We start from the raw sequence: 110044 nt of genomic DNA, 5'->3' as shown, positions 1-110044 counted from the left end.
ATGCCTCCATGACCATGAGTGTCTACTTGGGGCGCGATCCGCTCGGCGACAAGAGCGAGATCGGCCCCCTTCTGTAGGCGTTTCGATGTCGCGAAAACTCAAAGTTGGTCTCAAAGTTGGTCTCGCGGCCCTTTTCGGACCTCCCCGCAAGAACCGACATGCCCCTGACTAGGCATTGAGCGCCCCCGGCCCGACTCGAACGGGCAACCATCGGATTAGAAGGCCGGTGCTCTATCCATTGAGCTACGGGGGCTCCGGCCACCGATTCTAGGGGGTCCGCTCGTCGAGGAACTTCTGCAGGGTCTCCAACTCGGTGGTCTGCGCCTGAAGGATCGACCGGGCCAGGTCGCGCACGGCCGGCACTGCGGCGTGGTCGACAGCGTGCTGGGCCATCAGGACGCCGCCTTCGTGGTGCGGGATCATCAGCGTCAGGAACCGGCGCTCGGCCTCGACGCCGGTCGACGCCTCGAGCGCGTTCAGGTCCGCCTGCGAGGCCAACCCGGCCATCGGCTCCTCGGCCCCGTGGCTCGCATGTTCGCCGCCCATCCAGCGCATCGGAGGTTCCTCGGAGGCGAACGGTTCCCCCCACAGCGCGAGCCAGCCCTGCATCTGGCCGGCTTGGTTCTGCTGGGTGAGGACCATGTCCAGTGCGATCTTCTTCAGCTCGGGGTCGGTGGCGCGCTCCCCGACGACAGTCGCCATGAGGACGGCCTGTTGGTGGTGGACGGCCATGTCGCGCGCGAAGCCCACGTCAACCGCGTTGGGGCGTTCGGCCGCGGGGCCGGCACTGAGGCGGCCGAACAGGAACGCGGCCAGGGCGAGCGCGACCACGCCGACCGTGAGGGCGACGACCACCCCGACACCACGGGTCGGGCGGGGCGCCTCGCTCGCGCTCACGACGGGGTCCCCACGCCGCCGAAGCAGGCGGCGCCGCGCTCGGGCGTCTGCGGACCCTGCATGTACCGGGTCAGGAACGTGGACAGCTGGGCGTCCGAGGCGTCCTGCGCCTGGTACTGGAGACCCCACGCGCTGGCGACCACCGCCGAGGGCAGGCCGGGCATCGGGCTCAGCATCGCGTAGGGCTTGCCGCGCACGAGCCCCTGGAGCCTGGCGACCTGGTCGTCCGGCAACGCCGGGTCGTAGGTGATCCACACGGCGCCGTGCTCCAGTGAGTGGACCGCGGGCTCGATCGGCTGGATGGGCTCGGCGTAGATGCCGCAGTTCTGCCAGTAGCCGGTGTGGTCACCGCCCACAGGCGGGTTCTGTGCGTACTGCACCGGGGTCGACACGTGGTTGGCGGACAAGCCCTCGAACGTCTGAACTCCCTCGACCGGCGCGTTCTGGTCGACGCTGCGCGCCCCCAGCAGGAACGGCAGGAGGACGGCCGCCAGCAGCGCCAGCACCGGGATCGCGGCCGCCAGGGCTATGCCGATGCGCCAGCGTCTCTCCTTGCGAGCCTGCTCGGCCTGCATCGCCTGCACCCGAGCGGCGCGGTCACTCGACGCCTTCTTGCTCTTGGCCATGTCACTCCATTGGTTGCAGTTTCAACGATCTCGTCAAGGGTAGCCGGTGAACCTGTGCGGCACCACCAGGGAGTAGGTTCACCTCCCGTGGAACAGGACAGTCTCAGCCGCAGCGAGTGGCGCACGCTCGCCCTGTCGGTCTACCTGCCCACCACCTTGTCGTTCGTCGGCTTCGGCGCCGTCGTCCCGCTGCTCGCCCTGACGGCCCACGACCTGGGTGCCACGGTTCCCCAGGCAGCACTGGTGGTGGCGCTGCTCGGAATGGGCAGCCTGATCGGCGCCCTGCCGGCCGGGATGGTGGCGCAGCGCTTCGGGGAGCGCCGCTCCCTGGTCGGCTCCTTGGTCGTGGACGCCCTGTCCATGCTCACCGCCGCCTTGGCCCCGAACGTCTGGGTGCTGGCGGGGGCCGTGTTCGTGCTGGGCCTGTCGGGCGCGGTGCTGATGATCGCCCGCCAGTCGTTCCTGACCGTCTTCATCCCCTACCGGCTCCGCGCCCGCGCGCTGTCCACCCTCGGCGGCGTGTTCCGCGTCGGCAACCTGCTGGGCCCGCTCGCCGGCGCGGCGGTGGTGACGGTCTTCGACCTGCGCGCCGCCTACTGGCTGGCCATCGCCACGTCACTGGCGGCCGCCGCCACGAGCCTGTTGCTCCCGGACCTGCCCGAGCACGGCGTCGACTCCGCGACCGAGCCCGCGGGGATGGCGTCCGTGCTGCGCGCGCACGCACGGACCTACCTCACCGTCGGGCTGGGCGCGGCGGCCCTGATGCTGGTGCGGGCCTCCCGCGACGCGCTGCTCCCGCTGTGGGCGGCGTCCATCGGGTTGGACGCGGCCCAGACCAGCCTGATCTTCGCGGCGTCCTCGGCGATCGACCTGACCCTCTTCTACCTGGGCGGCTCCCTCATGGACCGGTTGGGCCGACGGGCGGTGGCGGTCCCGTCCATGCTCATCATGGGAGCCTGCTTCGGCCTGCTGCCCCTCACGGCGACCGCGTTCGGGCTGACGGCGGTGGCCGTCGGACTGGGGCTGGGCAACGGGATCAGTTCGGGCGTGGTGCTGACCCTGGGCTCCGACCACTCGCCAGCCGTGGGCCGGACGCACTTCCTCGCCGGCTGGCGACTCACGACAGGCATCGGCCACGCGGCCGGCCCCCTCGTGATCAGCGCGTTGGCGGCCGCCGCGTCCCTGTCGGTCGCCGCGTGGGCGGTGGCCGCCATCGGGTTCGTCGGCGGCGCCTGGTTGTGGCACTGGGCCAAGCCGGACGTGGGCCGATCCTCGCGATGACTCGGTCGCCGACGGCTCAGTCGCCGACGGCTTCCCGGCCGCGCTTCACGATCAGCGGATCCGGCGCCTGGACCACGGAGTCGTCCCGCCCCTCGTAGTCGAACTGGACCAGGAACGCGCGCATGGCGTTCAGGCGGGCGCGCTTCTTGTCGTTGGACCGGATCGTCAACCAGGGCGCCCAGTCGGTGTCCGTCCGCTCGAACATGGCTTCCTTCGCCGCCGTGTAGTCCTCCCAGCGATCGAGCGACTCCAGGTCCATGGGCGAGAGCTTCCAGCGACGGACCGGGTCGATCTGGCGGATGGCGAACCGCGTGCGCTGTTCGCGCTGGGTGACCGAGAACCAGAACTTCGTCAAGTGGATGCCGGCGTCGATGATCATGCGCTCGAACTCGGGCGCCTGCCTCATGAAGATCTCGTACTGCTCGTCGCTGACGAAACCCATCACGCGCTCCACGCCCGCCCGGTTGTACCAGGAGCGGTCGAACATGACGATCTCGCCGTACGTCGGGAAGTGGTTGATGTAGCGCTGGAAGTACCACTGGCCCTGCTCGGTCGTGGTGGGCTTCGTCAGGGCCACCACCCGCGCGGCACGGGGGTTGAGGTGTTCGGTGAACCGCTTGATCGTGCCACCCTTGCCGGCGGCGTCGCGGCCCTCGAACAGGATGATGTGGCGGATGTCGTTGTCCTGGCTCCAGTACTGCAGCTTCAGCAACTCGACCTGCAGCAGGTACTTCTCCGCCTCGTAGGCGTCACGCGTCAGGAGCTCGTCGTAGGGGTAGTCCTCCCGCCACGTCTCGACGGCGCGGCCGCCCGGGTCGATGAGCGCCGGGTCGGACCCCTCGGCGTCCCCCACGGTGTAACCCTCGTGGACCAGCTTGTCGATGAACTGGCGCAGGTTCTCCCGCTGCGCCGGAGCCTCGTCGAGGATCTCCTGGAGGTTGGTGGGGTCCATGGGCACTCCTGACACGGCGACTGGGGGGAACGCGAACAGCCTATCCACTCGGCGCGCCCTAGAGTGGGCGCGTGAATGACCGACTTGTGTGGATCGACTGCGAGATGACCGGCCTCGACCTGGGTGCGGACGCGCTCATCGAGGTGGCGGCGCTCGTGACGGACGGTGACCTCAACGTCCTTGGCGAGGGCGTGGACATCGTCATCGCCCCGCCGGCGGAGGCGCTGGGATCGATGGGCGACTACGTCCGCACCATGCACACCAACTCCGGTCTGCTGGAGCAACTCGCCGGCGGCGCCACCATGGCGGACGCCGAGGCCCAGGTCCTGGCCTACGTCAAGGAGTGGGTCCCCGAACCACGCAAGGCTCCCCTGGCCGGCAACACCGTCGGCACCGACCGGGCGTTCCTCGCGCGCGACATGCCGGAACTCGAAGGCCACCTGCTCTACCGCAACGTGGACGTCAGCACCATCAAGGAACTGGCACGGCGCTGGTTCTCCAAGGCCTACTTCAACTCGCCGGCCAAGTCGGGGAACCACCGCGCCCTGGCCGACATCCAGGAGTCGATCGAGGAGCTGCGCTACTACCGGGAGGCCCTGTTCGTGCCCTCGCCCGGGCCGGCCGCCGCGGAACTCCGGGAGATCGCCCGTCGACACCAGGGCACCCTCACGGGCAACCGGCACCCGCAGGCGCCTGCCACCGCGCCGATTCGCGCCGAGGGCGCCGACGGGTTATGATGTCCTTCGCTGTTCGCAGCGATGGTGGGTATAGCTCAGCTGGTAGAGCACCTGGTTGTGGTCCAGGATGTCGCGGGTTCGAGTCCCGTTACTCACCCCACGAGAAAGCCGCCCTGACTTGGTCAGGGCGGTTTTTTTCATGTTCATGTGGGGATAACGTTTCCACCCCTCCGGCGTAGAATGGAACCGCCCCGGACGGACCGGGGAATGAGTGTGGAGGGAAGCGATCCGCATGAGGAAGTGGACCCGTTGGGAGGACTATGTCGCCGGCGCGGCTGGCCTGTTCACGGTCCTCGCTGCTCTGATCTGGACGTCCCCGATGGGGTCGTCCCGGGTGCTGATGCTGGTGTTCGGCACCCTGCTCGTCATCACCGCCGTCATCAATCTGGCCATGCCGGGCACTCCGTGGCTCGAGTATGGGCAACTGGTCGTGGGCCTGTTGTTGTTCCTGTCGCCCTGGATCGGCTCGTACGCGAACACGACGATGTCCGCCACCTCCGCGGCGTGGACCTCCTGGATCGCCGGCCTGGTCGCCGCCGCGGTGACCGCTGCCGCCATCCGGCCCGCCACCAACGCCCGCCACCGCATGCAGACGCAGCACTGATCCCAGGGCTGTCGTCGAGGGGCCGCGACCTTCGGGTCGCGGCCCCTTCGCCGGCTCGCGGCGGTGATGCGCGCGCCTCGGCCGAGGTCGGCGGTAGGGTGGGGGCTCGACGGTCGGCACCCCGGTGCACCGCACGCCCAGGAAGGCATCCCTCCGCATGATCGACCTGCACGGAGTGACCAAGACCTACCCCGACGGCACCGTTGCCGTGGCCGACTTCTCCGCCCAGTTCCCCCCGCACCGCACGACCGTCCTGCTGGGCAGTTCGGGCAGCGGCAAGACCACGATCCTGCGCATGGTGAACCGGATGGTCGAGCCCACGTCCGGCACCATCACGATCGACGGCCGGGACATCGCCGGGCGCGACCCCGTCCACCTGCGCCGCAGCATCGGCTACGTCATGCAGAACGGCGGCCTGCTCCCCCACCGCACCGTGCTGGACAACATCGCCACCGTGCCCCTGCTGAACGGCACACCCCGGTCGGACGCCCACGCGCGGGCCCGCGAGCTCATGACGCTGGTCGGCCTCGAGGAGCACCTCGGGCGCCGCTACCCCAGCCAGCTCTCGGGGGGCCAACAGCAGCGCGTCGGCGTGGCCCGCGGGCTCGCGGCCGACCCGAACATCCTGCTGATGGACGAGCCGTTCGGCGCCGTCGACCCCTTGGTGCGCCGTGAGCTCCAGGACGAGCTCCTGCGCATCCAGTCCACGCTGGCCAAGACGATCGTGTTCGTCACCCACGACGTCGACGAGGCCCTGCGCCTGGGCGACCAGATCATCCTGCTCGCCCAGCACGGCAGGGTCGCGCAGCGGGGCACCGGCCCCGAACTGCTCGCCGCACCGGTCGATGGCTTCGTCGCCGACTTCCTGGGCCTCAACCGGGGCGACCGGGACCTCACCGAACGCGACGGCGTCCTCGTCGATTCACACGGCCGCGCCGCCGGGGTGCTGCGCCGATGAACTGGCTCGCCAACAACCTCGACATCGTGGGCGACCGTGCGCTGAGCCACCTCGCACTGTCGATCCCACCCATCCTGTTGAGCTTCCTCCTGGCCGTGCCCATCGGGTGGCTGGCCAACCGGGTCGGCTGGCTGCGCGGGCCCCTGCTGACCGGGGCGGGCCTGTTCTACGCCATCCCGTCCCTGCCGCTGTTCGTGGTGCTGCCGGTCATCATCGGCACCGGCATCCGGGACCCGCTCAACATCGTCATCGCCCTCACGCTGTACGGCCTGGCCCTCATGGTCCCGGTCACGGCGGACGCCCTGCGCCAGGTCGACGCGCGCGTCCTGGACGCGGCGGACGCCCTGGGCCACACACCGCTGGCCCGCTTCGTGGGGGTGGACCTGCCGCTCGCCGGGCCCGCCCTGCTGGCGGGCCTGCGCGTGGTGGCCGTCAGCACGGTGTCGCTCGTGACCGTCGGTGCCGTCCTCGGCGTCCCGAGCCTGGGCCTGTTGTTCACCGATGGGTTCCAGCGCGGCATCATCGCGTCCGTGCTGACCGGCATCATCGCGACCGTCGTGCTGGCGCTCTCAATCGACGCACTGCTGGTGCTGGCCGGTGGCCTGCTGCTCCCCTGGACGCGCCGGGACAAGGCGTCGCGACTCTCGTCGGTGCTCGCGACGAAGGGGGCCGGCGCATGAACCACCTGCTGGACGCCTTCGCGTGGATCGCTGACCCTGCCCGGTGGCCCGGGCAGGACGGCATCGGCAACCGCCTGGTGGAGCACCTCGCTTACTCGATCGTCGGCGTCCTCATCGCCTGCCTGATCGGCCTCCCCATCGGCTGGTGGGTGGGCCACGCACGGCGTGGCCGGGGCCTGGCCGTCGGGCTCTCGGGCGCAGCCCGTGCCCTGCCCACCCTCGGCCTGGTGACCCTCCTGGGCGTCCTGCTCGGCATCGGGTTGGTCGGACCCATGGTCGCGTTCGTCGTCCTGGCCCTTCCCTCGGTGCTGGCCGGCGCGTACTCCGGCATCGAGGCGGTCGACCCCTTGGCCGTGGACGGTGCGCGGGCGTCCGGCATGACCGAACTGCAGGTGCTGACCCGGGTCGAGATGCCGCTCGGCCTGCCCCTGCTGGTGGGTGGCGTCCGCTCGGCCTTCCTCCAGGTCATCGCCACCGCGACGCTGGCCGCCTATGTTGGGGCAGGTGGACTCGGTCGCTACCTGTTCCTGGGCCTCAAGACGCAGGACTATCCCCAGATGCTCGCCGCGTCGCTGCTCGTCGTGGCGCTGGCCCTCGGCTGCGACCTCATCTTCGCCCTCCTCCAACGCCTCGCCACGCCCGCGGGCCTGACGACCTGACCACCCGAACTCCACGAAAGTGAGCACCATGATGAACATCTCCCGCCGCCGCCTCGGCGCACTCATCGCCCTTGCCGCAGCCGGCACCCTGGTCGGCTGCGCGCAATCCAACCCCCTGGCCCCGACCACCGCGCCGGCCACGGCCGGGCCATCCGCACCCGCCGCCGGGGCGACGCTCGTCGTGGGCTCGCAGCAGTACTACTCCAACGAGATCATCGCTGAGCTCTACGCCCAGGCCCTGGAGAACGCGGGCTTCACCGTCGAACGGCAGTTCCAGATCGGCCAGCGCGAGGTCTACCTGCCCGAGATCGAGGCCGGGGAGATCGACGTCCTCCCGGAGTACTCCGGCAACCTCCTGCAGTACTACGACAAGACCGCCCAGGTGACGGACGCCGCCAGCGTCACCGCCGCCCTCGGGGACGCGCTACCCGACGGCCTCCGCGTCCTGGCCGCGGCGGAGGCGTCCGACCAGGATTCGTACACGGTCACGAAGGCCTTCGCCGACCAGCACGGCCTCGTGTCGATCGGAGACCTCACCAAGGCCCCGCAGCCGGTGAAGCTGGCCGCCAACGCCGAGTTCGCGACCCGTCCGTACGGCCCGAAGGGGGCGAAGGACCTCTACGGCGTCGAGATCCAGCTCGTTCCCGTCGAGGATTCGGGCGGCCCGCTGACCGCGCGTGCGCTGGCCGACGGCACCGTCCAGGTGGCCGACCTGTACACGGCCGACCCGACCATCGCCAAGCAGGACTTCGTGATCTTGGAGGATCCGAAGGGGATGATCCTGCCGCAGAACGTCATCCCGCTGGTCTCGGACCGGGTCGACGCGAAGGCCGCCGCGGCGATCGAGGCGGTGAACGCCAAGCTGACCGTGTCCGAACTGCAGGCCCTCAACGCCCGCAGCATCGACGAGCAGGCCCGCTCGGCCGACATCGCCGCCGACTGGCTCACCGCGCAGGGCCTCGCGTGACCCGGGACACCCGGCACGCTGGCACAATGAACGGGTGCCGAATGACCTGAACAGGCGGGCCGTGCCCGCGCGACGCCCGGTGACCGATCGCGTGCGGCTGGGCGTGGGCACGCTCGCCGGGGATGCTGCGGCGCTGGCGTCCCGTGTGCTGGGCAGGGGGTCGGGTGCCTCGATCCGCGGGCAGGTGCTGTCGCGGGTCCACCCCGGCGCCTTCTCCTCGCTCGTCAAGGGCCGGCGCATCGCGTCCATCACCGGGACGAACGGCAAGACCACCACATCCCACCTGCTGGCGGCCGCCGTCAGGGAGGGGCTGGGCGCGGACGCCGCCCGCCTCGTCACGAACGCCGACGGCGCCAACCTGCACTACGGCATCGCGTCGGCCCTGGCGAAGGCGCCACGGGCCGACATCGCCGTCCTCGAGACGGACGAGCGGGTCGTGGCCGACCTCATCGCGGCCGGACGCCCCGAGGTCTTGGTGATGCTCAACTTCAGCCGCGACCAGTTGGACCGCAACCACGAGATCAAGTTCCTCGCCCGCTCCTGGCGCGAGGCGCTTGAGAGGGCCGGCGAGGACGGCCCGGTGGTCGTGGCCAACTCCGACGACCCCCTCATCACGTGGGCCGTCCAGAAGGCGCGGCGCGTCATCTGGGTGGACACGCCGTCCAAGTGGTCCGCGGACGCCGCCCTGTGCCCCGCCTGCGGCACGATCCTGACCCGGGTCGACCCGAACCCCGACGAGCCCCAGGGGCGCTGGGACTGCCCGAACTGCGACCTGACCGAGCACACCCCCGACTACCAGGTGCGCGACGGGCACATCGCCCTTCCCGACGGTCGCGTGGTCGATCCACAGCTCAAGGTGCCGGGCTCCTTCAACGTCTCCAATGCGGCGGCCGCCCTGGCCGCGGCCATCGAGATGGGCGTGACCGTGGACGACGCCCTCGTCGGCTTCCGGACGGTCGAGGCCCCCGCGGGACGCTTCGCGACCGCCCACTTCGGGGAGACCTCGGCGCGGCTCCTGCTGAGCAAGAACCCGGCGGGCTGGGCGGAGTCGCTCCCGCTCCTGACGACGCCGACCGTGGTGCTGGCCATCGACGCCGTGGCCGCGGACGGCAAGGACGTCTCCTGGCTGTGGGACGTCGACTTCGAGCAACTCGCGGGCAAGCACGTCGTGTGCACCGGCCCGCGTGCCCACGACCTCGCCGTACGGCTCGAGTACGCCGAGGTGTCCCACGAGGTGGTCATCGACCTGGCCGCCGCGCTGGCGTCCGTGAAGGACCAGCCGCAGCCGGTCGACCTGATCTCGACCTACACCCCGTTCCAGAAGCTCCTCAAGATGGCAGGACTGCGATGACCCAGGCCCCCGTGAAGATCGTCGTCGTCTACCAGTCGCTCCTGGGCATCTACGGCGACCAGGGCAACAGCCGCGTCCTGGCCAAGCGTCTCGAGTGGCGCGGCATCCCCGCCGAGGTGGTGTTCGTCGAGCCCGGCACGCCGCTGCCCGAGGATGGGGCGATCTACCTGCTGGGCGGCGGCGAGGACGCGGCCCAGACCACCGCCGTCCGTGCGCTGAAGGAGGACGGCGGCCTGTTCCGGGCCCTGGACGCCGGAGCCGTGCTGTTCGCCGTCTGCGCGGGTTACCAGATCTGCGGGCACACGTTCACCACGGGCGAGAACGACGAGGTCCGTGAGGGGCTCGGACTGCTCGACGTCACCACCCGCCGTGGCCCCCGCCGGGCCGTCGGCGAGGTCCTGACGCACTGGACCAAGCCGGACGGCAGCGACTACGTCCTCACCGGCTTCGAGAACCACGGCGGCTACACGGTGCTCGGGCCGGACGCCACGCCGCTCGCCCGGGTGGAGGTCGGGCTGGGCAACAACGGGGACGGCACGGAGGGGGCGGTCTCGGCGTCCGGACGGGTGATCGGCACCTACCCGCACGGCCCCGTGCTGGCCCGCAATCCCGACCTGGCCGACTGGCTGCTGGAGCTGGCGCTGGGGCGTCCGCTCGAGCCCTTGGCGCGCGCCCGGGACCTGCACGACGGCCTCCGGAGGGAGCGGTTGGCGTTCGTCCGACGGTGAGATCGGCGGCGGCAACCGCCGATTTCGCAAATCGGGAGCGATGGGTCTATAGTTTCTCCTCGCGCGCACCGCTAGCTCAACTGGCAGAGCAGCTGACTCTTAATCAGCGGGTTCAGGGTTCGAGTCCCTGGCGGTGTACCAGACAAGAAGCCCGTCCCACCTTGGTGGGACGGGCTTCTGGCTTGTGCGGGATCCGCTACTTGACGCCGCCCGCGGTGAGGCCGGCCACGATGCGCCGCTGGAAGAGAAGCACCAGGGCGATGAGCGGGACCGTCATGATGACACCGGCCGCCATGATGGTTCCCCACGGGGTGTCGTAGCCGTACTGGCCGGTGAACTTCGAGACCGCCACGGTGGTGGTGTACATGTCGGCCCGGGTCACGAACGTGTTCGCGATCATGAACTCGTTCCACACCGCGATGAACGTGATGATCGCGGTCGTGAACACGCCCGGGGCGGCCAGCGGGAGAATCACCTTGCGGAACGCCTGGGCGGGCGTGCACCCGTCCACCATGGCCGCCTGCTCCAACTCGACGGGCAGCTGGCGGAAGAACGCGGTGAGATTCCACACGCACAGCGGGAGGCCGAACGAGAGCGAGGGGATGATCAGCGCCTGGTAGGTGTTCATCCAGTTGATCGGGACGGCCGGATAGGCGCCGGTGAACAACTTGAACAGCGGGATCAGCAGCGTGATGCCCGGGAACATCGAACAGGCGATGATGATCGCCAGCACGACGCCCTTGAGGCGGAAACGCAGCCGGGCCAGCGCGTACGCGGCCAGGATGCCGAACACCAGCGTCAGCACCGTGGTCACCGAGGAGACGATGACCGAATTGATGATCGCCGCGGTGAACTGGTTACGTGGGTCGAAGACGCCGATGTAGTTCTCCACCGACACCGGGTTCGGGATGAAGTCGGTGCTGCGCCCCATGCTCGGCAGTCGCAGCGAGGAGACGACCATCCAGTAGAACGGCAGCAGGCAGTACAGGATGATGAAGGCCATGCCGATGAGGCCGCCGGCGAGGACGAGGGTGTCCTTCGTGCTGCGCTTGGCTCGGGCGAGTTCCTGGACCTCGGATGCCGACGTGCGGCTCGGGGTTTGCGCGGGTGCGGTCATGACGCCGAGTCTCCGTTCGTGATCGTGCTGGCTGCGAGTGCCGGGGCCGGACGGCCCTCCTTCTTGGCGAGCCTGGCCGCCGCCTTCTGACGCTTGCGCTTCTCGGCGATGGCCGCCTGCTCGGGATCGCCCACGACATCGGCACCCAGGAGCTTCACGAAGACGAAGGCCACCAGGACGATGTAGAGGAACAGGACGATCGAATACGCGGCCGCCGGGCCGTAGCGCAGCGCGTTGTTCTCGAAGTAGGCGAACATCGAGAGCGTCTCGACGGAGTACTTGCCGGGGCCGATCATGACGAACGGCAGGTCGAACATGCGCATCGTGTCGAGCGTGCGGAAGAGGACGGCGACGACGAGGGCCGGTTTGACCATCGGCAGGGTGATGCGGGTGAACTGCTGCCAGGCGGACGCCCCGTCCACCCGTGCCGCCTCGTAGACCTCGTCGGGGATGGTCTGCAGGCCTGCGAGCGTCAGCAGCCCGATGAACGGCGCGGTCTTCCAGACGTCGGAGATGATGATCGCCCACTGGGAGGACGCATTGTCCGCCAGCCAGAGGGTGCCCTGTCCCGTGATGCGGTTCATGACGCCGTTGGCGTCGAAGATCAGGCCCCACATCTTGGCCGACACGACGGTCGGGATCGCCCAGGGCACGAGGATGGCGGCGCGGACGAGCCCGCGTCCCTTGAACGCCTTGCTCATGATGACGGCCATGGCCACGCCGATGACCGTCTCCAGGACCACGCACACGACGGTGAAGAACGTGGTGTTGATGAAGGCGTTGATCAGGCGGTCCATGCTCCCCCACACCGCGACGATCGTCTGCGGGTTGGTGAAGATGTCCGTGAAGTTCTGCAACCCGACGAAGGTCTCGCCCTGGGCGACCATGCCGGTGGTCGGGTCCACGCCCTGGTTCGCCCGGAAGAACGACTCCCGGATCGAGAACACGATCGGGAAGCCGACGACCACGGCGATCACGAGCAGGGTCGGCGACACCAGGAGCGCGCCAAGTGCGTCCTGACCGTCGCTGAGGGGGTTCTTCTTGCGCTTGGTCGGAGTCGACTGCTGCACCGTCGGGCCTGCGAGTTGGGTCTGTGCTGTCATGGAGCCCTCTCCTCGTGTGCCACCGAGTCGGCCCGGTGCGAAGCGCACCGGGCCGACTCAGTGATTGGCGGACTTACTTCGTCAGCTCGGTGAGCTTGGACTGCAGTTCGGTGAAGGCGGACTTGGCGTCCTTCTGGCCCTGCAGGGCGGAGTAGGTGGCGTCCTGGATGGCCAGCGTCACGTCACCGTACTTGACGGCCTTCGGGCGGGACTTCGCCCCGGCGATCGAGTCACCCAGCGTGCTCAGGTACGGGAACTTCTCCTGGAGCGCAGAGTCGTCGTAGAGCGCCTCCAGCGACGGGGCCAGCGAGGCACTCTCGAGGCGGCGCTTCTGGTTCTCCTCCGAGTTCATCCACTTGATGAACGCGAGCGCGGTGCCCTTGTTCTTGGCGTACTTGGAGATGCCCATGTTGTGCCCACCGAGGGTGGACACGCCGGGGCCGTCCTTGCCGGGGAGCGGGGCGACCGCGATCTTGCCGGCGACCTTGGACGAGCCGTCGGTCTTCTGGGCGAGGTTCCACACGTACGGCCAGTTGCGGAGGAAGAGGATCTTCTCGTCCTGGAACGCCTGGCGGGACTCCTCCTCCTTCCAGGTGATGGCCTCGGCCGGGATCATGCCGGAATCGAAGCCGTCCACCATCCACTGGACGCCCGCGATGGCCTCCGGGGAATCGACGGCGGGCTTGCCGTCCTCGGTGAGGAACTCGCCGCCGGCGGAGTTGACGGCCTCGGCGATGTTGCAGGTCAGGCCCTCGTACTTCTGGTGCTGACCGGCGTAGCAGGCCATGCCGGACTGCTCGGGGAGGATCGCGTCACACGCGGCCTTCATCTCGTCCCAGGTCTCCGGGGCCTCCAAGCCCTTGGCGTCCAGGAGGTCCTTGCGGTAGTAGAGCATGCCGCCGTCGGAGGTCGACGGGTAGGCGTAGACCTTGTTGAAGTAGGTGACCGAGTCGATGGAGCCCTTGAGGTGGCCCGTGAGGGGCGCCTTGTCGGCGGGAAGCTCCTCGAGCCAGCCGTTGGCGGCGAACTCGGCGGTCCACACGACATCGACGCTCATCACGGTGAACTCACCCGAGTTGGCGCGGGCGCGCTGGATCATCGCGTCACGCTGCTGGTCGGCGGAGTCGCTCAACTCGACGAAGGTGACCTTCTCGTTGGGGTTGGCGGCGTTCCACTCGTCAATCTCGGCCTTGAGGTTGCCGGACGTGTCCTTGCCCTGCGCGTAGGTGATGGGACCCTTCTCGTCCCAGTTCGCCGCGGAACCGGCGGCTCCGCCCGGTGCAGCGGATCCGGTCGAGGCTGGGGTTGAGGAGCACGCGGCGGTCGCGAGGACGGCCACGGCGGACAACGACGCCACGAGCGCACGCTTCATGGTCTTGCTGGTCATCAAACCTCACTCCTGTGTGGGTGGAGCAGTGCGTTGGCACACCGCTGGTGAGGACAAAGCTATGCCTCGGGAGACCACGTCCGGAAGGGGCAAGGGCCATCGTTACCAATGCTTGACTTTGTGATGACAAAAACTCTTCGGGCCGAAAGAAACCGCTTGTCAGACGCGGTTGACCGGGATTGTCACGGACTCTTGACCATGGGCCGGCCCCTTGACCAGGAGCTGTTCCTCAACCACAATGTGCGCCCTACCGGCGAGCGAGGCCACGCACCACCATGAGGAAGGCCACCGTCCCCACCGCTGCGACGGCCAGCGCCGCGATGCGGGCCACCCGGGGCGAGCCGTCGACTTCGACGAACTGGGCCTTCGCGGCTTCGAACTCGCCCGCGGCGAAGGCCTTGGCATCCTGCACCGTTCGGGCCGCCACTGCCTTGGGGTGGGCCTGCGTGATCAACCCCTCCACGTTGCTCGCCAACCGCTCGCGTGCCGCAGCGATCTCGGCCTGGATCTGCTCCTTGGAACGGGTTCCCTGTGCCACGTTCGGTCCTCTCTCAAGCGTCGCGGTCGGTGCCCTGCCCACCCTATGCCATTGGCTAGGCTGGCGGCATGGCCAGACTGAAGGTGGGCGACGCAGCCCCGAGCTTCTCCCTCCCGGACGCCGACGGCAAGACGGTCTCCCTCTCGGACTACGCCGGACGGCGCGTGATCGTCTACTTCTACCCGGCAGCCATGACGCCGGGGTGCACGACGCAGGCCGTCGACTTCACCGCCACGGCGGGCGAGTTCGGCCAGGCCGGCTTCGACGTGGTGGGCATCTCACCCGACACGCCCGCGAAGCTGGCGGCGTTCAGGACCAAGGAGGACCTCGACGTCACCCTGGTCGCGGACGAGGACCGCTCGGTGATGAACGCCTATGGCGCCTTCGGGAAGAAGATGCTCTACGGCAAGGAGTTGGAGGGAGTGATCCGCTCCACCTTCGTCGTCGACGTGGACGCCGAGGGCAACGGGACGATCTCGGTGGCCCAGTACAACGTCAAGGCGACCGGTCACGTCGCCAAGTTGCGGCGCGACCTCGGCATCTGAGGTCGCCGGCCGGCCGTGGCCCCTTGTTGCGCCGCGTGGCACCATCGGGGCATGTCGACAGCCGAGTCCTGGGACCGTGTCGCGAACCGCTACGACCGCGCGACCGCACCCTTGGAGCGGCCCTTCCTCGCAGCGAGCCGCGCGTGGGCCTGCACGCGGGCGACGGGGCGGACGCTGGAGGTGGGCATCGGTACGGGGGCGAACCTGCCCCACTACCCGGCCGTCCTGGACCTCACCGGTGTCGACCTCTCCCCCGCGATGCTCCAGCAGGCCCGCCAACGCGCCCGCGAACTGGGTGTCACGGCGGAGCTGCGGGAGGGGAACGCCGAGGCGCTCCCCTTCGCGGCGGCGTCGTTCGACACGGTCGTGTGCACCCTGGTCCTGTGCAGTGTCCCTTCGGTGGACGCCTCCCTGGCCGAGATGACCCGGGTGCTCAAACCCGGCGGCTCCCTCCTGCTGGTCGACCATGTCGTGTCGACAGCGCCCCCGCTGCGCTGGGGGCAGCGCGGCCTCGAGGCCGTCACCGGCAGGCACGGTGAGTACTGGACGCGGCGTCCCTACCTCCACCTGGCCCACGCGGGGCTGGTGCCCGTGGCGTCCGACCGCCTGCACTTCGGCGTGATCGAGCGGGTGCACGCCGAACTCCGCCGCTGACAAGCGCGGATGCGGTCGCTAGCATCGACCCATGGCCCGCCTTCGACGCGTCAGCCCCCGCATGCCCGGCCACACGCGCCGACGGCGTGGGAAGGGCTTCAGCTACACGGACGCCACGGGTGCGGCCCTGCCACCCGAGGAGGTCGAGCGTGTGAAGGCGCTCGCGATCCCACCGGCTTGGACCGACGTCTGGATCTGCCCGGTGCCGAACGGCCACCTGCAAGCCACCGGCACGGACGCCGCCGGGCGTCGCCAGTACCTCTACCACCCCCAGTGGCGGGCGAAGCGGGACCGTTCCAAGTTCGACCGCGTCGCGGAGGCCGCGGCCCTGCTCCCCGGAGTCCGGCGGCGCATCCAGTCCGACCTGTCGCTGGAGGGCATGCCACGTGAGCGCGCCTGCGCGACGGCGGTGCGCCTGCTGGACGTGGGCTACTTCCGCATCGGGAACGACGCCTACACGGACGCGAACGGGTCGTTCGGGCTGACGACGCTCGAGCGGCGGCACGTGCGACGACACAAGGACGCGCTGCTCTTCTCGTTCGTGGGAAAGTCCGGAGTGCCGCACTCCATCGCCGTCGACGACCCCGCCGCCATCGCCGCCCTGGACCTCATGCGGAGGCGACCCGACCCCAGTGCCCGTCTCCTGGCGTGGAGGGACGGCCGCACCTGGCGCGACCTCTCGTCGTCCGACGTGAACGCCTACCTCGCGGACCTGTTCGGGGGGGCCTTCACTGCCAAGGACTTCAGGACGTGGCACGCGAGCGTCCTCGCGGCCGAGTCGCTCGCCCTGACCGAGGAGGCGGGCGACACCCAGGCGTCCCGCAAGCGAGCGGTCAGGCAGGCCACGCTCGAGGTCGCCGGCTACCTGGGCAACACGCCCACCGTCGCCCGGTCGTCGTACATCGATCCCCGGGTCGTGGACGCCTACGAATCCGGCTCCACCATCGGGCAGGCGGCAACGAAGACGTACCGCAGCGCGTCCTCGCGCCAGGCCGGGCTGGAGAAGGCCGTTCTGGACCTGCTGGCCTGACGCCCTGCGCGCGGACACCCCCTGCGTGCCGGGGAAGGGAGTCGAACCCTCACACCTCGCGGTACTGGTACCTAAAACCAGCGTGTCTGCCATTCCACCACCCCGGCGCGAGGGCCATTCTAGGGCTCTCGGCCACGGGCCCTGCCCCCCGCGTGGCGACGCGCCGTCCCCGCAATCGCGTGCGAACACCCCCCGGCTCGGCGACAATGGGCGAAATCAGCACCCATCGACGCAAGGACGCCTCGTGCACCGCAGGACAGTACTCCTCCTCTTCGGCGCCGTCGGTGCGTCGCTCGCCGGGTGCACCCAGCCGACGGTGTCGGCGCCCTCTCCCACGCCGACCCCCACGCCCACGCCGACCCCCACGCCGATCCCCACCCCCGAGCCTCCCGCCCCTGCTCCGCCTCCCGCACCGCGCTGGCCCCTGACCGGGCGGCTCCTCGAGGACCCCTCCGCCGCCGCGCACGCCGCGATCGCCGTCAAGGTGCCCGACAATCGCAACGAACACCCGCAGGTCGGCCTGAACGCGGCGGACATCGTCTTCGTGCAACTGGAGGGCTATGCCGACGCCCGCGGGGAGAGCGCGACGCGACTGGTCCCGGTGTTCCACACGACGTTCCCCGACAAGGTGGCGCCCGTCCGATCGGTGCGCCCGGTCGACGTCCCCCTGCTGGCCCCCATGCGCGCGGTGGTCGGCAGCACCGGGCATTCGGAGTGGGTCGGCAACTATGCGGCCCAGTTCGGCGCGCAGGTCGACATCTCCCTGACCTACATGCGCGCCAAGGGGGACGGCGCCTACTCCATCGACCGCAGCAGGGTGCGGACCCTGAACGGGAAGACCTACTACGACCGTGCGGTCGTGTGCCATCCGGCGGTGCTGGCGCGTCTGGCGCGCGAGCCGTTCAGCGCCGGGCCGGCCCAGCCCTACCTTCCCTTCGCCGCGACGGACGCCGAGGTGTCCACCCTCGGAGCGGCTCCAGCGGTGACCATCCGGGTTCCGTGGAAGACGGCCGGCTCGTACACCATGGGGTACGACTGGGACGCGGCCGCCGGCGTCTACGCGCGCAGCGAGCCGTGGGGTCCCCACGTACTCGCCGACGGCCAGCGGGTCACCACCGACAACGTCCTCGTCATCCGCGCCGGCCAGCGCGTCGCCAAGTTGGCCCCGGGCAGCGGGACGCCCGACCCGATCCACGACATCATCGACGGATCCGGGACCTTCGTCTACGCCCATGGCGGCACACACGTGCGGGGGACGTGGTCCAAGGGCGCGGTGGAGGCGCCGTTCTCGTTCACCCTGGACGACGGGCGTCCGCTCGCCATGGCTCCGGGGCGCACGTTCGTCGAGTTGCCGGCGCTCGACGCCGACGTCCGCGTCGGCTAGCCGGCGGCGGGCCCTTGGGGCCAAGGAGGTCAGGCGGCCATCAGGAGCAGCATCACGCGTCCTCCACGACCCGGAACCCCAGCGCCTGGGCGAGCAGCGGTGCCCAGGCGGTCACCTGCTCCGGCGTGACCAGTGCCCCGCGCAGGGAGGTCAGGTTCACGAACCGCTCAATTTGGGCCCCCCGGAGGTCCAGGTGCTCGCTGCGCAGGTCGGCGGCCTCGAGGGTGCCCACGCGCGTCTCCTCGAAGCGCACCCGTGTCAGGCGTGACCCGGACACGTCGAGCTCCCCCACCCAGCAGTCCCGGAGCAGCAGGTCCTCCACCTCGGCGCCCCGCAGGGACAGCAGGTCGATCTTGCAGCCCGTCAGCATGACCGAACGCCAGCGGGCACCGTGCGCGTCCAGCACCCCGAGGCGACCCGACAGCTGGGAGTCCTGCCAGTCACCGCGCGGCCCCCGCAGCGACGTGAGGCGAACGTCGGTGAACAGGACCTCGCGGAGTCGGGCTCCCGTGAGGTCCACGTCGTCGGCCGTGACGGTGTCGAACACGACCTCGGTCAACTCGGCACCGGCCAGGTTCACCGGTGGCAGTGCGACGGACGCCACGCGCACCGCCTCGAGCAGCACGCCCGCCCCCAGGTCGTCCGCGTCGGCCGTGCCGAGGCCGGTGAGCTCCACGGGCGCAACCCGGGGTGTGCTGGGTGATCGGCGCCGGCGCATCATGTCTCCTCGTCGGTCATGGATCGGGCCCAGCCCGGTCCGGTGGGCGCGGATTCGGACACCGGCGAGCGCCGGTCGACCAGGTGCAACGCAGGGTCGTCCTCGCTGAGGGTCCGCACGGGACCGGGGCCCGTCTCGGCGGTCTCGAACCTCACGGTCACCCGCCCCAGTCCGGAACCCCACACCCAGCCGGCCCCGAACTCGTCGTGCACCACGTCGGCGCCGGGCAGGAAGCCCGGTCGCCAGCGCGGCCTGATCGACGGGTCGGCGTCCCGGGTCGGCGTCGGGTACGCGGACGCGGGCACGTCCGCGGCGGTGACCGACTGGACGACCGCACCCACGGCGTCCGGCTCGAACAGCTCCTCCTGGGCGGCCTCGGTGAAGTTGGCCACGCCCACCCCGAGCAGGCGGAACCCGGTCTCGATGGGGACGCCGTCCAGCAGCCCCCTCGCGATCCGGCCGATGACCTCGGGGCGGTCGGTGGCACCGTTCAGCGTCAGTGACCGGGACAGCGTCGTGAAGTCGGGCCGCTTCGCCTTGAGGGTCACCGTGCGGGCGAACAGCCCGCTGCGGGCCACGCGTTCGGCGACGATGCGTGCGTCACGCTCGATGATCGCGTCGAGGTCGGCGCGGTCGGAGATGTCGGTCTCGAACGTGTCCTCGACGGAGATCGACTTGGCCTCCCGCTCGGCCACCACGGGCCGGTCGTCCCGTGCGAACGCCAGCGCGTACACCCACTCCCCCGACGCCCGGCCGAGTTCGCGGACGACCTCGCCGTGGCTGAGCCGGCGGATGTCGGCGACGGTCTTCACGCCGAGCCGGGCGAGTCGCTCCATGGTCGCCGGCCCCACCCCGGGGATGACGCGCGCCGGCAGGTCGGCGATGGTGTCGGCCTCCGTGCCGGGCGCAACGACGCGGACGCCGTCGGGCTTCGCCAACTCGCTGGCCACCTTGGCCATGAACTTGCTCGACCCGATGCCCACCGAGGCCGTGAGCCCGCCGGTCCGTTCGCGCACGCGGACGCGCACCTGCTCGGCCAGGGCGTGCACGGCCTCCACCGAGAAGTCCGTCGTCGGCCCCGCGGCCAGGTCGACGAAGGCCTCGTCCAGGCTCAGCGGCTCCACCAGCGGCGAGAGTCCGTGCAGGATCCCCATGACGATCGCGGAGCTCTCCCGGTAGGCGACGAACCGCCCCGTGAGGAAGGCGGCGTGGGGGCACAGCCTGCGCGCCTCGTGGGTCGGCATCGCCGAGTGCACCCCGAACGTCCGCGCCTCGTAGGACGCGGTGGCCACGACCCCGCGCGGTCCGACACCGCCCACGATGACGGGCTTGCCCCGCAGTGAGGGCTTGTCACGCTGCTCGACCGCCGCGAAGAACGCGTCCAGGTCGAGGTGCAGGATGGAGGCTGCCGAGCGCACCCGCCCAGCCTAGGGGCCATCCCCCGGCCCATCGCCTGGTGACCTCGGTCCACGTGGGCGCCGCCGAATGTCGGACGGGGTCCCTAGACTCCCCCGCATGGGAGTGATCGTGCGACTCGGGCTGCTGCTCTCGGCGTTCGCGCCGGTGGTGGCCGCCGTTGCGCTGGCGCGCCTGCCCGACCTCGGGTGGTGGGCGTGGGTGATCGTCGGCGCCTGCGTGCTGGCGGTGCTCCTCCTCCTGGCCGTCATCGCCGCGCTCAGACGCCGGCAGGCCGAACCCCTCACCGCCAAGCAGGTGCGGCGCGCCGACGAGCGCGTCATCCAGTTCACCAGCTCCTACCTGGCCCCCCTCGTGATCGCCCTCCTGGTCACGGCACCCGGTCCGGCCCTGGCCGCCACGGGCTTCGTGCTCACGCTCCTGGCCCTGATCTACGTCCGGGCCGGCCTGTTCCACCTCAACCCCGTGCTCGCGGTCGGCTTCCGCCTCTACGAGGTCACCGCTACCAACAACACGGTCGTCCACCTGCTCACCCCCGCCCGCCACGTCGCCCAGGACGCGCGCCTCGAGTGCCACTTCCTGACCGATGACGTGGCCATCCAGCTCAGGAGTCCCCGTGCACGCTGAGGCCCGAGCCGCCCTCGAGGCGGCCCTCGCAGACCCCGACCGAGTCCTCACCAACCACGTGCTGCGGGGCGGCTCGCTGTCCGAGGCGGCCGTCCTCCGCTTCACGGTCGATGGGGCCTTCTCCGACCGGGTCACCGACGACGTGCTGTCGGCGGCGTCCGGGCTGACCGGACGCGAGTTCGTCGCGTACGACCCCAGCTACCAGACGAATGCGGCCCAGGTGCTGGTCGAGCCGCTGGCCGACATGCCCGAGTTCGCCGAGGTGGACGCGACGATCCGTGGCAACGACGTGCCCACCGACACCGGCGCCGACGACACCGCCGTCGTCGCCCTCGCGCACACGATCGGCCGGGGCGACGGCGCCGTCGTCGCCTACCGCCTGAAGGGGGCCGGCATCGCGGTCCGCCGCAAGCAGGTCACCCTGGTCCCCCGCGATGGCCACTACGTCGAGGTCGGCGGCGAGGTGCTGTTCTACGAGCCCCGCTTCGACGCCTACACCTGCGCGGGGTACGCCTTCTTCACCGCCGTGTCGTTGATCCAGACGAAGCTGCAGGCCGACACCAAGGCACGCACGCTGGCCCGGACGACGTTCGCGGCCGTCAGCCAGCGCGTCCGCATCGAAGGGCACGAGGAGTTGGCCAAGGCGGTGGAGGACGATCCCACCCTGCGGGCGAAGATGACCGCCGTGGCCCGCATCGTGGCGGCGGACGCCGACTACGCCGCCCACCTGACGACCGAGTCCCTGGTGGCGTTCGCCGAACAGCACGCCGACTACAACATCCCGGTGAAGGAGGTCGACGGCGAGAAGACGCTCGTCTTCGACCCCTCCCCTCAGCACCGGCACCAGATCCCCAAGCTGCTCGCCGACGACTACCTGCACAGCTTCCTGACCGGCCGCAACTATGAAGCGGGCTCCAAGCAGCCCATCTGAGGAGGAGATCCATGGACGCCACCGCACTGCTCATCGACGCCGCCCAGCGCCCCGTGCACGCGGCCCAGCAGGTGCTCGACGACATCACCGACGACACCCTGCACAGCATGCCGGGCGGGCGGTCCAACTCCATCGCCTGGCTGATCTGGCACGCGGCCCGCCAGCAGGACGTCCAGGTCGCCGCCCTCCGGGGCAGCGCCGAGGTCTGGGTGTCCGGCGACTGGGCGACCCGCACGGGCGTGGCCCGCGGGGCCGGCGACTTCGGCTTCGGCGACGGCCCCGGCGAGGTGTCGGCCCTGCGCGTGACGAGTGCCGGCGACCTGCTGGGCTACCTCGCCGCCGTGGTCGCCTCCGTCGAGGAGTACGCCCGGAGCCTGTCGGCGGACGACCTCGACGAGGTGATCGACACCGCCTGGACGCCGCACGTGACCCGCGGCGTCCGGTTGGTCAGCACGATCGACGACGCCGCCGTGCACGTCGGGCAGGCGGCGTACGCCCGCGGTGTGCTGGAGGGCTGGTCGATCGGTTACTGAGCCGCCGCGCGGCGGCGGTAGCCGACGAAGTCGAACGCACCGCGGGGCTCGCGGCGGTACTCCTCCCAGACGTCCGGGTCGATGTCGGGGAAGAGCACCGATCCCTCGGCGTCCGCGTGCACCTCGGTGAGGTCGAGTTCGTCCAGGTCGTCCCAGGCCTGGACGTACACCTGCCCCCCACCGGCGACGTAGACCGTGTCGTCGAGCGTTCGCGCCACGTCGAGCGCCTCGGCCACCGACGTCGCGGTGCGGGCGTCGGCCCGGCCGTCGCTCGGGAGCTCCACGGCGTGCGGCGAGTGCGTCACGACGATGGTCGTGCGCCCGGGCAGCCACCGTCCGATGGCGTCGTGCGTCGCCCGGCCCATGATCATGGGGTGGCCCGAGGTGACGCGCTTGTAGCGCGCCCAGTCCTCGGCGAACTCGAAGGGCTGCTTCTTGCCGTCTCCGATCACACCATTGGCGGCGACGATGGCGATGGCGACGACGGGCATGCGCGGATCCTACCGATCCTCGCGCGGGCGCGAGCCGTCAGACCGCGATCGGCGCCTTGATCGCCGGGTGCGGGTCGTAGTCGGTGAGCGTGATGTCGGCGAGTTCGAAGCGGTCGATCTCGGTGACGTCCGGGTTGAGCCGCAGCGTGGGCAGCGGCCGGGGTTCCCGGGTCAGCTGCAGGCGCGCCTGCTCGAGGTGGTTGCTGTAGAGGTGCGCGTCACCGAACGTGTGCACGAACTCACCCGGCTGCAGCCCGGTCACCTGCGCGACCATGTGGGTCAGCAGCGCGTAGCTGGCGATGTTGAACGGCACGCCCAGGAACGTGTCGGCGCTGCGCTGGTACATCTGGCACGACAGCCTGCCGTCGGCGACGTAGAACTGGAACATCATGTGGCACGGCGGCAGGGCCATGGCGTCCACCTCGGCCGGGTTCCAGGCGACAACGACGTGCCGCCGGGAGTCCGGTGAGTCCTTGATCTGCTGGACGACCTGGGCCAACTGGTCGATGTGCCGACCGTCGGGGGCGGGCCACGCGCGCCACTGGGCGCCGTACACCGGGCCGAGGTCGCCGTTCTCGTCGGCCCACTCGTCCCAGATCGTGATGTCGTTCTCGTGCAGCCAGGCGATGTTGGTGTCGCCGCGCAGGAACCACAGCAGCTCGCCGAAGATCGAGCGGGTGTGCAGCTTCTTCGTGGTCAGCAGCGGGAACCCCTCGGCGAGGTCGAACCGCATCTGGTGGCCGAACACGCTGAGCGTGCCGGTGCCCGTCCGGTCGGACTTCCGCGCCCCCTCATCGAGGATGCGTCGCAGCAACGCGAGATACTGCTCGTCGGCGTGGTTGGTCACTTCTCCTCCTCGGTGGGGCGCGCGGCCTCGTTCAGGCGCTCGATGTGCGCGACCATCGCCCGGACGGCCTTGCCGCGGTGGCTGATCGCATCCTTCTCCTCCGGCGTGAGCTGCGCGTTGGTGACGTGGTTCCCGTCGGCGATGAAGATCGGGTCGTAGCCGAACCCGTTCTCCCCGACCTCCTCGAACGCCAGGCGTCCCTCCAGCGTCTCGCGGAGCACGTGCTCGGTGCCGTCGGGCAGGACCAGCGCCACGGCGCACACGAAGCGGGCGGTGCGGTGGGGGTCCGGGACGTCGTCGACCTGCGCGAGCACGAGGCGGCGGTTCGCCTCGTCGGACGCCTTGGCCCCCGCCCAGCGAGCGGTGCGGACCCCGGGCATCCGGTTGAGGACGTCGACCTCCAGGCCGGAGTCGTCGGCCAGCGCCGGCAACCCCGTCGCGGACGCCGCGGCGCGGGCCTTGACCAGGGCGTTGCCCTCGAAGGACGCCTCGGTCTCGGCCGGCTCGGGGAACGACCCGACGTCGTCCAGGCCGATGACTTCCAGGCCCGTGCCGTTCGCCCCCGCGATGCGCCGGAGCTCGGCCAGCTTCTTGGGGTTGTGGGTCGCCAGGACCACGCGGCCGATCACGAGGCCAGGGCCTCCGCCTGCAGGCGGGTCAGCTCGGCGCACCCGAGCGCCCCCAGGTCGAGCAGCCGGTCGAGGACGTCGCGGTCGAACGGCTCCCCCTCGGCGGTGCCCTGCACCTCGATCAGCTTGCCGTCCCCCGTCATCACGATGTTCATGTCGACCTCGGCCGTGCTGTCCTCCTCGTAGGGGAGGTCGAGCACGGGCTGCCCGTCGACCACCCCCACCGAGATGGCGGCGACCGAGCCCTTGAGCGGTTCACCCTTCAGCGCGCCCCTCGCCCGCAGGTGGGCCACGGCGTCCGCCAGTGCGAGGTAGGCGCCGGTGATGGACGCCGTGCGCGTCCCCCCGTCCGCCTGCAGGACGTCGCAGTCGATGACGATGGTGTTCTCACCGAGCGCCTCGTAGTCGATGACGGCGCGGAGGGCGCGGCCGATCAGGCGCGAGATCTCATGGGTGCGGCCGCCGACCCTTCCCTTGCGGGACTCGCGGTCGGAGCGGGTGTGGGTCGAGCGCGGCAACATCTCGTACTCGGCAGTGACCCAGCCCCGGCCCTGCCCCTTCATCCAGCGCGGGACGCCCTCGGTCACCGACGCCGCCACCAGCACCCGGGTCCTCCCGAACTCGACCAGCACCGAGCCCTCGGCGTGGTCGAGCCAGTGGCGCGTGAAGCGCACGGCACGGAGCTGGTCGGGGGCACGTCCATCGAAGCGTTCGGTCACGCCGGCAACCCTACCGGCGACCGGCGAGGGAGCCGGACGACGCCCCCGGTTGCAGGCTGCGTTGGGCCGTCCGGGGCCCCGGGCGTATCGTGCCCTCGACAGGGGGACGATCGTGGACAAGGACTACCGGATCCAACCGCCGCAGGCGACGGTGCGCGAGAACTTCCAGGAGGCCCTGGGGACGGCCGGCGAGAAGCTGGTCGACCTCAAGGGGCTGTGGCCGAGGCCGTCCGACTACGCGGAACTGCCCCGCTCGTGGCGCAAGGACCTGCTCGCCGGCATCACCGTCGGCGTCGTGGCGCTGCCGTTGGCGCTCGGCTTCGGCGTGGCATCCGGCGCGGGCGCGGCGGCCGGCTTGGCGACCGCGATCATCGCGGGCCTCGTCGCCGCCATCTTCGGCGGCAGCCACCTGCAGGTCTCCGGGCCCACCGGCGCCATGACCGTGGTGCTGCTGCCCGTGATCAGCACCTTCGGTCTGGGCGCCATCCCGACGCTGGCGCTCATGGGGGGCGTGATCGTCGTCGCCATGGCGGTCACCGGACTGGGCAGGTCGGTCGACCTGTTGCCCCACTCGGTGATCGAGGGCTTCACCATGGGCATCGGCGTGATCATCGCCCTCCAACAGCTGCCCCTCCTGCTCGGCACCCCGGCCGCCCACGCGGAGTCCTCCGTCGTGGCCGCCTGGCTGACCGCCATGGCCACCGACTGGTCCACCGCGTGGCGTCCGCTGGTCGTGGCCGCGCTCGTCGTGGTCATCCACCTCGTCGGACGCAAGCTCGCACCCCACCTGCCCATGTCCCTGATCGCCATCGTCATCGCCACCGTGGCCGTGGAATTGACCGGATTCGACGTGGCCCGCATCGGCGTCCTGCCCTCGACCCTGCCCGCCCCGTCGCTGCCCCCGATCGACCTGGACACCGTCCGGGCGCTCGCCGCACCCGCCGTCGCCGTGGCCGCCCTCGCCGCCCTGGAGTCGCTGCTGAGCGCCCGCGTCGCCGACGGTATGGTGCCCGACCTGACCCGCACCAACCCCAACCGCGAACTCATGGGCCAAGGCCTGGCCAACATCGCCAGCGGCCTGTTCGGCGGGCTCCCCGCCACGGGCGCGATCGCGCGGACCGCCGTCAACGTCCGCACCGGCGCGCGGACGCGTGTGGCGTCCCTCTCGCACGCCGTCGTCCTGCTCGTCATCATGCTGGCGCTCGGCCGACTCGTCGCACGGATCCCGATGGCCGCCCTGGGCGGGGTCCTGGTCATGGTGGCGTCCAACATGGTGAGCTGGCGGACGTTCCGCACGATCGCGAGGACCACGCGCGCCGACCGCAACACCTTCCTGATCACCTTCGTCGCCACCGTGGCCCTGGACCTCGTGGCCGCCGTGCTGCTGGGCGTCGCGATGGCCGCGATCATGAGCCTCCGCCACATGGCCGCGTACACGGTCGTCCGCCGCCAGTACCTGCCGGCCGACACGCGCGAGGGCATCATCGACCTCACGCCCGAGCAGGAACACCTGCGCGACAGCATCGCGATCTTCCGTGTGGACGGCGCCCTGTTCTACGGGAACGCCCACCGCTTCGCCGACGAGGTCAGCACCGTGGAGGACGTCGACGCGGTCATCCTCCGCTTCCACCGCATGAACGTGCTGGACGCCTCGGGCGCGGAAGCACTGAAGGACATCATGCGGGTGCTGAGGCGGCGCCGCATCCCCGCCATCGTGCAGGGGATGACGAAGGCACAGATCCGGACGACGCTGGTCACGGGTGCCGTGCGCGAGGACCAGCACGTGTGGCAACTGTCCGAGGCGCTGGAGCGCGCCATCGCGATCGCCGAGCCTGGTCTGGAGGGCGCCGCGCCCGAGGTCACCCCCAAGCAGGGACCCGGGACTCAGCCGCCGACCGTGTAGACCTGCTCCACGCTGTCGACGAAGCCGTTCATGAGGCGGCGTCCGATGCCCTCGAACTTCTCCGGGCTGCCCGTGGTCAGGAACCGGCGCGTGGCCCGGCGGGGCTCCGCGTGCACGAGGTCGAGGTCGGTGAGGGTCTGATACGTCTCCCGAGCGCACTCGTCGGCGCTGGAGACCAGCGTCACGCCGTCGCCCAGCACGTAGGAGATCAGGCCCGCCAGCAGCGGGTAGTGCGTGCAACCGAGGATGAGCGTGTCGACGTCCGCGAGTTGCAGCGGCGCCAGGTACTGGCGGGTCAGGTCGAGGAGTTCCGAGCCGCCGGTGATCCCCCGCTCGACGTAGTCGACGAACAGCGGGCAGGGTGCCGTGTGCAGGTCGACGTCCGGCACCGCCGTCAGTGCGTCGTCATAGCTCAACGCGTTGGCGGTGGCGACGGTGCAGATGACCCCCACGCGGCCGTTGCGGGTGGCCCGCACCGCACGCCGCGCCGCCGGCAGGATCACGTCGACGACCGGGACGTCATAGCGCTCCCGCGCGTCGCGCAGCACCGCGGACGAAGCCGAGTTGCAGGCGATCACCAGGGCCTTGACCCCCATGCCGTAGAGGTGGTCGAGGCACTCGAGCGCGTACTCGCGTACCTCGGGGATGCTCTTGGGCCCGTAGGGGGCCCGTGCGGTGTCACCGAGGTAGACGATGTCCTCGTTCGGCAACTGGTCCCACACGGCGCGGGCGACCGTCAGGCCGCCGAAGCCGGAGTCGAAGATACCGATCGGTGCGTCCGCGTTCCCCACGACCGGTCAGCCTACCGCCGCAGCGACAGCGCGACGAGGACGGGACCACGGCGTCCGGCGCCGGGGGCGTCGGCGCCGCACCCGGGCGTCCCGTCTGCGGACGCCGAGGCGCACGCCCCGCACCCGGACGAGGGACAGCCCATGGCCAGCTCCTTGGCCTGCAGCCGACCCAGCCGGACGAGGTGGTCGACGGCCGCCTGGACGACGTCGGGGGCCAGGCCGGTGCGCCGCCCCACCTCGGCCAGCGAGGACGCACCACCCTCGAACGCGGACAGCACCGAGGACAGCGGCCCGCTCACCAGAACAGGCTCCCGACCTGGAAGATGAGCACCGCACCCAGCCAGGCGACCGTGAGGCCCTGCAGGACGCCGAAGGCGGTCCACCGCCAGCCGACCTCGCGCTTCTGGGCGGCGAGCGTGGCGACGCAGGGGGTGTACGACATCAGGAACCACAGGAACGCCCACACGGCAGGGAGCGGGTGTCCGCCCGAGGATTCCTCGAACGCGGCGCGCACCTGCTGGCCGAAGTCGCCCAGGTCGTCCGCACCCTCGGCGGGCTCGTCGACGGCGTAGGTCTGCGCCCAGGAGCTGATGACGGCCTCCTTGGCCACGAAGCCGACCACGAGCGCCGAGGCGGTCTCCCACTGCCCGAAGCCCGCGGGCTCGAACACCGGGGCGATGGCCTGCGCGGCCCTGCCGTAGGCCGACTCCCGGACCGGTGCCTCACCGAAGCCGTACCCCGGCGTGGCCGGAACGGACTGCAGGAACCAGACGGCGCAGATCGTCACGACGATGATGCCGGACGCCGTGCGCAGGAACCCCTGCAAGCGGGTCCAGGCGACGGCGACGGTCAGCCGGGCCGTCGGGACCTGGTAGGGCGGCAGGTCCAGGACCAAGGGCTCCGAGCCCATCGTCCGCCACAGGGTCGCGCGCAGCGCCAGGCCGACGCCGATGACGGCGACGATCGAGGCCAGGTACATGACGAACACGACGGTTCCGGCGGCCCGCCCGAAGAACAGGGTCCCGAGCATCACGTAGACGGTCAGTCGCGCGGTGCAGGAGGTGAACGGGACGAGCAGCGAGACGAGGATCCGCTGGCGCGCATTGCCGAGGATGCGGGTCGCCGCGATCGCCGGGACGTTGCAGCCGAAGCCCACCACCAGCGGCAGGAAGGCCTTGCCGGGGAGGCCGATGCGGCGCATGAGCCGGTCGGTGACCACAGCGGCGCGGGCCATGTACCCGGAGTCCTCCAGCAGCGCCAGCAGGACGAACATGAGCGCCATCAGCGGCACGAACGTCAACAGCATCCCGACACCGGCGATGACCCCGTCGACGAGCAGGCCCTCGACCCAGCTCCCGCCCAGCCCCAGCGCGGCGAGCAGGCCGCGCGCGCCCTCGGAGACGGGTCCGGAGAAGAGGCCGTCGAGGGCGTCCTGCAGCGGGGCCGCCACGGAGGTCGTGACCTGGAACACCACCCACATCACGGCCAGGAACAGCGCCGGCCCGGCGATCGGGTGTGTCGCGACGCGGTCGATCCGGTCCGACGCGCTGACGCGCTCGCGGGCGGACACCGTGGTGGCCCGCGCGGCCGCCGCCTGGACCCACGCGAAGCGCTCGTCGTCGCGGGCGAGGTCGTCGGACGCCGCGGCAACCGGACGGGACGCGGGGAGCGGACGCGCGAGCGCCTCACGGACGGCCCGGGTCAGGTCGACCAGACCTTCCCTGCGACGCGGGTCGACGGCCACGACGGGGCACCCCAGGTCGCCGGCCAACGCCTTCGCGTCGACCTCGCTGCCGGCCTTGCGCGCCATGTCGTTCATCGTGAGCGCAACCACCACGCGGTGGGTGGTCTCGCGCAACTGGGCGACCATGTACAGCGAGCGGGCCAGGTGCCCGGCGTCCACGACGACGACCACGGCGTCCGGGCGCTCACCGGCCGGCGCGTCGACCAACAGCGTGCGGGTGAGCGCCTCGTCCGGGCTGAGCGGGTCGAGGCTGTAGGCGCCCGGCAGGTCGACCAGGGTGAACTCGCTGACGCTGTTGGCGGCGCAGTCGTCCGAGCAGGACCCACAGGCACACACCTTGCCGTCGGGCTTGAAGCGCCAGACGCCGCGACCGACGTCGACGGTGGTGCCGGGCCAGTTGCCGGTGGTGGCCCGGAGCCCGGTGAGGGCGTTGAAGAGCGTGGACTTGCCGACGTTCGGGGCACCGGCCAGGGCCACGATCGGAGCCCCGGCGCCGGCCCCCTCCCCCACGGGACCGTGGCAGGCGGCGCGGACGGTCGGCAGCTTGGCTGCGCTGATCAGCTCGGGTGCGGTCACCCGAGCGCCTTGGCGCTGAGCCCCGCCAGGACGGCCCCGTCCACGGCGATGCGGCCGCCGCCGACCGACACGATGCGCCCCCCGCCGGCCAGCGCCTGCACCAGGCTGACCCGGACGCCGCGACGCATCCCGAGGGAGGCCAGTCGCCGGGCGACACCGGCGTCGGGGTGGGTGGCGGTCAGCAGGAGCGGGGCACCCAGAGGTGCCCGGTCCAGCGTGGTCGAGGCGGCAGTGGTCACGATGAGTAAGGGTAGCCTTACTTTGTTACGACGTCCAGTAGTAGCACGTGGTTGCGGGCACTCCACCGCGCAGCCGAAGGCGGCTTCACGCGTGGGCGGCCTCGACCAGGCTCTCCAACACGTGCCCGAGGAAGTCGTACAGGGCGACCACCTGGGTGCGCGGGTCTCGCGCGGACAGGCGCTCGAGCGCGTGGTGGTCGGACTCAGCCTCGATCCCCAACCGGACGGCCAGGCTGAGGCGGACCCCGTTGATCGTCTTCAGCCACGCGTCCACCTCGGCGTCCGGCACGACCACCGGTTCCGCCCCGTCGTGAGTCGCGGCCAGCGCGTCCAGCACGACGGTGGAGTCGGCCACGCGGGCCTGCTGAAGCGCCGCCTCGGAGAAGCGACGGTGTTCGGCCTCCGCCGCCGCGTCGGAGTAGGCGGCGGGGAACAGGCGGGCGATGACGGGGTCCGAGCGATCCATGTCGGCCACCCCACCCATCTCACGGGCCCACCGGGCGAAGGGGTCCGTCGGGGTCTCCGCGGACGGGCCTCCCCCGATCAACTCCACCACCTGCGAGACGAGGGAGGCCATCAGGACCACCTCGACGTCGTCGAACCAGGCGACCAGGCCGTCGCCCTGACGCTCGAACTCGATCACCGATCACGCTCCAACGTGGCCCACAGCCCGTACCCGTGCATCGCGTTGACGTGCTGTTCCATCTCCTCGCGGGGGCCGGACGCGACCACGGCCCTGCCCTCGGTGTGGACCTGCATCATCAGGCGGGTGGCCTTGTCGCGGTCGTACTTGAAGTACGTGACGAAGACGTGGGTCACGTAGCTCATCAGGTTCACCGGGTCGTCCCACACGATCGTGACCCAGGGCGTCAGCGCCAGGGCGTCCTCAGCCGGTCGCTCGGCCACGGCGGTGCCGGGGGCCGGCCGGATCGGCACGACGGGCGTTGACATGGCGTCCATTGTGTCACGCGCCCCCGCGGCCCTCCGAGAATCCGGAGGCCGCCCCTCGCTACGCTGACCCCATGCTGGATACCACGGCCCTGCTGACCGACCACTACGAGCTGACCATGGTGCAGGCCGCCATGGGGTCGGGCACGGCTTTCCGCCGGTCGGTGTTCGAACTCTTCCCACGCCGCCTCCCCGAGGGCCGCCGCTACGGGGTCGTCGCCGGGACCGGCCGAGCCCTGGACGCCATCGAGCGCTTCCGCTTCGACGACGAGACGGTGACCTTCCTGCGCGACAACGGCATCGTCGACGACAGGCTGGCCCAGTGGCTGGCGGAGTACCGCTTCACCGGCACCATCTGGGGCTACCCCGACGGGGAGATCTACTTCCCGGGCTCGCCGATCATGGTCGTCGAGGGCACCTTCGCCGAGGCGGTCATGCTCGAAACCCTCCTGCTGAGCATCTACAACTACGACTCCGCCGTGGCGTCCGCCGCCTCCCGGATGACCGCCATGGCCGGTGACCGGCCCTGCATCGAGATGGGCTCGCGCCGCGCCAACGAGTGGTCGGCGGTGGTCGCGGCGCGGTCGGCCTACATCGCGGGCTTCGCCTCCACGTCCAACCTCGAGGCCGGCCGGACCTACGGCGTCCCCACCGCCGGGACGGCCGCGCACAGCTTCACCCTGCTGCACGACACGGAGGAGGACGCCTTCCGCGCCCAGCTCGCGGCCCTCGGCGCGCGGACCACCCTGCTGGTCGACACCTACGACGTGGCCGAGGCCGTCACCAAGGGCGTCGAGCTGACCAACGGACGCCTCGGTGCGGTCCGCCTCGACTCGGGCGACCTGCTCACCCAGGCCGTGGACGTGCGCAAGCTGCTCGATTCACTGGGGGCGGTGAACACCCGCATCATCGTGACGTCGGACCTGGACGAGTTCCAGATCGCCGCCCTGCGGTCGGCCCCGGTCAACGGGTACGGCGTCGGCACCAACCTCGTCACCGGGTCGGGCGCGCCGACGTCCGGCTTCGTCTACAAGCTGGTGGCGCGCGCCGACTCCGAGGACCCGCATGCCGAGGTGGTCCCCGTGGCCAAGAAGTCCGTCAACAAGGCCTCGATCGGCGGCCGCAAGTTCGCGCTGCGCCGGCTGGACGCCAACGGCATCGCCGAGGCGGAGGTCATCGGCGTCGGCGCACCGCCCCAGAGCGACACCAACGACCGGCCCCTGCTGGTCGAACTCGTGCGGGGCGGGGAGGTCGTCGGGCGCGAGCCGTTGTCGGCCGCCCGCGAGCGTCACCTGCGCGTGCGCGGCGAGCTGCCGAGTTCCGCGTTCAAGATGAGCAAGGGGTATCCCGCCATCGTCACGATCATGCTGGACGCCGAGGGCGACCAGACGTTCAATCCCTACGCACCGGAGGAATGATGACCACGCCACGCCCGGCCGCCCGGGCCCTCATCGTCGTCGACGTCCAGAACGACTTCTGCGAGGGCGGCTCCCTCGCCGTAGCCGGAGGGGCCGCGGTGGCGGCGTCCATCCGCGAGGTGCTGGAGGGCGATCACGGCTACGCCCTCGTCGTGGCGACCCGCGACCACCACATCGACCCGGGGGCGCACTTCTCGGACGCCCCCGACTTCATCGAGTCCTGGCCGCCCCACTGCGTCGCCGGGACGCCGGGTGCCGACTTCCACCCGAACCTGGGTACGCCGGCTTTCGACGGAATCTTCGACAAGGGCGAGTTCTCGGCGGCCTACTCAGGGTTCGAGGGTCGGGACCACAGCCAGGGGCTCGACCTGGCCACGTTCCTCCGCAGCCGGGGCGTATCCGAGGTCGACGTCTGCGGGATCGCCACCGACCACTGCGTGAACGCCACCGCGCGGGACGCCAAGGCGGCCGGCTTCGACACCACCGTCCTGGTCGACCTCACCGCGGCCGTGACCCCGGCGTCGGTTCCCGACCTCACCGAGGCCTGGGAGGACGCGGGCATCTGGGTGAGCGACACCACACGGGCCTGACCTTCCCGAGGTCCGCTCGCCCGCGTCCGACCCCACCACCCGCACCGTCGGGGAGTGGGGTGTTTCCCAGCTCTTGCTGGTGGAGGTGCTCGGAGCGTCAAGGGAGCGCGCCTCCCGTTGACGCTCCCGGACGTTCCACCAGCAAGACCTGCACCCTCCCCCCATGCCCCCGCGCCGCGGGCGGCCCGTGGGGTTGTCCACAGGCGTGACCCGAGTTGGTGGCCCCGAGTCGCGCGCCGGCGTCAGGCTGGGGGCATGCCGCACCCCGACGCCCTCGGCTTCCTGCTGGCCCTCCTGGCCGCGCGCGCGAATCCGCATTCCTCGGCCAAGCCCTTGCACCCTCTGGAGCTCGCGGACGTCGGCCGCGCCCACCACGTGCGCCTGCCCGTCTGGGATGACGCCGCCTGCACGGAACTCGAGCACGCCACGGCCACGGACGCCCTCACGACGCTCCGCACCCAGCTCACCGACGCGCTCCTCGGCGAGGACGCCTCGGCCGGGCGCGAGGTGCTCAACCGGTGCCTCGACACTTGGGGGGCCCTCGTGGCGCTGGAGGAGGAACTGGGCGAGCACGAACTCCCCGGTGTCGAGGTGAAAGCGTCCGTGTTACCGCCGGTGCCGCTTGCCACATGGCATGCGCGGGTACCGGGCACCCCGATCGACACGGGCGAACGCTGCCCGAACACGGGCCCGTTCCTCCTCGCCGTCGCGTCGGTGCTCCTGACCGAGGCGGCCAACATCCACCTGAGCGGTTGGGTCGAGCGGGTCCGGGCCTGCGCCGCCCCGGACTGCCGCGCCGCGTTCATCGACGCGGGGGACGCCGGGCGCCGGCGGTTCTGCTCGGCCCGGTGCCGGGCGCGCGAGTCGGCCCGTGGGCGGGCCCGGCTCAGCTTGCTTGGGGCTCGTGCGGAACCGGACGCCCCAAGCGGGACCGGATCTCGATGAGGTCCAGGGCGTGGCGCTCGAGGGCGCGGTCCTCGGGGAGGCGCGGCACCCAGGGGCGCACCTGCTCCTCGTTGTCGTCGTGGTCGAGGGCGGTGTAGACGATCGTGCAGTGCGTGGTGGTCTGCAGTTCCGTACCCCGCGGGTCGCCGGACCGCACAGAGACCGACACGTGCATCTCGGCGCCGTCGGTGTAGATCAGGCGGGCGTCCACCTCGACGAGGTCCCCGATGAACATGGGCCGGTAGAAGCGGAACCCACCGGCGTAGGTGGCCCGCGCGTGCCCGTGGTACCACCGCTCGGCGACGAGCTTGCCCGCCGTCATGATCCAGTGCATGACGTAGCCGCCGTGCACCTTGCCGCCCCAGTTGACGTCCGTCGGCGCGGCGAGGAAGCGCAGCGTCTCGCGGCAGGTCTCGGTGGCTTCGGTGTACGCCTGCACCGCCATGGCGTCCTCGACCTCGCGGCGCACCGCCGACAGGACCTGGGCGCGCTCGTTCTCCTCGCGCTCCCAGTCGTCCTGGGGCGTGAACGGGGGCACCGGCGTCGGCCTGCCCTCGGAGTCCATGGCCACGAAGACCAGCAGGCACTGGGTGTTCGTGACGCTGACGTCGTCGCGGGGGTTGTGGCTGGTGACGGTGCACACCACCTGCAGGGACGTCCGACCGGTGTAGACCACCCGCGCCTCGACCTCGACCATGTCGCCGACGTTCACCACCCGGTGCAGGTGGATGTTGCCCACGTACCCCGTCACCGCGTAGTGGCCCGACCAGGCCGCGGCGGCGGCATAGCCTGCCTTGTCGATCCACTCCAGGATCTTGCCCGCGCCCACGTAGCCCCGGACGTTGGCGTCCATGGGGGCCGCGAGGAATCGGAGGGTCACTGCCTTCTGGCCGGCCATCAGCGTCGTCCCATCGTGTGCACCGAGAAATCGTTCATCACGGCGGCCAGGCGGGCCGCCCGTTCCGATGTGTAGACCTCCTCGAGGCTGAGGGGCAAACCATCTGGACCCGAGAGGGGAACCCGCCAGTTGGGGTACTCGTCCACGGTGCCCGGCTGGTTCTGCGTCCGGCGGTCGCCCACGGCGTCCGTCAGGGCGGCCGACAGGACCCGTGCCGGCGACGCAACGATCCACCGGTGCATCGCGAGCACCTTCTCGGCCACGTCGGTCTCGTCCCCGGCCTGGAACCCACGCTCCACGAGGGCCCTGTTCCAGGACTGGAAGGTGCGTTCGGCCAGCGCCAACTCCTCGTCCAGCGACTCGGTCAGGATGCCGAGGGAGTGCTGGAGCCTGATGTGGTCCAGGGCCAGGTAGCCGGCGGTCGGCGGCATGTCGTGGGTGGTCACCGACGCCATGCAGTACTCGCGGTAGGACTCCGGGGGCAGGGGCTCGCCGTTGCCCTGCATCTCGAACCACGCCACCGAGGTGCCCAGGATGCCGCGGTCCCGGAGGTAGTCACGCACCCAGGGTTCCACGGTGCCCAGGTCCTCGCCCACGACGAGCGCGCCCGCGCGCTGTGCCTCGAGCAGCAGGATGCCGACCATGGCCTCGTGGTCGTAGCGGACGTAGGCCCCCTCCCCCGGGGCCAGGCCCTGCGGGATCCACCACAGGCGGAACAGGCCCATGATGTGGTCGACGCGCAGGCCGCCGGAGTGGCGCAGGTTGCCGGCCACCATGGCGCGGAAGGGCGCGTAGCCCAACTCCTCCAGCCGGTCCGGACGCCAGGGCGCCTGGCCCCAGTCCTGCCCGATCTGGTTGTAGTGGTCCGGCGGGGCCCCGACACCGATGCCCTGGGCGAAGGCATCCCCCAGCACCCAGGCCTCGGCGCTGATCGTGCTGACGCCGACGGCCAGGTCGCTCATGATGCCGACGCGCATGCCGGCACCCTTGGCGGCCGACTGCGCCTCGCGCAGCTGGTTGTCGGCCACCCACTGCAGCCAGACGAAGAAGTCGACCTCGCGCGCGTACTGGGCCGCGAAGGCCGCCACCTCGGGTGAGCTGGGTCGCCGGTACTCGGCGGGCCACTCGCGCCAGTTCAGGCCGAAGTGGCGCACGAGCACGCACCACGTCGCGAACTGGGTCAGGGTGCGCCCCTCCCCGCGGACGAAGCTCTCCTTGGCCATCGTGCGGACCTCGGACAGGCCCTCGTCGTAGATGATGCGCAGGGCGTCCAGCTTGGCCGGCCACACGCGGTCGCGGTCGATGCGGTCCGAGCCGGCCAACTCCCGGTCGAGGTCGGCCTTGAGCCGGGCCACGCGCCCCCGCTTGTCGTCGCTCAGGCGGGCGTACTCGGGGATCAGCTCCGGACGGATGTACAGCGGGTTGATGTACCGGCGGGAACTCGGCAGGTACGGGGACGGCTCGAGAGGGGGCCCGGGCTGGGCCGCGTGGAGCGGGTTGACCAGCACGTAGTCGGCGAAGTGCTGGGTGCCCGACCAGGTCGCGAGGTCGGACAGGTCGGCGAGGTCGCCGATCCCCCAGGACTCCGTCGAGCGGACGCTGTACAGCTGGGCCGCGTAGCCCCAGATCCGGCGGTCGCCCAGGGACGCGGGGAAACCCAGGAAGTGCGGGGTGACCACGAGCGTCCCCTCGGTGGTGCCGGACGGGGTCTCCAGCACCAGGCGGTGGTAGCCCGTCGGCAGGTCGCCGGGGACCATGAAGGTCGCCTCGCCGACCAGTGCGCCGTCGATGTCTCGATCGGGTTCGTTGTTCTCGACCTGCCAGCCGTCGCGCTGTCCGCCCTCCTCGAGGCGGACGTGGACGGCCGCTGCCTCCCCCGCGGGAACGTGGACGACGACCGGGGTGGGGTTTCCCGTCTGCAGGACGGTGCAGGGCGGCAGTGCGCGGCGCCACGCGCGGAGCCCGTGCTCGGCGAGGGCGTGGTGGGCCGCCTCGTCGGTGGAGGCGTCCACCCCCATCCCCGCCAGGATGCCGATCACCGTGGCGTCCGACACCTCGGTGAGCCGCCCCTTCCAGTCCCAGAACTCGGTCGAGATGCCGAAGGCGGCGGCGAGGTCCGCGAGCACGCGGTTGGTCAAGGGCATGGGCATCACCCTATTGCAGGGCGACGACCCGCACGAACGTCACACGTCGTTGGACTCGAACGGCTGGACCAGCCGGCGCAGCAGGTCCGCCACCTGCTGGCGCTCCCCCGCCGACAACCCGGCGAGGATCTGCTGTTCCCGGTCGACCAGGTCGGCCAGCGCCGCCTCGACGATCGCGCGCCCCTCGGGCAGCAGGCGCACCCGCACGCCGCGGCGGTCACGAGGGTCGGGGAGGCGCTCCACGAGGCCGCGCTCGGTCAGTCGGTCGATGCGGTTGGTCATGGTGCCGGAGGTCGACAGCGTCTGCTGGATCAACTGGCCGGGCGACAGCTCGTACGGCGGCCCCTCGCGACGCAGGGCGGCCAGCACGTCGAACTCCCAGGTGTCGAGGTTGTGCCGGGCGAAGGCGTCACGGCGGGCGAGGTCGAGGTACCGGGCCAGCCGGCTGACCCGCGAGAGCACCTGCAGCGGTCTCACGTCGATGTCGGGGGTCTCCCGCGCCCAGGCCTTGAGGATCCGGTCCACTTCGTCCATCCAACACCTCGCTCCCGCAGCAAGAATCTCCACATCGAGATTGATCGTGGTGAGATTCTAGCCACCGCGGCGCCCCCGCAGCAGGGATGGCGGGTCACGAATCGGCGACGGAGAGCGAGTGGTTCTCCACGTGCCCGATGCGCAACGACGCCAGCAGCCCGACCGCGGCCGTGAGGGCGAGCGCCGTCATGAGCCAACCGAAGGTGACGGCGTCCGGGGCGACCGGGTCCAGGGCGGCGAAGATCGTCCCGGCCGCGCCCGCGAGGACCGCGTTCCCGGCCGTCTCCCCCACCTGCAGGGAGCTGGTGTTCCGGCCGAGCTCGGCCTCGGTCGACAACTGCATGGTCGCCAGCGACGTCGAGGAGCTCTGGAGTCCCATGCCCAGGCCCGCCAGGACACTGCCCACCGTGGGGAGGACCAGGTCGGCGCCGCCGATCCACCCGCTCACGGCCAGCAGCGCCACCCCGGCCGCAACGAAGCCCACGCCGGCGACGATGATCCGGTCGCGCGACAGGCCCACCCACGGACGGGCCTGGAGCCACGACCCGCCCATCCAGCCCACCGAGCCGACCGTGATGACCAACCCCGCCACCGCCAGCGGGGCACCGCGTCCCGTCAGCATGAGGGGGAGGAAGGCCTGGGCACCGAAGAAGGTCCCCGACACGAGCAGGCGTGTGTTGACCACCGAGGGCAGGCCGGACGCCGTGGGCGAGAACCCGACCGGCATGAGGCGTCGGTACCACACCCCGAGCAGGACGATCCCGAGCCCCAGCCAGACCAGCGAGGTGGGCTCCAGTCGCTGCCCGGCCACTTGGAGCGCCGCGATCCCGAGCGCCACGGCGAGGGCCGCGTGGGTGGGGACCGGGGTGGCCGCACCCTCGGCGTCCGGCTGCTCGCGCGTGCTGAGGTGGGCGAGCCCGGGCGCCATCAGGGCGACGCCCACCAGCACGAACGGCAGGACCGCCCAGAACACCCAGTGCCAGGAGAACGTCTCGCTCAGCCACGCGGCGATGGCCGGCCCGACGAAGGAGGGGAGCATCCAGCAGGCGGAGTACCACGTCATGATGCGGGCACGCTCGGCCGGGTCGAAGGCGATCGCCGTGACGACCATGAGGGTCAGGTTGACCGCTCCCCCACCGAGTCCCTGGACGAACCGGCCGAGCAGCAGCACCAGCATGGTGGGGGCGAGCGCCGCCACGACGACACCGAGGGCGAAGACGACCAGTCCCACCAGCAGGGGGGCCACCGGCCCGATCGCGTCGGTGACGCGTCCGGCCACGACGATCGCGATGAGCTGGGCGATCATCACGGTCGTGAAGGCCCACGCGTAGAGGTGGAGATCCCCCAGGTCGACGGCGGCGGCCGGCATGGCGGTCACGACGGCCATCCCCTCGAACGCGACGGCGGTCACGCACGTCAACAGCCCGATCGTCAGGCTGCGCCGGGAGGAGGATGAGGACACGGACAGCCATTCCACCACCCATCCGGCCTAGGATGAAATGCATGACGCAGCTCACACCCGCTCCGGGTTCGCAGACGATCGTCGACGAGCGCACCGATTTCCGGCTCGACGAGGGCGACCACGAGCGCTTCAGCCACTACGTGGCCAAGAACAAGCTGACCGAGGCCATGGTGATGGGAACCCCGGTCGTCGCGCTGTGCGGCAAGGTCTGGGTGCCGAGCCGCAACCCCGACCGGTATCCCGTCTGCCCCGAGTGCAAGGAGATCTGGGAGTCGTTCCGCGGCAACGAGGGTGGCGACGGCAACGGGGGCGGCGAGGAGTCATGACACGCCCGCGGACGATCGTCGTCGTCCGGCACGGCAAGAGCTCCTGGCGCACGAACGACCCGGACCTCGCGCGGCCCCTGTCGCCCCGGGGCACCCGCGACGCCGTCGTGGCGGGCCAGCAGCTCGCGCGCCTGGCCTTCGACGTCGCCCTGGTCTCCCCCGCCACCCGCGCCCAGCAGACGTGGCAGGCCCTGCAAATGGGTGGGGTGTCCTGTGCGGACGTCCGGACGACCGACGAGCTCTACCACGCGTGGACGTCCGACGTGGTCGACGTCCTGCGCGGTCTCCCCGCCTCCGCCGAGACGGTGCTGCTGGTGGGCCATGAACCGACCTTGAGCGACCTGGTCCTGACCCTGTCGGCGGCGTCCGCCCACACCGCCTCGATCCAGGAGAAGTTCCCCACCTCGGCCATCGCCGTCCTGGCCCACCACGGCGACTGGGACGAGCTGGGCCCGGCCGAGGCGGAGCTGGCCGCCTTCGAGATCCCCCGCGGATGACCTGGGTCGAGGCCGTCGGCTATGCCGCCGCCGCCCTGGTGGCGGCGTCCTACCTCACGAGGTCCCGCAACCGGCTGCGCTGGGTGTCGCTGGCTGCCTCGATCCTGTTCGTGTCGTACGGCGTCCTGATCGGCGCGTGGCCGGTGTTCTTCGCCGGTGTCGCGGTGGCGGTGGCGAGCACCATCGGCCTGCGGCAGGAGCGGGCCAGGGCCGCTTCGGCCACCACGGTCGTCCCGATCGACCCCGGTACCCCGTTCCTGGTCGACTACCTCGCCGCGAACGCGGACGAGATCGCCAACAGCCAACCCGACTACCACCCGTCCGAGCACGACACGTTCATCCGCATCGTCAACCGGGACGGCCTGCCCGCGGGCGTCCTCATCGCCGAGCCGGCCGGGAGGGAACTCCTGGTCAAGCTCGACTACGTGAGCCCGGCCTACCGTGACAGCGTGAGCGCGACCTGGCTCTTCGGTCGCGGTCGCGCCACATTCACGGACGCGGGCTTCACCCGGCTCGTGGCGCACGCCCACACCTCCGTGCACCGCAACTACCTCGAGCTCGTCGGCTTCCGCCGCGAGGGCGCCGCCTACGCCCTCGACCTGGCTCAGTAGCGGTAGTTCTCGGCCTTGTAGGGGCCCTCGACGCTGACGCCGAGGTAGTCCGCCTGGGTCTGCGTCAGGGTCGTGAGCTTCACCCCGAGGCTGTCGAGGTGCAGCCGGGCGACCTCCTCGTCCAGGTGCTTGGGCAGCACGTGGACGCCGGTCGGGTACTCGTCGGGCTTGGTGAACAGCTCGATCTGGGCGAGCACCTGGTTGGTGAAGCTGTTGCTCATCACGAAGCTCGGGTGGCCGGTCGCGTTGCCCAGGTTGAGCAGGCGCCCCTCCGAGAGGACGATCACGCCGTGGCCGTCGGGGAAGACCCACTGGTCGACCTGAGGCTTGATCGTGTTGCGCTGGATGCCGGGGGTCGCCTCGAGGCCCGCCATGTCGATCTCGTTGTCGAAGTGGCCGATGTTGCCCACGATGGCGTTGTGCTTCATCGCGGCCATGTGGTCGGCGGTGACGACATCGCGGTTGCCCGTGGTGGTGATGACGATGTCGGCGACTCCGACGACGTCCTCCAGGGTGGTCACCTGGTAGCCGTCCATGACGGCCTGCAGCGCGCAGATCGGGTCGATCTCGGTGACGACCACGCGAGCGCCCTGGCCCGACAGGGCCTCGGCCGCGCCCTTGCCGACGTCGCCGTAGCCGCACACCACGGCGACCTTGCCGCCGATCAGCACGTCCGTGCCGCGGTTGATGCCGTCGACGAGGCTGTGGCGGATGCCGTACTTGTTGTCGAACTTGCTCTTGGTGACCGAGTCGTTGACGTTGATCGCCGGGAACAGCAGGGCCTGGGCGCGGGCCATCTCGTAGAGGCGGTGGACGCCGGTCGTGGTCTCCTCGGTGACGCCGCGGATGCTGTTGGCCAGCGACACGAAGTCGAGGGAGGACGCACGCAAGCTCTGCAGGACCACCTTCCACTCGGCGGAGTCACCTGACTGCGGCTCGGGGACCGCGCCCGCCTTGGTGTACTCCACGCCCTTGTGCACGTAGAGCGTGGCGTCGCCGCCGTCGTCGAGGATCATGTTGGGCCGGCGTCCGCCCCAGTCGAGGATCTGCTCGGTGCACCACCAGTACTCCTCGAGCGTCTCACCCTTCCAGGCGAACACCGGGACGCCGCGGGGATCCTCCGGGGTCCCGTCGCGACCCACCACGATCGCCGCGGCGGCGTGGTCCTGGGTGGAGAAGATGTTGCAGGACGCCCAGCGCACCTCGGCGCCGAGGTCGACCAGCGTCTCGATCAGCACCGCCGTCTGGACGGTCATGTGCAGGCTGCCCGCGATGCGGGCCCCGGCCAGCGGCTTGGAGTCGGCGTAGCGTGCGCGCATGGCCATCAGTCCGGGCATCTCGTGCTCCGCGAGCGTGATCTCCTTGCGTCCGAAGTCGGCCAGGGTCAGATCGGCAACCTTGTAGTCCACGAGGGGTCAGCCTACCCCGAGCAACTCGTCGCAGGCCGCCACCAGCCGCTCGCGCACCGCGTCCCCGAGCGCCGCGATCCGGCGCTGCTCGGCGACGTAGGAGGCCTTGCCCTCGGGTGTCTCGACGGGGATCGGCTCCAGCCCCAACGGGCTCAGGTCGTACGGGGCGGCCCGCATGTCGAGGTACCGCGCCTCGCGGGCGACCGCCAGCGCGTCCATGACGAGGCTGCTCGGGACGCCGGGGGAGAGCTTGTACGCCCACTTGTAGCAGTCCATCGTGGCATGCAGGCAGCCGGGCTGCTCGAGGTCGACCTTCCGCTCCCGCGTCGGCGCGAAGGCGTTGCGCGGCACGGCCTCCGGTGTGAAGAAGCGGAACGCGTCGAAGTGCGTGCAGCGCAGCTGGTTCGCCTCGACCACGGCGTCCGTGCCGTCGTGGCCCAGGCGGAGTGGCCAGCCGATGTGCCGGACGTCCTCGGGCGCCGCGCGGTGGACCATCGCCCACTCGTGCAGGCCGAAACAGGACCACTGCCCGGGCCGCTCGCGCGTGCGGGCCAGCAGGTCGCGCACGAAGCGCACCGTGCCACCGCGCCGGGCCAGGAAGCCGGCGACGTCGAGCCTGACGCCGTCGGCCGTCCGCTCGTAGTGGCGCCACCCGGCGTGCTCGTCGGCACCCTCGAGCGTCACGCCCGGCCCGGGGTGCCAACGGCGCAACTGTCCCGGTGTGTGGCTGTAGTAGGTCCACCGGAAGTCCTCGACGGGGTGCTTCACCCCGCGCCGGCGCCGGTCGAGGTGGTGGGACGCCAGCGCGTCCACCCGGGCGGCGTGCGCCTCCGCGAGCGGACGCCACTCCTCCTCGGGGAGGACGGTCACGACTCGGGAGCGTCCAGGACGGCGAGCGACGCCAGGTGGGCCAGCGCCAGGTCGTAGCCCCCGAGCCCGAGGCCCATGATCGTGCCCACCACGTACGGGGAGATGACGAGCCGATGGCGCCACTCCTCGCGCGCGTGGACGTTGCTGATGTGGACCTCGACCACCGTGGGCACCTGCACCACGGCGTCCGCGATCGCGTAGGAGTAGTGCGACCACGCGCCCGGGTTGATGACGACGGCCCAGTCGTGCTCGGCGGCCTCGTGCAGCCACGCGACCATCTCGCCCTCGGCGTCCGTCTGGCGCACCTCGACGTCGAGGCCCAGGCCCTTGCCGGTCGCGACGAGGTGCTCGGCGAGCTGGGCATGGGTGGTGGCACCGTACACCTCGGGCTGGCGACGACCGAGACGTCCGAGGTTGACACCGTTCAGGACGAGAACCTTCATGCGGGTCATTCTGTCAGGCTCCGCGCCCGGAGGCCCGGGCTCAGGATTCGCTGGGAAGCGACCCCGCCCGTGGGCCGCCGCCGTCTCGTCCCAGTCCGATCTGCAGGTACGCCGCCGCGAACAAGCCCTTGGCGAGGACGGTGGCATAGCGCTCCAGGGGTGACCCGGTCGTCTGCGCGAGGGTACTGACCCGGACGTCCACGAGGCGAGCGTTCTCCTCCAGTGCTGCGCGCTGCTCCGCGTTGGCGGCGTCCTCGTAGCCGTCGTCGACGACGACCAGGGTCGGACGGGCCTCCTCGGACACCTCGAACGGGTCGGCGAAGGGATCCCGGAGCGCGGTGCCGGCCAGGATCGGCGCGAGGTCCGCGGCATCGGCCGCGAGCGCGATGCGACCGGACGCCGTGCGCACGGCCGCGGCGATACGGCGGGACGCGCGCGCAGCGAGCACCGATCCTCCCCAGATGAGGGGTTGGGCGTCCGCGAGCTCGATGGCGAGGGCCTTGGCCGGATTGGCGGAGATGTCGATGGAGTGGCCGGACTCCGCGGCGACCCCGTCGAGGGACTCCGCCACCGCGTCCGTCGAGACCGGCTCCGCCAGCCCCATCCGGTGCAGGGCCGCCATCGCGATGATGGCGGCGGGAAGCGGGTCACCGGACGACACGGGCAGCAGGGTGGTGGCCCGGGACTCCGACTGGCGGGCCAGCAGGGAGTCCTCCGCCGCGGTGACGATGACGCGACTGCCCCGGCGCAACGCCTCGTGCACGCACGTGAGTGCGGCGGGCCCGCCGCCGAGGACGACGACCAGGTCGAGCGGGCCGACCCAGCCGGGCAGGCCCAGGCTGGGCCACGCGACGAACGGGACGGGACACACGGGCTCCAGGACGGCGCGCAGCAGGCGCGCCTCGGGCCCCACCGCGATGATCGCGCGGGGACGCTCGTCGGACGACAGCGTCTCGATCGCCGCCTGGGCCGCGGTCGCCTCGCGTCGCAGCCGTGCGCCGGCTTCGGCCAAGGGCCGGATCAACCGGTCGGCGCCGAGCAGCACCTCCTCGTCGTCGAGGCGGCCGTCGTCGAACGCGCTCACGCCTCGGCCTTCGGGGACGGCTCGGGCGAGCGTGCCTCGTCCACCACCAGGATCGGGATGCCCCCGCGAACCGGGTACGCCAGCCCGCACTCGGGCGCGGTGCATACCAATTCCGACGCCTCGTACGCCCAGGTCAGCGGCCCGTGGCAGGCCGGGCACACCAGCAGTTCCAGGACTCCGGGAACCAGGTCACTCATCGCTCTCCTCCTCGGATCACACCCAACGCCTCGTCACGCAGCCCCGCCATGGTGGCCGCGTCGCGCGCCTCGACGTTGAGCCGCAGGAGCGGCTCGGTGTTCGACGGGCGGACGTTCACCCACCAGTCATCGCCGGACACGGTGATGCCGTCCTCGTCATCGATGGTGCCACGGCCGGCGAAGGCGTCCCGGACACGGTCGAGCACGGGTGCGACGGCGGGAACGGTGGAGTTGATCTCACCGGACGCCTCCCAGCCCGCGTACCGGGCGGCCAGTTCGGACATGGACGCCGCACCATGGCCCAGCATGGCCAGCACGTGCAGGGCGGCGAGCATGCCGGTGTCGGCACCCCAGAAGTCGCGGAAGTAGTAGTGGGCCGAGTGCTCGCCGCCGAAGATCGCCCGGTGCTCGGCCATGTGCGCCTTGACGGAGGTGTGGCCGACGCGACTGACGACGAGCGTGCCACCGAGGGCGTCCACCACCTCCCCCACGGAACGCGAGGTGATCTTGTTGATCACGATGGTGCCGCCGGGCTCGCGCGCGAGTTCCTGGGCTGCGATCATCGCGGTCACCACGGACGGCGCGACGACCTCCCCGCGCTCGTCGATGATGAAGCAGCGGTCCGCGTCCCCATCGAAGACGAGCCCGACGTCGGCCCGGTGCTCCCGAACCGCGGCGCGCGCGTCCTCGAGGTTCTCGGGGATCAACGGGTTCGGCATGTGGTTCGGGAACGTGCCGTCGAGGTCGAGGTAGAGGCCGATCAGGTCCAGGCCCAGCGGCCCCAGCACCGCCGGGGTGGTGAGCCCGGCCATGCCGTTGCCGGCGTCCACGACGACCTTCAGCGGACGCAGCCCGGACAGGTCCACGAGCGCGTGCAGGTGCTCGGCATAGCCGGCCATCACGTCGAGGCTGCGGTACCCGCCCTGCTCGGCGACCGGCGGAACGATCTCGCCCATGGCCAAGTCACGGAGCCGGACGAGCGACTCGGCGGAGACCGGCGCCGCACCGGGCAGGCAGAACTTGACGCCGTTGTACTCGGCGGGGTTGTGCGAGGCCGTGAACTGGACGCCGTGCAGGCCCAGGGTGCCCGAGGCGTACCACAGGGCATCCGTGCTCGTCAGGCCGACGTCCACGACGGACGCGCCCTGGCCGCGGGCCCCCTCGGCGAAGGCGGCGGCCACTTCGGGCCCGGTCACGCGCATGTCGCGCCCCATGACGAACTCGGCCCCGGCGAGGTTGAAGACCCGCACGAACGCCGCGCCCACGGCGCGGACGCCCTCGAGGTCCCACTCCGCGCCGTCGACGCCGATCACGCCACGGATGTCATTGGCCTTGAAGATGGTCTGGGTGAGCACCCGTGAAGCCTATCGGTTCGGGTCCGCGGGATCCGCCACGATACCGAGGTGCCCCTTGCGGCGACTCAGGTGCGGCTCGGCGAGCACCTGCGCCGTGCGCGGCTCGTCCCACGTGAGGCCGACCTCGCGGACGGCGTCCGCGAGCGCGAGCAGGTCGTCGTGGGTGTGGGCGGGGCCACCCTCCTCCAACGGAAGGCGGATCAGCTCCCAACCGCGCGGGGTGCTCAGGCCGGCGGAGTGGTCCCGGCACAGGTCGTGTGTGCCGGGTTCGTGCCGGAGCGCCAGCGGCCCCACCACGGCGGCACGGTCGGCGTAGGCATACGTCAGGGTGGCGACGGCCACCTGCTGGCACCCGGTCCGGGAACACTGCCGCTGCTTCACCCGCAGCACGGTACTCGCCCGACGTGCCGGTCGAGGGCTGCGACACCCGCCACGGCTAGAGTGGCTCCCATGCTCAGGAGTCGCGACCGCCACAACCGGGGGCTGCGCGGACGCCTGGCGTGGCCGAACCCGTACACCGGCTCACCGGTGCCGATCCGGTCGCGGCAGTCCAAGGCCGAGTTCTTCACGATGTGCGTCCACGATGCCCTCGCCCAGATCAGCGAGCACTGCCCGCGCGCGCTGGCCGGCATGGACGTCGGCATCGAGGACGTGCCGGACGTGGGCGTCGGCTGGACGCAGGACCGAGTGCCGCTGGCCGCCGCGGTGTCGGCCCTCCCGGACCGCAACGGTCAGGTGGTCGTGTTCCGCCGCCCGCTCGAGCGCCGGGCCCAGACGCGTCAGGGCCTGCGGATCCTGGTGTTCCGGACGATCGTGGAGCAACTCAGCGAGGCCACCGCCATCCCGGTGGACGAGATCGACCCGCAGGGTCATCGCGAGGACGACGACTGGGACTAGATCGCGCGGCGCTTCAGCTTGCGGCGCTCGCGCTCCGACAGGCCTCCCCAGATGCCGAACCGCTCATCGTGGGCGAGGGCGTACTCCAGGCACTCCGAGCGGACGTCGCAGGTCTGGCAGACCTTCTTGGCCTCGCGGGTCGAGCCGCCCTTCTCGGGGAAGAAGGCCTCGGGATCGGTCTGCGCGCACAGCGCGCGCTCCTGCCAGCCGAGCAGGCCCTCCTCGATGTCGACAATCGTGAGTTCTCGCATTCGGTGGACCCTCCTCGACTCGCCGACGACAATGCTTGACACTCGAATTACATCCCTGTCGTTACCTTCCCGTCAAGCCGCTTGTGCCAATCTGTCGACAAATTCTCCCTGCGGGTCCACCTCAGGCACCGTCCTCCGGGGGGTTGTGGGGGCCTGTGGCGTCGGCGTCCTCTCCCGGCCCACCGGTCTCGAGGGGCGCGGGCGCGGGGCGCTCGACGGGGTGCCAGCCCGACCCCTCGCCCGGCACGCCGTGAGCGGTCGGACGCGCTCCGCTGGCGGCGTCGCTGGCTGACGTCCAGACCGCACCGGTTGCCGCGTCCGGCCGCCAGGTGGGGGCCGACGGGGACGCCTCGGCTGCGTCCGGCACACCCGGCTGGACGGCTGCCTCCGCGGCGGGCGCCCCGCCCTCGACCTCGATGCGCCCGGCGTTCATGCCCCGTCGGATGAGCCAGAGGGCAACCATTCCGACCGCCTTCAGGATGATGTCCAGCAACCCCCCGAGGGCCTCCAGCACCAGGGCGAACGTGCCCGCGGAGGCCGGGAGGCCGAGCACCGCCCCGACCACGGTGAGCAACGTCCCCGTCGTCACCACGGTGGACGCCGCCGTGACCAGACGCCTCGCCGACGGAACCGGGGCGTGGAAGACGCACGCGATGACGAGGGCGACGAGGGCGAGCACCAGGGTGAGGCTCATCGCTTCCAGCGCCACTTCCTCGGCCGCCACCGCGAGCGACACCCCGCCGACCGTCAGCGCCAGCGTGGAGCGCACCAGGGCCAACACGATGCTGGCCGCGGTCACGGCCACCATGATCCAGGCGGCCGGTTCGCGCAGGCGCAGGAGGTTCTCGAGCATCACTGCGCCCCTCAGGTGAAGTCCGGGCCCGCGGCGTCCGCCACGGCCGCGACGATGGCCTTGACGGCCTCGGCGCCGGCCAAGGTGGTGACGAGGGTGGCGTCCGGCGTGTGGACGACGACCATGCCCTGCACCCCGGACACGGCGACGACGTGCTCGCCGACCGTGTTGATCACGAGGTTGTCGGAGGCGTCGTTGAGCACGGCCAAGCCGTCCACCACGTTGCCGTCGGCGTCCGCGGCCAGGACCTCGGCGAGGCTCGCGAAGCCGCCGACGTCGCGCCAGTCGATCGGGAGGGCCACCGCCACGACGTGCGCGGACGCGCGTCCCTGGGACACCGGCTCCATGATCGCGAAGTCGACCGAGGTCTTGCGCAGCGTGGGGAAGATCTCGCCCAGGCGATCCGGGGAGTCCGCGAGTTCCAGGACCGACGCGTGCGTCTCGGGTTCCAGGACCGCCAGTTGGTCGAGGAACGTCGCCGCACGCCAGACGAACATGCCGGCGTTCCACCAGTACTCCCCCGACGCCAGGTAGGCGGCGGCCGTGGCGGCGTCCGGCTTCTCGCGGAACTCGCGGACGGCGCACGCGCTCGGGAAGCCCTCGACGGCCTCGCCGCGGTGCAGGTAGCCGTATCCGGTGTGTGCCGAGGTGGGGACGACCCCCAGGGTGACGAGCGCCTTGCCGTCGGCCTCGGCGACGGCGAAGGCCTCCTCCAGCGCCTCGACGAAGGCGTGCACGGGCTCGATGAGCTGGTCGGCGGTCAACTGAGCGACCACCGCGTCCGGGTCGCGGCGCGCCAGGACGGCGGCCGGCCACGCGGCGGCGTTGAGGGAGTCGCGCCCGACGGGCTCGCCGAGCAGGTTGCCGGGAGCGACCGCGGGAAGGTCTTCACGGACCGCGTCGAGGTACGGCGCGCCGGTCACCACGAGGACGCGCTCGGCCGGCACCAGACGCGTGGCCCTCTCGAACGCCAGGCGCAGGAGGCTCGTGCCACCGATGAGCTTGAGCAACTGCTTGGGGGTCCCCCGCCTGGACAGGGGCCACAGACGCGTGCCGGAGCCACCGGCCATGATCACCACGTACCGCATGAGGGGCATGCTAGCGGCCTCCTATGCTGGGGCCCGTGAGCCCACTCCGTCCCGTCAGCGCCCACCTGGACCGACTCGTCCGCGTCGCGGGGGGTGCGCCGCTGGTGACCCACTACGGGCCGGCGGGCGAGCGCACCGAGTTGTCGGTGGCCAGCTTCGCCAACTGGGTGGCCAAGACGGTCAACCTGCTCGACGACCTCGGGGTTGACGAGGAAGCCGTCGTCTCGCTCCCGGTGCTGGCCGAGCGCCCCGCCCACTGGATGGGGCTGGTGTGGCCCTTCGCCCTGTGGCAGGCCGGGCTCGCGGCCACCCTGCGGGACGACGCGGACGTCGCCGTCATCGGTCCCACCGACCCGGCACCGGTCGCACCCACGACACTGGCCTGTTCCCTCGACCCGTGGGGCCGTGCGCTGACCGGCCTGCCCGCCGGCGTGGTCGACTACAGCTCCGAGGCCCTCGCCCAGTCGGATGCGGCGCCCATCCGCCCCGGCGCGCCGGACTCGCCCGCCTGGTCCGACGCCGAGCGCACCGTGACCGTGGCTGACGTGGCCGCGCTCGAGCCGATCACGGACCGGGTGTTCGCCCGGCCGACCTCGGCCTGGCAAGCCGTCTCCCTCCTCGCGCGCGCCGTCCTCGGCGGCGGCTCCGTCGTGTTCAGCGAGTCCGCCGGCGATCCGGCGCGCACCGCGTCGGCCGAGAAGGCGCGGGTGGTGGCATGAGCCGACCCACAGCTCGTAAGGATCCTGCGATGCCCGTGTCCCGCCGCCACCTGCTGCTCGCCACCGCCGCCACGGCCCTGGTGGCGGGCTGTTCCCGAGGGCCCGCCCCGCTGCGGACGCCCACCGCGGCGCCGACGGGCACCGTCCGGGGGCAGCTCCAGGCGATCATGGACGCCTACGGCGCCAACACCGACAAGCTCGGCCTGTCGGTGAAGGACCTGCGCACCGGACAGGAGTTCTCCTGGCGCGGCGACTTCATGTCCAACTCGGCGTCCATGGCCAAGGTGATGATCGTGTTGATGGCGCTCACCAAGGCGCGGAGGGCCGGGGAGGAACTCAGCTTCGAGAACTACGGCCGGGCGTCCCGGGCGATCATCGACTCCGAGAACGACCCCGCCGACGAACTGTGGGAGTGGGCCGGCGGACGGGACGCCTACACCGCCCTGGCGCACGACCTGGGCCTGCCGAACACGCGCGGCAACCCCGAGAGCGAGTTCTGGTCGTGGACGACCACCACCCCCAACGACCAGCGCCTCCTGGCCGACCTGCTCGTGCACGGGAGCCCGGCCGTCCACCACGAGGACCGGTTGTACCTGCTGGACCTCATGTCGAAGACGAACCCCGACCAGACGTGGGGCATCGGCCACGACAAGGGGAAGGACGTCGAGGTCAGCATGAAGAACGGGTGGGTGCAGTTCAAGAGCATCGACAACCTGTGGGGTGTGAACTCCATGGGACACGTGACGGGCGAGGGCCGCGACTACGTGGCCGCGATCATGACCCGCATGCCGACCTTCGAGGAGGGGCGCGCCCTGGTGGACGCCATCGGTGCCGACCTGTTCCGGATCCTCGAGGGCGAACTCGCCTGAGGGCGAACTGGACTGAGGGCGAACTGACCTGAGGGAGGGTCAGCCGACGCCGCAGATCGCCGTGAGGTCGCCCGTCGCGCGCTCCTGGCTGAACTCCGCCCCGGTCTTGGGTGCCGTCGCCGCCACGACCGGCGCCACGGGTTCGGGTGCCGCGGGCTGTGCGGGCGCGGGCGCCGCGGCTTCGGACGCCGCGGGCGCCGCCGGTTCGGCCACCGCGGACGCCGCAGGTTCGGACGCCGCGGGAGCGGCCTTCGCCGCGCGGGCGGCCTCGTCGTCGAGCCGCCGCGAGGAGGCGATCGCCTCCTTGACCGTCGACCTGATCAGCGCGAAGTCGGGCTTGACCGGCTCGATCAGCGGCGGCGCGAAGCTCACCGAGGCGATGGGGAGGCGACGGCCGGCGTCCGCGAGCTCGGCGAGCCGGACCAGCTGGGTGGTCGGCACGTCGGTCCGCACCATCGAGCTGCCGGCCGCGGCGAGTTCGGTGAACCGGGTGATGACGTTCAGGGGGGTGACCTGCTTGGCCATCGCGTTGACCACGCACTTCTGCCGCGCCATGCGCTCGTAGTCGGAGGATCCGTGTCGCGAGCGCGCGAACCACAAGGCCTGGAATCCGTTGAGGTGCACGTCCTCCCCGGGCTGGATGTACCCCTCGACCTTCGCCGAACCCCCGCCGATCGGCACCGCCTTGGCGATGTCGAGCGTGACACCGCCCAGGGCGTCGACGAGGGACTCGAAGCCCCGCATGTCGACCATCGCGTAGTAGTTCACCTTGAGGCCGAGCGTCTCCGAGACGACGCCCCGGACCTCCTTCAGGCCGGGGTCGGCGACGCCCTTGAACAGGTCGGGGTGCTTCTCGGCCTCGGAGTGGACGGCGTTCAGCAGGCAGCTCTCGTCCTCGCACCAGTAGCCCTTGGGGTACAGCTTCGCGAGCGGTGAGGTCTTGGGGAAGGGCGCCCACTGGAGGTTGCGGGGCAGGCTGAACAGGACCGTGCGTCCGGTGTCGACGCTCACCGAGGCCACCATCATGGTGTCCGTGCGGATCCCGGGGCGGTCGGGCTCTGCGTCCACCCCCAGCAGCAGGACGTTGAGGCGTCCGTCCACGGCGGCGGCGTCCCCGCCCCCACCGAAGACCGCCCCGAAGAGCTCGGCCTGGCTGCGCGACACGGCGGAGGCCTGCACCGATCCGAAGCCGACCGCGAGGGCGAGCAGCCCGGACAACACGGCCATCCCCCACCCGCGGGTCCCCATCTGGGTCGGCCGTGAGAGCCGCCAGGCGTCCAGCAGCAGGAGCGCCCACCCGACGCCCAGCACCAGCACCACGACCGACCCCATCCACTGGGTCACGGGGTGCGCGTAGAGGGCCAGGGCCCAGTCGCGGCGGACCAGGATGAGTGCCGCGAACGCCAGCGCGACACCGACGACGGACATCCAGACACGCAGGGCGAACCGGCCCAACCCGAGGCCGCCGGCGACCACTTGGGCCGAGCCGGGCACCAGCAGGGTCAGTACCAGCAGCGACACGCCGCGCCGGAACGCGATGCGTTCACTGCGCTGACGTGCCGTGGGCACGATCGCGTCGGACATACCTCACCTCTGGGGGAAGACAGCAGGAGCAGGTTTTCCCCCAGTGTGGTGGGTCGGACGGCGCCAGGGGCGCAGGCCGCCCGGCGTGTCAGTGTCCCCGGACGTTGGCGCCCTTGGCCGTCGCCGCCGCGCGCAGCTCGTCCTGGAAGTGGAGCATCCTCGCCGTCAGCGCCGCGTCACCGGCCGCCAGGATGCGGACGGCCAGCAGGCCCGCGTTGCGCGCGTTGCCGATGGCGACCGTCGCGACCGGAACCCCGGCGGGCATCTGGACGATCGAGAGCAGGGAGTCCATGCCGTCGAGGTACTTCAACGGCACGGGGACGCCGATGACCGGCAGCGGCGTCAGGGCGGCGAGCATGCCGGGCAGGTGGGCCGCTCCCCCGGCCCCGGCGATGATGACCTTGAGGCCGCGCGCATGGGCCTCGCGCCCGTACCGGACCATGTCCTCGGGCATCCGGTGCGCACTGACCACGTCCGCCTCGTACGCGACGCCGAACTCGGCGCACGCCTGCGCCGCGGCCTCCATCGTGGGCCAGTCGGAGTCCGACCCCATCACGATCCCGACGAGGGGCTGATCAGCCATGGCTCCTGCCTTCCAGGTGGTCGGACGCCGCACGCGCGGCCTCCTGGGTGGTGGCGACGTCGGCGCCGCACACGGTCACGTGGCCGACCTTGCGGCCGGGCTTCACCGACTTGCCGTAGAGGTGGACGCGAACGTCGGGGTTGGCGAGCACGACGCCCAGCGACCCGACCAGGTCGTCGTTGTCGCCGCCGAGGACGTTGCTCATCACGACGACCGGAGCCGTCATTGCGGTCGAGCCGAGCGGCAGGTCCGCGACGGCCCGGAGGTGGTTCTCGAACTGGCTGGTGACCGCGCCCTCGATTGTCCAGTGCCCGGTGTTGTGGGGGCGCATCGCGAGCTCGTTCACGACGACCTCACCCCCGGGGCGTTCCATCAGCTCCACGGCGAGGACGCCCACCACGCCGAGTTCATCGGCGACCCGGGTGGCGAACGCCTGGATCTCGGACGCGCGGTCGTCGGGGAGCCCCGGGGCCGGCGTCGTGGTCTCGTGGCAGATGCCACCGCGTTGCACGGTTTCGCTCACGGGGTAGGCGACCGACTCCCCGCCCGGACGCCGCACCACCAGCACGCTGAGCTCGCGCGTGAACGGGATGAACTCCTCGGCGACGATGACGACCTGAGCCTCGTCGTCCGTGGAGGGAGCGTCCGTGAGTGTGTCTGAACCCTCCACCCGTTCCGTCGGCCCCAGCGCACGGCCCAGGGCCGCGAAGGGCTCAGCGGCGCCTTCGGGGCCGGCGACCTTCCACACGCCCTTGCCGTCGTAGCCGCCACGGGACGTCTTGGCGACCAGCGGCCACCCGATCTCGTCGCCGAACGCGACGAACTCCTCCGCCGTCCGGGTGACGCGCCACGCCGGCGCGGGGATGCCGAGCTCGGTGAGGCGCTCGCGCATCACGGCCTTGTCCTGCGCGTGGACGAGCGCGTCCGGGCCGGGGCGGACGGCGACGCCGGCGTCCTCCAGCCGGCGGAGCAGCGCGACCGGGACGTGCTCGTGGTCGAAGGTCACGGCGTCCGCTCCCTCGGCGAAGGCGACCAGGGTGTCGACGTCCGTGTAGTCGCCGACCTGCGCGCGCGGGACCACCTGGGCCGCGGAGGTGCCCTCCGCCTCGGCCAGCAGCCGCACCCTCAGTCCGAGCGGCGTCGCCGCCTCATTCATCATCCGGGCGAGCTGCCCGCCGCCCACGATGCCGATGGTCAGGTCCGTCACGGGCGAAAGGTTACTTGTCTTCGCATTCGGAGGGCGGTCGATGCCAAGGTGGCGACATGACCGCTCACATCGTCGCGATGGGTGGTGGCGGGTTCGCAACATCGGAGCTGGGAGCCCCCACCAACCTCGACCGTTACCTCGTCGAACTGACCGGGAAGGCGGCGCCCCTGGTCTGCTTCGTCCCCACCGCGTCCGCGGACGATCCCCAGTACATCAACAAGTTCCTCGTGGCCTACGGCACGCTGGGCATCCGCCCGATGGTGCTGACCCTGTGGCAGGACGCGGCCAACGCGGTGTCCCGCATCCAGGAGGCCGACCTGATCCTCGTCGGGAACGGCGCGACGGTGAACGCGCTGGCCCTGTGGCGCGCCCATGGCGTCGACCGTGCGATCGCGCGGCGCTACCAGACCGGCGACGTCGTCCTGGCCGGGACGGCGGCCGGCGGCAATGTCTGGTTCGACGGGTGCGTGACCGACTCCTTCGGCCCCTACCGCGCCTATCGCGGTGGCCTGGGCCTCGTCCGCGGCAGCTTCTGCAGCCACTTCGCCAACGAGGACGGCCGCGTGGCGGTCTACACCGACGCCGTGGCCGCCGGTGACCTGCCGGGCGGGTACGCCGCGGACGACGGCGCCGGCGTCCACTTCGTCGACGGCAAGCTCGTGGGCTGCATCGCCGAGGAGTCAGGCCAGCGGGTGTTCTCCGTGCAGCCGTCCACGCTGCCCACGGCGTCCGGTGTGTTGGTCGAGCAACTGCCGGTCGAGGTCCTCTGACGTCAGCGGAAGATCCACATCCGCTGGACGATGAAGTTGACCGTGGTGGCCAGCCCCTGGGCCACCACGAAGCCGACGACTTGGGCCGCCGCCGTGCCGAACCGGGCCTCCAGCGGCGGGAAGGCCAGCGCGAAGGTGCCCACCTGCAGGGCGAACGTGAGGGCGTACAGCGTCGCGACCGCGGCCAGCTTGCGCCGGCTGCCGTCGGACGCGAAGGTCCACCGGCTGTTGATCGCGTAGGCGGTGAGCGTGCCGAACACCCAGGAGACGGCCTTGGCGGCACCGGGGGACAGCCCCAGCGCCATGCCGGTCACGAGCACGCTGTAGTCGACGATGGCCGAGACCCCGCCCGTCATGACGAACCGGAACAGCTGGGTCCGCAGCGGCAACTGGGTCTCGGGCGTCGCCACGTCGGCATCCGGCTCCTTGGTCACCGGACGATTCTCCCACGGACACTCCCGTAGATTGACCTCCATGCGTCTCCTCGTCCTCCTCCACGGCCTCGGCCAGACCCCGCAGTCCTGGCAGGACCAGGTCACGGTGCTCCCCGCCGGGTTCAAGGCCGTGGCGCCCTGGCTCAAGGGGACGCGCCCGGGCCGCCCCGAGCAGTTCTCGGTGCAGGGAGCGGCCGACGACGTGCTCGCCCTGCTCAACCAGCACGGTGTCGACCAGATGTCCCTGGTCGGTGTCTCCTTGGGGGCGGTGGTGGCGCTCGACGCCGCCATCCGAGCTCCCGAGAGCGTCTCGCACTTGGTCCTCGCCGCCGGCCAGGTGAACCCGCCGAGGTCTGTCGCGCGCATGCAACGCCTCGCCTTCTCCCTGGTTCCGGAGAAGAAGCTCGCCGCGCTCGGGATCCAGAAGAAGAGGTTCCTCCAGGCCCTGGACGAGGCGGCCCAGATCGACTATCGCTCCCACCTGCGGGAGGTCCGCGCCAAGACACTCGTGATCGCGGGCTCGGCCGACCGGCCGGGCCTGGCCGCCGCCCGTGACCTGGCGGCCGGCATCGCCGGGGCGCGGCTCGAGGTCATCGAGGGAGCCGGCGCGCAACCCAACGTCGATGCCCCGCAACGGTTCAACGACCTGCTCGACTCCTTCCTGGGCTGAGCCGTGCGCACGAGTCGACTCCCTCGTCGAGCCCGGGCGCGTGCCGTGTTCGTGGACGAGTCCGGACGACGCCTGGTGCACCTGCGCGGGGCGACCTGGACCGCTGCCGTGGTGCTGGCGGCGTTCGTGGGCACGGTGGCCCTCGCCCTGCTCGGCTCCCTGGGGGCCCCGGGTCGCTGGATCGCGCCGCCCATCGAGGTCCCAGCGACCGCCGTGGTGGGCACCGCGTCCAGCGCCCCCGCGACCACGCCGCGGCCCCACACGTCGCCGCTGACGGGGACGTCCGGCCTGGCCCTGCCCGCCGCAACGGCCAGGCCGAGAACCGGAACGACGGCGCTCCCGCCGCGAGGGGGGACGCCCGCGCCCGCACCGACCGCCGCGGCGCCGGCACCCTCCCCCGCCGCGCCGGCGCCCGCGCCCAGCGCGGCGGCACCCGGCCCCACCGCGGCCGCGCCGTCGCCCACGCGGAGCCGCGGGTCGGCGCCGAGCGTGCCTCCCGGCCAGACCCGCCGACCGGTGCCGTCAAGATGAGCAGCACCCGTCGCGAGGACCTCGGCGTCCACTGGATCCTCCTTGCCGTCGCCCTCTCCGTCCTGGCGATCGGCCTGGTGATGCACCTGCCCGTCGCGCTGATGGACCGCGAGCTGTACCGGCCCCTGCCCGCTGGGACGGCGAGCCAGCCACCCCGAGCAGTGCTCGACGGTGGGCCGGGGATCGGGCTGGCGGACGGACGCCCGACCCTGCTCACACCGCGCGAGCGGACCATCGCCCTGACCTTCGACGACGGCCCCGACCCGACGTGGACGACCCAGGTGATGGACGTCCTGGAGCGGCACGGGGTGCGCGGTACTTTCTTCGTGCTCGGCGACCAGGTCGTGCGGAACCCCGCGCTGTTGGGGCAGGTCGCGCGACGGGGCCACGAGATCGGCGTCCACTCGTTCACCCACCCCAACCTCGGCGTGGCCCCGCCGTGGCGCGTGCGCCTCGAGACCCGCGCCACCCAACTGATGATCGAGGGGGCGACCGGCACCTCGCCCGCCCTGTTCCGACCGCCGTACTCCTCCACGAACCGGGCCATCGACGACGCGGCGTGGTCGACCATCCGGCTGACCGCTGAATCCGGTTACCTGACGGTGCTCACCACGCGCGACTCGCGCGACTGGGAGGCCACCGATCCGGACGCCGTGGTGGCGGGCCTCACCCCCACCGACGACGCGGGCCAGGTGTTCTTGTTCCACGACGGGGGCGGTGACCGCACGGTCACGATCGAGGCGTTGGACCGGTTGATCCCCCTGCTGCAGGCGCGCGGGTTCACGGTGGGCACCGCGAGTGGCGCGCTGGGGCTCGCGAGGGCCTCGTCCCCCGCACCGGCGTTGAGCCTGGCGGTCGGGGGCGTCCTGGTGTGGGGCCTCTGGGCGAGCTCGACGCTCGTCTCCCTCGTCTGGATCGGGATGGTGGCGGCCGGTGGACTCGCCGTCACCCGTGCGGTCGTGCTGCTGGTCGCGGCCGGCCGGCACCGCCGCGTCACCGCCACACGTCCGTCGGCGCCCCCGACCGGCCCGGTCACCGTCATCGTGCCGGCCTACAACGAGGCCGCCGGGATCGAGGCGGCCGTGCGGTCCATCGCCGCGTCCTCGCCGCCGGTGGAGGTCATCGTGGTCGACGACGGCTCCACCGACGACACGGCGGCCATCGTCGAGCGACTCGCCCTTGCCGGTGTCCGGCTCCTCCGGCAGGCCAACGCGGGCAAGCCTGCGGCGCTCAACTCCGGCCTGGCCGCCACCCGGACCGAGCTCGTCGTCATGGTGGACGGCGACACGGTCCTCGAACCCGACACCGTGGCCCGCCTCGTCCGGCCCTTCGCCGACCCGCTCGTGGGGGCCGTGTCAGGCAACGCCAAGGTGGCCAACCGGGGCGGCTTCCTCGGACGCTGGCAGCACATCGAGTACGTCATCGGGTTCAACATGGACCGACGTTGGTACGATCTCGCCGGCTGCATGCCGACCGTGCCGGGCGCGGTGGGAGGGTTCCGCACGGCTGCGCTGCGCGGCGTCGGCGGCGTCAGCGGAGACACGCTGGCCGAGGACACCGACCTCACCATGGCACTCGGGCGGGCCGGGTGGCGCGTCGTGTACGCGGACGACGCCCTCGCCTGGACCGAGGCACCCGCCACCCTGCGGGCCCTCTGGCGCCAGCGCTACAGATGGTGCTACGGCACCCTCCAATCGATGTGGAAGCACCGCTCCGGCGTGCACGACCCCGGCGCCGGGGGGCGTTACACCCGGCGCGCCCTGGCGTACATGACCGTGTTCCAGGTGCTCATGCCGTTGCTCGCGCCCGCCGTCGACCTCTTCGCGCTCTACGGGCTGCTCGTGCTGGACCCCGTCCGGATCCTGGGTGTCTGGCTCGGGTTCCAGGCGCTGGACCTGGTGGTGGCGACGTACGCCTTCGGCGCCGACAGGGAGTCACGCCGCCCGTTGTGGGCGCTTCCCCTCACCCAGTTCTGCTACCGGCAACTGCTCTACCTCGTGGTCATCCAGTCCCTGGCCACCGCAGTGGCCGGCACGCGGCTCCGCTGGCACCGCGTGGAGCGGTACGGCACCTTCGACCTCCCCCCGAGCCCCACCGCGTAGACCTGGCCGCCCAAGCCCCGGGCCGGATCAGGCGGGCCCGGCCGGCCGCAGGTGCTCGACGTCGCCCGCCACGAAGGTGCGCTCGCCCGTCCCGGAGCGGACGACCAGTCCTCCTCCTGCGTCGACCCCCGTCGCGACACCGGTGACGTCCTGACCCCCCAGGTGGACGACCACCTCACGGCCGATCGTGTCGCAGCGGCGGCGGTAGGCGTCTGACACGTCCTGGCCACCGTCCCAGGCGGTGAACCAGGTCTCGAGCGACTGCAGCACCGCAGCGAGGATCGCGGTCGCTCCGATGTCCGAACCGGCCAGGCGGGTGGACGTGGCCGTCGGCACCGGCAGTTGGTCCTCACGGAGGTCGACGTTGATGCCGAGGCCGAGGACGGCACGGGGGGCCTCCGCGTCCCCGACCGACTCGCACAGGATGCCGCACAGCTTGCGCCCGCCGACCAACACGTCGTTGGGCCACTTGAGGCGGGCGTCCAACCCGGTCGCGGCCCGGACGCCGTCCGCCACGGCCAGGCCCACCAACAGCGGCAGCCAGCCCCACTCGGGCACGGGACGCCGTGGCGCGACGAGCACGGAGCAGGCGAGGGACGTGTCCGGGGGTGCCTCCCAGCGACGGGCGAGGCGTCCGCGGCCGGAGCTCTGGTGGCCCGAGGCGAGGACGCGCCCCGGCGGGGCTCCCTCCGCCGCGGCGCGGGCGAGGTCCGCGTTGGTGGACCCGGTGGTGGACACCACCTCGAGGTGCTGCCACAACCCCCCGGCGACCGCGATCGAGAGTGCTTGGGCATCAAGGAACACGCTCACCCGCCCCACCCTATCCAGCAGCGGGCACGCGGGCTTGGGACCAGACCGGGTGGAGGCATTATGGTCAGCGCATGGAGATCGACATCCACACGACGAAGGGTAAGATCGCCGATCTCGGGGAACGGATTCTCGCTGCTGAGAACGCTGCTTCCCCGGCTGCTGTTGAGAAGCAGCACGCCAAGGGCAAGCTCACGGCCCGCGAGCGCATCGCCGCGCTGCTGGACGAGGGCACCTTCGCGGAGTTCGACGAGTTCGCCCGCCACCGCTCAACGGCGTTCGGCATGCAGGCCAAGCGTCCCTACACCGACGGCGTCATCACCGGCGTCGGCGCCATCCATGGCCGTCCGGTCTGCGTGTTCAGCCAGGACGTCGCGCTCTTCGGCGGTGCCCTGGGTCAGGTCTACGGCGAGAAGATCGTCAAGATCATCGACTTCGCCATCAAGACCGGTTGCCCGCTCATCGGCATCAACGAGGGTGGTGGCGCCCGCATCCAGGAGGGCGTGGTCTCCCTCGGCCTGTACGGGGAGATCTTCCGCCGCAACACCTTGGCCTCGGGCGTGATCCCGCAGATCTCGCTCATCATGGGCGCCGCGGCCGGTGGCCACGTCTACTCGCCGGCCCTCACCGACTTCACGGTCATGGTCGACCAGACCTCGCAGATGTTCATCACCGGCCCGGCGGTCATCAAGACCGTCACCGGCGAGGACGTCACCCTCGAGGAACTCGGTGGTGGCCGCACCCACAACACGAAGTCGGGCAACGCCCACTACCTGGCCGCCGACGACAACGACGCCATCGAGTACGTCCGCGAGCTGATCAGCTACCTGCCGCAGAACAACCTGGAGGACGCCCCGGTCTACGACGAGACCGAGGTCGACCTGACCATCACCGACCACGACCGCGACCTCGACACGCTGATCCCGGACTCCCCGAACCAGCCGTACGACATCCGCGAGGTCATCAAGAACGTGCTGGACGACGACGAGTTCCTGGAGGTCCAGGCCCTCTTCGCGGGCAACATCGTGGTCGGGTTCGGCCGCATCGAGGGGCGGGTCGTCGGCATCGTCGCGAACCAGCCGATGGTGTTCGCGGGCTGCCTGGACATCAACGCGTCGGAGAAGGCCGCCCGCTTCGTGCGGACCTGTGACTGCTTCAACATCCCGGTGCTGACCTTCGTGGACGTGCCGGGCTTCCTGCCGGGCGTCGACCAGGAGCACAACGGCATCATCCGCCGCGGCGCCAAGTTGATCTACGCGTACGCCGAGGCCACCGTGCCGCTGGTGACCGTCATCACCCGCAAGGCGTACGGCGGCGCGTACGACGTCATGGGCTCCAAGCACCTCGGTGCCGACGTGAACCTGGCGTGGCCGACCGCCCAGATCGCCGTCATGGGCGCCGAGGGCGCGGTCGAGATCCTCTACAAGAAGGAGCTCGCGGCGGCCGAGGATCCGGTGGCCCGGCGCAAGGAACTCGTCCAGGAGTACAACGACGAGCTCGCGAACCCGTACGTCGCCGCCGAGCGGGGCTACATCGACCAGGTCATCTACCCGCACAGCACGCGTTCGACGATCATCCGGGTCATGCGGCTCCTGCGCACCAAGCGGGAGACGTTGCCGCCCAAGAAGCACGGGAACATCCCGCTGTGACCGGCGAGGAGCAGGGCCTGGACGTGGCCCCCGCGTTCACGGTCGAGTCCGGCAACCCGACGGCTGAGGAGTTGGCGGCGTTGACGGCCGTCCTCGCCGTCATCCGTCGGGGACGTGGACGCCCGCACGCGCCGGTGGACTCGGCCATCGCCGGCGGCTGGCGCTCCTACTGGCACCTCGTGCGGCACCCCGTCCTCCAAGGGCACGGCGCCTGGCGGAGCACGGCCCGCCGCTGACGCGGTGGTGCACGCTGGGTGGCGGTCGCTAGGCTCGACGCGTCCGCCACCAAGCGAAGGAGCAAGGCCATGGCTGCTGTAGACGACATCAAGTCCACCCTCGACGTCGCCCAGATCGCACAGTTCCTCGGGACCGACGAACAGACCGCCGAGCAAGCCCTCGACCAAGCACTGACCCAGTTGGTCGGTTCCATGGGGGGCAACGCCGCGGACCCGCAACGAGCGGTCGACCTTTCCCGCGCGGCCCTGGGTGACCACGTCGAGAGCCGGGCCTACGGCGACGCCGTCGACATCAACGACATCGACGCCGGCGACGGCGAGAAGATCGTCAACCACGTGTTCTCGGGTCAGGACGTCCAGGCGTTCGGCGGTGGAGCCGCGGGCGGCCTGCTGCAGCGGCTCCTCCCCCTCCTCGCCCCGATCGTCATGGGCTACCTCGCCCGCAAGCTGCAGGAGCGCATGGGCGGAGGCGGCACCTCCCAAGGCCAACAGCAGTCCGGTGGTGGGGGCCTCGGCGACATCCTGGGCGACCTCCTCGGCGGCGGTGCGGGCCAGCAGGTTCCCCAGCAGCAGGTTCCTCAGCAGCAGGCGCCCGCACCTCAGGCCCCGGCGTCCACCGATCGTGGCTTCCAGGTGCCGACCCCCGGCACGGGGGACACCGACCTCCGCATGGATCCGGGCGCCCCGGCGGCCCCCGCGCCGCAACAGCGCCAGGCGCCCGCCGGTGGCGCGGGTGACCTCCTGGGCGGGTTGTTGCAGGACATCCTGCTGGGCGGACGCCGCTGACCGTGCGGCTCATCTTGGCCTCGGCATCGCCGGCGCGCCTGCAGACACTGCGGGCCGCCGGCGTCGACCCGGTCGTCCACGTCTCCGGGGTGGACGAGTCCCAGGTCGATGGCGTGGACGCCGCGGAGGTGGCGTCCGCCCTCGCACGCCTGAAGGCGGAGGCCGTGCTCGCCGAACTCGGCACCGACGCGGACCGCGCCATCATCGGCTGCGACTCCGTGCTGGCCCTCGACGGGGAGTTGTTCGGCAAGCCCTACACCGACGACGTCGTCCGGGCGCGATGGCGTGCGATGCGAGGCCGCACGGGCGACCTCGTGACCGGCCACCACCTGATCGTCGTCCGCGACAAGGAGGTGCACCGCGACACCCGCGCGGCGAGCACGTCCGTCACCTTCGCGAACGTGACGGACGCCGAGGTCGAGGCCTACATCGCCACCGGCGAACCCCACCACTGTGCGGGGTCCTTCACGATCGACGGGTACGGGGGCGCGTTCATCGAGCGCTTGGAGGGCGACCACCACAACGTCATCGGGCTCAGCCTGCCCCTGCTCCGGCACATGCTCGCCGGGGCCGGCGTCGCGTGGCCCGACCTCTGGCATCCCGGGCGGCACTGATCTAGCATCGCCGCATGTCCGAGGGCTCGAAGGGGCGCCCCACGGCGTCCGGGTTGCACGTGCCGTCCCACCCGGTGCGGCTCGTGACGGCTGCCGCGCTCTTCGACGGCCACGACGCGGCGATCAACATCATCAGGCGGATCCTGCAGGCCCAGGGGTGCGAGGTGATCCACCTCGGCCACGACCGCAGCGTCGAGGACGTCGTCGCGGCCGCGCTCCAAGAGGATGTCCAGGGCGTCGCCGTCTCCTCCTACCAGGGCGGCCACCTGGAGTACTTCACCTACCTCGTCGACGCGCTGCGCGACGCCGGCGCGGGGCACGTCCGCGTGTACGGCGGCGGTGGTGGCGTGATCGTGCCCAGCGAGGTCGCCGAACTCGGACGCCACGGCGTCCGCATCTTCACCCCCGAGGACGGCCAACGCCTGGGACTCCCCGGGATGGTCAACGAGCTCGTGCGCGAGTGCGACGTCGAGCCGGAGGTCCCCGCCGACCTCGCCGAACGCCTCCACGGCGGCGATCCCCGGGCATTGGCCCGGACGATCACGCTGTGCCAGGCGGGCCGGGTCGCCGGTGTCGACCTGGGGCAGCGCCGTCCGCCCGTGCTGGCCGTCACGGGCGCGGGGGGCTCGGGCAAGTCGTCGCTGGTCGACGAGCTCCTGCTGCGCTTGCGGCACTTCGGGGAGGGCCCACGCGCAGGACTGCGCGTCGGCGTCCTCGCCGTGGACCCGAGCCGGGTGCGCGGCAGCGGCGCCCTCCTCGGTGACCGGATCCGCATGAACGCCCTCGACGACCACGTCTTCTTCCGGTCGCTGGCCGTCCGGCACGGCGACCGCACCCTGCCGGACGGACTGGACGAGGCCATCATGGCGTTCGGAGCGGCCGGGTACGACCTGGTCATCCTGGAGACGCCCGGCGTGGGGCAGGGTGACGCCACCGTCGCGCCGCACGCGGACGTGACGCTGTGCGTCATGACCCCCGAGTACGGCGCAGCCACCCAACTGGAGAAGACCGCCCTGCTCGACGTCGCCGACGTCGTCGCCATCAACAAGGCCGAGCACCGTGGCGCCGAGGACGCCCGTCGCGACGTCGCCCGCCAGCTGGTCCGGAACCGCGAGGCCTTCGGGACGCGCTGGCAGGACATGCCGGTGTTCCTCACCTCGGCCGCGTCCTTCGACGACGCCGGGGTCACCGCGCTGTACGCCCACCTGCGCTCCCTGCTCGAGCCCCATGGCGTAGCGCTCCCCGAGCCCACCGGCGACCCCGGGCTCCCGCCGCGTCCCCCGCTGCTGCCGCCGGGCCGAGAACGGCACCTCGCCGAGGTCGCGGAGGCCGTCCGGGCCTACCACGCCGAGACCGACCGGCTCTCGGACGCCGTCCGCGCGGCCGACCAGGCCCGGGCCACCCTTGGCCGCCTGGAGACGCCTGTCCCCGCCCTGGCGGACCTGGTCGACCAGCTGGACGCCGCCGTGGACCTGGACGCCCGCGCCGCCCTGACGGCCTGGCACGAACGCGATCCGGCCGAGCCTGTCGAGACCCTGTCGGGGCTGTCCCTCCCCCGCGTGGCCCGCCCGCGCGTCGCCGACGAGGCCGACCTGCTCCGGTACCTGCGCACCGGGAACGCCCCGGGGTCGTTCCCGTTCACGGCCGGGGTGTTCGCCTCGCGCGGCGGGGGTGAGCGGCCGACCCGCATGTTCGCGGGCGAGGGCGACCCGGCCCGGACGAACCGGCGGTTCCACCTGCTCGCCGATGGCCAGCCCACCACCCGCCTCTCGACGGCCTTCGACTCCGTGACCCTGTACGGTCGCGATCCGGCCGAGCGTCCGGACATCCTCGGCAAGGTCGGCACCTCGGGTGTCTCGATCGCGACCCTGGACGACATGCGTGACCTGTTCGCCGGCTTCGACCTGTGCGCGCCCACCACCTCGGTGTCGATGACGATCAACGGTCCGGCGCCGACGATCCTGGCGATGTTCCTCACCGTCGCGCTCGAGCAGCAGGTCGCCGCGTTCGAGGCCGAGCACGGGCGCCCCCCGTCCGAGGAGGAGGCGTCAGCGGTCGCCGCCGACACCTGGTCGCGGGTGCGGGGCACCGTGCAGGCCGACATCCTCAAGGAGGACCAGGCCCAGAACACGTGCATCTTCTCCGTCGACTTCTCGCTGCGGGTGATGGCGGACGTCGAGGAGTGGTTCGTGCGCAACGGCGTCCGCCACTTCTACTCGGCGTCGGTGAGCGGCTACCACATCGCCGAGGCCGGGGCGAATCCCATCACCCAACTCGCGTTCACCCTGGCCAACGGGCTGACGTATGTGGAGGCGTACCGGGCCCGCGGCCTGACCGCCGACCAGGTGGCCCCGCACCTGTCGTTCTTCTTCTCCAACGGGATGGACGCGGAGTACACCGTCATCGGGCGCGTCGCGCGCCGCATCTGGGCCATCGCGATGCGCGACCTCTACGGGGCGGGCGAGCGGGCGCAGAAGCTGAAGTACCACATCCAGACGTCGGGGCGGTCCCTGCACGCCCAGGAAATGGCGTTCAACGACATCCGCACGACGCTCCAGGCTCTGTGCGCCGTGTACGACAACGCGAACAGCCTCCACACGAACGCCTACGACGAGGCCGTGACGACGCCCACGCCGGAGTCGGTGCGACGGGCTCTGGCGATCCAACTCATCATCAACTCCGAGTGGGGCCTGGCTGCGTTCGACAACCCGCTGCAGGGGTCGCACCTGGTCGAGGAACTCACCGACCTGGTCGAGGAGGCCGTCCTCGCGGAGTTCGAGCGGCTGGCGGACCGGGGCGGCGTCCGGGGTGCCATGGAGACCGGCTACCAGCGGGGGCGCATCCAGGAGGAGTCGCTGGAGTGGGAGCAGGGCACCCACGACGGGTCGATCCCGCTGATCGGCGTCAACACGTTCCTGGCCGAGCACACCGACGAGCCCCCGCCCATCCCGCTGGCGCGGGCGACCCAGGAGGAGAAGACGTCCCAGTTGGCGCGCCTGCGCGACTTCCACGCCCGGCACGCCGCCGAGGCGCCCGAGGCCTTGCGGGCGCTGCAGGACGCCGCCACCTCGGGTGGCAACGTCTTCGACGCGCTCATGGACGCCGTGCGCCACTGCTCGCTCGGCCAGATCAGCGACGCGCTGTTCGCCGTCGGCGGCCGCTACCGACGGGGCATGTAGCCAGCCGAACGCACGCCGGGAATCAATGTCAGCCGCAGCGGGTTTGATGGGGGGAACGAAGGAGGCCCGCCATGACCGTGTCGCCATGGATGATGATGCACTCCCTGTCGCGGGATTCCTCCGTCGCGGAGCAGAAGCTCGCGCCGGGAACGTACCGACGGGTCCTGTCCTACGCGGGCCGCTACCGCGGGTCGATCGCCGCCTTCCTGGCGCTCGTGGTGGTGGACGCCGTGCTCGTCGTCGCCGTGCCGCTGCTGCTCCGGGAGATCATCGACCGGGGCGTGATCCCGCAGGACGGCGGCCTGGTGGTCCGGCTCGCGCTGCTGGTGGCCGGCATCGCGTTGCTCGAGGCGGTCCTCACGGTGGTGCAGCGCTGGTTCTCGGCCCGCATCGGCGAGGGACTGATCCTCGACCTGCGCAGCGAGGTGTTCGGGCACGTGCTGCAGCAACCCATCCCGTTCTTCACCCGCGCCCAGACGGGCTCGCTGGTGTCGCGGCTCAACAGCGACGTGATCGGGGCCCAACAGGCGTTCACGTCGGCGCTGTCCAACGTGGTGAGCAACCTCGTGTCGGTCACGCTGGTGGTGGCGACGATGTTCGCCCTGTCGTGGCAGCTCACCCTCGGGGCGCTGGTGCTGGTGCCCCTGTTCCTGGTCCCGGCCCAGGCCATGGGGCGGCGGCTCGCGAGCCTCGCCCGCACGCAGATGTCCCTGAACGCCGACATGGGCTCCCGGATGACCGAGCGCTTCAACGTGGCCGGCGCCCTCTTGGTGAAGCTGTTCGGGACGCCTGAGCGGGAGGAGGCGGAGTACGCCGACCGCGCCACGCAAGTCCGGGACATCGGCGTCAGCATCGCGTTGAACCGGTCCTTCTTCATGGCGGCCATGACGCTCGTAGCGGCGCTGGCGAGCGCCATGGTCTACGGCTTCGGCGGCCTCATGGCCGTGGACGGCCAGCTCTCCGTCGGGACCCTGCTGGCCCTGGCCGCGCTGCTCGCCCGGCTGTACGGCCCCCTGACGGCGCTGTCGAACGTGCGGGTCGACATCATGACCGCGCTGATCTCGTTCGAGCGGGTCTTCGAGGTGCTCGACCTCGAACCCCTGGTGCGGGAACGGCCGGGCGCCGTCCCGCTGCCCGATGGGCCCCTCGACATCGTCGTGGATGACGTGTCGTTCCGGTATCCCTCCGCCGACGAGGTCTCGCTCGCTTCGCTGGAGTCCACGGCGTCCGGCGACCGTAGGGCCGGGGACCCCGTGCTGCACGGGGTGTCGTTCACGGCACGGGCGGGGCAGCTCGTCGCGCTGGTGGGTCCGTCCGGGGCGGGCAAGACCACGCTGAGCTCGCTCGTCGTGCGGCTGTACGACCCCACTTCGGGAGCGGTGCGCCTGGGTGGTGTCGACGTGCGGGACGCGACCTTCGCCTCGCTGCGCTCGCGGGTGGGAGCCGTCACGCAGGACGCCCACCTGTTCCACGACACCATCAGGGCGAACCTGCTGTACGCCCGCCCCGACGCCACGGACGCCGACCTGCACCGGGTCCTCCGGCTCGCCCAGATCTCCGATCTCATCGATGACCTGCCCGAGGGCCTCGACACGGTCGTCGGTGACCGCGGCCACAGGTTGTCCGGCGGTGAGAAGCAGCGCATCGCCATCGCCCGCCTGCTGCTCAAGGCGCCGGACGTCGTCATCCTCGACGAGGCGACGGCGCACCTCGACTCCGAATCCGAGGTCGCCGTCCAGCGAGCGCTCGACGAGGTCCTGACCGGCCGGACTTCGCTGGTCATCGCCCACCGGTTGTCGACGATCCGGAATGCCGACCTCATCGTGGTGCTCGACCACGGGCGGGTCGTCCAGAGCGGCCGCCACGAGGAGCTCCTGCAACGCGGCGGCCTCTACGCCGAGCTGTACGCGACACAATTCGACGTCGACAGCGCTGAACCGGCGGGCCGCTAGTCCAAGACGACGCCGGACGTCGGCGCGTCCTCCCCCAGACCCCCACCACTCAGTAGGGCGGTGGGTCGTTGGGTCCGAGGTGTTCCTGTCCGGGGATGATCGGGGGTGGGAGTGGTCGTTGGGGGCCTTCACGGAGCCTGATCGGCGGGCGTGGCCGTGCCCGTCGTCCCGCTGTCCTGTTCTGGTGGGGGTCGCCCCTGGAGGCTCGGCCGAGGGGGTGGGTGCCGTTGGGGGTGATGAGGTATTCGAACCCGGCGGGGGTTTGCCACCAGAACACGCCCGGCTCCAGCTGCACCATCCCATACAGCGCATGCGTCTTCGCCCGGTGCACGGTACTGCCCAACGGCCCCAAGTTCCCGCCCTCGGTTTGGTGCCGGTCGACCCAGTCGTCGTGGTCGTACTCCTCGGTGTGGTCCATCTGACAGACGCGGGCTGCGCGTCCCGACCACGGGAAGGCCTCGACCGGGTTCCGGGCCACCACGTGGTCCCGCAGTCGGTCGGGCACTTCGTAGGCATCCACCACCGGCGGCGCATTCAGGTCCACGACCGGCCGCACGGTCACGTGCGCACCATCGAGCACATGGCGGAGGCTGGCCAGGTCGATCGGCCCGTGTCCCTCGATCCGGGCGACGCCACTGCCGGCGGACGCCCCAGCGTCCGGCGTGGTGTCGTCGGCGTCCGGCGTCGTGTTGTCGGCGGTGGGTGGGGCCACGTCGTCGGCGTGCACGTGCACGATGAGCGTGGCCCGGGGGCGGAGGCGATCGGGGTCCACCCGCCGCACCGGGGCTTCACCGGCCTCGGCATCCACGGGCACGCCGTGGTCTTCGAGGTAGGCGGCCGCCAAGTGCGGGACGGCCAGCATCGCCAACGCCTTCGCCCGCCGCTGCTGCAGATCGGACTGGTCGCCGTCGGCGAGCAGGAACTCGGCGATCCGGGCCACCTGCGCCTCCAGGGCGACGCCGTCCAAGCCGTCCAAGCGTGCCTCCAGGCACACCTGACCCTCGACGATCGTCGAGGCCCACACGCCCCGCAGGGTGCGGCGCTGCCCGGCCCGATACGCGGCCAACCCCGGATCCGCCCGCACGATCAGGCCCTGCAAGAGTCGGCGGGCCCGCACCCACCCCAACAGGCCCATCGCGTCGGCGAACCAGCCATCCACCTGGTGGCAGGCGTGCAGCCCCAGGTCGGCGGCCACACACGCCTCGACGACCTTCAACGCCTGCCACGCCTCCACATGATGCCCCTGGACCGCCTCCCACAACCGCGGATGCCGATGCCGCAAGTTCAACGCCTCACTGATCCGGACCTTCGCCGCGGTGACACTCGCCCCCAGCAAGCCCGCCAGCTCCACGGCGAGGAACTCACCCACGTGCGGCGTGCCGTCCGCACCACCTGGGACCCAGCGTTCCTGGCCCTTCGCGGGCACCAACGCCGCATCCAACGGCGGCGCGTCGTCGATCAGGTCGGCGTCCAGCACCTCGTACTCATCCGCGGCCCGCGCCACCAAGGCCAGTTGACGGGCAGCCATCACCCGCTGCCCGTGCACCACCTCAGCGATCTGATCGAACACGTCGCCACCGCCCCGGACCACCCGGGACGGCACCACCACCAACGATTCGCTCACATGTTTCATTCAACACGCAGCCTCCGACAATTTCCGCACTCCCCCGTCGGCGGTGCTCGACGGCCGTGCTCGACCCGGGGCGTGACTCAGCGGATCGTCAGGGAGGAGTCCATCCAGGTCAGTACCCGCTCCTGGCCGAACGGCCACAGGGCGGCGAGAGTGGAGGCGGCGTCCTTCCCCAGCGTGGGGGTTCCCGGGAGCTGGAACCGCGGCGAAATTGTCCGCACCGGCGCGTCCGAGTCGAGACGGGCCAGGCGCCGCGCAGCGGCGACGCCGGCGTCCAGGTCACCCAGTTCGTCCACCAGCCCGACCTCCAAGGCGTCCCGGCCGCTCCAGATGCGTCCGCGCCCGATCTCGTCCACGCGCGCGGCGGTCAGCCCGCGTCCAGCGGCGACGCGGTCGACGAACCGGCCGTAGACCTCGTCCATCATCTTCTCGGCCCAGGCCCGTTCTTCCACGGTGAAGCGCTTGTTGGGGCTGGCCCACAGCGCGCGCTCGCGCCCGACGACCTCGGGATTGAGTCCGTGCCGCTCGTTGAACCCCTCGAGCACGGGCTTGCCCACGAGGACGCCGATGCTGCCGGTGATCGTGAACGGGCTGGCCACCACGTGTTCGGCCTGGGCGAGCACGTAGTAGCCGCCGGAGCCCGCCACCTCCCCCATCACGGCCACGACGGGCTTGGCCGCGCGCTCGACCGCCCGCCCGATCAGGTCGGACGCCATCGCCGAACCACCGCCGGAGTCCACGTACAGGACGATCGCCGAGGTGTGCTCGTCCCGCTCCGCGCGGCGAAGCGCCGACACGACGGTGTCGGCACCGGCCATCGGTCCGGAACCGAACGGCAGCGGCGGCGTGTGGCGACTGCGCCCGGCCACGATGCCACCGATCACGGGCACGATGGTGACGCCGTCTCGTCCCCGGTTGGCCCGACGGGAGCCCAACTCGTCACCGAGGAACTCGAGGGTGCGTCCCAGTGGGGTCTCGATGGTGGTGACCAGTTCGTCGTCGTAGGCGATCCGGGTGATGAGCCCGGCGTCGAACAGCTGCTTCGCGCTGGAGAAACCCGCGTCGAACCAACCGGCGGCCAACTCCATGCCGAGCCCACGGCCGTCCGCGACCTCGTCCAACCACGTCGACTCGACCGAGGCGAGGTATTCGCTGAGCTGGTGGCGGTTGTGCTGGTCCATGCGCTCGTCCGAGAACGGCGTCAGCGCCGACTTGTACTCGCGGATGCGCAGGTTCTCGAAGGTGATGCCGTGCCGGCTGAGGAAGGCACCGACGTAGACCTGCTCGGCGGCGAAGCCGGGCAGCGACACCTCGGCCGACTCGGGGGCGACGACCTCCCCGAGCCGTGCGGTCGCCAGCAGGGTGCGCATGTCGACCTGCGTCAGGTACCCGACCACACGCTTGGCATCGGCGAGGCGTCCGAGCGCGCGACCGATCGCGTGCGCGGTCGCGAGCCCGGCGGTCAGGGGACCCACCCGCACCAGCACCCCCGTGACCCACTCCGCGCGGGCCAGGCGCTCGAGCCGCGCGACGAGCCCCTCGAGGGACTCGATGCGCTGGAGCAGCGCCTGGGCCGGCGCAACCGCGAGCGCGGGGTAGCTGCCGTGGACGTCCACGACCACCCACCCCGCGGACTCCCCCGACCCGCGCCCCACGAGCCGCAACACCTCGGACAGGCTGACCATGGCGCCAGACTACGTCGAGGTCACACCATCTCGGGCAACCGGAGGTGCGCCCTGCACACCTCGAACGCCGCCACGTCGATGATGCGTCCGCCCCAGGTCTCCGCGACGTCGGTGTGGATCCCCCGGGCCCGAGTGCGGGCAACCGCCATCGCCTCCCTAGAGTCGTAGTTGGCCGTGAGGCAGATCCGACCCGTCGTCGGGTCCAGCAGCAGGCTCGCGCTGCAGAAGCCATCGGACTCGAACGACCGGATCGCCTCCCGGTAGTGGTCGAGGACGCCCCCCAGGTCGGTCGGATCGAACTCCGCCCACGTCGCGCGGGCGCAGGCGCCCGCGACGCTGGGGTGGTGGCGGACCATGAGGCCCACCTCCCAGCTCTCGAACGCCATGTCCTCGATGCGCCCACCGGCCACGTCGACCGCCGTGGCCGCGATCGGCATCAGGTCGTGTGCGACGTCGTGCCAGTCCTGCTTGGATTGCCACGCGGTGGTGGCGATGCACCGGTCGGTCACCCGGTCGGCGATGAGGGACATCCCGATGAAACCTGCCATCGGGGTCATGTGCTGCAAGGCCTCATCCGCGTAGCGGATGATCTCGTCGAGCATTCCCGGACCGAGGATTCCGTCCATCGTGCGTGCGAACATCACGAGCACCTCCCTTGCCGCGGCGCCCGGACGGCACCGCCGTCGCACCACCAGTCTCCCCCGGGGCCCGCCCAAGGGCAATGACCTCGTTCGGCGCACCCTCGCTAGACTGTCCCCCGCCATGACCGAGCTCGAATCCGCGACCACGCGCCACCGCCTTCCCGCCGCGATCCGGGCGATGCGCCCCCGCCAGTGGGTGAAGAACGTCCTCGTGCTCGCCGCACCGGTCGCTGCCGGAACGTTGCTGCAGCCCGACATCCTGCTCAACACGCTGTGGGCGTTCATCGCGTTCTGCCTGGTCAGCGCGTCCATCTACCTCATCAACGACGTCAGCGACGTCGAGGCCGACCGCGCCCACCCCAAGAAGCGGTTCCGTCCCATCGCGGCCGGAGAACTCTCCCCCACCACGGCGCTCGTGCTCGCCGCCGTCACCGTCGTGGCGAGCCTCGCGCTCGGCTTCTGGGTGGCACCCCTGCTCGGCGTGACGTTGGCCACCTACTGGCTGCTGCAGGTCGGCTACTCGCTCTTCCTGAAGAACCAGCCGATCATCGACCTGGCCATGGTCGCGTCCGGCTTCATCCTGCGCGCGGTGGCCGGCGGCGTTGCGTCGGACATCGAACTCTCGCAGTGGTTCCTGTTGGTCGCGGCGTTCGGTTCGCTGTTCATGGTCGCGGGCAAGCGCTACTCGGAGATCCGCGAGTTGGGCCCGGAGGCGGGCACCCGCGCCTCGTTGGCCCGGTACACCGACTCCTACCTGCGCTTCGCATGGACCCTCGCGTGCACCGCCGTGATCATGTCGTACAGCCTGTGGGCGTTCGAGCAGTCCCGAGAGGTCACCCCGTTCCAGCTGCCGTGGCACGCCATCTCGATCGCCCCGTTCACGCTGGCCCTGATGCGCTACGCCTACGTGATCGACGCCGGCTCGGCGGGTGAGCCGGAGGACGTCGTCCTGTCGGACCGCGTCCTGCAGGCCCTGGCAGTCCTGTGGGTGATCCCGGTCGCCGTCGCCGTCTTCTCCTGACGATCGCCCGCGAGGTTCCCCGGCAAGGACCACCGAATTACGGACCCGTCCTCCTTTGGTCCTAGACTCCCGAATGGACACGGCCCTGGGCCGAAGACCGGGACTTTCAAGGAGGAAATGTGCCTATCACCAAGGTTCTTGTCGCCAACCGGGGTGAGATCGCGGTCCGCGTGATCCGCGCCGCCCGCGACGCCGGCCTGCCGAGCGTGGCCGTCTACGCCGACCCCGACGCCGACTCCCTGTTCGTGAAGCTGGCCGACGAAGCCTACGCGTTGAACGGCATGACCCCCGCCGAGACCTACCTCGACGTGGCGAAGATCCTCAGCCTCGCGGAGCGCTCCGGCGCCAACGCGGTGCACCCCGGCTACGGCTTCCTCGCCGAGAACGCCCAGTTCGCCCAGGCCGTCATCGACGCCGGGCTCATCTGGATCGGTCCTCCTCCGGCCGCGATCGACGCCCTGGGTGACAAGGTCAAGGCCCGCCACATCGCCAACAAGGTCGGCGCCCCGCTCGTGCACGGAACGCCCGACCCGGTGGCCGGGGCGGACGAGGTCGTCGCCTTCGCCCAGGAGTACGGCCTGCCCATCGCCATCAAGGCGGCCTACGGGGGCGGCGGTCGCGGCCTCAAGGTCGCCCGCCAGCTGGACGAGGTCGCCGAACTCTTCGAGTCGGCCACCCGCGAGGCCGTCACCGCCTTCGGCCGGGGCGAGTGCTTCGTCGAGCAATACCTCGACAAGCCCCGCCACGTCGAGACCCAGTGCCTGGCCGACTCCCACGGCAACGTCGTCGTCGTGTCGACCCGCGACTGCTCGCTCCAGCGCCGCCACCAGAAGCTGGTCGAGGAGGCGCCCGCGCCGTTCCTGACCGACGAGCAGCTCGAGACGCTGTACTCCTCGTCCAAGGCCATCCTGAAGGAGGCCGGCTACGTCGGCGCCGGCACCTGCGAGTTCCTGGTGGCCCAGGACGGCCGCATCTCCTTCCTCGAGGTGAACACGCGCCTGCAGGTCGAGCACCCCGTGTCCGAGGAGGTCACCGGCATCGACCTCGTCCGCGAGATGTTCCGCATCGCCGACGGCGAGGAGCTGGGCTACGACGATCCCGAGGTGCGTGGCCACTCCATCGAGTTCCGCATCAACGCCGAGGACGCCGGCCGCAACTTCATGCCCGCCCCGGGCACGTTGACGGCCTGGCAGCCTCCCACGGGCCCCGGCGTCCGGGTCGACCACGGCTACAACGCCGGAATGTCCGTCCCGGGGTCGTTCGACTCGTTGGTCGCCAAGATCATCGTCACGGGCGCCAACCGGGAGCACGCGATCGAGCGCTCCCGTCGCGCCCTGTCCGAGACGGTCCTGGAGGGCATGCCCACGGTCATCCCCTTCCACCGGGTCGTCCTGGAGGACCCGGCCTACGTCGCGGCCGACGGCCACTTCGGCGTCCACACCCGCTGGATCGAGACCGAGTTCGACAACACGATCCCCGCCTACACCGGGCCGCTGGGCCAGGCCGATGAGCGCGAGACGACCAGCGTGGTCGTCGAGGTCAACGGCAAGCGCCTCGAGGTGAAGCTCCCCGCCACACTCGGCACGGCGTCCGCACCCTCCGCGAAGGCCAAGAAGCCGACCCGCCGCGATCGTGGCGGCGCCAAGGCCTCGGCCCCCTCCACGAACGCGGTCGCCTCGCCGATGCAGGGCACCATCGTGAAGGTCGCCGTGGCCGAGGGCGACGTCGTCGCCGAGGGCGACCTCGTCGTGGTCCTGGAGGCCATGAAGATGGAGCAGCCGCTCAACGCCCACCGCGCCGGCGTGATCAAGGGCCTGCAGGTCGAGGCGGGCCAGACCGTCGCCTCGGGCGACACCCTGTGCGAGATCGTCGACGCCGACTGACGTCGACGAACGGCTGACATCGCGGCAACACCGTCCGCCCGCCCGAGGAGGCGATCCTGGGCGTCGACCGATAGCCTGTCGTGGAAGGAAACCGCACCGACGAAGAGGATCACGTGACCGCCGAGCACCCGTACCACAAGCAGAAGGAAATCACCTTCGTCATTCCCTGTTACAACTCGGCCGAGTACATGGATCACTGCATCGACTCGATCCTGCGTGGCAAGGGCAACATCGAGATCATCATCGTCAACGACGGCTCGACCAAGGACGACACCGCCGAGAAGGCCGACGCCTGGGTCGAGCGGTACCCCGACATGATCAAGGTGATCCACCAGGAGAACAAGGGGCACGGCGGGGCCGTCATGGCGGGCCTGCGGGCGGCGACCGGCGTCTACTTCAAGGTCGTCGACTCCGACGACTGGCTCGACCACGTCGCCCTGAACCTCACGCTGTCCAAGCTGCGCCACTTCATCGCGTCCGGCTCCCCCGTCGACCTGGTCGTCGCCAACTACGTCTACGAGCACACGATCTCGGGGACGCAGAAGGTCATCCGGTACCGGGGAATGCTGCCGCAGAACCGGATCTTCACCTGGAACGAGGTCGGCTTCTCGGGCCCCGGCCAGAACATCCTCATGCACTCCGCGATCTATCGCACCCAGGTGCTGCGCGACTCCGGTGTGGACCTGCCCGAGCACACGTTCTACGTCGACAACATCTTCGTCTACCAGCCGCTGCCGAGCGTCCAGACGCTGTTCTACCTCCCGGTGAACCTCTACCGGTACTTCATCGGACGCGAGGACCAGTCCGTGAACGAGAGCGTGCAGATCAAGCGCCTGGACCAGCAGATGCGCATCACCCGCATCATGGTTGAGGCCCACAAGCTCCCCGAGGGCGCCGGCAACCGCCGCCTGGCCGGCTACATGGAGCAGTACCTGGGCCTCATCGTGACGGCGTCCAGCATGTTCGCGCTGCTCGAGGGCACGGAGAACGGCCTGCGCATGCGCCGCGAGATGTGGGAGCACATCGACTCGGTCGACCCCGCCCTGAAGACCCGGCTGGGGCTGCGCCTTCCCCTGGTACTCGGTGCGAACCTACCCGGACCCCTGGGCCGGAAGCTGTCCGTAGCCCTGTACCGCACCGCCCAGAAGCTCTACCGGTTCAACTGATCGGGCGCCGTCGACCCCAGGTCGCCGGCACCGTTCTGGTAGGTGGGGTGGAAGCGCGCGAGCGCGACCACCCCAGCCACGGCGATGACGCCGAGGAGCATCATGAGGGCGGCAGCTGCGAAGGTGATGCCCGCCCCCTCGCCCAGGACGAGCATGCCGAAGGCCACGGCCACCACGGGGCTGGTGACCGTCATCGAGCCGACGACGACCTCTGCGGGCCCGGTCGCGTACCCCTGCTGGATGAGCCATCCGGCGGCGACCGCACCCACGACCAGGGCGACCGCGATGCCGTAGATGGCGACTGAGTAGGGCCAGGAGTGCGTGCGGACGTACTCGATGATCGACTTCACCAGGGACGCCTCGAGGCCGTAGAAGAGGGCCCCGCCGGACGACCAGAACAGGGACCGCCACTCGGACGGCCCCCGTGCCCCCAGCGACGCGAAGAGCGCGACGACCCCGTACACCACGAGTGCGCCGATGATGACCCGGCGGATCACCAGGTCGGACGACGCCGTCGCATGGAGGCCCGTCACGACGGTGAACGCCAGCGTGGCGGCCACCGTCACGGCGACGGCGAGCTGGATGCGCGGCGGGACCCACGTGCGCGTCGCGTGCGCGGCCAGCAGGACCGACCAGGGGAATGCCAGCAGGCCGAGCGGCTGGACGACCGACAACGGCGCCATCGTGAGCGCCAGGATCTGGAACACAGCCGACACGCCCAGCAGCACCAGGCCCAGTATCCAGCGGGGGTTGCGGATGGCCACCAGGAACGAGCGGAAGCTCATCTGGTCCTTCTGGGCGTTGCCACCCAGGTGGGCGTCGACCGCGCCGTGCTGCAGGTGTGCGGACAGCGCGAAGCAGAACGAGCCGATGAGGACGAGGCCGACGGCAAGCGGGATGTTCTGCGTCACGTTGGACTACGCTAGCCGCTCGTTTGCCCGAATTCGCCCCGCCGACCTGTGATCCAACCCTGAGTTGCCACCGATTGCGTCCACGGGTGTACCTCCTGCTCCCACCTCAGTAGCTGAGGTGCTCGTCACCGGCGTGGCCGTGCAGGCGGCGGGCGGCCTCGGCGACCGACCCCGACAACGAGGGGTACACGGTGAACGCCTGGGCCAGCTCGTCCACCGTCAGCTTCGAGCGGACGGCCAGCGCCAACACGTGGACGAGCTCGCTGGCGTGCTGGGAGACGATGACGCCCCCGATGACGATGCCGGTCAGCGGGAGGCAGAAGACCTTGACGAAGCCGTCCCTCTGGTCCTTCATCTTCGCGCGGGCATTGGAGTCGAGCGGGAGCACGACCGCCCGGGCCCGGACGATCCCCGAGTCGATCTCTCCCTGGCTCACGCCCACGGTGGCGATCTCCGGCGAGGTGAACACGTTGGCCGACACCGTCGACAGGTCCAGCGGGGAGACGGCGTCGCCGAGCGAGTGCCACATCGCGATGCGTCCCTGCATGGCGGCCACCGAGGCGAGGTTGAACACCCCCGTGCAGTCGCCCGCGGCGTACACGCCCCGCGCGGACGTCCGGGAGACGCGGTCGACGATGACCTGACCGGACGCCGTGGTCGCGACCCCGGCCTCGGCCAGGCCGAGGTCCTCCGTGTTCGGGATGGCGCCCACGGCCATGAGGACATGGCTGCCGCGGACCTCCCGCCCGTCGGCCAGGGTCACGACCACGCCGTCGCCCTCGACGCGCGCCGCGACGGCGCGGGCGTTGGACATGATCGTCATCCCGGACCCCTCGAAGACGCCCTGGATGACCCGGCCGGCGTCGGCGTCCGCGCTCGGCAGCACCTGGTGGCGGCTGGAGACAAGGACCACGTCGACGCCGAGGTTGCGGTAGGCCCCGGCGAACTCGGCCCCCGTGACGCCGGACCCGACCACGATGAGCCGCTCAGGCAGTTCGGTGAGGTTGTACATCTGCGTCCAGTTGAGGATGCGGACGCCGTCCGGCTTCGCATCGGGCAATTCGCGCGGGCGGGCGCCGGTCGCGACGAGAGTGATGTCGGCCCGCAGCCGCTCGGTGGTGCCGTCCGGCGTGGTCGCGATGACGGCCTCGGTGCCGTCGAGGCGTCCGGTGCCCTGGATGATGCGGATGCCATCGGCCAGCAAGCGGTCGCGGATGTCGACCGACTGCTGGCGGGCGAGGTTCACCACCCGTTCGTTCACGGTCTCGAGGTTGACCCGCACGGTCGCGGCGAGGGAGTGCACGGAGGGGTCGCGGGGCTCGAGGCCGAGGGAGGACGCCCGGTGGATCTTGTTCATCACCTCGGCCGTGGCGATGAGGGTCTTGGACGGGACGACGTCGGTCAGCACAGCCGAGCCGCCCAGCCCGCGGCGCTCGACGATCGTCACCGTCCCGCCCAACTGCTGCCCCACCAGGGCCGCCTCGTAGCCGCCGGGCCCACCACCGATGATCACCACGTCCGTCACACCCCGCATTGTTCCATGAGGCCCCCGCGGGGGTCGAAGCGTCGAGGCCGTTGTCAACCACTATGCTGCGGCCCGTGATGCACGCCGACCCCCACGCCCTGGCCCGCGAGGCCGCCGTCGCCCTCACCTCACGGTTGGGGGTGGAACACCTCGACGTCGCCGTGGTCCTCGGCTCGGGTTGGTCGACCGCGGCCACTGACCTCGGCGACGTCCTCGCCGAGGTGCCCCTGGCCGACCTGCCGGGCTTCTCCGCACCGGTCGTGGCCGGGCACGGCGGGGCCGTCCGGGCCCTGCGCCTGCCGTCGGGCCGCGTGGCCGCCCTGTTCACGGGTCGCACCCACTTCTACGAGGGGAAGGGCGCGGACGCCGTCGTGCACGGCGTCCGGACCGCGGCCGCCGCCGGCGCGACCCGCCTCGTCCTGACCAACGGGTGTGGCGGGCTCGACCCCGCCTGGGCCCCGGGCACCCCCGTCCTGATCGCGGACCACATCAACCTGACCGGCGCCACCCCGCTGCACGGCGCCACCTTCGTCGACATGACGGATGCCTACTCCCCCGCCCTGCGCGACCTCGCGCGGACCGTCGACCCGGGTCTCGCCGAGGGCGTGTACGTCCAGTTCGGCGGCCCGCAGTACGAGACGCCCGCCGAGGTGCGCATGGCCGGCGTGCTCGGCGGCACGCTCGTCGGCATGTCGACGGCCCTGGAGTGCATCGCCGCCCGCGAGGCGGGGCTGGAGGTGCTCGGCATCTCGCTGGTCACGAACGCGGCCGCCGGCATCACGGGCGACGTCCTCGACCATGCCGAGGTGCTCGAGGCCGGCCGCACCGCCGTCCCGCGCCTGCGCGCGTTGCTCGCCGGCCTGCTGGAGGTGCTGTGATGCTGACCACGGACCGCCTCGAGGCCATCCGCGCCTGGCAGGCGCAGGACCCCGACCCGGCGACCGTCACGGCGCTGGACCACCTCGTCGAACGCGCCGAGGCGGGCGAGCCGGACGCCGTCGCCGAACTCCTCGACGCCTTCGCCGGACGCCTCGAGTTCGGCACGGCCGGACTGCGGGCCGCGCTCGGCCCCGGTCCCAATCGGATGAACCGCGTCGTCGTGTCGCAGGCCGCCGCCGGCCTGGCCCGTTGGCTGCTGGAGAACGGCCACGCCGGCCGGCGCGTGATCGTCGGGTACGACGCCCGCTACAACTCCGACGTCTTCGCTCGCGACACCGCGGAGATCCTCGCCGGGCACGGCCTGCGCGCGATGCTCACCGCCACCCAGGTACCGACACCGGTGGTGGCTTTCGGCATCGGGCACTTCGACTGCGTGGCCGGCGTCGTCGTGACCGCCTCCCACAACCCTCCGGAGGACAACGGCTACAAGGTCTACGTCGGGCGGTCCCAGATCGTCCCGCCCACGGACGGCGAGATCGCAGCCCACATCGAGGCCGTCGCGGGCCGGCCCATCGCCGAGATCGCCCGCTCGGACGCCTACGACACCATCGGCGAGCCGTTGCTGGCCGCGTACGCCGCCCGGGCGGCCTCCCTCGTGGCCGAGGATGCCCCGCGCGACCTGCGCTGGGTGTACACGCCCATGCACGGCGTCGGGGCCGAGGTCGTCGCCCGGGTCCTCGAGCGGACGGGCTTCCCGGTCCCGGCCCTGGTCGACGAACAAGCGGTACCGGATCCGGCCTTCCCCACCGTGGCGTTCCCCAACCCCGAGGAGAAGGGCGCCATGGACCTGGCGCTCGCCCTGGCCGTCCGCACCGGCGCCGACGTGGCGATCGCCAACGACCCGGACGCCGACCGCTGTGCACTGGCGGCCCCCTTCCCCAGCGGGCTCGAAGGGGCCGTCCCGACCTGGCGGATGCTCACCGGCGACGAGCTCGGCTGGCTGCTCGCCGACGACGCCCTGCGCCGCGGGACGCCCGGCGTCTACGCGTGCTCGGTGGTGTCCTCCACCTTGCTCGGTCGTCTCGCGAAGGCCGCCGGCCAGCCGTTCGAGACCACGCTCACCGGCTTCAAGTGGATCGGCCGCGTGCCGGGCCTGGCGTTCGGCTACGAGGAGGCCATCGGCTACTGCACCGACCCGGAGGCGGTCGCCGACAAGGACGGCATCACCACGCTGACGCGGCTGCTGGCCCTCGTGGCGTCCCTGAAGGCGGAGGGTTCGTCCGTCGCCGGACGGCTGGACGACATCGCCCGCACCCACGGCGTCCACCTGACGGCGCAGTTGTCCTTCCGGGTGTCCGACCTGGCAATCATCTCCGACGCCATGGCGCGCCTCCGTGCTGCCCTTCCGGCGGAGTTGGCCGGGGTGCCGGTCACGGCGTCCGACCTGGGGGCGGGCTGGCGGGGCCTGCCGCCCACCGACGCGGTCCTGCTGGAGGGCCCGGGCGTCCGTGCCGTGGCGCGGCCGTCTGGAACCGAGCCGAAGCTCAAGGTGTACCTGCAGGTCGCGCTGCCGCCCGAGGAGTCGGCCGACCTCGTGGCCGCTCGGGCGCGGGCGTCCGAGGCGCTGGAGCGACTCAAGGCCGACATGACCACCGCCCTCGGCCTGTGAGCAGCGGGCCACCTGCGGCAAGATGGGCCCATGCGTATCCTCCTCACCGGTGGCACCGGGACCATCAGTCGTGCGGTCGTCCAGCGGATCCTGGCCGACGGGCACACCCTGTCCGTCCTGAACCGAGGCACGCGTGAACCCCTCCCCGACGGGGTCGACCACCTCGTCGGCGACGTCCGTGACGAGGCGTCCCTGCGGGACGTGCTGGGCGGACGCGAGTTCGACGCGGCCGTCCAGTTCCTGGCGTTCAACGCGTCCGACGTCGAGCGGGACCTGCGCGTCCTCTCGGGGCGGGTCGGCCAGTACGTCCTGATCAGTTCGTGCTCCACCTACCTGAAGCCGCTCCCCCACCACGTCGTGACCGAGGAGTCCCCGCAGGGGAACCGGTTCTCGCAGTACGCCCGCGACAAGATCGCCGCCGAGGAGACGCTGCGCGCCTCCGGCGACGCGATGCCCTGGACGATCGTCCGCCCCAGCCACACCTATGGGGAGCGGACGATCCCGACCAACTTCCACTTCGGAAACCCCTGGGCGGCGTGGCAGCGCGGCCTCGACGGCAAGCCGTTGGTCATGCACGGGGACGGCGAGTCCCTGTGGACGTTCACCTGGAACGAGGACTTCGCCGTGGGCCTGGCCGGCCTGCTGGGGAACGTGGACGCGCTGGGCCGCGCCGTGCACATCACCTCGGCCGAGTCGATCACCTGGAACGCGGCGTTCCGGACCGTCGCCGAGGTCATCGGCTTCGACCTGTCCCTGGTGCACGTCTCCAGCGGCATGCTCGCCGGCCTGCGTCCCGACCTCGAGGCGAACCTGCTGGGCGACAAGGCATCCACGATCGTGTTCGACACGACCCTGGTCAAGTCGCTGGTGCCCGCCTTCAACCCGAGGGTGTCGTGGGCCGAGGGGGTCGCCCGCGGCTGGGAGTGGCTGCAGGCGCACCCCGAGTCGCAGCAACCGGATCCGGCGTACGACGCCTTCTGTGACTCCATCGTGTCCAGGGTCCGCTCCTGGGTGTGAGGCCGGACGTAGCGCCATCTGGACCACATCGGGGCGCCTCCCGCTCGGGGGGCCGTGACGTCACCCCTTGTCAGCGCAAGTAGCGGTTGCGGCGACCCCGCCTCATGTGGTCCAGATGGCGCTACGCCGGGGACTACAGCTCTTCGACGGCCCGCTGGGCCTGGGGCGCCTCGCCCGGCTGAGCGCCGGATTCGATGGCGTTGGTCTCACGGCCCGTCATGAGGCGGGCCGCCTTGCCCTGCTCGATCTTCTGCGCCTCGGCGATCGCCTGCTGGACGGAACGCTCCGACTGGGCCTCCTCGGCCCGCTTCGAGGCGGCGATCTCCTCGAAGACGTCGACCTTCTCGGGCGCCGTGAACTTCGTCGGGTCGACCTTGGAGCCCGCGAAGCGGGTGACCGCCTCACCCGCCGTCGACCCGAGCCCCTTGAGGGCGTCGTTCAGCTCCGACGGGATGATCCACACCTTGTTGGCGTCGCCTTGCGCGAGCTTCGGGAGCATCTGCAGGTACTGGTAGGCGAGCAGGCCCTCGTCCGGCTCGGATGCATGGATGGCGTTGAAGACCGTCGTGATGGCCTGCGCCTCACCCTCGGCGCGGAGCATGGACGCCTGGCGATCGGCCTGGGCCCGCAACACCGCCGATTCACGCTCGCCCTGGGCCCGCAGGATCGAGGATTCGCGATCACCCGAGGCCGACAGGATCTGCGACTGCCGCTGGCCCTCGGCCAGCAGGATCTGGGCGCGCTTCTCACGCTCGGCGCGGGCACCCTTCTCCATCGCGTCGCGGATGGTGGCCGGCGGCTCGATGGAGCGCAGCTCGACGCGGTTCACCTTGATGCCCCACTTGCCCGTCGCCTCGTCCAGCACGGCACGGAGCTTCTGGTTGATCTCCTCGCGCGAGGTCAGGGTCTGCTCGAGGTCCATGCCGCCGATGATGTTGCGCAGCGTCGTCATGGTCAGCTGCTCGATGGCCTGGATGTAGTTCTGGGCCTCGTAGGCCGCTCGCTTGGGGTCGACGATCTGGTAGTAGATGACCGAGTCGATGCCGACCATCAGGTTGTCCTCGGTGATGACACCCTGCGGGGGGAAGGGGACGACGGCCTCGCGCATGTCCATGGTGTAGGCGACCCGGTCGATGAACGGCACGATGAGGTGCAGGCCCGGCCCGATCTCCCGGCTGAACTTGCCCAGCCGCTGCACGATGCCGACCTGCATCTGTTGGATGACCCGGACCGACAGGACGAGCGCCACCACCGCCACGACGGCGAGCAGGATGACGAGGATGAGGAACGGATCGGGCATGGGGTGACTCCTCCGGCTGGGGCTACTGCGGCCCAGCCTAGCCGGACGCCCCGCGCACGGCCCGGGTCAGCGCGACAGCGGCTTGTGGCGGGGCTGGACGACCACGGTCAGGCCGTCCACCTCGATCACCTCGACCTCGACGCCCGCCGCGATCGGCTCGCCGTCCCAACTACGGGCGGTCCAGATCTCGCCGTTCACGGTCGCCTCGCCCCCGGAGGAGGTGATCTCCCCCAGTGCACGGCCGGTGCTGCCGAGCAATTGGTCGAAGGTGCTCCGATAGCCGGGGCCCTGGTGCAGCCGCTTGAGGATCTCGGGTCGCAACACGCCGAGCAGGGCCACCGCGACCACGACGGCCACGAGCACGTGGACCCAGACCAGGCCGGGGAACAGAAGGGCGGCGCCGGCGCCGGCGAGCGCGCCTCCGGCGAGCATGAGCAGCGTCATGTCGAGGGTCAGCATCTCCGAGACGGCCAGACCGCCGGCCAGGACCAGCCAGGCGATCCACCAGTTCTGCTGGATCCACTCGATCATCGTCACTCCTGGGCGCGCTCGGGATGCGACGAGGCGCGGGCCGACCACCGTCCGCGGTCGTGCGAGACCGTCAGCGGCAGGTCGAAGGCCTCACTCATGTTCGCGTCGGTCAACACCTCGCCGATGGGCCCGGCCGCGACCACACGGCCCCCCTTGAGGAGCAGCGCGTGCGTCATGCCCGGCGGGATCTCCTCGAGGTGGTGGGTGACCAGCACCGTGGCCGGCGCGTACTCGTCGGCGACGATGTCGGCGATCGTCTCGACCAGACGCTCCCGGCCGGCCAGGTCGAGGCCGGCGCCCGGCTCGTCCAGCAGCAGGAGCTCGGGGTCGGTCATGAGCGCCCGGGAGATCTGGACGCGCTTGCGCTCGCCCTCGCTGAGCGTGCCGAAGGTGCGCTTGCCCAAGTGCTCGATGCGGAGCTTCTTCATCAGCGCTGCGGCGCGGCGGAAGTCCTCGACGTCGTAGCCCTCGTGCCAACGCCCGACCACGGCGTACGCGGCCGAGACGACGACGTTGCCGACGGCCTCCCCGCGCGGGATCCGGTCCGCCAGAGCCGCCGACGTCACGCCGATGCGCGGGCGCAGTTCGAACACGTCGACCGCCCCCAGCACCTCGTCGAGGATGGACGCATAGCCCGACGACGGATGGAGGTTGGCCGCCAGCACCTGCAGCAGCGTGGTCTTGCCCGCCCCGTTGGGACCGATGACGACCCAGCGGTCGGACTCGTCGATCGTCCACGTGATCTGGTCCAACAGCGTGGCGCCGCCACGCACGATCGAGACGTCTGCGAGCTCAACGACGGGTGACATGCTCACAACCTACCCGGCCCGGGCCGCGGAGGACGGCTCGGGTGACCCGTGTCACGCGCCGGTCGAGTGCAGGCCGCCGTCGACGTGGAGCATCTCGCCCGTGGTGGCGGGGAACCAGTCCGACAGCAGGGCCACGACGGCCTTGGCGGTGGGGGTGGCGTCCGTCTCGTCCCACCCCAGCGGGGCGCGCCCGCCCCAGATGTCGTTGAACGACGTCGCGCCGGGGATGGCCTTCTTGGCGATCGTGTCGAGCGGGCCGGCGGCCACGATGTTCGAGCGGACGCCCTCGGGTCCCAGGTAGCGGGCGAGGTAGCGCGAGGCCGACTCCAGGGCCGCCTTGGCCACGCCCATCCAGTCGTAGTGCGGCCACGAGATGCGGGCGTCGAACGTGAGTCCGACGACCGACGCCGTTTCGCCGAAGAGCGGCTTGCAGGCCATCGTGAGGCTGACCAGCGAGTACGCCGAGACGTGCATCGCCTGGGCGACATCGGAGAACGGTGTGGTCAGGTAGGCGCCGCCGAGGGCGGTCTCAGGGTTCGCGTAGGCCACCGAGTGGACCACGCCGTCGAGGCGCTCGATGCCGACCGCGCGCAGGGCGTCCGGCAGGGCGGCGAGCTGCTCCTCGTTGGTGACGTCGAGCTCGAGGACGGCGGGCTCCGGCTCGAGCCGCTTGACGACGCGGTTGGTGATGCTCAACGCGCGGCCGAAGTTCGACACCACGACCGTCGCGCCCTCGGCGGCGGCGATCTCGGCGACCTTGTACGCGATGGAGGTGTTCATCGTCACACCGGTGACGAGGATGTTCTTGCCCTCGAGGATTCCCATGCTCTTTCCCTTTCAGTGACCCATGCCGAGGCCGCCGTCGACGGGCAGCACGGCTCCGGAGATGTAGCTCGCGGCGTCCGAGGCGAGGAACGACACGGCGGCGGCGACCTCGTCCGGGCTGCCGAGGCGTCCGGTCGGGATGGCCGCCCTGTAGCCGGCCACGGTGTCCTCGGAGAGGACGGCCGTCATCTCGGTCTCGATGAAGCCCGGTGCGACGACGTTCGCGGTGATGTTGCGGCCGCCCAGTTCGCGGGTCAGGGACCGGGCAATACCGACCAGCCCGGCCTTGCTGGCCGCGTAGTTCACCTGGCCGGGGGACCCGTAGAGGCCGACGACCGAGCCGATGAAGATGATGCGGCCCCACCGGGCGCGCAGCATCGACCTCGACGCGCGCTTGGCCACGTTGAACGCACCCTTCAGGTTGACGTCGAGGACGGCGTCGAAGTCGTCCGCGCTCATGCGCAGGATGAGGGTGTCCTTGGTGATGCCGGCGTTGGCGACGGCCACCTCCACCGGGCCGTGGGCGTCCTCGGCGGTCTTGAAGGCGGCGTCGACGGAGGCCGGGTCGGCGACGTCACAGACGATCCCGAGGGCGCCCTCGGGGGCCCTGCCGGACGTGCTGGCCGCCGCGACGCGGTGGCCCTGGGCGAGGAACTCCTCCACGATGGCCCGGCCGATGCCGCGGGCGCCACCCGTGACGAGGATGCTGCGCGAGGTCTGATTCACCGGACAACCGTAGCGGAAGAGGGTCCAGCTTGAGGCGTAGGCTGGCCACCATGTCCGGACGCCCCGCGCACGTGAGGCCGTCGCTCATCACGAGTGCACGCCACGGCGCGAGCCTGTCCACGGACCAGCGGACGAAGCGGTACCTCATCACGATGGCGTTCCGCGTGGTGTGCTTCATCGCGGCGGTCGCCTCCCCGACCCCGTGGAACGTGGTCCTGGTGGTGGTGGCGGCCGTGCTGCCCGGCATCGCGGTCCTGCTGGGCAACGCGCGGGACAACCGTCCGGAGGCGCCGGCGTCCGACGAGGAGGCCGCTGCGGAGCGGCCTGCGATCACGGCCGGCGACATCATCCCCGGTGATGTGGAACAGGAGGACGACCGGTGAGGCGGACCTGGTTGCGGTGGGTGCTGATGACGGCCTTCGTGGTGGCCCTGGGCTTCACGTTCGTGAACCTGGGCCAGTGGCAACTCGACCGGCTCGACCAGCGGCGCGACCGCAACACCGCGACGGCGCAGCACGAGGCCGCCCCCGTCAAGCCCTTCGAGCAGGCCTTCGACCACGAGATCCAGGACGCGGACCAGTGGCAGCGCGTCGAGGTCACGGGCACGTTCCTGGCCGACAAGCAGCTCCAGGCCCGCTACCGCAGCTTCGACAAAATGACGGGCTGGGAGCTCGTGACGCCCCTGGTGACGGCGTCCGGGCAGACCGTGCTGGTCGACCGCGGTTTCGTCGAGCGCCCCGCCGGTCAGGACTTCCCCAAGGTGTTCCCGGCTCCCCCGTCCGGCGAGGTGTCCCTCGTCGGTTACGTCCGGCGCAACGAGCAGGGCAACGCCAACCAGATGACGCCGACGGAGAACACCGTCCGCCTCATCAACTCCGACGCCCTGACCGACTGGGTCGGCCGTCCGCTGGTGAACGGGTTCATCTCCCTCATCGAGGTGACGCCGGCCCAGTCGGCGGAACTGCGCCCGATCACTCCCCCGCCGCCGACCGAGGGACCGCACTGGAGCTACGCGATGCAGTGGTTCTCGTTCACCGCCATCGCCGCAGTCGGCCTGTTCATCCTCATCCGCAACGACATCAAGGACCGGCGGCGTGCCCGGGAGCGCGCCGCGCAGGCCACGGCCACCTCGACCACCGAACTCGACCAGGAGACGTCCCATGGATCTCGGACTGACTGACAAGGTCTTCCTCGTCACGGCCGCTTCCGGCGGCCTGGGCCGCGCGACCGCCGACCAACTGGTCGCCGAGGGGGCGAAGGTCGTCCTCGTCGCCCGCCGCGAGCAACCCTTGGCGGACGCCGTGGCCGCGCTCGGCGCCGGCAACGCCGTGGCGCTGGCGGCCGACCTGACGGAGGCGGACACCGCCGCCCGTGCCGCCGCCCTCGCCGTCGACACCTGGGGACGCCTCGACGGCGCCATGGTCAGCGTGGGCGGCCCGCCGCGCGGGTCGGTCCTCGACACGGACGACGCCACCTACCTGGCCGCCTTCGACTCGGTCGTCGTGGCCGCCCTGCGCACCGCACGCGAGGTCGTGAGGGCGGCGACCGGCCCGGTCACCCTGGGCTTCGTGCTGTCGACCTCGGCGAAGGAACCGCTCGCGACGATGGCCCCCTCGAACGTGACGCGCCCGGGGCTCGCCATGCTCATCACCCAGCTGGCCGATGAGTTCGGCGACTCCGGGTCCCGGGTCTTCGGCCTCATGCCGGGCACGATCCAGACCGACCGCATCAACTGGCTGGCCGACCAGGCGCCCGACAAGGGCGCGAGCCTGGCCGGCATGGGCCGCACGGCAGCCATGGGCCGGATCGGGCAGCCGGTCGAGTTCGGCCGGGTCGCCACCTTCCTGCTGTCGGACGCCGCCTCCTACGTGACCGGTTGCATCATCCCGGTCGACGGCGGTCGCCTCCGGGGCCTCTGATCCCATGGGGTTGGTCGCCGCCCGCGGGCTGCTCGCCTGCCCCGTCTGCCGTGAGCCACTCGACCTGGTCGAGGAGGGCGGCCGCATCGCCCGGGCCGCGTGTCGGTCGGGGCACTCGTACGACGTCGCCAAGCAGGGGCACCTGAACCTCTTGGGGGCGGCCCAGCCGGCCAACGCCGACACCGCCGCCATGGTGGACGCCCGCGCGCGCGTCCTCGGGTCGGGGGCCTTCGACGCCGTGGACGCCGCACTAGCCCGACGTGCCGTGGGGTCGAGGACGGTCCTCGACGTCGGCGGTGGGACGGGCCACCACCTGGCGCGGCTGCTGGAGGCGCTGCCCACGGCGCGGGGTGTGTCCGTGGACGTCTCGGTCCCCGCGGCCCGTCGGGCGGCCAGGGCTCACCCGCGCGCGGCATCCGTGGTCGCGGACGCCTGGGGCACCCTGCCGCTGCGGTCCCGCCGGTTCGGGCTCGTGACGTGCCTGTTCGCACCCCGGAACATGGGCGAGTTCGCCCGGGTGCTGGGCGACGCCGGGCTGCTCATCGTCGTGACCCCGGATGCCGAGCACCTGGCGTCCCTGCGCGAGCGGCATGGGTTGCTGGCCATCGAGGCCGACAAGGACGACCGGCTCGTGCGCAGCGCGTCCGGCCTGTTCGAGGTGGTGGCACGCCAGCGCGTCCGGACGCCGCTGGCGGCCGACGCCGGCCTGGCCCGCGACCTGATCGGCATGGGCCCCAACGCGTTCCACCGGGTGCCGGACGCCGTCGCCCCGATCACCACCGAGGTCGCGGTGAGCGTCTGGCTGTTCCGCCGCCTCGAGCCGGGCGGGTAGGTTTCCCCCATGAACGTCTTCGAGAACGTGACGGACCTCATCGGCCGCACGCCGCTGGTCAAGATCAACAAGCTCCTGCCGGAGTCCAGGGCCACCGTGCTGGCCAAGCTCGAGTTCTACAACCCCGCCAATTCCGTGAAGGATCGCATCGGCGTCGCGATGGTCGACGCGGCCGAGGCGTCCGGCGAGCTCAAGCCGGGCGGCACCATCGTCGAGGCGACTTCGGGCAACACCGGCATCGCGCTGGCGATGGTCGGCGCCGCCCGCGGGTACCGCGTCGTCCTGACGATGCCCGAGACGATGTCGAAGGAGCGCCGGGCCCTCCTGCGCGCGTTCGGCGCCGAACTCGTCCTCACCCCGGGTCCGGACGGCATGCGCGGCGCGGTGGAGCAGGCCAACGAGATCGCCGCCCAGCAGGGCGGCGTGCTCGCGCGCCAGTTCGAGAACCCGGCCAACGTCGAGATCCACCGCCGCACGACGGCCGAGGAGATCTGGAACGACACCGACGGAACCGTCGACATCGTCGTGGCCGGCATCGGCACCGGCGGCACGATCACGGGTGTGGGCCAGGTGCTCAAGGAGCGCAAGCCCGAGGTGCGGATGGTCGCGGTCGAGCCGGCCGAGTCCCCGATCCTGTCCGGCGGCAAGCCGGGCCCGCACAAGATCCAGGGCATCGGCGCCAACTTCATCCCCGCCATCCTGGACCGCTCGGTCATCGACGAGGTCCTCACCGTGACCTCGGAGGACGCCGTGGCGACCGCGCGCGTAGCCGCGCGTGTCGAGGGGCTGCTCGTGGGCATCTCCTCCGGCGCCGCCCTCAAGGCGGCCGGCGAGGTGGCCGCCCGTGAGGAAAACGCGGGCAAGACGATCGTCGTCATCATCCCCAGCTTCGGCGAGCGGTACCTGTCCTCGGTGCTCTACTCCGACCTGATGGACTGATCCCACCTTGATCGGAGGCGGGCGGGAGACCCCGCCCGCCTCCGACCGCCCCGGCACGACCACCCGAGGAGAACCGTGAAGCCCTTCCTGCACCTGTCGATCCGCGACCACGACCAGGCGGTCGCGGCCGAGTTCGACGCCATCGCGTCCTTCGGCGGCCTGAAGCCGGGACAGCTGGTGCAGCTGAGGGTCGAGCAGGCACCCCTGCCGAAGATCCACCCGGACGACTACTCCGGCCTGATCATCGGCGGGGGGCAGTTCAACGCGTCCGACGAGGTGAAGACGGAGAACCAGCGCCGTGTCGAGGGCGACCTCGGCCAGATCATCGACGTCGCCCTGGCGCGGGACATCCCGCTGATCGGCCTGTGCTACGGCGTCGGCATCCTCACGCAGCACCTCGGGGGGATCGTCGACCGGAGGTACAGCGAGACGACGTCAGCGGTCGAGATCACCCTGACCGAGGCGGGCCGGACCGATCCCCTGTTCGAGGGCGTGCCGAGCTCCTTCAAGGCGTTCACCGGCCACAAGGAGGCCTGCTCGCGGATGCCCAACGACGCCGTCCTGCTGGCCAGCGGGACCGCCTGCCCGGTCCAGGCGTACCGGGTCGGCGATCGCGCCTACGTCACCCAGTTCCACCCCGAACTGGACGTCGACGGCATGATCGAGCGCATGACCATCTATCGCGACGCGGGCTACTTCGACCCGGCCGAGTTCGACACCATCGCCGAGCAGGTGCGGCAGGCGGGCGTCGACGACTCCCCCGGCCGGATCCTGGCCAACTTCGTGGAGCTGTTCGCCCGCTGAACCTCCTCAGGCCTGGTGCTCCCTGGCGATCTGCTCGTGGTGCCGGACGACCTCGGTCACGATGAACGTCAGGAACTTCTCGGCGAACTCCGGGTCCAACCCCGCCCCGTCCGCCAGGGCGCGCAGCCGCGCGATCTGGGCCCGCTCCCGTTCGGGGTCGGCCGGCGGAAGACCCTTGGTCGCCTTGAGCCTGCCCACCTCCTTGGTGATGCGGAACCGCTCGGCCAGCAGGCACACCAGCGCCTGATCGAGGTTGTCGATGCTCGCCCGTAGGCCAGCCAACTCGGGCGGGATCTCGTTCATGGGCCAACCCTAGCGAGCACAATGGGGGACGTGACGGACCACGAGGAACCAGCACCGGACGCCGAGGCGCCGGTCTGGGCCGTCCTCAACCCCGTCGCCAAGCGCTACGAGATCGCCCGGCACCACCTCGAGACCACCTGCGCGGACGCCGGGCTGACCCTCCGCGTCCTCACCACCACGCTCGAGCAGCCCGGGTGGGGCCAGGCCCGGGAGGCGCTCGCCCGGGGCGCCCGCCACGTCGTCGTGGGCGGCGGTGACGGGACGTTGCGCGAGGTGGCCCGCGCGCTGGCCGGTTCGCGCGTGACCCTCGGCATCCTGCCCCTGGGCACCGCCAACCTCTTCGCGCACAACCTGGGACTGCGCACGCGCGACGCGCGACGCATGGTCGACCGCGCCCTGTTCGGCAGGCCCAAGGCGTTCGACGTGGGCTGGGCGAGTTGGCGTCTCGTGACCGATGGCCTCACGGGGGCCCCCACCCAGGACCAGCCCTTCCTGGTGATGGCGGGCCTCGGCCACGACGCGGCCACCGTGCTGGCCACGGACGCGACCACGAAGTCCCGCTGGGGCTGGATCTCCTACGTCGCGATGGGGGCGCGCCACCTGCGCAGCAAGCCGATCCGCATGCGCCTGTCGGTGGACGGCCTGCCCGGACGCCGGCTGTCGACGTGGACGATCCTCGTCGCGAACTCGGGCAGCATCCCCGGCGGCATCGAGGTGTTCCCCGACTCGCGTCCGGACGACGGCCACCTCGACTGCCTGGAGGTGCCGCTGCGGAAGCCGTCGCAGTGGGCGTCCGTCGCCTGGGCGGGGCTGACCCACCACCGGTGGGAGGCGGCTGCCCTGCGCTACTCGCGGATCCGGACGCTGTGGGCCGTGCCGGAGGCCCCGGCGCCCCTCCATCTGGACGGCGACGTCGTCGGCGAGGTGGCGGACCTCCGTGTCCGGGTCGAGGCGGGCGGACTGCTGGTGCGCACCGCCGACACGGGCGTGAGGCCCCGCTAGGCTGGCCCCGTGCCCATCGAACAGGACCTCATCTCCGCCCTGCTCAAGGGCCACACCGACCGGGACGACGAGGCACAGGTCCTCGACCTGCTCCGCCGCGCCCCCGGCGCGACCCTCGACACCGTCCTGCGCGAGGTCGACGGCGCGCGGTTGTTCCGCCGCGTCGACGACCACCTGTTGGGCCCGCACCACCGCGCGGCCCTGCGGGACCTCCTGGTCGGACGCCTCGGCGACCTGTCCATCGAGGCGCTGGCGAACGTGGTCCATGGCCTGCAGGTGGGCCGCACCGATCGCGCCGACGAGGAGGCCCTCGCCGCGGTCCTCCTCTCGCGCCACGGCGTGGAGCTGACCCAGCTGAAGAACCGCATCAACAGCCGGATCGACAGCCACGACCTCGAGGGACTGGTGTTCTCCGACATCGACGACGAGGACATCCGTGCGCGGATCCTCAGCCACATCGCCGAGGAGGCCGCCGGGGTCGAGACTGGGGAGTCGAAGGTCCTGTGCGACATCGACGACACCGTCGTGTGTGCCCTGCACGACCGGCGCTACCCCAAGGGCACGATCTACCCGGGCATCCTCGCCCTGTTGGAGGCCTTGGACCGTGGACCCGACGACGCCCCCTTCTCCACCGGGGACCTCACGTTCGTCACCGCGCGCCCCGGTGACGCGCTCGGCCTCATCGAGAACCGAACCCGCGCGACCCTGCGTCGGGCCGGCATCGCCACCCACTCGGTCCTGACCGGAACCCTGGCGGCCCTGGCCACGCACGACCTGATGGCCGGCCAGAAGATCGCCAACATCGACCACTACCACCAGCTCTACCCCGAGTACCGGACCCTGTTCATCGGCGACTCCGGCCAGGGCGACATCCGCGTGGGCGAGCTGTTGTGGGAGCGTTTCTCCGACGTCGTCGACATCGTCGTCATCCACGACGTGGTGGGGACCCCCGCGGACGAACGCGCCCGGCTGGCAGCGGCCCGCATCCAGCTCGTCGACACCTACGTCGGAGCAGCGCGGCTGATGCTGGATCGGGGCCTGATCGCCCCGGCGGGCCACGACCGTGTGGTCGCGGAGTCGTACGCCGCGCTGGGAACCATCCCCTGGAACTCCGCCGAGCAGCACGCCGCCGTCAAGGCCCTCATCGACCGGGACGCCGCCGTCGACGGCTGACGGCGGCTGACTACTTGCGCGCTCGGGTGCGGCGTGAACACCCGTTCAGGAGCTCGAAGTGGCTGGTAGTCCGACCGCGTGGTGCAGGAGAAAGAGGAGGTCAGCCTCGGTGACGGGCACCGCCTAGTGCCTTTGCGTGTTTCCCCGCATCGATCTTCCGCCCCAACTCCTCTGGATCGCCGCCCAGCAGGAGGGGGTCCTGCGCCATGGCCAGGTCCTGGAGCACGTGGGCCGTACACCCCTGCGCCGCATGCTGGCGCGCGGGGAGGTGACCCGGCTCACGCCCGAGGTCTACCTGCTGGGAACGGGCACGCCGACGGTCGAACAGCGCGGCTGGGCCGGGATTCTCCTGGCCGGCGAAGGAGCGGCCCTGGGCGGGCGCGTCGCCCTCCACCTGGCCGGGCTCGACAAGGCGCCGGACACCGTCGAGGTCTGGGTCCCGCCCGGCCGGCGGATCGGGGACCGGGCCGGCTGGAGCTTCCGCCAGGACGGGTGCGGACGGTTGGCGAAGACGCTGGGCTCCCTCCCGCGCATCCGCCTCGAGGAGGCACTGCTCGACGTCGGCTCCGGGTGCGACGTCGAGGAGTGGGTGGCCCTGCTCGCGGAGGCGGCTCGGGTCGGGAAGGTGGCACTCCCCGAGGTGGTGCGGCGGCTCGAGGGGCGCCATCGGCTCCCGCAGCGGGGGATGATGCGCGAGGTGGCCGTGGACCTCCAAGGGATCGAGAGCACCTTGGAGTGGGTGTACCGGCGCGACGTGGAGCGCGCCCACGGGCTGCCCGAGGGAGAGCGGCAGGTGCGCACGGGCGATCACTGGAAGTGTGACGTCCGGTACCCGCCCCTACGCCAGGGTGCGCGCACGTTCATCGTCGAGATCGACGGCCAAGTGCACCTGAAGCGCGTGTTTCGCGACCTCGAACGGGACAACGAGCATGCCCTGCGCGACGAGGCCACCGTCCGATACGGCTCGGTCGACCTGCGCGGACGTCCGTGCCGCGTCGCCTGGCAGGTCGGGGGCGCGTTGCACCGGCGGGGGCACCCCCTGCCCGCACCTTGTCCCCGCTGCCCGGACCCCGGCTCGGCCCGTCGCTGGGCCGGTCTTACCGAGTGAGTGCCGACTCAGCAGTACGAAGTGATCGATACTCCGACCACTTGGTGCCGGTGAAGGTCGACGGCCCTCACGACCCCAGCAGGGCCGACGCCAGGGCCACGGCGTCACCGGAGCCCTTGGCGTCCTCGACGAACGCGGCCACGGCGAGGTCGCCCCGATTGACGACGACCCACCCGTGGTACTTGACCGGGGCCGGACCCCAACTGGCGGTGCCGGTCTTGGCGCCGACGTCCGGGCCCAGGGAGCCCAAGGCCTTCGCCGTGCCGTCGGTGACGACCGAGCGCATCAGGTCGCGCAGCACGGACGCCTCGGCCTCGGTCAAGGGGGTCGGCGGCGGGGCGGACGGGCGTCCCGGCTCGTTCACCAGCACAGGCGAGACCGTGCGCCCGGCCGCGACGGAGGCGGCGACGGTCGCCATGCCGAGCGGCGAGGCGACCACCCGGCCCTGGCCGATCATGGCACCCGCCTGCTCGGGGGGCGTCCCCTCGGTGGGGACACGACCCAGGAAACCCCCCACGACCAGGTTCGGCTCGGCGGTGAGTCCCAGCGAGGCGGCCGCGTCGGCCAGCTTCTCGATGCCCAGCGCGTCCGCCTGGGCGAGGAACGCCGAGTTGCAGGACCAGGCGAACGCCTCGCGGAGCGGGACCTGTCCGAGCGAGCCGGCGGGGTAGCCCGTCCAGTTGTCGAAGCGGTAGCCGTCGACGGTGTACCCGTCCGAGCACGTGACCGGGGTGTCCGCGGTGGCACCGGCCCGCACCATCGCCAACGCCGTGACGATCTTCATGCTGGAGCCCGGTGCGTACTGTCCGAGCGTGGCCGTCGACAGGCCCTGCGATCCCGGTCCGGACGCCGCCGCCACCACCGCGCCGTCGGACGGCCGCACCACCACGAGGGCACTCGCCGACCCGACGGGTGCCAGCAGGGCCTCCGCCCTCTCCTGCAGCGGCACGTTGATGGTCGTGGACACGTCGCTGCCGTCGATGGCGGCGACGCGGAACTGCTCGCGGGTGTCGCCCCCGGGTTCCACGACGGACACGACGAAGCCGGTGGTCCCCGCGAGGACGTGGTTGCGCGCCTCCTGGATGCCGCCGCGGCCGACCAGGTCACCGGGACGGATGGTTCCGCCGGACTTCTCCACCTGCTCCGCCGTGGCGTCCCCCACCACGCCCAGGATGGGCCGCAGGAAGGAGGACGTCCGCCCCAGGGGGAAGGTCGTCGGGACCGCCCTGACACCGATCCAGTTCTGGGCGGCCCTGGCCAACTCCTGGTCAGCGGGTTCGTGCTGGCGCAGGAGGCGGACCTCGATGAACGCGCGGGGCCCGGCCTTCTCCACGCGCGTGGCCAGGGCGTCGGGATCCTGGCCGAGCACCTCGGCGAGCTTGCGTGCGGAGGCGACCGCGGTGGGCACGTCGGTGACGGTCTTGTCGATCCCGAGACGCCAGGCGGCGGTGTTCGTGGCGATGGGCTCGCCCCCCTCGCCGAGCACCGACCCGCGCGCCGGGGTCAAGCGGCCGGCACGCAGGACCTCCCCCTCCGCGAGTCCCGGCACGACCAACGCCGGGTGGTAGCGGGCCTTCCAGGTTTCACCGTCCCGGACGAGGTCCAGGGGCGTGGTGTACTCCCACGCCGCCTTGCCCTCGTGGACCACCCACGACCACGCGAGATCGGTCCGCATCTCCCCGGGCGCGGTGACCTGCGGCTCCCGCACCAGCGTGACGGTGGGTCGAAGGGCCCCCATCCCGGCGTAGACCTGGGCCAGATGGGTGGAGGCGGACTCGTCGCCCGGGAGCGTCAGGAAATCGGCATCGGCCAGCTCCCCGGACGCGAGCCCGGCGGTGATCCGCGCCAGGGCTGCCTCCAGCTGCTGCGCGGGCCGGACGCCGAACCACCACACGCCGCCGGTGACGCCCGCCACCGCGAGCAGCAGGGCGATGGCCAGGACGATGGCGGTGGGTCGACGCATGTCAGGCGTGCACCACGATCTCCACCCGCTGGAACTCCTTGACCTCGGTGTAGCCGGTCGTGCCCATCGCCTTGCGGAGGGCACCGACGAGGTTCATGGTTCCGTCGGGGGTGTGGGACGGTCCCAGGACGACTTCCTCCAGCGTGCCCACGCGGCCCATGCGGACGCGCTCGCCCCGCGGGAGGGTGCTGTGCCAGGCCTCGGGACCCCAGTGCCAGCCCTGCCCCGGCGCCTCCTCGGCACGGGCCAGCGGAGTGGAGACCATGCACGCGTCCGCACCGCAGGCGATCGCCTTCGCGATGTCGCCGGAGCGCCCCAGGGCGCCGTCCGCGATCACGTGCACGTAGCGGCCGCCGGACTCGTCCATGTAGTCACGACGCGCCGCGGCCACGTCGGCCACGGCGGAGGCCATCGGCACCTCGACACCCAGGACATGGCGCGTCCGACCGGTCGCGGCACCGCCGAAGCCGACCAGGACGCCGGCAGCACCCGTCCGCATCAGGTGCAGGGCCGCCTGGTAGGTCGCGCAGCCGCCCACGATGACGGGCACGTCGAGCTTGCGGATGAACTCCTTGAGGTTGAGCGGCTCCTCGTGGGAGGAGACGTGCTCGGCCGACACGGTGGTGCCCCGGATGACGAAGAAGTCCACCCCCGCCTTCTCGACGACCGAGGCGAACTCCTGGGCGCGCTGCGGGGAGAGGGCGCCGGCGACCGGCACGCCGGCGTCGCGGATCTCCTTCATGCGGGCGGTGATCAGCTCGGCCTTCACCGGCTCGGCGTACACCTCCTGCATGCGGGCCGTCGCCGCGACCGCGTCGCTGATGTTGGCGAGCTCGTCCAGGATCGGCTGCGGATCCTCATAGCGCGTCCAGAGCCCTTCGAGGTTGAGGACGCCCAGGCCGCCCATGCGGCCGAACGCGATCGCCGTCGCCGGCGACATCACCGAATCCATCGGTGCCGCCAGGATCGGGAACTCGAAGGTCAACGCGTCGATCGTCCAGTTCAGGCGGACGTCCTGGGGGCTGCGGGTGCGCCGGGTGGGGACGATCGCGATGTCGTCGAAGCCGAACACCTGCTGGGCGCGCTTCGCGCGGCCGATCTCGATCATGGAACTCACTTCTTGTTGGAGTAGTTGGGGGCCTCGACAGTCATCTGGATGTCGTGCGGGTGCGACTCGCGCAGGCCCGCGGACGTGATGCGGACGAATCGGCCGCGCTCCTGGAGCTCGGGGATCGTCCGCGCACCCGAGTAGAACATCGCCTGCCGCAGGCCGCCGATGAGCTGGTAGGCGACCGCGGACAGCGGGCCGCGATAGGCGACCTGGCCCTCGATCCCCTCGGGGATGAACTTGTCGTCGGTGGTGGCCGAGGCCTGGAAGTAGCGGTCGGAGGCGAACGAACCCTGCTGGCCGCGTGCCTTCATGGCGCCCAGCGACCCCATACCACGGTAGCTCTTGAACTGCTTGCCGTTGATGAACACCAGGTCGCCGGGGCTCTCATCGCAGCCGGCCAGCAGCGAGCCCAGCATGACGGTGTTCGCACCAGCCACGAGCGCCTTGGCGATGTCACCCGAGTACTGCAGGCCTCCGTCGCCGATGACCGGGACACCCGCCGGGCGTGCGGCACGGGCCGCGTCGTAGATGGCGGTCACCTGGGGTACGCCGACGCCGGCGACCACGCGGGTCGTGCAGATGGAGCCGGGGCCGATGCCCACCTTCACCGCGTCACCGCCCGCCTCGACGATGGCCTTGGCGCCCTCGTACGTCGCGACGTTGCCGCCGATGATGTCGACGTGCTTGGCCAGCGGCTCGGCCTTGAGGCGACGGATGAGGTCCATCTCCGAGCGGCTGTGCCCGTGGGCGGTGTCGGTCACGAGGGCGTCCACCCCGGCCTCGACCAGCAGCATGGCGCGCTCCCAGGCCTCACCGAAGGTGCCGATGGCGGCACCGACGCGCAGGCGGCCGTGCGGATCCTTCGTCGCGAGCGGGTACTTGTCGGACTTCACGTAGTCCTTGAGCGTGATGAGACCGGTGAGCTTGCCGTCGGCGTCGACCAGCGGCAGCTTCTCGATCTTGTGCCGGCCCAGCAGCTTGAGGGCCTCCTCCGGGGAGATGCCCGGGTGGCCGGTGACCAGCGGCATCTTGGTCATGACGTCGCCGACGCGGCGGTTCGGGTCGTCCTCGAACCGCATGTCGCGGTTGGTGATGATGCCGACCAGGCACCCGTTCGCGTCGACCACCGGCGCCCCCGAGATGCGGTACTTGCCGCACATCTCGTCGACCTCACCGATGGTCGCGTCGACCGTCGTGGTGATCGGTTGGTCGACCATGCCGGCCTCGGAACGCTTGACGCGGTCGACCTGGCTGGCCTGGTCGTCAGCGGTCATGTTGCGGTGCAGGATGCCGAGGCCGCCCTGGCGGGCCATCGCCACAGCCATGCGCGACTCGGTCACCGTGTCCATCGCAGAACTCAGCAACGGCACACGGAGGGTGATGTTGCGGCTCACCTGAGTGGTCGTGTCGACCTCGGACGGGATCACGTCGCTCTCGTTCGGCTGGAGCAACACGTCGTCGAACGTGAGCCCGAGGGCCGCGAACGGGCCCGGGACGCCGGCTGCTGTCAGGTCATCTGTTGCCATCGAAATCTCCCCTGTCATCTCCACTGGCGTCTGGGGAAGCATACTTCGCGCCCCTGCCATTCCCGGTTGCCGCCCACGGCCACCTCTGGTCACCCCAGGTCCGCCAACGCGCCCGCCAGGTCGGGGTGGCGGTGGGTGAACCCCATCTCGTCCGCCAGGATCCGCGGTAACGCACGCCGGGAGGCCATCAACACCTCCGCCGTCATCTCCGCCCCGAACTGCAGTTTGAGCAGCGCCTCCGGGATCGGCGGGTGCGCACGGCGTCCGGCCGCGGCCGCCAGCGCTGCGGAGAGTTCGGCCTCGCGCACCGGGTTGGGCGACGCCAACACCACCGGGCCCTCCAACGTGCCCTCGAGCAGCGCGATGGTCGCCGCGACCCAGTCGTGGATGTGGATCCAGCTCCGCCACTGCCGGCCGTGGCCGAAGCGCCCGGACAACCACCCGCTTCGGCGCCGCTCCCAGGCGCCGCCGGGGACGCCGAGCACCATCGGGGTGCGCAACAGGACCGTGGACACGGGCGCATGGCGTGCGGAGGCCTCCCAATGGGCCGTCATCGCGGCGGCCCACCCCGCCCCGGCCGGGGAGTCGGCGGTGAGGACCTCCTCGCCACGGTCGCCGTAGAAGGTCGTCCCCGACAGGTTCGCGAAACGCCGGCACCGGCCCCCCGGCTCGAGGTTGCTCACGATGGACAGCGTCCCGGTGGCCCGGCTGCTGCGCAGGGCGTCCTTCACCTGGGGCGTCCAGCGCCGCCAGAGTTCGGTTTCGAAGAGGTTGACGACGGCGTCCACGTCGGACAGGCCGGGGCTCTCGATGCGGCCCGCCGAGGGATCCCAGCGGCGCTCGTCCGCTCCGCGGGGCGCGCGTTCGACCAGCTTGAGGACGTCGTGCCCGCCGGCCGACAGCCCGGCGGCCAAGGCTCCCCCGAGCCGCCCTGATGTCACCGCGACGCGCATGGCCCGAGTCTAGTGGTCCCCATGCCACACGACCGTCTGGATGGAGTTCCACACCAGGAAGGCCAGCACGAAGCCCGCAACCCAGCGGCGTTGTCGTGTGGTCAGGGGCACCAGCCCCAGCAGGGCGAGGCTCCACGGGATGTACCACGGGTGCATGGCCTGACCCAGGATCGCGACCGCGAGCGAGCCCCAGCCGATGGCCGACACCGGGCGGTCACTGAAGTGGACGACCACCCAGCCCAGGACGGCGAGCAACGTGACGTTGGACGCCATCCCGACGACGAGCCTGAAGAGGGACGGGTCGTGCCCCAGCCAGGCGAGCAGGTCGCCGCCGAACTGGCCGAGGATCGCGAACGGGGCGGGTGTGCCGGCGGCGCCCATCAGGGTGAGCCAGGCCGTCCAGCCGAACCCCTTGCCCGAGGCGAGACTGATGAGGACGAAGGCGACCACGGCGAGGACGGTCACCCCCGCCGTCCGGACGCCGTACGTCCACAGTCGGCGCCCCGGCGGGAGCGCGCGCAACTGGGCGATGACCGGCAGCCCCGCCACGGCGAGGACGGTGAGCCCGCCCTGCTGCTTCAACGCCATCGCGACGCCGACGAGGACGGGCGCCAGGACCCACAGCAGCGCGGTGCGACTGGCCCCCCCGGACCGGACGCCGATGACGGTCACCCAGATCGCCAGCAGCGACGCCCCCACCATGAGCGCGTCGTTGTGCGCCCCGCCGATGAAGTGGACCAGCAGCAGCGGGTTCAGCAGCCCCCACCAGAGCGCACGGTCGGCGGCGAGCCCCTCCGGCTCCGCGTCGAACGCGGCCTGCCGCTCCTCGCCCCCGCGACCGCGGAGCAACCCGAGCGGACGCAGTTGCTCCGCGATCCGCGGAACGGTGAAGGCGATGACGGCCACGCCGAGGATGGCCGGCAGTCGCATGGCCACGAACGACCAGTAGTCGTCGTTGCCGGTGAGCGCGACGACGGCCTGGTTGACCAAGAGGGTGAGCGGTGGGTAGGCGACGCCGGTCCCCCGCCACAGCGCGTCCACGGACGGCGCGAAGGGACCGCCCGCACTGCCGAGGCCGTCGGCGTAGACCGAACCACCCTGGTTCTCGATCCAGCCCGAGTCGGCGTACAGCACGGCGTCGCCCGACAGGACGGGCGGGGCGAGCAGGAGCGGCAGCGACCACACCGCGAGCAACAGGCCGGGCCGGGCGATGGCGGCCCGCCCCGCGTGCGGGCGCAGGAACCACCACAGCACGCTCAGGGCTACGCAGCCGAGCACGATCACCACCCGGTTCCACGGCATGGGCAACGCTGTGCCGACGGCCATGACCCAGGGTTCGAGCCACCCTCGGGTGTTGAAGGAGAACTCCGGATGGGCCGATCCCCACGCGACGAGGGTGCTCGCCAGCATGCCGACCAGTGCGGCGGCCCCCCACGGAATGCTCGGCCGGGGGCTCGTCAGGGTGGGGACGGATCGGCGCTCGGTCACCGGGTCAGCCTAGTGAAGGCCCGACCAGGACGCGCCCAGCGGTCATCCCCGGCCCCCGTCCCGGCGGGATGGCCCGGCCGTCGTCGTGCCGCGGTGCAGCAAGGGCCGTACACGGTAGGGGATCACCTCGCGAAGGTAGACGCTCGTGGACGTGCGCAGGATCCCGGGGCACAGGCGGATCTCCTCGGCGACACGGTAGAGGTCGTCGGGATCGCGGGCCACAACGTGGCACAACAGGTCGATGTCGCCGGCCGGCGCGTGGCACTCCAGCACCTCGGGTACCCGTCGGAGCGCGGCGACCGCCTCGTCCAACTGGTGCTGGTCGAGTTCCGCCGACACCGTCGCGTGGAGCCCGTAGCCCAGCGCCGACGGAGGGACGAGCGTGCTCGTCAGGCGCAGGACGCCCTCGGTGCGGTAGCGCTCCAGACGGTTCTGCACGGTCCCGCGGGCGAGCCCGGTGCGCTGCGCCAGCATGAGGACGGTCATGCGCGGATCTCGGTCGAGTTCGAGCAAGAGGCGACGGTCGATGTCGTCGAGCCGGTTCATGGGACCTCCTCGGTCGTCCTGACCAACCCGACCACCCCTGCCCGGGCTGAGTTGATCAGATTGACCAGCGTGCGTGATGTTGATTGTGCAGGAAGTCCACCGTTTGGTGAAATGAACACCACCAAGCGCGAGGCCCCCACGAGGAGCTGGACGCTCTCCCCCAGCCCGGCGCGCCACCCTTGCGCCGGGCGGGGGGATTTCACACACGCTTCACACACGCTCCACGGGCGCCACATCCGCCGTCCCTAGCGTGACGGCCATGACGACCACGAGCCGCCCACACAAGGGCCTGACCAAGGCCCAGCGCCGCACCCGGGGCATCCGCAACCTCCGCCTGGCGCGGGCCGCCACCCAACTCGCCATCAGCGCGTTCATCCTGGTCGCGGCCGCCCGCCACAGCCTCAACGAGGACGCCGGTCAACCCTCGGTGGACGCCCTGTGCCCCTTCGGCGCGGTGGAGACCCTGGTCACCCTCGTGACCACGGGCCAGTTCATCTCCAAGACGCACCCCTCCAACATCGTCCTCGGGCTGGCCGTCCTGGCCGCCACCCTGCTGGTCGGCAACGTGTTCTGCGGCTGGATCTGCCCGTGGGGCGCGATCCAGGACGGCCTGAGCTGGGTGCGGCGACGCCTCGGCCTGAAGGCCTGGGAACCGCCCGCCCGCGTCGACAGGGTGATGCGCTGGGGCCGCTTCGTCGTCCTGGGTGTGGTCATCTACTTCAGCGTGACGACGGCGAAGCTGTGGTTCGCCGACTACGACCCCTACGTGCAGGCCTTCGGCCTCCAGTGGCTGTTCAACATCGGCGAGGCGAGCGCGGTGGGCCTGACGATCGTCGCGGTCGTGCTGGCCGCGTCCGTGGTGGTCGACCGGTTCTGGTGCCGGTACCTGTGCCCGCTGGGCGCGGTGTTCTCGGTGGTCGGCCACCTGAGCTTCCTGCGGATCCGCCGGTCGGCGTCCACCTGCACCGACTGCACGCTGTGCGACCGCCCCTGCCCGGTCGGCCTCACCGTGTCGAAGTCGTCGCCGAAGGTCAGCACCGACTGCATCGGCTGCATGGACTGCGTCACCACGTGCCCCGTCAAGGGAGCACTCCAGGTGAGCGGCCCCGTGTTGCTCGGGGCCCCGGTCCGCACCGGAGCGACGGGAGGCCGGCGATGAGCTCGCTGCGCCTGCGCTGGATCGCCCCGCTGATCTTCCTGGCGATCATGTTCGGGGGTGTCGGGATCGCCCAGGCCACCGGCCAGTGGGTGACGTCCGGACGCCAGATGGTCGTGGCCGAGCAGAACCTCACCGCCGACGACCTCAAGGGCTGGATGACCCTGCAGCAGGCGGCGGACGGCCTCGGCATGCCGGTGGACGACCTCATCACGCTGGTCGGGGCCCCCGAGGGGGCCGACGTGTCGGCCGGCACCAAGTTCAAGGACCTCGAGGAGCTCGTGCCCGGGTTCGAGCTGAGCTCCTTCCGTGAGGTCGTCCGCGGCGCGGTGCCGGAGCGGTGACGCCGCTCAGCGCCGGGGCATCGGTAGCGCGAGGGTGAAGGTCGCGCCTCCCCCGAGCCCCGGGCTGGACGCCGTGAGCTCGCCCCCGTGCAGGCGCGCGATCGCGCGCGCGATGGTCAGGCCGATCCCCGAACCGGACTCGCCCCGTGGCCCCCGGCGGCCCGGCACGCGGTAGAACCGTTCGAACACCCGCTCGAGGTCCTGCTCGGCGATCCCCTCGCCGGAGTCCTCGACGATCAACAGCGCCCTACCGTCCTCGGCGCGACACGACACGGTCACGCTCCCGCCCGGGCCTGTGGCCCTGATCGCGTTGCCCACCAGGTTGGTGACCACCTGGGCCAGGCGGTCCGCGTCGGCGTCGACCGGCAGGGGGTCGGCGCCGGGCCGGACGCTGAGGACGAGCCCGCTGTCCTCGGCCTGCGGGCGCAGTCGCTCGGCGGCGTCCGAGGCGACGGTGCGCAGGTCGAGGCGTGCCCGCTGTACGGCGAGCCGGTCCTCCTCGACCCGGGAGAGTGCCGACAGGTCGTCCGAGAGGCGGCGCAGCCGGCGCGTCTCGACCTCGAGCCGGCCCAGGCGCTCGGCGTCCGTGGTCAGCACGCCGTCGATCATGCCCTCGACGTAGCCGTCGATCACGGTCAGCGGCGTGCGCATCTCGTGGGCCACCTCACCGAGCAGGCGGGTGCGCCGCGACTCGGTCTCGGCCAGCGTCGCGCCGAGGGTGTTGATGTCGTCCGACAGGCGGGCCAGTTCGGTCTCGACGGGGCGGCGGACGCGGACGTCGTAGTCGCCGGCCGCCATGCGCCGCGTGGCCTCCCCCATGAGGCGCAGGGAGCGACCCAGCCGGAGCGCCACGACGACGCCCAGGGCGGCCGCGACGACGACACCCGCGGCCGCGCCCGCCAGCAGGGCCTGGTCCACGGCCAGGGCGAAGTCCTCACGCAGGCCCATCCCGCCGCTGGCACCGGGTCCTCGCGCGCCGGCCTGGGCGCGTCGGAGCGAGGCGTCGAACAACCCGGGCGCCAGCCAGCGCACGACGAGAAAGGTGGTGAGGGCGGCGACCAGCGCCACGGCCGCGTGGCTCAGGACCAGGCGGACCGGGAAGCGCCTCATGACCGCCTCGGCAGGAACTTGTAGCCGACCCCCCGGACGGTGCCCAGGTAGCGGGGGTGGGCGGCGTCATCCCCGAGGGCTGCGCGCATGCTCCGGATGTGGACGTCCACGACACGCTCGTCGCCGTAGAAGTCGTAGCCCCAGACCTTCTCCAGCAGTTGGGCCCGCGAGAACACCCGACCGGGGTCCTGGGCGAGCGCCAGCAGCAGGTCGAACTCCAGGGCGGACAGCTCGACGGGGCGGCCCGCCACGGTGATCGCGCGGGCGCGGGGATCGATGCGCAGGTCGCCGAAGGTCAGGGAGGGATCCTGCGGCGCCTCCGGTTCGGCGGGGGCGACGCGGCGCAGCACCGTGCGGACGCGGGCCACCACTTCGCGGGGGCTGAACGGCTTGGTCACGTAGTCGTCTGCCCCCACGCTGAGCCCGACCAGCTTGTCGACCTCCGCGTCACGTGCCGTGACGAGGATGACGGGAACCTGGGAGGTCGTCCGGATGCGCCCGAGCACCTCCAGGCCGCCCAGGTCGGGCAGCCCGACGTCGAGCAGGACGAGGTCGATGGCGGGGTCCGCCGCCAGCAGCGCCAGCGCGTCCGACCCGGTGGACGCCTCGGCGACCTCGAACGCATCGTTGGTGAGGTACGCGACGAGCACCTCCCGAATGCTGTCCTCGTCGTCGACCACGAGGATCCGCTGCCTCATCCCGCCCCTTCCCCGCACGGTTGGTCAATGCCTCCGAGGCTACGCGCTCGCGGAAAGGATCGAGGCCCCCACGCCGTGCGTGGGGGCCTCGAACGCCTTCGACGGAAGCCGTCAGGGCGACTCAGTGGCTGTGGCCGTGGTCGTCCTCGGAGTCCTCCGGCTTCTCGACCACGAGGGTCTCGGTGGTGAGCAGGAGCGCCGCGATGGACGCCGCGTTGGACAGCGCGGAACGGGTCACCTTCACCGGGTCGATGACGCCGGCGGCGACCAGGTCGCCGTACTCGCCGGTCGCACCGTTCCAGCCGTAGCCCGCACCGAGCTCCTTGACCTTCGCCACGACCACGTAACCGGCCTCGCCACCGTTCTCGGCGATCCAGCGCAGCGGCTCGACGAGGGCCTTCTCGACGATCCGGACGCCGGCGAGTTCGTCACCGGTCTTGCCCAGGCCGTCGGACAGGACGGAAGCAGCATGGATGAGCGCGGAGCCGCCACCGGCGACGATGCCCTCCTCGATGGCCGCACGGGTGGCGCTCACGGCGTCCTCGATGCGGTGCTTCTTCTCCTTCATCTCGACCTCGGTCGCGGCGCCGACCTTGATCACGCACACGCCACCGGCGAGCTTCGCGACACGCTCGGAGAGCTTCTCGCGGTCCCAGTCCGAATCGGTGCGGGCGATCTCGGCACGCAGCTGCTCGACACGACCGGCAACGGCCTCGGCCGAACCGGCGCCGTCGACGATGGTCGTGTTGTCCTTGGTGACGACGACGCGACGGGCGCGGCCGAGCACCTCGAGGCCGACCTGGTCGAGCTTGAGGCCGACCTCGGCGGCGACGACCTGGCCACCGGTGAGGATCGCGATGTCCTCGAGCATGGCCTTGCGGCGGTCACCGAACGCGGGGGCCTTGACGGCCACCGAGGTGAAGGTGCCACGGATCTTGTTGACCACGAGGGTCGACAGGGCCTCGCCGTCCACGTCCTCGGCCACGATGAACAGGGTGCCGTTGGCGCCGATGACCTTCTCCAGCAGCGGGAGCAGGTCGTTCATCGAGCTGATCTTGCCCGAGTTGATGAGGATGTACGGGTTCTCCAGCACGGCCTCCATGCGCTCGGCATCCGTGACCATGTAGGGCGACAGGTAGCCCTTGTCGAACTGCATGCCCTCGGTGAACTCGAGCTCGGTGCCCAGCGTGTTGGACTCGTCGACGGTGATGACGCCGTCCTTGCCGACCTTGTCGAACGCGTCGGCGATGAGCTCGCCGATCTCGGAGTCGCGGCTCGAGATGGTCGCGATGGACGCCATGTCGGAGGCGGTCTCGACCGGCTTGGCCGCGTCGGCCAGCGCGGTGTTGACGGCCTCGACGGCCGCCTCGATGCCCCGCTTGATGCCGACCGGGTTCGTGCCGGCGGCGACAGCGCGGAGGCCCTCGTGGACGAGTGCCTGGGCGAGGACGGTCGCGGTGGTGGTGCCGTCACCGGCGACGTCGTTCGTCTTGGTGGCGACCTCCTTCGCGAGTTGGGCGCCGAGGTTCTCGTAGGGGTCGGTGAGCTCGACCTCCTTGGCGACGGTGACGCCGTCGTTGGTGATCGTCGGGGCGCCCCACTTCTTGTCGAGCACCACGTAACGGCCCTTGGGGCCGAGCGTCACCTTCACGGCGTTGGCGAGGGCGTCGACGCCACGCTCGAGCGAGCGACGCGCTTCCTCGTCAAACTGAAGGATTTTTGCCATTTGTTGTGTCCTTACTTGGAGACGACGGCGAGGATGTCGCGGGCGTTCAGGAGCAGGTACTCCTGGCCGTCGTACTTGACCTCGGTGCCGCCGTACTTGGAGAAGATGACGACGTCGCCCTCGGCGACGTCGAGCGGGACGCGGTTGCCCTTGTCGTCGATGCGGCCGGGGCCGGTCGCCACGACCCTGCCCTCCTGCGGCTTCTCCTTGGCGGTGTCGGGAATGACCAGGCCCGAGGCGGTGGTGGTCTCTGCCTCCAGGGGCTGGACGAGGACGCGGTCCTCGAGCGGCTTGATCGTGACGGCCACGATGGTGCCCTTTCTTCGTACGTACGGGCCCTCAGGTGGGGACCCTTGGTGGAATCCTTCGATGCCCGCCCAGGACGTCGTCGCGGTGCCGCCTTGGGCTGGCAGACTCGATGGTCGAGTGCCAACCACGACTCTATCCACGCGTTGGCACTCGTTCAACCCGAGTGCTAACGGGCTTGGAGGAAGTTTTCCACAATTTCGTTCTTCTGTTCGATTCTGTCGGGGGCTGCCCTTAGGTTGGGGGCATGGACGAACTCACCGGGCTGGCCCTCGCGGCGGTCGAGCAGGCGCTCGACTCGCTCGCCGGCGCCTCCCGGTCCGGGGTGCCGGCGGCGGCGCGGTTGGCGCTGGTGCGCCGGGCGCGCGTGCTGGCCGACCGCATGGACGCCTTGGCCGCCGTCCTGCTCGCCGAGGCGGACGCCGCGGGCTCCTCCCTCGCGGCAACAGGCACGCCGACGACGAGTTGGCCCTCCCTCGACGGGGCCAGCACGAGCCGCGAGGCGGCCGGAGAGCTGTTCGCGGCGGCCGACGTGAGCCGGCACCCGATCGTGGCGGACGCCGCCCTCTCCGGACGCCTCGGCGTCAGGCAGGCGCGGGCGGTCGCCAAGGGGGTGGACGCGTTGCCCGAAGGCTTGGACGAGGCCCAACGCGAGCGGGCCCAGCGCCTGCTGGTCGAGCGTGCCGCGCGCGAGCCGGCGAATCGGGTGCCCTCGCTGGTGAAGGGGGTGCTCGCCGAGGTCGCCCCCGAGGCCGTCCCCTCGCCCGAAGCCGAGCAGAGCCGGCTTCAGGCCCAGGCGAAGCGGGCTCGGTCGCGGCGGTCGCTGGCGTTCCACTCGGACGGTGACGGGGCGGTGACCTTCCGGGGGAGCCTTCCCGACGCGGACGCCGCCGGATTCGTGCGGATGATCGAGGCGCTCGTGGAGGATCGCCGGGCCGGCCGAGACCGGGCCGCGGATCGGCGTGATCCCCTTGCCGAGACCCGGACGCCGGAGCAGCGCCGCGCCGACGCCCTGCTGATGCTCGTGCGCCAGGCCGAGAACGGCGGCTCGGTGCCGCGCATCGCCGGCGATCGGCCCCGCGTGGTGGTGACCATGCGGGAGGCCGACCTGCGCGAGCGGGCCGAGCAGGCGGGCGTCCTGTCGTCGGGGCAGCAGATCAGTGCCGGTGACTGCGCCGGCTGTGCTGCGACGCGGACCTCCTGCCGGTCCTGCTCGGCGAGCATTCCGAGGTGTTGGACGTCGGCCGCACCCAACGGCTGGTGACGACGGCGATTCGGCGGGCGCTGAGCGTGCGCGACGGCGGGTGCACCTTCCCGCGGTGCACCGCCCCCGACAGCCAGTGCGACGCGCACCACATCGCAATGCCGTTAAGTTAGCTGGGGCTGGCGAGTGTGGATTCGTGGTAGGTGTTCCTGCTTTATTCCGCGGTGTTGTGCACGTTTTGTGTTGTGGTAGGCGGCGAAGTGTCGCTTGACGACCCGCGGGTAGCTCCTGTGTCGTCGGGGAGGATTCGGGTGCGTTACGAGTTCGTCGACTATTTCATTCAGGATCGAGGGGGGAAAGTTCCGCGCCGCTGGAAATGTGGCGTCGGATGATTCTGAGAGCGCGAACGAACGATAATCGGTCGGGGTCGATCTCGGCGAGGTCGGAAGCGTTATGCACAAGTTTTCGGATCGCGTAGTGCGCCAGGAGGAGTCCCCAGATCTCTTGTTTGACAAGTTCGGGTGAGCGAGACCGTAGGACCCGGCCATGCGCGATCTGGTGGACCTCGATCTCATCAAAGACGTTCTCGATTTCCCAACGTTCGTGATAGAGGGCGGCGATTTCATCGGCGGGATAGCGGTCGTGGTCCAAGAGAGTGGTGATAATGCGGTACGTCGCCGAAGACCCCTCGATTGTGTATTCGACGACCCGGCAAGCGGTACCGTTATCGAGTAGCCACTGATGCTCGGCCCGCTTGTTATCGCGCCCATGGACGCGGGAGGATTGCCTCACTGCGCTTTGACGTGCGGGCGCCAAAAGGACGGACAGATACGATCCGTCGGGGTATTCGGTGATGGGGGGAAGGTTCAGGGTGCTCGCGACACGAAACGCGGCGTCCACCTTGCCCGCGATCAGCAATTCCCAGATCTTGTACGAGTAGAAGCCACGATCGGCAAGCAGGAGCGTTCCTTGCTCTAGCCGGCCGACCAGCCGCTCAGCCAGCGGCCGTTCGCTGGAGCCGAGGTCACCGATCACCGCGTGCGTAATGGCGTGAGTCCCACACTCGGCAACCGCTACCACCTGCACGCGCGGGAACACGCTGGCCCCACGTCCTCCCACGCTATAGCCGAACGTGGCGGCGTTGCCCGGCGACTCAGGAGCGTCCAGCACCACTCCATCAATAGCCATCACGCGTTGCCCGTGGAACCACGCCGACGGCGTCGCTGAGGAAGCCAAAGGCTGGGCAACACGCTCGAAAAGTAACTTCATGGGTTCTTCACCCAGGCGGGCCCGGGCCTGCGTGATTGCACTGGGCGTGGGAACATGCCAACTGGATAACCATCCACCGATGAATCTCAGACCGTTGACGAGCCTTCGCATGACTTCGTCATAGCTCTCCCCGAAGAACAGTCCCAACGCGATCACGTAGTAGACCACGACTCGGGCCGGAAGGAGACGCGAACGTTGCTCCCGCCGATTAGCCAGATCAATTGCCGTCTCGACCTCGTCCCGCGGAATACACTCCGCCAACACGCCCACAGGAAGATGATCCGTGAATTTCCGCGAAACGGATTCGTTCATAGCCCCACACTAGAAGAATCACCCCGGAGCGTCACGAACATAATCCCGCGAGTCGCACAAACCTCCGCAGACCACACCAACAAATCTCGAAAAATGCCGCAAGCATCCTCAAAGACCACTCACCCGCGAAGCAGTGCCAGCGGCTAACTTAACGGCATTG

At 71.1% G+C, this 110044-nt stretch carries 115 protein-coding genes and 4 tRNA genes (1 of these 119 cut by a window edge); 57 read left to right on the top strand and 62 right to left on the bottom strand.

The genetic code is table 11. The features are described 5' to 3' along the window. A protein-coding gene (locus tag AC5YDV_RS09155; protein WP_496183006.1) for a tyrosine-type recombinase/integrase crosses the window boundary here: on the top strand, nt 1-77 show its 3' portion. 1189 nt of this gene lie to the left of the window's left edge; 77 of the gene's 1266 nt are visible here — the last part of the coding sequence; its start codon lies beyond the left edge, outside the window; its stop codon occupies nt 75-77. A 103-nt stretch (nt 78-180) separates the two neighbouring features. Here the strand turns inward: AC5YDV_RS09155 and AC5YDV_RS09150 are convergent. The 3 genes from AC5YDV_RS09150 to AC5YDV_RS09140 form a co-directional block, all read right to left on the bottom strand. Beyond that, nucleotides 181-253, bottom strand: a tRNA-Arg gene (locus AC5YDV_RS09150). A gap of 14 nt (nt 254-267) precedes the next feature. Further along, a complete protein-coding gene (locus tag AC5YDV_RS09145; protein WP_496183005.1) occupies nt 268-897 on the bottom strand; it encodes a DUF305 domain-containing protein in 630 nt (209 codons plus the stop codon). After that, complete coding sequence (locus AC5YDV_RS09140; protein ID WP_496183004.1) at nt 894-1523, bottom strand: thioredoxin-like domain-containing protein; 630 nt, start codon at nt 1521-1523, stop codon at nt 894-896. Before AC5YDV_RS09140 ends, AC5YDV_RS09145 begins: the two co-directional genes overlap by 4 nt. A gap of 87 nt (nt 1524-1610) precedes the next feature. Between AC5YDV_RS09140 and AC5YDV_RS09135 the strand changes: the two genes are divergently transcribed. After that, nucleotides 1611-2804, top strand: a complete 1194-nt coding sequence (locus AC5YDV_RS09135) for an MFS transporter (protein ID WP_496183003.1) — start codon at nt 1611-1613, stop codon at nt 2802-2804. 16 nt (nt 2805-2820) lie between these two features. Here the strand turns inward: AC5YDV_RS09135 and ppk2 are convergent, their stop codons facing one another. Next, nucleotides 2821-3756, bottom strand: coding sequence for a polyphosphate kinase 2 (gene ppk2, locus AC5YDV_RS09130; protein WP_496183002.1), 936 nt, complete (start codon nt 3754-3756; stop codon nt 2821-2823). A 71-nt stretch (nt 3757-3827) separates the two neighbouring features. On the opposite strand from ppk2, the gene orn reads away from it, so the two are divergent. The 10 genes from orn (at nt 3828) to AC5YDV_RS09080 (ending at nt 10581) form a co-directional block, all read left to right on the top strand. Further along, nucleotides 3828-4493, top strand: a complete 666-nt coding sequence (gene orn / locus AC5YDV_RS09125; protein WP_496183001.1) for an oligoribonuclease — start codon at nt 3828-3830, stop codon at nt 4491-4493. Nucleotides 4494-4517: 24 nt separating this feature from the next. Continuing rightward, nucleotides 4518-4593 (top strand) — tRNA-His (locus AC5YDV_RS09120). Between the two features lie 132 nt (nt 4594-4725). Next, nucleotides 4726-5097, top strand: coding sequence for an SPW repeat domain-containing protein (locus tag AC5YDV_RS09115; RefSeq protein WP_496183000.1), 372 nt, complete (start codon nt 4726-4728; stop codon nt 5095-5097). Nucleotides 5098-5254: 157 nt separating this feature from the next. Then, nucleotides 5255-6055: an ABC transporter ATP-binding protein gene (locus AC5YDV_RS09110; protein WP_496182999.1), complete on the top strand. Its 801-nt coding sequence runs from the start codon at nt 5255-5257 to the stop codon at nt 6053-6055. Then, entirely contained in the window at nt 6052-6735 is a 684-nt protein-coding gene (locus tag AC5YDV_RS09105) for an ABC transporter permease (protein WP_496182998.1), read from the top strand. Before AC5YDV_RS09110 ends, AC5YDV_RS09105 begins: the two co-directional genes overlap by 4 nt. Then, nucleotides 6732-7394, top strand: coding sequence for an ABC transporter permease (locus tag AC5YDV_RS09100; protein ID WP_496182997.1), 663 nt, complete (start codon nt 6732-6734; stop codon nt 7392-7394). Before AC5YDV_RS09105 ends, AC5YDV_RS09100 begins: the two co-directional genes overlap by 4 nt. A 28-nt stretch (nt 7395-7422) precedes the next feature. After that, nucleotides 7423-8361 (top strand): ABC transporter substrate-binding protein, encoded by a 939-nt coding sequence (locus AC5YDV_RS09095; RefSeq protein ID WP_496182996.1) that lies wholly within the window; start codon nt 7423-7425, stop codon nt 8359-8361. A 184-nt stretch (nt 8362-8545) separates the two neighbouring features. Next, nucleotides 8546-9712 (top strand): Mur ligase family protein, encoded by a 1167-nt coding sequence (locus AC5YDV_RS09090; protein WP_496183022.1) that lies wholly within the window; start codon nt 8546-8548, stop codon nt 9710-9712. Then, nucleotides 9709-10440 carry a type 1 glutamine amidotransferase gene (locus AC5YDV_RS09085; RefSeq protein ID WP_496182995.1) on the top strand — a complete coding sequence of 244 codons (732 nt, stop codon included), beginning with the start codon at nt 9709-9711 and terminating at the stop codon, nt 10438-10440. Before AC5YDV_RS09090 ends, AC5YDV_RS09085 begins: the two co-directional genes overlap by 4 nt. A 65-nt stretch (nt 10441-10505) precedes the next feature. Continuing rightward, nucleotides 10506-10581: transfer RNA gene (locus tag AC5YDV_RS09080), tRNA-Lys, on the top strand. Between the two features lie 55 nt (nt 10582-10636). On the opposite strand, the gene AC5YDV_RS09075 is transcribed toward AC5YDV_RS09080, so the two are convergent. The 4 genes from AC5YDV_RS09075 to AC5YDV_RS09060 all read right to left on the bottom strand — a co-directional run bounded on the left by AC5YDV_RS09075 (nt 10637) and on the right by AC5YDV_RS09060 (nt 14585). Then, entirely contained in the window at nt 10637-11401 is a 765-nt protein-coding gene (locus tag AC5YDV_RS09075) for a carbohydrate ABC transporter permease (RefSeq protein ID WP_496183021.1), read from the bottom strand. 152 nt (nt 11402-11553) lie between these two features. After that, the gene (locus AC5YDV_RS09070) at nt 11554-12660 is read right to left on the bottom strand and encodes a carbohydrate ABC transporter permease (RefSeq protein WP_496182994.1); all 1107 of its coding nucleotides are present in this window, start codon (nt 12658-12660) and stop codon (nt 11554-11556) included. A 73-nt stretch (nt 12661-12733) separates the two neighbouring features. Then, entirely contained in the window at nt 12734-14047 is a 1314-nt protein-coding gene (locus tag AC5YDV_RS09065) for an ABC transporter substrate-binding protein (protein WP_496182993.1), read from the bottom strand. 247 nt (nt 14048-14294) lie between these two features. Beyond that, nucleotides 14295-14585, bottom strand: a complete 291-nt coding sequence (locus AC5YDV_RS09060; RefSeq protein ID WP_496182992.1) for a DUF3618 domain-containing protein — start codon at nt 14583-14585, stop codon at nt 14295-14297. A gap of 68 nt (nt 14586-14653) precedes the next feature. On the opposite strand from AC5YDV_RS09060, the gene bcp reads away from it, so the two are divergent. Genes bcp through AC5YDV_RS09045 form a run of 3 tightly spaced genes read left to right on the top strand, consistent with a single transcriptional unit; the run spans nt 14654 to nt 16814 of the window. Further along, entirely contained in the window at nt 14654-15130 is a 477-nt protein-coding gene (gene bcp / locus AC5YDV_RS09055) for a thioredoxin-dependent thiol peroxidase (RefSeq protein ID WP_496182991.1), read from the top strand. Between the two features lie 51 nt (nt 15131-15181). Beyond that, a complete protein-coding gene (locus AC5YDV_RS09050) occupies nt 15182-15784 on the top strand; it encodes a class I SAM-dependent methyltransferase (protein WP_496182990.1) in 603 nt (200 codons plus the stop codon). A gap of 31 nt (nt 15785-15815) precedes the next feature. Further along, nucleotides 15816-16814 carry a DNA topoisomerase IB gene (locus AC5YDV_RS09045; protein ID WP_496182989.1) on the top strand — a complete coding sequence of 333 codons (999 nt, stop codon included), beginning with the start codon at nt 15816-15818 and terminating at the stop codon, nt 16812-16814. 26 nt (nt 16815-16840) lie between these two features. Here AC5YDV_RS09045 and AC5YDV_RS09040 read toward each other — a convergent pair. Beyond that, nucleotides 16841-16921, bottom strand: a tRNA-Leu gene (locus tag AC5YDV_RS09040). Between the two features lie 137 nt (nt 16922-17058). On the opposite strand from AC5YDV_RS09040, the gene AC5YDV_RS09035 reads away from it, so the two are divergent. Beyond that, on the top strand, nt 17059-18198 hold the full coding sequence (locus AC5YDV_RS09035; RefSeq protein ID WP_496182988.1) for a DUF3048 domain-containing protein: 1140 nt from the start codon (nt 17059-17061) through the stop codon (nt 18196-18198). Between the two features lie 52 nt (nt 18199-18250). Here the strand turns inward: AC5YDV_RS09035 and AC5YDV_RS09030 are convergent, their stop codons facing one another. Beyond that, the gene (locus AC5YDV_RS09030) at nt 18251-18874 is read right to left on the bottom strand and encodes a pentapeptide repeat-containing protein (protein ID WP_496182987.1); all 624 of its coding nucleotides are present in this window, start codon (nt 18872-18874) and stop codon (nt 18251-18253) included. 41 nt (nt 18875-18915) lie between these two features. Then, on the bottom strand, nt 18916-20334 hold the full coding sequence (locus tag AC5YDV_RS09025; protein ID WP_496182986.1) for a DNA polymerase IV: 1419 nt from the start codon (nt 20332-20334) through the stop codon (nt 18916-18918). A 97-nt stretch (nt 20335-20431) separates the two neighbouring features. On the opposite strand from AC5YDV_RS09025, the gene AC5YDV_RS09020 reads away from it, so the two are divergent. From AC5YDV_RS09020 to AC5YDV_RS09010, 3 genes are read left to right on the top strand one after another with little or no spacing between them, the layout of a single operon-like run. Beyond that, nucleotides 20432-20959, top strand: coding sequence for a KwaA family protein (locus tag AC5YDV_RS09020; RefSeq protein ID WP_496182985.1), 528 nt, complete (start codon nt 20432-20434; stop codon nt 20957-20959). Beyond that, nucleotides 20949-21890: a hypothetical protein gene (locus AC5YDV_RS09015; protein WP_496182984.1), complete on the top strand. Its 942-nt coding sequence runs from the start codon at nt 20949-20951 to the stop codon at nt 21888-21890. The genes AC5YDV_RS09020 and AC5YDV_RS09015 overlap by 11 nt, the downstream gene beginning before the upstream one ends. Nucleotides 21891-21901: 11 nt before the next feature. Continuing rightward, nucleotides 21902-22423 (top strand): mycothiol transferase, encoded by a 522-nt coding sequence (locus AC5YDV_RS09010; protein ID WP_496182983.1) that lies wholly within the window; start codon nt 21902-21904, stop codon nt 22421-22423. Here AC5YDV_RS09010 and AC5YDV_RS09005 read toward each other — a convergent pair. From AC5YDV_RS09005 to rph, 4 genes are read right to left on the bottom strand one after another with little or no spacing between them, the layout of a single operon-like run. Then, complete coding sequence (locus tag AC5YDV_RS09005) at nt 22417-22914, bottom strand: dihydrofolate reductase (RefSeq protein WP_496182982.1); 498 nt, start codon at nt 22912-22914, stop codon at nt 22417-22419. The genes AC5YDV_RS09010 and AC5YDV_RS09005 overlap by 7 nt on opposite strands. Nucleotides 22915-22951: 37 nt before the next feature. Beyond that, nucleotides 22952-23761 (bottom strand): thymidylate synthase, encoded by an 810-nt coding sequence (locus AC5YDV_RS09000; protein ID WP_496182981.1) that lies wholly within the window; start codon nt 23759-23761, stop codon nt 22952-22954. Beyond that, nucleotides 23758-24387, bottom strand: a complete 630-nt coding sequence (rdgB, locus tag AC5YDV_RS08995) for an RdgB/HAM1 family non-canonical purine NTP pyrophosphatase (protein WP_496183020.1) — start codon at nt 24385-24387, stop codon at nt 23758-23760. The genes AC5YDV_RS09000 and rdgB overlap by 4 nt, the downstream gene beginning before the upstream one ends. Then, nucleotides 24387-25109 carry a ribonuclease PH gene (rph, locus tag AC5YDV_RS08990; RefSeq protein WP_496182980.1) on the bottom strand — a complete coding sequence of 241 codons (723 nt, stop codon included), beginning with the start codon at nt 25107-25109 and terminating at the stop codon, nt 24387-24389. The genes rdgB and rph overlap by 1 nt, the downstream gene beginning before the upstream one ends. 112 nt (nt 25110-25221) lie before the next feature. Between rph and AC5YDV_RS08985 the strand changes: the two genes are divergently transcribed. Then, the gene (locus tag AC5YDV_RS08985) at nt 25222-27012 is read left to right on the top strand and encodes a SulP family inorganic anion transporter (RefSeq protein WP_496182979.1); all 1791 of its coding nucleotides are present in this window, start codon (nt 25222-25224) and stop codon (nt 27010-27012) included. On the opposite strand, the gene murI is transcribed toward AC5YDV_RS08985, so the two are convergent. From murI to clpS, 6 genes are all read right to left on the bottom strand, one after another. After that, nucleotides 26994-27803 carry a glutamate racemase gene (murI, locus tag AC5YDV_RS08980; RefSeq protein ID WP_496182978.1) on the bottom strand — a complete coding sequence of 270 codons (810 nt, stop codon included), beginning with the start codon at nt 27801-27803 and terminating at the stop codon, nt 26994-26996. The genes AC5YDV_RS08985 and murI overlap by 19 nt on opposite strands. Before the next feature lie 11 nt (nt 27804-27814). After that, a complete protein-coding gene (locus AC5YDV_RS08975) occupies nt 27815-28102 on the bottom strand; it encodes a FeoC-like transcriptional regulator (protein WP_496182977.1) in 288 nt (95 codons plus the stop codon). Continuing rightward, nucleotides 28099-30123, bottom strand: coding sequence for a ferrous iron transport protein B (gene feoB, locus AC5YDV_RS08970; protein ID WP_496182976.1), 2025 nt, complete (start codon nt 30121-30123; stop codon nt 28099-28101). The genes AC5YDV_RS08975 and feoB overlap by 4 nt, the downstream gene beginning before the upstream one ends. After that, nucleotides 30120-30362, bottom strand: coding sequence for a FeoA family protein (locus AC5YDV_RS08965; protein WP_496182975.1), 243 nt, complete (start codon nt 30360-30362; stop codon nt 30120-30122). The genes feoB and AC5YDV_RS08965 overlap by 4 nt, the downstream gene beginning before the upstream one ends. Nucleotides 30363-30447: 85 nt before the next feature. Then, entirely contained in the window at nt 30448-31005 is a 558-nt protein-coding gene (locus AC5YDV_RS08960) for a DUF2017 family protein (RefSeq protein ID WP_496182974.1), read from the bottom strand. Further along, entirely contained in the window at nt 31002-31313 is a 312-nt protein-coding gene (gene clpS, locus AC5YDV_RS08955; RefSeq protein ID WP_496182973.1) for an ATP-dependent Clp protease adapter ClpS, read from the bottom strand. Before clpS ends, AC5YDV_RS08960 begins: the two co-directional genes overlap by 4 nt. Nucleotides 31314-31384: 71 nt before the next feature. On the opposite strand from clpS, the gene AC5YDV_RS08950 reads away from it, so the two are divergent. From AC5YDV_RS08950 to AC5YDV_RS08940, 3 genes are all read left to right on the top strand, one after another. Further along, nucleotides 31385-32728 (top strand): nicotinate phosphoribosyltransferase, encoded by a 1344-nt coding sequence (locus AC5YDV_RS08950; RefSeq protein WP_496182972.1) that lies wholly within the window; start codon nt 31385-31387, stop codon nt 32726-32728. Continuing rightward, nucleotides 32728-33318 (top strand): isochorismatase family protein, encoded by a 591-nt coding sequence (locus AC5YDV_RS08945; RefSeq protein WP_496182971.1) that lies wholly within the window; start codon nt 32728-32730, stop codon nt 33316-33318. The genes AC5YDV_RS08950 and AC5YDV_RS08945 overlap by 1 nt, the downstream gene beginning before the upstream one ends. A 255-nt stretch (nt 33319-33573) precedes the next feature. Beyond that, nucleotides 33574-34263, top strand: a complete 690-nt coding sequence (locus AC5YDV_RS08940; RefSeq protein ID WP_496182970.1) for a CGNR zinc finger domain-containing protein — start codon at nt 33574-33576, stop codon at nt 34261-34263. On the opposite strand, the gene AC5YDV_RS08935 is transcribed toward AC5YDV_RS08940, so the two are convergent. The 4 genes from AC5YDV_RS08935 to AC5YDV_RS08920 all read right to left on the bottom strand — a co-directional run bounded on the left by AC5YDV_RS08935 (nt 34205) and on the right by AC5YDV_RS08920 (nt 39301). Further along, nucleotides 34205-35161 (bottom strand): acyl-CoA thioesterase, encoded by a 957-nt coding sequence (locus AC5YDV_RS08935; protein ID WP_496182969.1) that lies wholly within the window; start codon nt 35159-35161, stop codon nt 34205-34207. The two genes, AC5YDV_RS08940 and AC5YDV_RS08935, sit on opposite strands and share 59 nt — an antisense overlap. Then, on the bottom strand, nt 35161-37305 hold the full coding sequence (malQ, locus tag AC5YDV_RS08930) for a 4-alpha-glucanotransferase (RefSeq protein ID WP_496182968.1): 2145 nt from the start codon (nt 37303-37305) through the stop codon (nt 35161-35163). The genes AC5YDV_RS08935 and malQ overlap by 1 nt, the downstream gene beginning before the upstream one ends. A 39-nt stretch (nt 37306-37344) precedes the next feature. Continuing rightward, nucleotides 37345-37839 (bottom strand): MarR family winged helix-turn-helix transcriptional regulator, encoded by a 495-nt coding sequence (locus AC5YDV_RS08925; protein ID WP_496182967.1) that lies wholly within the window; start codon nt 37837-37839, stop codon nt 37345-37347. 94 nt (nt 37840-37933) lie between these two features. After that, nucleotides 37934-39301 carry an MFS transporter gene (locus AC5YDV_RS08920; RefSeq protein WP_496182966.1) on the bottom strand — a complete coding sequence of 456 codons (1368 nt, stop codon included), beginning with the start codon at nt 39299-39301 and terminating at the stop codon, nt 37934-37936. 41 nt (nt 39302-39342) lie between these two features. Here AC5YDV_RS08920 and AC5YDV_RS08915 point away from each other — a divergent pair, with 41 nt between their 5' ends. Genes AC5YDV_RS08915 through AC5YDV_RS08905 form a run of 3 tightly spaced genes read left to right on the top strand, consistent with a single transcriptional unit; the run spans nt 39343 to nt 40735 of the window. Next, nucleotides 39343-39627: a DUF3039 domain-containing protein gene (locus AC5YDV_RS08915; protein WP_496182965.1), complete on the top strand. Its 285-nt coding sequence runs from the start codon at nt 39343-39345 to the stop codon at nt 39625-39627. Next, a complete protein-coding gene (locus AC5YDV_RS08910; protein ID WP_496182964.1) occupies nt 39624-40124 on the top strand; it encodes a SixA phosphatase family protein in 501 nt (166 codons plus the stop codon). The genes AC5YDV_RS08915 and AC5YDV_RS08910 overlap by 4 nt, the downstream gene beginning before the upstream one ends. After that, entirely contained in the window at nt 40121-40735 is a 615-nt protein-coding gene (locus tag AC5YDV_RS08905; RefSeq protein ID WP_496182963.1) for a hypothetical protein, read from the top strand. The genes AC5YDV_RS08910 and AC5YDV_RS08905 overlap by 4 nt, the downstream gene beginning before the upstream one ends. On the opposite strand, the gene ahcY is transcribed toward AC5YDV_RS08905, so the two are convergent. The 7 genes from ahcY to AC5YDV_RS08870 are packed head-to-tail and all read right to left on the bottom strand — an operon-like array spanning nt 40729 to nt 46474. After that, nucleotides 40729-42144, bottom strand: coding sequence for an adenosylhomocysteinase (gene ahcY / locus AC5YDV_RS08900; RefSeq protein WP_496182962.1), 1416 nt, complete (start codon nt 42142-42144; stop codon nt 40729-40731). The genes AC5YDV_RS08905 and ahcY overlap by 7 nt on opposite strands. 6 nt (nt 42145-42150) lie before the next feature. Continuing rightward, complete coding sequence (locus AC5YDV_RS08895; RefSeq protein ID WP_496182961.1) at nt 42151-43014, bottom strand: 3-methyladenine DNA glycosylase; 864 nt, start codon at nt 43012-43014, stop codon at nt 42151-42153. Beyond that, nucleotides 43011-43457 carry a type II 3-dehydroquinate dehydratase gene (locus tag AC5YDV_RS08890; protein ID WP_496182960.1) on the bottom strand — a complete coding sequence of 149 codons (447 nt, stop codon included), beginning with the start codon at nt 43455-43457 and terminating at the stop codon, nt 43011-43013. The genes AC5YDV_RS08895 and AC5YDV_RS08890 overlap by 4 nt, the downstream gene beginning before the upstream one ends. Before the next feature lie 40 nt (nt 43458-43497). Further along, nucleotides 43498-44541 (bottom strand): SIS domain-containing protein, encoded by a 1044-nt coding sequence (locus tag AC5YDV_RS08885; protein ID WP_496182959.1) that lies wholly within the window; start codon nt 44539-44541, stop codon nt 43498-43500. Beyond that, on the bottom strand, nt 44538-44738 hold the full coding sequence (locus AC5YDV_RS08880) for a Trm112 family protein (protein WP_496182958.1): 201 nt from the start codon (nt 44736-44738) through the stop codon (nt 44538-44540). Before AC5YDV_RS08880 ends, AC5YDV_RS08885 begins: the two co-directional genes overlap by 4 nt. After that, nucleotides 44735-46093: a phosphohexomutase domain-containing protein gene (locus AC5YDV_RS08875; RefSeq protein WP_496182957.1), complete on the bottom strand. Its 1359-nt coding sequence runs from the start codon at nt 46091-46093 to the stop codon at nt 44735-44737. Before AC5YDV_RS08875 ends, AC5YDV_RS08880 begins: the two co-directional genes overlap by 4 nt. Before the next feature lie 9 nt (nt 46094-46102). Beyond that, complete coding sequence (locus tag AC5YDV_RS08870; protein WP_496182956.1) at nt 46103-46474, bottom strand: DUF3499 domain-containing protein; 372 nt, start codon at nt 46472-46474, stop codon at nt 46103-46105. 69 nt (nt 46475-46543) lie between these two features. Between AC5YDV_RS08870 and AC5YDV_RS08865 the strand changes: the two genes are divergently transcribed. Further along, complete coding sequence (locus AC5YDV_RS08865) at nt 46544-46990, top strand: metallopeptidase family protein (protein WP_496182955.1); 447 nt, start codon at nt 46544-46546, stop codon at nt 46988-46990. On the opposite strand, the gene AC5YDV_RS08860 is transcribed toward AC5YDV_RS08865, so the two are convergent. From AC5YDV_RS08860 to AC5YDV_RS08850, 3 genes are all read right to left on the bottom strand, one after another. Further along, the gene (locus AC5YDV_RS08860; RefSeq protein ID WP_496182954.1) at nt 46987-47241 is read right to left on the bottom strand and encodes a WhiB family transcriptional regulator; all 255 of its coding nucleotides are present in this window, start codon (nt 47239-47241) and stop codon (nt 46987-46989) included. The two genes, AC5YDV_RS08865 and AC5YDV_RS08860, sit on opposite strands and share 4 nt — an antisense overlap. 121 nt (nt 47242-47362) lie before the next feature. Next, nucleotides 47363-48094: a hypothetical protein gene (locus AC5YDV_RS08855; RefSeq protein ID WP_496182953.1), complete on the bottom strand. Its 732-nt coding sequence runs from the start codon at nt 48092-48094 to the stop codon at nt 47363-47365. A gap of 11 nt (nt 48095-48105) precedes the next feature. Beyond that, complete coding sequence (locus AC5YDV_RS08850; protein ID WP_496183019.1) at nt 48106-49182, bottom strand: mannose-1-phosphate guanylyltransferase; 1077 nt, start codon at nt 49180-49182, stop codon at nt 48106-48108. A 35-nt stretch (nt 49183-49217) separates the two neighbouring features. Between AC5YDV_RS08850 and AC5YDV_RS08845 the strand changes: the two genes are divergently transcribed. Beyond that, a complete protein-coding gene (locus tag AC5YDV_RS08845) occupies nt 49218-49901 on the top strand; it encodes a TIGR03089 family protein (RefSeq protein ID WP_496182952.1) in 684 nt (227 codons plus the stop codon). Nucleotides 49902-49930: 29 nt separating this feature from the next. Continuing rightward, complete coding sequence (locus AC5YDV_RS08840; RefSeq protein ID WP_496182951.1) at nt 49931-50770, top strand: serine hydrolase; 840 nt, start codon at nt 49931-49933, stop codon at nt 50768-50770. A 39-nt stretch (nt 50771-50809) separates the two neighbouring features. On the opposite strand, the gene AC5YDV_RS08835 is transcribed toward AC5YDV_RS08840, so the two are convergent. The 3 genes from AC5YDV_RS08835 to AC5YDV_RS08825 form a co-directional block, all read right to left on the bottom strand. Next, entirely contained in the window at nt 50810-52354 is a 1545-nt protein-coding gene (locus tag AC5YDV_RS08835; RefSeq protein ID WP_496182950.1) for an LCP family protein, read from the bottom strand. Between the two features lie 88 nt (nt 52355-52442). After that, nucleotides 52443-52937 carry a 5-(carboxyamino)imidazole ribonucleotide mutase gene (gene purE / locus AC5YDV_RS08830; protein WP_496182949.1) on the bottom strand — a complete coding sequence of 165 codons (495 nt, stop codon included), beginning with the start codon at nt 52935-52937 and terminating at the stop codon, nt 52443-52445. Beyond that, on the bottom strand, nt 52930-54186 hold the full coding sequence (locus tag AC5YDV_RS08825; protein WP_496183018.1) for a 5-(carboxyamino)imidazole ribonucleotide synthase: 1257 nt from the start codon (nt 54184-54186) through the stop codon (nt 52930-52932). The genes purE and AC5YDV_RS08825 overlap by 8 nt, the downstream gene beginning before the upstream one ends. Nucleotides 54187-54200: 14 nt before the next feature. Here AC5YDV_RS08825 and AC5YDV_RS08820 point away from each other — a divergent pair, with 14 nt between their 5' ends. Next, a complete protein-coding gene (locus AC5YDV_RS08820) occupies nt 54201-54914 on the top strand; it encodes a Type 1 glutamine amidotransferase-like domain-containing protein (protein WP_496182948.1) in 714 nt (237 codons plus the stop codon). 2 nt (nt 54915-54916) lie between these two features. On the opposite strand, the gene AC5YDV_RS08815 is transcribed toward AC5YDV_RS08820, so the two are convergent. Beyond that, nucleotides 54917-55348, bottom strand: a complete 432-nt coding sequence (locus AC5YDV_RS08815) for a GtrA family protein (RefSeq protein WP_496182947.1) — start codon at nt 55346-55348, stop codon at nt 54917-54919. 40 nt (nt 55349-55388) lie between these two features. Between AC5YDV_RS08815 and AC5YDV_RS08810 the strand changes: the two genes are divergently transcribed. The 3 genes from AC5YDV_RS08810 to AC5YDV_RS08800 are packed head-to-tail and all read left to right on the top strand — an operon-like array spanning nt 55389 to nt 58651. Then, nucleotides 55389-56018 carry an alpha/beta fold hydrolase gene (locus AC5YDV_RS08810; RefSeq protein ID WP_496182946.1) on the top strand — a complete coding sequence of 210 codons (630 nt, stop codon included), beginning with the start codon at nt 55389-55391 and terminating at the stop codon, nt 56016-56018. 3 nt (nt 56019-56021) lie between these two features. Next, a complete protein-coding gene (locus AC5YDV_RS08805; RefSeq protein ID WP_496182945.1) occupies nt 56022-56549 on the top strand; it encodes a hypothetical protein in 528 nt (175 codons plus the stop codon). Then, on the top strand, nt 56546-58651 hold the full coding sequence (locus AC5YDV_RS08800; protein ID WP_496182944.1) for a bifunctional polysaccharide deacetylase/glycosyltransferase family 2 protein: 2106 nt from the start codon (nt 56546-56548) through the stop codon (nt 58649-58651). Before AC5YDV_RS08805 ends, AC5YDV_RS08800 begins: the two co-directional genes overlap by 4 nt. A gap of 27 nt (nt 58652-58678) precedes the next feature. On the opposite strand, the gene AC5YDV_RS08795 is transcribed toward AC5YDV_RS08800, so the two are convergent. Then, nucleotides 58679-59461, bottom strand: a complete 783-nt coding sequence (locus AC5YDV_RS08795) for a biotin--[acetyl-CoA-carboxylase] ligase (protein ID WP_496182943.1) — start codon at nt 59459-59461, stop codon at nt 58679-58681. 71 nt (nt 59462-59532) lie between these two features. Between AC5YDV_RS08795 and AC5YDV_RS08790 the strand changes: the two genes are divergently transcribed. From AC5YDV_RS08790 to AC5YDV_RS08765, 6 genes are all read left to right on the top strand, one after another. After that, nucleotides 59533-61107 carry an acyl-CoA carboxylase subunit beta gene (locus tag AC5YDV_RS08790; RefSeq protein WP_496182942.1) on the top strand — a complete coding sequence of 525 codons (1575 nt, stop codon included), beginning with the start codon at nt 59533-59535 and terminating at the stop codon, nt 61105-61107. Next, nucleotides 61104-61343 carry an acyl-CoA carboxylase subunit epsilon gene (locus AC5YDV_RS08785; protein WP_496182941.1) on the top strand — a complete coding sequence of 80 codons (240 nt, stop codon included), beginning with the start codon at nt 61104-61106 and terminating at the stop codon, nt 61341-61343. The genes AC5YDV_RS08790 and AC5YDV_RS08785 overlap by 4 nt, the downstream gene beginning before the upstream one ends. A 69-nt stretch (nt 61344-61412) precedes the next feature. Next, the gene (locus AC5YDV_RS08780) at nt 61413-62129 is read left to right on the top strand and encodes a DUF937 domain-containing protein (RefSeq protein ID WP_496182940.1); all 717 of its coding nucleotides are present in this window, start codon (nt 61413-61415) and stop codon (nt 62127-62129) included. Continuing rightward, complete coding sequence (locus AC5YDV_RS08775) at nt 62126-62743, top strand: Maf family protein (protein ID WP_496183017.1); 618 nt, start codon at nt 62126-62128, stop codon at nt 62741-62743. The genes AC5YDV_RS08780 and AC5YDV_RS08775 overlap by 4 nt, the downstream gene beginning before the upstream one ends. 14 nt (nt 62744-62757) lie before the next feature. Then, a complete protein-coding gene (gene icmF, locus AC5YDV_RS08770) occupies nt 62758-65922 on the top strand; it encodes a fused isobutyryl-CoA mutase/GTPase IcmF (RefSeq protein WP_496182939.1) in 3165 nt (1054 codons plus the stop codon). Nucleotides 65923-65993: 71 nt separating this feature from the next. Then, complete coding sequence (locus tag AC5YDV_RS08765) at nt 65994-67874, top strand: ABC transporter ATP-binding protein (protein ID WP_496182938.1); 1881 nt, start codon at nt 65994-65996, stop codon at nt 67872-67874. A 49-nt stretch (nt 67875-67923) separates the two neighbouring features. Here the strand turns inward: AC5YDV_RS08765 and AC5YDV_RS08760 are convergent, their stop codons facing one another. The 3 genes from AC5YDV_RS08760 to AC5YDV_RS08750 all read right to left on the bottom strand — a co-directional run bounded on the left by AC5YDV_RS08760 (nt 67924) and on the right by AC5YDV_RS08750 (nt 71830). Continuing rightward, the gene (locus AC5YDV_RS08760) at nt 67924-69498 is read right to left on the bottom strand and encodes a hypothetical protein (RefSeq protein ID WP_496182937.1); all 1575 of its coding nucleotides are present in this window, start codon (nt 69496-69498) and stop codon (nt 67924-67926) included. Nucleotides 69499-69584: 86 nt separating this feature from the next. Then, nucleotides 69585-71189, bottom strand: coding sequence for a S49 family peptidase (locus tag AC5YDV_RS08755; protein WP_496182936.1), 1605 nt, complete (start codon nt 71187-71189; stop codon nt 69585-69587). 20 nt (nt 71190-71209) lie between these two features. Next, on the bottom strand, nt 71210-71830 hold the full coding sequence (locus AC5YDV_RS08750) for a hypothetical protein (protein ID WP_496182935.1): 621 nt from the start codon (nt 71828-71830) through the stop codon (nt 71210-71212). A 121-nt stretch (nt 71831-71951) separates the two neighbouring features. On the opposite strand from AC5YDV_RS08750, the gene AC5YDV_RS08745 reads away from it, so the two are divergent. The 3 genes from AC5YDV_RS08745 (at nt 71952) to AC5YDV_RS08735 (ending at nt 75900) form a co-directional block, all read left to right on the top strand. Continuing rightward, nucleotides 71952-72851, top strand: coding sequence for a decaprenyl-phosphate phosphoribosyltransferase (locus AC5YDV_RS08745; protein WP_496182934.1), 900 nt, complete (start codon nt 71952-71954; stop codon nt 72849-72851). A 119-nt stretch (nt 72852-72970) separates the two neighbouring features. Beyond that, the gene (locus AC5YDV_RS08740) at nt 72971-74734 is read left to right on the top strand and encodes an acetyl-CoA carboxylase biotin carboxylase subunit (protein WP_496182933.1); all 1764 of its coding nucleotides are present in this window, start codon (nt 72971-72973) and stop codon (nt 74732-74734) included. A gap of 113 nt (nt 74735-74847) precedes the next feature. Then, a complete protein-coding gene (locus AC5YDV_RS08735) occupies nt 74848-75900 on the top strand; it encodes a glycosyltransferase family 2 protein (RefSeq protein ID WP_496182932.1) in 1053 nt (350 codons plus the stop codon). On the opposite strand, the gene AC5YDV_RS08730 is transcribed toward AC5YDV_RS08735, so the two are convergent. Both AC5YDV_RS08730 and AC5YDV_RS08725 read right to left on the bottom strand, forming a co-directional pair. Further along, entirely contained in the window at nt 75885-76811 is a 927-nt protein-coding gene (locus AC5YDV_RS08730; RefSeq protein WP_496182931.1) for a DMT family protein, read from the bottom strand. The two genes, AC5YDV_RS08735 and AC5YDV_RS08730, sit on opposite strands and share 16 nt — an antisense overlap. Nucleotides 76812-76917: 106 nt before the next feature. Beyond that, entirely contained in the window at nt 76918-78336 is a 1419-nt protein-coding gene (locus tag AC5YDV_RS08725) for an NAD(P)H-quinone dehydrogenase (protein ID WP_496182930.1), read from the bottom strand. A 77-nt stretch (nt 78337-78413) separates the two neighbouring features. Between AC5YDV_RS08725 and AC5YDV_RS08720 the strand changes: the two genes are divergently transcribed. Genes AC5YDV_RS08720 through AC5YDV_RS08710 form a run of 3 tightly spaced genes read left to right on the top strand, consistent with a single transcriptional unit; the run spans nt 78414 to nt 81901 of the window. Further along, on the top strand, nt 78414-79214 hold the full coding sequence (locus AC5YDV_RS08720; protein WP_496183016.1) for a purine-nucleoside phosphorylase: 801 nt from the start codon (nt 78414-78416) through the stop codon (nt 79212-79214). Then, the gene (locus AC5YDV_RS08715) at nt 79214-80884 is read left to right on the top strand and encodes a phospho-sugar mutase (RefSeq protein ID WP_496182929.1); all 1671 of its coding nucleotides are present in this window, start codon (nt 79214-79216) and stop codon (nt 80882-80884) included. The genes AC5YDV_RS08720 and AC5YDV_RS08715 overlap by 1 nt, the downstream gene beginning before the upstream one ends. Before the next feature lie 30 nt (nt 80885-80914). Beyond that, on the top strand, nt 80915-81901 hold the full coding sequence (locus AC5YDV_RS08710) for an NAD-dependent epimerase/dehydratase family protein (protein ID WP_496182928.1): 987 nt from the start codon (nt 80915-80917) through the stop codon (nt 81899-81901). A 133-nt stretch (nt 81902-82034) separates the two neighbouring features. Here the strand turns inward: AC5YDV_RS08710 and AC5YDV_RS08705 are convergent, their stop codons facing one another. From AC5YDV_RS08705 to fabG, 5 genes are all read right to left on the bottom strand, one after another. After that, nucleotides 82035-83201 carry an SPFH domain-containing protein gene (locus AC5YDV_RS08705; RefSeq protein WP_496182927.1) on the bottom strand — a complete coding sequence of 389 codons (1167 nt, stop codon included), beginning with the start codon at nt 83199-83201 and terminating at the stop codon, nt 82035-82037. Between the two features lie 66 nt (nt 83202-83267). After that, the gene (locus tag AC5YDV_RS08700; RefSeq protein WP_496182926.1) at nt 83268-83732 is read right to left on the bottom strand and encodes an NfeD family protein; all 465 of its coding nucleotides are present in this window, start codon (nt 83730-83732) and stop codon (nt 83268-83270) included. A 2-nt stretch (nt 83733-83734) separates the two neighbouring features. Next, nucleotides 83735-84541: an ABC transporter ATP-binding protein gene (locus AC5YDV_RS08695; protein WP_496182925.1), complete on the bottom strand. Its 807-nt coding sequence runs from the start codon at nt 84539-84541 to the stop codon at nt 83735-83737. Between the two features lie 51 nt (nt 84542-84592). Further along, on the bottom strand, nt 84593-85366 hold the full coding sequence (fabI, locus tag AC5YDV_RS08690; RefSeq protein ID WP_496182924.1) for an enoyl-ACP reductase FabI: 774 nt from the start codon (nt 85364-85366) through the stop codon (nt 84593-84595). Between the two features lie 12 nt (nt 85367-85378). Beyond that, nucleotides 85379-86092, bottom strand: a complete 714-nt coding sequence (gene fabG, locus AC5YDV_RS08685; protein ID WP_496182923.1) for a 3-oxoacyl-ACP reductase FabG — start codon at nt 86090-86092, stop codon at nt 85379-85381. Between the two features lie 50 nt (nt 86093-86142). On the opposite strand from fabG, the gene AC5YDV_RS08680 reads away from it, so the two are divergent. The 6 genes from AC5YDV_RS08680 (at nt 86143) to AC5YDV_RS08655 (ending at nt 90586) form a co-directional block, all read left to right on the top strand. Further along, entirely contained in the window at nt 86143-86475 is a 333-nt protein-coding gene (locus AC5YDV_RS08680) for a DUF3099 domain-containing protein (protein WP_496182922.1), read from the top strand. Then, nucleotides 86472-87272, top strand: coding sequence for an SURF1 family cytochrome oxidase biogenesis protein (locus AC5YDV_RS08675; RefSeq protein ID WP_496182921.1), 801 nt, complete (start codon nt 86472-86474; stop codon nt 87270-87272). Before AC5YDV_RS08680 ends, AC5YDV_RS08675 begins: the two co-directional genes overlap by 4 nt. Then, complete coding sequence (locus AC5YDV_RS08670; protein WP_496182920.1) at nt 87253-88011, top strand: SDR family NAD(P)-dependent oxidoreductase; 759 nt, start codon at nt 87253-87255, stop codon at nt 88009-88011. The genes AC5YDV_RS08675 and AC5YDV_RS08670 overlap by 20 nt, the downstream gene beginning before the upstream one ends. 4 nt (nt 88012-88015) lie before the next feature. Then, a complete protein-coding gene (locus AC5YDV_RS08665; RefSeq protein WP_496182919.1) occupies nt 88016-88843 on the top strand; it encodes a methyltransferase domain-containing protein in 828 nt (275 codons plus the stop codon). A gap of 9 nt (nt 88844-88852) precedes the next feature. Further along, nucleotides 88853-89782 (top strand): cysteine synthase A, encoded by a 930-nt coding sequence (cysK, locus tag AC5YDV_RS08660; RefSeq protein WP_496182918.1) that lies wholly within the window; start codon nt 88853-88855, stop codon nt 89780-89782. 75 nt (nt 89783-89857) lie between these two features. Beyond that, nucleotides 89858-90586, top strand: coding sequence for a glutamine amidotransferase (locus AC5YDV_RS08655; RefSeq protein WP_496182917.1), 729 nt, complete (start codon nt 89858-89860; stop codon nt 90584-90586). Between the two features lie 6 nt (nt 90587-90592). On the opposite strand, the gene AC5YDV_RS08650 is transcribed toward AC5YDV_RS08655, so the two are convergent. Further along, the gene (locus tag AC5YDV_RS08650; protein ID WP_496182916.1) at nt 90593-90889 is read right to left on the bottom strand and encodes a chorismate mutase; all 297 of its coding nucleotides are present in this window, start codon (nt 90887-90889) and stop codon (nt 90593-90595) included. Between the two features lie 30 nt (nt 90890-90919). Between AC5YDV_RS08650 and AC5YDV_RS08645 the strand changes: the two genes are divergently transcribed. From AC5YDV_RS08645 to AC5YDV_RS08635, 3 genes are all read left to right on the top strand, one after another. Then, nucleotides 90920-91891, top strand: a complete 972-nt coding sequence (locus AC5YDV_RS08645) for a diacylglycerol/lipid kinase family protein (protein WP_496182915.1) — start codon at nt 90920-90922, stop codon at nt 91889-91891. A gap of 9 nt (nt 91892-91900) precedes the next feature. Continuing rightward, complete coding sequence (locus AC5YDV_RS08640) at nt 91901-93064, top strand: hypothetical protein (RefSeq protein WP_496182914.1); 1164 nt, start codon at nt 91901-91903, stop codon at nt 93062-93064. A 136-nt stretch (nt 93065-93200) separates the two neighbouring features. Then, on the top strand, nt 93201-94172 hold the full coding sequence (locus AC5YDV_RS08635; protein WP_496182913.1) for a hypothetical protein: 972 nt from the start codon (nt 93201-93203) through the stop codon (nt 94170-94172). A 67-nt stretch (nt 94173-94239) separates the two neighbouring features. Here AC5YDV_RS08635 and AC5YDV_RS08630 read toward each other — a convergent pair whose 3' ends face one another. The 6 genes from AC5YDV_RS08630 to AC5YDV_RS08605 form a co-directional block, all read right to left on the bottom strand. After that, nucleotides 94240-96135, bottom strand: coding sequence for a penicillin-binding transpeptidase domain-containing protein (locus AC5YDV_RS08630; protein WP_496182912.1), 1896 nt, complete (start codon nt 96133-96135; stop codon nt 94240-94242). Nucleotide 96136: 1 nt separating this feature from the next. Beyond that, nucleotides 96137-97243, bottom strand: a complete 1107-nt coding sequence (locus tag AC5YDV_RS08625; RefSeq protein WP_496182911.1) for a GuaB3 family IMP dehydrogenase-related protein — start codon at nt 97241-97243, stop codon at nt 96137-96139. 5 nt (nt 97244-97248) lie between these two features. Continuing rightward, nucleotides 97249-98772, bottom strand: a complete 1524-nt coding sequence (gene guaB / locus AC5YDV_RS08620) for an IMP dehydrogenase (RefSeq protein WP_496182910.1) — start codon at nt 98770-98772, stop codon at nt 97249-97251. A gap of 89 nt (nt 98773-98861) precedes the next feature. Beyond that, nucleotides 98862-99725 carry a DUF1731 domain-containing protein gene (locus tag AC5YDV_RS08615; RefSeq protein WP_496182909.1) on the bottom strand — a complete coding sequence of 288 codons (864 nt, stop codon included), beginning with the start codon at nt 99723-99725 and terminating at the stop codon, nt 98862-98864. 9 nt (nt 99726-99734) lie between these two features. Further along, nucleotides 99735-101213 (bottom strand): polyprenol phosphomannose-dependent alpha 1,6 mannosyltransferase MptB, encoded by a 1479-nt coding sequence (gene mptB, locus AC5YDV_RS08610; protein ID WP_496182908.1) that lies wholly within the window; start codon nt 101211-101213, stop codon nt 99735-99737. A 42-nt stretch (nt 101214-101255) separates the two neighbouring features. Further along, a complete protein-coding gene (locus tag AC5YDV_RS08605) occupies nt 101256-101759 on the bottom strand; it encodes an Lrp/AsnC family transcriptional regulator (RefSeq protein ID WP_496182907.1) in 504 nt (167 codons plus the stop codon). A 259-nt stretch (nt 101760-102018) separates the two neighbouring features. Here AC5YDV_RS08605 and AC5YDV_RS08600 point away from each other — a divergent pair, with 259 nt between their 5' ends. Next, nucleotides 102019-102918: a 4Fe-4S binding protein gene (locus AC5YDV_RS08600; protein WP_496182906.1), complete on the top strand. Its 900-nt coding sequence runs from the start codon at nt 102019-102021 to the stop codon at nt 102916-102918. Further along, on the top strand, nt 102915-103259 hold the full coding sequence (locus AC5YDV_RS08595) for a hypothetical protein (RefSeq protein ID WP_496182905.1): 345 nt from the start codon (nt 102915-102917) through the stop codon (nt 103257-103259). The genes AC5YDV_RS08600 and AC5YDV_RS08595 overlap by 4 nt, the downstream gene beginning before the upstream one ends. A gap of 6 nt (nt 103260-103265) precedes the next feature. Here AC5YDV_RS08595 and AC5YDV_RS08590 read toward each other — a convergent pair whose 3' ends face one another. The 4 genes from AC5YDV_RS08590 to groES form a co-directional block, all read right to left on the bottom strand. Then, nucleotides 103266-104369, bottom strand: a complete 1104-nt coding sequence (locus tag AC5YDV_RS08590; protein WP_496182904.1) for a sensor histidine kinase — start codon at nt 104367-104369, stop codon at nt 103266-103268. After that, nucleotides 104366-105067 (bottom strand): response regulator, encoded by a 702-nt coding sequence (locus tag AC5YDV_RS08585; RefSeq protein WP_496182903.1) that lies wholly within the window; start codon nt 105065-105067, stop codon nt 104366-104368. The genes AC5YDV_RS08590 and AC5YDV_RS08585 overlap by 4 nt, the downstream gene beginning before the upstream one ends. A gap of 121 nt (nt 105068-105188) precedes the next feature. After that, nucleotides 105189-106793: a chaperonin GroEL gene (gene groL / locus AC5YDV_RS08580; RefSeq protein WP_496182902.1), complete on the bottom strand. Its 1605-nt coding sequence runs from the start codon at nt 106791-106793 to the stop codon at nt 105189-105191. Nucleotides 106794-106804: 11 nt separating this feature from the next. After that, the gene (gene groES, locus AC5YDV_RS08575) at nt 106805-107101 is read right to left on the bottom strand and encodes a co-chaperone GroES (protein ID WP_496182901.1); all 297 of its coding nucleotides are present in this window, start codon (nt 107099-107101) and stop codon (nt 106805-106807) included. Nucleotides 107102-107346: 245 nt separating this feature from the next. On the opposite strand from groES, the gene AC5YDV_RS08570 reads away from it, so the two are divergent. Continuing rightward, entirely contained in the window at nt 107347-108363 is a 1017-nt protein-coding gene (locus tag AC5YDV_RS08570) for a DUF222 domain-containing protein (RefSeq protein WP_496182900.1), read from the top strand. 276 nt (nt 108364-108639) lie between these two features. Here the strand turns inward: AC5YDV_RS08570 and AC5YDV_RS08565 are convergent, their stop codons facing one another. Then, nucleotides 108640-109884 carry an IS4 family transposase gene (locus AC5YDV_RS08565; RefSeq protein ID WP_496182899.1) on the bottom strand — a complete coding sequence of 415 codons (1245 nt, stop codon included), beginning with the start codon at nt 109882-109884 and terminating at the stop codon, nt 108640-108642. Between the last annotated feature and the right edge of the window lie 160 nt (nt 109885-110044).

Source organism: Propioniciclava sp. LT432 (assembly GCF_059515965.1).
This window is presented reverse-complemented; position numbering and strand designations above follow the sequence as displayed.

Excerpts from the sequence above, each read along its gene's own strand:
- AC5YDV_RS09140 (WP_496183004.1), bottom strand. The coding sequence starts at position 1,523 with ATGGCCAAGAGCAAGAAGGCGTCGAGTGACCGCGCCGCTCGGGTGCAG.
- ppk2 (WP_496183002.1), bottom strand. The coding sequence starts at position 3,756 with ATGGACCCCACCAACCTCCAGGAGATCCTCGACGAGGCTCCGGCGCAG.
- AC5YDV_RS09115 (WP_496183000.1), top strand. The coding sequence starts at position 4,726 with ATGAGGAAGTGGACCCGTTGGGAGGACTATGTCGCCGGCGCGGCTGGC.
- AC5YDV_RS09110 (WP_496182999.1), top strand. The coding sequence starts at position 5,255 with ATGATCGACCTGCACGGAGTGACCAAGACCTACCCCGACGGCACCGTT.
- AC5YDV_RS09105 (WP_496182998.1), top strand. The coding sequence starts at position 6,052 with ATGAACTGGCTCGCCAACAACCTCGACATCGTGGGCGACCGTGCGCTG.
- AC5YDV_RS09100 (WP_496182997.1), top strand. The coding sequence starts at position 6,732 with ATGAACCACCTGCTGGACGCCTTCGCGTGGATCGCTGACCCTGCCCGG.
- AC5YDV_RS09095 (WP_496182996.1), top strand. The coding sequence starts at position 7,423 with ATGATGAACATCTCCCGCCGCCGCCTCGGCGCACTCATCGCCCTTGCC.
- AC5YDV_RS09085 (WP_496182995.1), top strand. The coding sequence starts at position 9,709 with ATGACCCAGGCCCCCGTGAAGATCGTCGTCGTCTACCAGTCGCTCCTG.
- AC5YDV_RS09075 (WP_496183021.1), bottom strand. The coding sequence starts at position 11,401 with ATGGTCGTCTCCTCGCTGCGACTGCCGAGCATGGGGCGCAGCACCGAC.
- AC5YDV_RS09070 (WP_496182994.1), bottom strand. The coding sequence starts at position 12,660 with ATGACAGCACAGACCCAACTCGCAGGCCCGACGGTGCAGCAGTCGACT.
- AC5YDV_RS09065 (WP_496182993.1), bottom strand. The coding sequence starts at position 14,047 with ATGACCAGCAAGACCATGAAGCGTGCGCTCGTGGCGTCGTTGTCCGCC.
- bcp (WP_496182991.1), top strand. The coding sequence starts at position 14,654 with ATGGCCAGACTGAAGGTGGGCGACGCAGCCCCGAGCTTCTCCCTCCCG.
- AC5YDV_RS09050 (WP_496182990.1), top strand. The coding sequence starts at position 15,182 with ATGTCGACAGCCGAGTCCTGGGACCGTGTCGCGAACCGCTACGACCGC.
- AC5YDV_RS09045 (WP_496182989.1), top strand. The coding sequence starts at position 15,816 with ATGGCCCGCCTTCGACGCGTCAGCCCCCGCATGCCCGGCCACACGCGC.
- AC5YDV_RS09020 (WP_496182985.1), top strand. The coding sequence starts at position 20,432 with ATGGGAGTGATCGTGCGACTCGGGCTGCTGCTCTCGGCGTTCGCGCCG.
- AC5YDV_RS09010 (WP_496182983.1), top strand. The coding sequence starts at position 21,902 with ATGGACGCCACCGCACTGCTCATCGACGCCGCCCAGCGCCCCGTGCAC.
- AC5YDV_RS09005 (WP_496182982.1), bottom strand. The coding sequence starts at position 22,914 with ATGCCCGTCGTCGCCATCGCCATCGTCGCCGCCAATGGTGTGATCGGA.
- clpS (WP_496182973.1), bottom strand. The coding sequence starts at position 31,313 with ATGTCAACGCCCGTCGTGCCGATCCGGCCGGCCCCCGGCACCGCCGTG.
- AC5YDV_RS08950 (WP_496182972.1), top strand. The coding sequence starts at position 31,385 with ATGCTGGATACCACGGCCCTGCTGACCGACCACTACGAGCTGACCATG.
- AC5YDV_RS08945 (WP_496182971.1), top strand. The coding sequence starts at position 32,728 with ATGACCACGCCACGCCCGGCCGCCCGGGCCCTCATCGTCGTCGACGTC.
- AC5YDV_RS08940 (WP_496182970.1), top strand. The coding sequence starts at position 33,574 with ATGCCGCACCCCGACGCCCTCGGCTTCCTGCTGGCCCTCCTGGCCGCG.
- AC5YDV_RS08935 (WP_496182969.1), bottom strand. The coding sequence starts at position 35,161 with ATGGCCGGCCAGAAGGCAGTGACCCTCCGATTCCTCGCGGCCCCCATG.
- malQ (WP_496182968.1), bottom strand. The coding sequence starts at position 37,305 with ATGCCCTTGACCAACCGCGTGCTCGCGGACCTCGCCGCCGCCTTCGGC.
- AC5YDV_RS08925 (WP_496182967.1), bottom strand. The coding sequence starts at position 37,839 with ATGGACGAAGTGGACCGGATCCTCAAGGCCTGGGCGCGGGAGACCCCC.
- AC5YDV_RS08915 (WP_496182965.1), top strand. The coding sequence starts at position 39,343 with ATGACGCAGCTCACACCCGCTCCGGGTTCGCAGACGATCGTCGACGAG.
- AC5YDV_RS08910 (WP_496182964.1), top strand. The coding sequence starts at position 39,624 with ATGACACGCCCGCGGACGATCGTCGTCGTCCGGCACGGCAAGAGCTCC.
- AC5YDV_RS08905 (WP_496182963.1), top strand. The coding sequence starts at position 40,121 with ATGACCTGGGTCGAGGCCGTCGGCTATGCCGCCGCCGCCCTGGTGGCG.
- AC5YDV_RS08890 (WP_496182960.1), bottom strand. The coding sequence starts at position 43,457 with ATGAAGGTTCTCGTCCTGAACGGTGTCAACCTCGGACGTCTCGGTCGT.
- AC5YDV_RS08880 (WP_496182958.1), bottom strand. The coding sequence starts at position 44,738 with ATGAGTGACCTGGTTCCCGGAGTCCTGGAACTGCTGGTGTGCCCGGCC.
- AC5YDV_RS08865 (WP_496182955.1), top strand. The coding sequence starts at position 46,544 with ATGCTCAGGAGTCGCGACCGCCACAACCGGGGGCTGCGCGGACGCCTG.
- AC5YDV_RS08860 (WP_496182954.1), bottom strand. The coding sequence starts at position 47,241 with ATGCGAGAACTCACGATTGTCGACATCGAGGAGGGCCTGCTCGGCTGG.
- AC5YDV_RS08855 (WP_496182953.1), bottom strand. The coding sequence starts at position 48,094 with ATGCTCGAGAACCTCCTGCGCCTGCGCGAACCGGCCGCCTGGATCATG.
- AC5YDV_RS08850 (WP_496183019.1), bottom strand. The coding sequence starts at position 49,182 with ATGCGGTACGTGGTGATCATGGCCGGTGGCTCCGGCACGCGTCTGTGG.
- AC5YDV_RS08840 (WP_496182951.1), top strand. The coding sequence starts at position 49,931 with ATGCCCGTGTCCCGCCGCCACCTGCTGCTCGCCACCGCCGCCACGGCC.
- AC5YDV_RS08835 (WP_496182950.1), bottom strand. The coding sequence starts at position 52,354 with ATGTCCGACGCGATCGTGCCCACGGCACGTCAGCGCAGTGAACGCATC.
- purE (WP_496182949.1), bottom strand. The coding sequence starts at position 52,937 with ATGGCTGATCAGCCCCTCGTCGGGATCGTGATGGGGTCGGACTCCGAC.
- AC5YDV_RS08820 (WP_496182948.1), top strand. The coding sequence starts at position 54,201 with ATGACCGCTCACATCGTCGCGATGGGTGGTGGCGGGTTCGCAACATCG.
- AC5YDV_RS08810 (WP_496182946.1), top strand. The coding sequence starts at position 55,389 with ATGCGTCTCCTCGTCCTCCTCCACGGCCTCGGCCAGACCCCGCAGTCC.
- AC5YDV_RS08800 (WP_496182944.1), top strand. The coding sequence starts at position 56,546 with ATGAGCAGCACCCGTCGCGAGGACCTCGGCGTCCACTGGATCCTCCTT.
- AC5YDV_RS08790 (WP_496182942.1), top strand. The coding sequence starts at position 59,533 with ATGGAGATCGACATCCACACGACGAAGGGTAAGATCGCCGATCTCGGG.
- AC5YDV_RS08780 (WP_496182940.1), top strand. The coding sequence starts at position 61,413 with ATGGCTGCTGTAGACGACATCAAGTCCACCCTCGACGTCGCCCAGATC.
- icmF (WP_496182939.1), top strand. The coding sequence starts at position 62,758 with ATGTCCGAGGGCTCGAAGGGGCGCCCCACGGCGTCCGGGTTGCACGTG.
- AC5YDV_RS08765 (WP_496182938.1), top strand. The coding sequence starts at position 65,994 with ATGACCGTGTCGCCATGGATGATGATGCACTCCCTGTCGCGGGATTCC.
- AC5YDV_RS08755 (WP_496182936.1), bottom strand. The coding sequence starts at position 71,189 with ATGGTCAGCCTGTCCGAGGTGTTGCGGCTCGTGGGGCGCGGGTCGGGG.
- AC5YDV_RS08750 (WP_496182935.1), bottom strand. The coding sequence starts at position 71,830 with ATGTTCGCACGCACGATGGACGGAATCCTCGGTCCGGGAATGCTCGAC.
- AC5YDV_RS08745 (WP_496182934.1), top strand. The coding sequence starts at position 71,952 with ATGACCGAGCTCGAATCCGCGACCACGCGCCACCGCCTTCCCGCCGCG.
- AC5YDV_RS08720 (WP_496183016.1), top strand. The coding sequence starts at position 78,414 with ATGCACGCCGACCCCCACGCCCTGGCCCGCGAGGCCGCCGTCGCCCTC.
- AC5YDV_RS08715 (WP_496182929.1), top strand. The coding sequence starts at position 79,214 with ATGCTGACCACGGACCGCCTCGAGGCCATCCGCGCCTGGCAGGCGCAG.
- AC5YDV_RS08710 (WP_496182928.1), top strand. The coding sequence starts at position 80,915 with ATGCGTATCCTCCTCACCGGTGGCACCGGGACCATCAGTCGTGCGGTC.
- AC5YDV_RS08705 (WP_496182927.1), bottom strand. The coding sequence starts at position 83,201 with ATGCCCGATCCGTTCCTCATCCTCGTCATCCTGCTCGCCGTCGTGGCG.
- AC5YDV_RS08700 (WP_496182926.1), bottom strand. The coding sequence starts at position 83,732 with ATGATCGAGTGGATCCAGCAGAACTGGTGGATCGCCTGGCTGGTCCTG.
- AC5YDV_RS08695 (WP_496182925.1), bottom strand. The coding sequence starts at position 84,541 with ATGTCACCCGTCGTTGAGCTCGCAGACGTCTCGATCGTGCGTGGCGGC.
- fabI (WP_496182924.1), bottom strand. The coding sequence starts at position 85,366 with ATGGGAATCCTCGAGGGCAAGAACATCCTCGTCACCGGTGTGACGATG.
- AC5YDV_RS08680 (WP_496182922.1), top strand. The coding sequence starts at position 86,143 with ATGTCCGGACGCCCCGCGCACGTGAGGCCGTCGCTCATCACGAGTGCA.
- AC5YDV_RS08670 (WP_496182920.1), top strand. The coding sequence starts at position 87,253 with ATGGATCTCGGACTGACTGACAAGGTCTTCCTCGTCACGGCCGCTTCC.
- AC5YDV_RS08665 (WP_496182919.1), top strand. The coding sequence starts at position 88,016 with ATGGGGTTGGTCGCCGCCCGCGGGCTGCTCGCCTGCCCCGTCTGCCGT.
- cysK (WP_496182918.1), top strand. The coding sequence starts at position 88,853 with ATGAACGTCTTCGAGAACGTGACGGACCTCATCGGCCGCACGCCGCTG.
- AC5YDV_RS08650 (WP_496182916.1), bottom strand. The coding sequence starts at position 90,889 with ATGAACGAGATCCCGCCCGAGTTGGCTGGCCTACGGGCGAGCATCGAC.
- AC5YDV_RS08630 (WP_496182912.1), bottom strand. The coding sequence starts at position 96,135 with ATGCGTCGACCCACCGCCATCGTCCTGGCCATCGCCCTGCTGCTCGCG.
- AC5YDV_RS08625 (WP_496182911.1), bottom strand. The coding sequence starts at position 97,243 with ATGATCGAGATCGGCCGCGCGAAGCGCGCCCAGCAGGTGTTCGGCTTC.
- guaB (WP_496182910.1), bottom strand. The coding sequence starts at position 98,772 with ATGGCAACAGATGACCTGACAGCAGCCGGCGTCCCGGGCCCGTTCGCG.
- AC5YDV_RS08615 (WP_496182909.1), bottom strand. The coding sequence starts at position 99,725 with ATGCGCGTCGCGGTGACATCAGGGCGGCTCGGGGGAGCCTTGGCCGCC.
- AC5YDV_RS08605 (WP_496182907.1), bottom strand. The coding sequence starts at position 101,759 with ATGAACCGGCTCGACGACATCGACCGTCGCCTCTTGCTCGAACTCGAC.
- AC5YDV_RS08600 (WP_496182906.1), top strand. The coding sequence starts at position 102,019 with ATGACGACCACGAGCCGCCCACACAAGGGCCTGACCAAGGCCCAGCGC.
- AC5YDV_RS08595 (WP_496182905.1), top strand. The coding sequence starts at position 102,915 with ATGAGCTCGCTGCGCCTGCGCTGGATCGCCCCGCTGATCTTCCTGGCG.
- AC5YDV_RS08590 (WP_496182904.1), bottom strand. The coding sequence starts at position 104,369 with ATGAGGCGCTTCCCGGTCCGCCTGGTCCTGAGCCACGCGGCCGTGGCG.
- AC5YDV_RS08585 (WP_496182903.1), bottom strand. The coding sequence starts at position 105,067 with ATGAGGCAGCGGATCCTCGTGGTCGACGACGAGGACAGCATTCGGGAG.
- groL (WP_496182902.1), bottom strand. The coding sequence starts at position 106,793 with ATGGCAAAAATCCTTCAGTTTGACGAGGAAGCGCGTCGCTCGCTCGAG.
- AC5YDV_RS08570 (WP_496182900.1), top strand. The coding sequence starts at position 107,347 with ATGGACGAACTCACCGGGCTGGCCCTCGCGGCGGTCGAGCAGGCGCTC.
- AC5YDV_RS08565 (WP_496182899.1), bottom strand. The coding sequence starts at position 109,884 with ATGAACGAATCCGTTTCGCGGAAATTCACGGATCATCTTCCTGTGGGC.